The following is a 115,343-nucleotide window of genomic DNA, read 5'->3' on the forward strand; positions in this document are numbered from 1 at the left end:
GCTGACCAACACGTTCACCAAGGACCTGCAGATCACGGCACTGCGCGGCGCCCGCAACTACCGCGGCGACAAGCTGATCCGGGTCGCGTCCCCGCACCGGATCCTCGACCCGAAAGCCGGTCCGCTGATCGCCGTCCGGCTCAACATCCTGACCCGCAAGTCGCTGGGCGGTCTGCAGACCGATCTGGAGTCGCGGGTCCTGCGGACCGACGGCACCCCGCTCCCCGGTGTCTACGCCGCCGGTGAGGTCGCCGGGTTCGGCGGCGGCGGAATCCACGGCTACCGATCGCTCGAAGGCACGTTCGTCGGCGGCTGCCTGTTCACCGGCCGTACGGCGGGACGCGCGGCCGCGAAGGCGGTGTCCTGAAGGACCACTGCGGGAGGAGTTGTTGTGTGCTCCGATCCGATGTCCGAGCGGAAGGGCGGCTCCTAGCGTGACCGCATGCGCCGTCTCCTCAGCTTGCTCACCGCCACTGTTCTGCTCGCAGGTGTGACCGTGCCGGCCGAAGCTCACCGGACCGTTCGCGTTCCGGGTGCCGAGTACCAGCAGGTCGCGCACCTGGACGACCTGACCACGGCCGGAACAGTCGCGTCAGGCCACACCAATCCCGCCGACTACGCCGGCCTCACGCATGCGGGTCTGCCGCAGCAATCCGGCGTACCGGGGGTGCAGATCGACGGGTACTTTCCGGACAACTCGCACACCAACACGAACCACGGGTGGAACCACGACTCGCAGTTCGTGATCCGGCTGCCGCGGACGTGGAACGGCGGACTCGTCGTCTCCGGATCACCCGGGGTGCGAGCGCAGTACGCAAACGACAAGGCGATCTCGGACTACGTGCTCTCGCTGGGCTACGCGTACGCCGCGACCGACAAGGGCAACACCGGCGCCGCGTTCTACACCGACGGCCTGCGCCCCGGCGACGCGATCGTCGAGTGGAACGTGCGTACGACGCAACTCGCGCGAGCTGCCCGCGCCACGGTGTCGCAGTACTACGGCCACGCGGCGCGTGAGGTGATCGCCGCGGGCATCTCGAACGGCGGCTACCTGGTCCGTTGGCAGCTCGAGCACCACCCGGAGCTCTTCACCCGCGGTGTGGACCTGGAAGGCACGCTGTGGACCGTCAAGGGGCCGAACCTCTTCACCTACTTGCCTCAGGCAATCAAAGGCTACGAGCAGCACGACCCGGCCGCGATCGTCGCGGCGGGCTTCGATCCGCGGTCGGACTTCCTCTGGGACTACCACTACACGGTCTACTGGAAGCTGACCCAGCGCATCTACGCCGCCGAACTGGACCCGACGTACACCGGCACCGAAGCCGGCTACAACTACGCCCAACGCCCGGAAGCGCACCGGTCGATCAAGCGCATCGCGCTCACCGGCAAGATCAAGAAGCCGCTCATCACGATCCACGGCACGTACGACAGCCTGCTCCCAATCGCCCAGGACTCCGACGTGTACGCAGAGATGGCTCGTGGCACCGGCCTGCACACGTACCAGCGGGTCGAGGCAGGCAACCACGTCGACGGCCTTGTCGACGCCTACCCCAACCAGCTGGTCCCGCTTGTCCCCCTGCTCCAGCGGGCGATCAGAACACCATCGTGAGCAGGTCGGCGAACAGCTCCTGCTCGTCGATTTCCAGCCCGCGGTTGGTGAACCACGTGGCCATGTTGTGGCAGTCGCGGAGCAGGAAGTCCATGCCCTTGGGGTTGCCGACGATGTCGACCACCTGTGGCAGGTCGATCATCACGATCCGCTCCCCCTGGGCGAGGACGTTGTACGGCGAGAGGTCGCCGTGCGCCAGCCCCGCCCGGGCCAGCTCACGCATCCCGCCGCGGAGTTGCTCGAAGTACTGACCGAGCAGCTCCTTCGGCGGGCGGACCTGGGCGAGCCGTGGCGCGGCACCGCCCTCGCCGTCGTCGATGAACTCCATCAGCAGCTCGGTGCCGTCCACCTGGACGGGGTACGGCACCGGGACGCCGGCCACCCACAACCGGTTCAGGGCTTCCCATTCCGCGTACGCCCAGCCGCCGGCCGCGACACTGCGCCCGTGCGCGGTCTTCTTCGCCATCGCCCGGCTGTCACGGCTGTTGCGGGTACGGCGCCCTTCGACGTACGACGTACTGCGGTGGAAGGACCGGTGCTCCTCGGTGCGGTACCGCTTCGCGGCCAGCAGGGAGGATTTCGCCGGGTTGTCGCCGATGGCTTTGACAGCGCGCTCGACCAAGAAGACGTCGGCCTCTTTGCCGGTTTTGAGGACGCCTAGCTCGGTGTCGATCGCCGCCTGTTCCGTCACAACCCACGAGGGGCGTGCCTGTGTCAAAGGATCTAGGGGGCCGCGAGAACCGCGCTCGACGTCCAGCCAGGTGGACCACCGCTGATCCGGCCCCAGGTCCTCGTCCACCGAGTGGAACTTGAAGACAAAGGCATCGGACGGATCCGGTTCGAGGTCTGAGTAGTTAGAGGTGAATTCGTACTCGGTAGACAACGGGTGTGCTCCTGAACGAAGAAGTGAGACTGACGCGGACATGCCGCAGCACAGTGATGGCCATCCGTCAGCCCTCCTTAGGTCCAGGCAGCATTCGCCGCTGCTCGGTCACCACAGGATGCCCGGCCGTTCCGGGCCCCGCAACGTATTTACCGGAACTGCGATCCCCCGGTCGGCCGCAGCCGCAACTCCTGCACCGGCTTCGCCGACCGGCAGACCAGCTCGGGCAGCACACGCTCCTGCCAGACCCGCGAGTCGGCGAGTTGCCGGCGATGCTCGTCGTACGCCGTGTCATCGGCGAACCGCGCGAACCAGGTGAGCACCACCTCGTCTCGCAACGGCAGCTGCGGGAAGTTGTTCTCGGCAACCAAGCTCTCGAACACCGCGACCGGCTCGGCACCGGTCGCGGCGAGCACCGGCACGACCTGATCGGTGAAGAACTCGACGAATCCGTCGTCCTCGGCAGCGCGGTGGTAGACCGCTCCGCCAATCATCGAACTCGCCGCGTCGCCCGCTCGCGGCGCGTCGAGCGCCGGGTAGCCGGGTCCGAGCCGCACGGGCTTCAGCAGCAGGGCGTTGTCCGAGTCGATCATCGTCACGTTCGCCGCGGCGGCGTGGGCGCGCCACACAGGGCCGTAGTAGAACGCGTTCAGCGCGTCCGCGCGCGCGGGCAGGTCGCGGAACCCGCGGATCCAGACGAACCGATCCGGATCGTCCAGATCGCGGAACTGACCGACGATGTGCATACCGGTCTGTTCCTGCCCCTCGACGAGGTAAGTGTCGAAAACCTCGATCAGGGCGTCGCGGTGTCCGGGGTGCAGGGTGTACTGGCGCAGGTCGACGACGGCGCAACACTCGTTCATGAGTGTGAGCAAACCATTGAAACCTGACAGTTACTGTCAGGCGACAAGCGTTTCAAGCACCCGTAACAGTCGGGTACTTGAAAGCTCCGGCCGAGTTTGATCTGGTGGAACCAGTGGTTCAGCCCCTGCCACCAAGCATGTACGACGACACGACGAGGTATCTCCCGTGACGATCGCAACTGCAGAACGCACCAAGCAGAACATCGCCGACGCCACCCACGAGCTGCTGCTCGAGGCGGACAGCGTCCCGGATCCCCGGCACCAGGCGTGCCTCGACGAGGTCGTCCTCCTGAACGCGCCGGTGGCCAGATCGATCGCCTCCCGGTACCGCAGCAAGGGCGTCGACGCCGACGACCTCGAGCAGGTCGCGTACCTCGGCCTGGTGAAGGCCGCCAACGGGTACCGGCTGGAGGCGTCGACGGCGTTCCTGTCGTACGCCGTACCGACGATCCGCGGTGAACTGAAGCGGTACTTCCGGGACTGCGCCTGGACGATCCGGCCGCCGCGCCGCGTCCAGGAGATGCAGGGCAGCATCGCCGCCGCGGAACCCGAGCTGATCCAGCGGCTCGGTCACGTGCCGACCGACGAGGAGACCGCGGAAGCGCTCGGCACCGATCCGTCCGAGGTCGCCGAGGCCACCTCGGTCCGCGGCTGCTTCAGCACGCTCTCGCTGGACGCGCCCGGTACGTCGGACGGCGGGACGAGCCTGATGGACACCGTCGCCGACGCCGAGGACGGCTACGACCTGGTCGAGAACGTGCACACCCTGACACCCGCGGTCGCGAACCTCGGCGAACGGGACAAACGCATCCTCCAGCTCCGCTTCTGCAACGGCTTCACGCAGGAGGAGATCGGCCACGAACTCGGCGTCAGCCAGATGCAGGTCTCCCGCCTGCTCCGCGGCATCCTCGAAACCCTCCGCACCGAACTGGCCGTGCAACGGGGTCCCAGCGGCAGCTGATTCGGGTACCGTCGCCTTCGTGGACTTCGAGGAGGCGGCGGATGCGGTGTATGCGGCGCCGGCGGCCGACTTCATTGCTACTCGCAACGAGCTGGCCAAGCAGCTGAAGGCGGACGGGGACGCGTTGGGGTCGACCCGGCTGAAGGCGCTGCGCAAGCCGACGGTCGCGGCCTGGATCGCGAACCTGGTCGCCCGCAAGCTGCCCGACGAGCTCGACGACCTGCTCGCGCTCGGTGACGAGTTCCGGGAGGCGACCGCCGATCTCGACGGCGAGCGCCTGCGGGACCTGACGCCGAAGCGGCACCGGCTGCTGGACAAACTGTCCAAGGAGGCCGCGCGGCTGGCCGCCGACGAAGGCCAGAAGGTCAGCGCGGACGTCGGCCAGAAGCTCCGCGAGACGCTGGACGCCGCGCTGGTGGATCCGGCCGCGGGCGACGCCGTCCGTGAGGGCCGGTTGAGCAGCGCGCTGCGGCACGTCGGCTTCGGCGTCGTCGACGAGAACGGTGAACCGTCCAACGTCACCCCGCTCACCGACGAGCGCCGCCAGGCGGCGCGTGACCGGCGCAAGGCTCAGCAGGCGGAACCAGCGGCCCCAGCTGTGTCGAAGAAGGAGGCCGGGGAGTCCGCGGCGGAGCGGAAGAAGCGGGAGGCTGCGGAGCGCGAGCGGCAGGAGCGGGAGGAACGCGAGGCGGCGGCGAAGGCCGAGGCCAAGCAGGCCTTCGAAGAGGCCGTCGCCGCGGCGCAGGAGGCCGAGGCGAAGGTCGAGGAGCTGGACACCGAGCTCGACAACGCCCGCGAAGCCCTCTCCGAGGCGCAGGCCCGGGTCCACCGCGTCGGCTCCGAGCTCGACGAGGCCCGCCGAGCCGCCCGCGACGCCCAGAAGGAGAGCCGCGAGGCCCGGAAGCGCTACAACCGGCTCTGAACTGGGTACCGGTCGGGGCGGCGAAAGGAGCCGGCGATGGCACGGGCGATCTGGAGCGGATACATCAACTTCGGCCTGGTCTCGGTACCGGTCGGGTTGTACAGCGCGACCCACGAGCACGAGATCGACTTCCACCAGTTCCAGAAGGGGACGTCGGACCGGATCCGGTACAAGCGCGTGAACGAGCGCACCGGCCGCGAGGTCCCGTACGAGAAGATCGTGAAGGGTCACGACGTCGGCGGCGGCGAGTACGTGATCGTCGAACCCGAGGAACTCGACGACATCGCGCCGGGCAAGTCGCGGTCGCTGGAGATCGACACGTTCGTCGACCTGGACGAGATCGACCCGATGCACTTCCAGAAGAGCTATTACCTCGGCCCGAAGGATTCCGAGAACGCGTCGTCGTACGCGCTGCTGCGGGACGCGCTGGCGAAGACGAACCGCGCGGGGATTGCGAAGTTCGTGATGCGCGGCAAGGAGTACCTGGCGACGATCCGGGCGGACGGGAAGGTTCTCGTGCTGGAGACCATGTTCTTCGCCGACGAGATCCGCGATCCGGACGAGGAACTCGGCGACCTGCCGCGCAAGGCGGGCGCCGGCAAGCAACTGTCGATGGCGGTCGACCTGATCGAGGCGATGAGCGGCGAGTGGAAGCCGGCGTCGTACCAGGACACCTACACCGAGCGGGTCAAGGAACTGGTCAAGACCAAGCATCAGGGCAAGGAGATCGTCTACTCCGAGGAGGAGCCGCAGGCGACGAACCCGACCGATCTGGTCGCCGCCCTTCGCGCCAGCGTCGAGGAGGCCCGCAAGTCCCGCGGAGCGCGAAAGAAGACCACAGCGAAGAAGAAGACGGCCGCGAAGAAGACCAGCCGAAGCCGGAAGAAGGCTGCCTAGTTGTTGGGGTTGCCCAGGAGGTAGTGGCCGGGGTTGGCGGGAGCGCCGGCGTCCAGCCAGCGGTGGAAGCCGTCGGGGTTGCGCCGTTCGAACTCGTCGAGGCAGATCCGGCGGACCTCGGCGACGGCCTGCCGGTCGCGGAGATCGGCGCCCTGGGTGAGCTGCGTGGCGGTTTCGGACCAGACCCCGCAGAGCTCCTCGATGGAGAGCGGACACTGCAGCGACGCGATCAACTGCTCGTCCTCCACGACCTGCATCTCGGTCAGGCGCACCAGCTTGCGCTGCTTACGCGACGGGCGCAGGTGCGGGACCCGATCGGGTACGGCGAGGTCGATCAGCACGAACAGGGCGGCCAGGACCAGCGCCGTCACCACTCCGAGCGCACCCCACGCGAGCAACCGCACCAGCCCGGGCAGACACAACACCGCGACGGCCGCCGTCCCCGCGACCAGGGCCGCCGAGCCGTACGGCGCATCGTCCGTGACATGCCGGACCACGGCAGCCAGCGGCCAGACCAGCACGAACACCACGACCAGCAGGATCGACGCCGCGAGCGGACCGAGCAGGAGTACGCCGGCGAGCGCACCGGCTGTCCCGACTCCGAGACCAGCCGCGATCCCCACCCGCCGTACCCAGGAAAGCTGCATCACCAAGGCTCACTCACCGTCACCACACCCCACAGAGTCCCCCTCCCAGCTAGAACGAACAACCCCCCAGCGCGGTTCCCCGGACCGGCGGGGTGACCTGTTCAACTCGTGGGCGGAGCTGTGTTCGGCGGGGCGATCCCGGATCATGGATGAAATGAGGACCTTCGCCGAACGCGTCCGCGGCCTCGCCCCGGCCCCGTGGGAGCACGACGCAGAGCTGCTCCGCGGCCTGTACGACGCTCAGCTCGGCAGCCGGCACGCGGACCTCGCGGCCCGCTGGATGCAGTCCCAGGGCACCGGCTTCTACACGATCGGCTCGGCCGGTCACGAGGGCAACGCGGCCGTCGCCGCCGCCCTGGAGCCGACCGACCCGGCCCTGCTGCACTACCGGTCCGGGGCGTTCTACCTGACCCGCGCCGCCCAGTGCGGCTCGAAAGAGGGCCTGCGCGACATCCTGCTCGGTGTCGCCGCGGCGACCACCGAACCGATCGCCGGCGGCCGGCACAAGGTGTTCGGCCGGCACGAGTTGTCGGTGATCCCGCAGACGTCGACGATCGCCTCGCACCTGCCGCGGGCGATGGGCGTCGCGTTCTCGATGAACCGGTCGGCGAAACTCGGCGTACCGTCCCCGTGGCCGTCCGACGCGATCGTGGTGACCAGCTTCGGCGACGCGTCCGCGAACCACTCGACCGCGACCGGCGCGATCAACGCGGCCCTGCACGCGTCGTACCAGGGTCTGCCGATGCCGTTGCTGCTGGTCTGCGAGGACAACGGGATCGGGATCAGCGTGCGCACCCCGGACGGCTGGATCCGGCAGGCGTACGGTTCGCGTCCCGGCCTGCGGTACTTCGACGCGGACGGCACCGATCTCGACGCGGCGCTGTCGATGGCGCGCGAGGCGGCCACCTTCGTACGGCGGAACCGTCGGCCCGCGTTCCTGCGGTTGCGCACGGTCCGCTTGCTCGGTCACGCGGGCTCCGACGTGGAAACGGCGTACCGGTCTCCCGCGGAGCTGGCCGCGGACGAGGAGCTCGATCCGCTGCTCGGTACGGCGCGCTACCTGCTCGGCGCCGGCTACACCGCCGACGAAATCATCGAGCTGTACGACGAGAAGCACGCCGAGGCGCTCCGGATCGCGGCCGAGGTCGCGGGCCTCCCCCAGCTCACCTCACCCGAGGTCGTCGCCGCGCCCCTGCGCTTCCCTTCATCTGACGCGGTCGCCGCTGCGTTGCCGCAACGTACGCCTGCTGCAGAGCCGTTGACGCTCAGCCAGTCGATCAACCGCGCGCTCAGCGACGTACTGGCGTCGTACCCGGAGGCGATGGTCTTCGGCGAGGACGTGGGCCGCAAGGGCGGTGTGTACGGCGTGACGCGCGGGCTGCAGAAGGCGTTCGGGCCGCCCCGCGTCTTCGACACACTGCTCGACGAGCAGTCGATCCTGGGGCTCGCGCTCGGGGCCGGTGTCTCGGGGCTGTTGCCGATTCCCGAGATCCAGTACCTCGCCTACCTGCACAACGCCGAGGACCAGTTGCGTGGCGAGGCGGCGTCGCTGAAGTTCTTCTCGCAGGAGCAGTACGCGAACCCAATGGTGCTGCGGATCGCCGGCTACGGATACCAGAAGGGCTTCGGCGGCCACTTCCACAACGACGACGCGATCGGCGTCCTGCGGGACATCCCGGGGATCGTGATCGCCTCACCGTCGCGTCCGGACGACGCGGCCGCGATGCTGCAGGCGTGTACGGCGGCGGCCCGGTCGTCCGGCACCGTCAGCGTTTTCCTCGAGCCGATCGCGCTCTACCACCGCCGGGACCTGTACCAGGACGGCGACGAGCAGTGGCTGGCGCCGTACCCGTCCGAACCGGTGCCGATCGGGCGCGGCCGGACGTACGGCGACGGGACCGAACTGACCGTCGTCACGTTCGGAAACGGTGTTCCGATGAGCCTGCGGGTTGCGGAACGCGTTTCCGGAATACGTGTTCTGGATCTGCGCTGGCTGGCGCCGTTGCCGGTCGAGGACTTGTTGCGTGAGGCAAACATCACCGGACGCGTGCTGGTCGCGGACGAGACCCGCCGGTCCGGCGGCGTGTCCGAGGGCGTCCTCGCCACGCTGATCGACCATGGGTACACCGGCCGCATGGCCCGGGTGACGAGCTACGACTCGTACGTCCCGCTCGGCGCGGCCGCACACGACGTACTGCTCAGCGAACAGACCATCGAGACAGCGGCCCGCGAACTGCTCAGCTGAACAGTCGCTGCCAGATGGACCTCTTCCGCGGCCGGTGCTCTTCGGTGCGCTGCGGAAGTGGTTCGCGCGCGGGGCGTTCCATCCGCCACTGGGCGATCACCACGTCCTCGTCCACCGGTCCCGTCGGCACGACCGGTCCGGTGGTGTCGCGGATGCTGAGCCGGATCCGCTTGTTGAGGTCGGCCAGGTACTCGCGAACCTCGGTCTCGCGGCGCATCCCGCGCACCTTCTCGTGGACCTGCTGCTTCTCCTTGCGGAGCTGGACGGCCGGCGGCAGCAACGCCTCGGTCTCGAGGTCCTCGCGACGGATGAAGTCCTTCACCCACCAGTCGGGATCGTGCTGGTCCGCCAACTTCAGTGGTTTGCCGGCACCGGGCAGGTCGTCGAACTCGCCCTGGTTCTGCGCGAGCTTGATCTGCGCCTCGACCCACTCCTGGTTACTCATGCCCGGTGGTCTGCGCTTGGTCATGGCCACACCTCGCCTGTCATCATCGACAGCTTCTCCGTACGCACAGAATACCGGCTTGTGAATGCAATCACAAGGCATACTCGAGGTGTGCGGGTGACTGACGAGGAGATCGCGGCGATGACACCGCAGGAGCGGCGGGAGCTCATCCTCCGGCTCGCCCCGCGACCGGCCGGGCTGCCGTCCCGGCGGACGATCGACCGGATCCGCAAGTGGCGGACGGTCCTGATGCTGGTCTGCGCGGCCGCCCTGATCCCGTGGACCGTGTACCTGGCGATCACCCTGCCCAGCCACTACGTCGCGCGGAACTGGGTCGCGACCTGGGTCGGGTTCGACATCCTGCTGCTCACGATGCTCGTGCTGACCGCGCTGGCCGGCTGGAAGCGCAAGCAGTTCGTGTTCCCGACGGCGTTCGCGTCCGGCGTCCTGCTGATCTGCGACGCCTGGTTCGACGTGATGACCAGCCAGCGCGGCGGCGACCTCACCCAGGCACTGCTCAGCGCGTTCCTGGTCGAGTTGCCGCTGGCCGTCGTACTGATCGCGGGCCCGCTCCGCCTCCTCCGGTACGTCGCCATCCGGCACGGCATGATCCACCCCAACTCCCACCTGTGGCGGATGCCGATCCCGATCCCGGACCTGTACCCGGACCAGAAAGTGCCGCCGTCGTCTTAGGGTGGAGACCCACTACGAGGAGGTGGCCGTATGGCCGGTGAGGTGCTGTCCGTTGTCGGTGGCGAGCGCGTGGCGGAAGCGGTACGGCGTACCCCGTCGACCAACCCGGCGCAGTTGAGCGATGTCGTCGGGACGGTCGGCAGTGCCGGGCCGGAGGTGTTCGTGCGGGCTGCCGAGGCGGCCCGGTCCGCGCAGGCCGCCTGGGCCGCGACGCCGGCGCCGCAGCGCGGCCAGGTGATCTCGAACGTGGGCCGGCTGATGACCCTGAACAAGGAGCGGCTCGCCGCTCTCGTCACGCGGGAGATCGGGAAGCCTCTGGGTGAGGCGCTGGGCGAGGTGCAGGAGATCATCGACACCTGCGACTTCTTCCTCGGCGAGGGCCGTCGGCTGTACGGGCAGACGGTGCCGTCGGAGATGCCGGACAAGCAACTGTTCACGTTCCGGCGCCCGGTCGGAACGGTGGCCGTGATCACCGCCGGAAACTTTCCGGTCGCCGTTCCGTCCTGGTACATCGTCCCGGCGCTGCTCTGCGGAAATACCGTGGTGTGGAAACCGGCGGAATATTCCGCAGTGGTTTCCGACGCGTTCTACGAGATCTTCGCGCATTCCGGCGTACCGGCCGGGGTGTTCAACGTGGTGTACGCCGACGGCCCGGACACGTTTTCCGGACTGGAGCAGGCGTTGGCGGCCGGGCTGATCAACAAGGTCGGGTTCACCGGATCGAGCGCGGTCGGCACCCGGATCGGCGAGCTGTGCGGCCGTCACCTGCAGACGCCCTGCCTGGAGCTCGGCGGCAAGAACCCGATGGTGATCACCGAGGACGCGGAGCTGGACCTGGCCGTCGAGGGCGCACTGTTCTCCGGCTTCGGTACGGCGGGACAACGGTGCACCTCCTTGGGGACGGCGATCGTGCACCGGTCCGTGTACGACGAGTTCCTGGACCGCTTCGGGCAGGCGACCGCGGACGCGGCGATGGGCGACCCGACGCAGGACGTGTTGTTCGGGCCGTTGCTGGACGAGAAGTTCGCGGCCGGGTTCGAGAAGTCACTGGGGTGGATCACGGCGCACCACCAGGTGATCGGCCGGACCGGCCGGGTCACCGCGGACAACCCGCGGGCCGGGTTCGTCGGCGATCCGGCGGCCGGGCTGTTCTACCACCCGACGATCGTGGCCGGGGTACGGGCGGACGACGAGCTGTTCCTGAACGAGACGTTCGGGCCGGTCGTCGGCGTCACGCCGTACTCGACGCTCGACGAGGCGATTGCTCTGGGCAACAAGTCCGGGTACGGGCTGTCCAGCTCGATCTACACCACCGATCCGAACAAGGCGTTCCGGTTCGCGCAGGGGATCTCGGCGGGGATGGTGAGTGTCAACAACTCGACGTCCGGCGCGGAGGCGCACCTGCCGTTCGGCGGGAACGGGAAGTCCGGCAACGGCTCCCGGCAGAGCGGGGTGTGGGTCCTCGACCAGTTCACCCGCTGGCAGTCCATGAACTGGGACTACTCGGGCAAACTGCAGAAGGCCCAGATGGACACCGAAACCGTCGAGGCCGATCTCACGTTCCAGCTCCCGTGAGTACTGCGGCGGTCAGGTTTGGGCCTTCGGGTAGGTGACGGCTCGCAGGACCTTCGCCGGTGCGCCGGCCGCGACGGAGTACGGCGGAATGTCCTGCGTGACAACGCTGTTGGCGCCGATCACGCACCTCTCGCCGATCGTCACCCCGCTCGTGACGACCACGTTGGCCCCCAGCCACACATTGTCGCCGATCCGCGTCGGCCCCGTGGAATCGAACCCCTGCCACGGCACCGGCCGATCCGGATCGTCGTACCGATGATTGGCGTCGGTCACGAAGCACCCGTTCGCCAGCATGCAGTGGGACCCGATCTCTACCAGGTCGAGTGCCGCGACCATCACCGCGATGTTCAGGAACGTCCCCTCCCCGATCCGCACCCGTGCCTCGTCGCCAACGGTGATCCACACGTTGGGCTCGAACATCGTGTGGGCGCCGACCTCGAGCCGCCCGTCCCGCAAGGCCTCCAGCACGTTCCCGTGCAACGGCCACCGCGCGAACGCCCCGCGCCGCATCAACTCCCAGTGGATCCGCCCCCGGTTCCACGGCAACGAATTCCGCTGGTACCAGCGCCACTTCTGCGCCCAGACCTTCAGCTGCCCACGAAGCTCCTCCACATTCGCCAGGCTAGCCTGATGTGTCATGCGATCGGATCTGCCTGAGTCGGCCGAGGTGGTGATTGTCGGCGGTGGCGTGATGGGGACGAGTATTGCCTTCCATCTGGCGGAGGCCGGCGTGCGCAATGTGCTGTTGCTCGAGAAGGGCCAGCTCGGCTCGGGGTCGACATGCAAGGCGGCGGGTGGGGTACGAGCAAACTTCTCCGACGAGGTGAACATCGCGCTGGGTGCGCGCAGTCTTGAGGCCTTTGCACGGTTCGGCGTACGGCCTGGGCAGGAGATCGATCTGCATCGGGTCGGGTACCTGTTCTTGCTGGACAGTGCCGAGCAGGTCGAGCATTTCCGCGAGAGCACCGAACTGCAGAACAGGCTGCAGGAAACCGCTGGCCGGCCGACCCGGATGATCCCCGTCGACGAGGCCGTCGCGCTGGCGCCCATCGTCGCGCCGGATGGCCTGGTCGGGGCCTGCTTCTCGCCGACCGCGGGGCATTGCACGCCGGAGTCCGTCGTACTGGGCTATGCGTCGGCCGCCCGCCGTCTCGGGGCGCGCCTGATCACCGGGTGCGAGGTCCTGGGGATCGATGCGGTGGGCAACCAGATCTCGGTGGTGCGGACCAACCGCGGAGAGGTTCGCACCGGGACGGTGATCTGTGCGGCGGGCGCCTGGTCCGCGCAGCTCGGGGAGCTGGTCGGGGTCGACCTTCCGGTCGTCCCGCTGCGGCGGCAGATCGTCGTCACAGAGGCGATCGCCGGCCTCCCGGCCGGGTTGCCGATGACGATCGACTTCGGTACGACGTTCTACTTCCATCGCGAAGGCCCCGGGCTCCTGGTCGGCATGTCCGATCCCGACGAGGAGCCCGGGTTCCACCTGAACCGGACGGAGACGTGGATCCCTCGGCTGACCGAGGCGATGGCACGACGCGCGCCATCGCTGTTGGACGTCGGGCTGACTGGTGGATGGGCAGGTCTGTACGAGGTGACGCCCGACCACAACGCCCTGATCGGCGAGGCGGACACCACATCCCGATTCCTCTACGCGACCGGCTTCTCCGGCCACGGCTTCCTCCAGGGCCCCGCGGTCGGCGAGGTAATCCGCGACCTCTACCTGCACCGGGAGCCGTTCGTAGACGTCAGCCCCCTCAACGCCCGCCGCTTCGACCAGTCCAACTCCCGAGCCGAGCGAAACATCGTCTGATGACCCTCCTCCTGACTCGCTCGGACATCCTGCGGTCACTCCAGCTCCCCGCTGTCCTCGACGTGCTGCGCGCCGGATTCCGCGAGTCCGCCGACATCGAACCGCTTCGGATCCGCACCGACCTCCCCGGTCCCGGTACGGCGACCGCGCTCTTGCCGGGGCTGATCCCCGGCATCCCGGCCTACACCGTCAAGGTCAACGCCAAGTTCCCCGGGGCATCGCCCGCGTTGCGTGGCATCGTCTGCCTCCACGATCTGACCGACGGCTCGCTCCTTGCCGTCCTCGACAGCTCGACCGTTACTGCCTGGCGTACCGGCCTGGCGGCCGCCCTCGCAACCGACGTACTCGCAGGCACAGGGGTCGTCGGAGTGATTGGCGCTGGATCTCAGGCTGCGATGACAGTCACCGGGCTGGCCGCCCTCAGAGCGGTCGACCGGCTCGTGGTGCACGACCTGGATCCCGAACGGGCCGCGGAATTCCTTGTGCAGCAGGACATTCCGGTCACGGTTGCGAGCACCCCGCAGGAGGTGGCCGCGGAGGCGGACGTCATCGTGCTGGCCACCTGGTCCCGGGAGCCGCTACTCACGGCCCGCGATCTGCGGCCCGGTCTCCACCTCACCACCTTGGGTGCCGACGAGCCGGGGAAGATTGAGCTGTCCGCAGATCTACTCACTGCCGCACGGGTGGTTGTCGACGATCGCACGCTCGCCGCAGAGATGGGAGCCTTGGGCAACGTCGGCCTGCCGACCGACGCTGCAACCGCGACGTTCAAAGAGGTGCTGACCGGTGTCGCGCCGGGACGCCGATCAGCGGACGAGGTCACCGTGTACGCGCCCGTCGGACTTCCGTGGCAGGACCTCGCGATCGCCTGGCCGGTGTATCGGTCCGCGGTCGGACGCGGCCGGACGATCGACTTCCTGAGCTGAGCCCGCTCTGCCTGCAGCTCGACAGGTAGAGCACCGGTGAGACACCGTACGCAGGATCACCATCACGCTCAGGTGCACTACCCAGCCGACCGATACCTCCTGTCCAACTGCCGATGCATGCTGCCTGCGCGGGCATCAGTTGGCGACGGCGCCGGCGGTGAGGTTGAGGGCGGTGCCGGTGATGGAGGCGGCCCGGTCCGAGGCGGCGAAGGTGGCGATGGCGCCGACGTCGGCCAGGGTGGCGGCGCGGTTCAGCATTGTTTGGGCGGCGGTCTGCGCGGCGATCTCGCGACGGAAGTCCTCCGGGTAGGTGTCCGGGTTCGACTCCGGGATGCCGTTGGTCTGCAACGTGATCACCCGGATGCCGTGCGGACCGAGCTCACACGCCAGGCTGCGGCGCAACGCCTCGACGGCGCCGAACCCCGCCTGGAACGCGCCGAGGTTCGCCATCGGGTCGCCGTTCCCGCCGAAGGTCAGGATCACGCCGGAGCCCTGCTCGACCATGCGCCGGGCGGCCGCGCGGGACGTGAGGTAGAAGGTGCGGAGCATGTTTCGCACCGGCCCTTCGACGTCGGCGAGGGACATGTCGATCAGCGGCGTACCGAAGTGCTGCACATGGCCGATCAGATTGAACGAGATGTCGATCCGGCCGACCGCGGCGGCGTGGTCGTCGACCGATCGTTCGTCGAGGGCGTCCACGACCGCGATCTCGGTCTTGCCGCCCGCGGCGCGGATCTCGTCCGCGACCTTCTCCAGGCGTTCCGCCGTACGGCCGGCGAGGTGGACGGTCGCGCCTTCGGCCGCGAACGCCTTGGCCACGGCGCCGCCGATCGGGCCCGCCGCGCCGTACACGATCGCCTGTTTGTCGTTGAGCATCATGAGTGGGCCTCCTCGGCCAGTTCGGTGACGAGGTCGTCGAGTTGCTGCATCGAGGCGCGGATACCGCGCTCCATACCGCCGTCGACGTACTGGTCGCGGTCCTCGACCGCGAAGAACACGGTGTTCTGCGTCAGGGTGGTGACCCCGTCGGCCTCGTCGAAGGTGATCAGATTCAGGTAGACGGTTCCCGGCGCGTGGTCGAACTCGTACGTCTGCACGATCCGGTCCGGCGTCGGCTCCCCGTGGTACAGCCCGTGGAACACGTAGCCCTTGCCGTCGCCGTCGTAATGCGTCCACCGCCAGCGGCCGCCGTGCCGCGGGTCGAGCTGGTTCACGACCAGCTCGAGCCCGGCCGGACCCAGCCAGCGCTTCACCAGGTCGGGCTCGGTGTACGCGCGGAACAGCAGGTCCCGCGGCGCCCGGAACTCCCGGACGATGACGACCTGCGGTACCCCCGGCTCCGCGATGACCTTCACGACTCCCCCTGCAGGTCGTCGAGCAGATCGTCGAGACGGTCGAAGCTCTCCGCCCAGTAGGCGCGGTAGTCCATCAACCAGCCGACGGCCGCGCGGAGCGGTTCGGCCTCGAGGTGACTGAGCCGGGCCGTCGCACGTTGCGAACGGCTGATCAGCCCGGCGTTCTCCAGCACCTTCAGGTGTTTGGAGACGGCCGGCTGCGACATGCTGAACGGCGCCGCGAGCTCGGCGACCGTCGCGTCCCCGTGCTTGAGCTGGGTCAGGATCGCCCGGCGGGTCGGGTCGGCGAGCGCCGCGAAGACACCGGTCAACCCATCTTCATAACCAAGTGGTTTCAGAACCATATGGTTAAGAATGGGTGTGGACCGCCCGGTTGTCAACAGGGGTCAGGGCGTTTGCTCCCAGTTGGCCGGATCGCACCAGGCAGGGTCGATGCCGCGGTCGATGCAGTACTGCCGAAGGAGTTCCTCCCGTGTCGACGGGCGACTGGTCGGACGCGACGGCCTCGCGGTCGGCGTACTGGTCGTGCGTGTCGGCGTGGGCGTGGGTGTCGGCGTGGTCCGCTCGGTCTTCTTGGTCGCCGTCGGCTTGGTCGCAGTCGGCTTCCGGGTCGGCCGCGGCGTGGGGCGTTTGCTCGGCACCACAGTCGTCTGCGGCACGAGCGGCGGAGTAGACGTCGTCCGCGGTACGGCGGGACTCGTCGAGCTGACCGCCGGACTCGGCGATTCCTCGACGAAGGTCACGACCGCCGAATCATCCGGTCCGTTGAACTGGCCGATCATCAGCACCGCCCAGAGGTTGACGCCGGCGAACACGATCATCGCTGCCCCCGCGGCGTACGCAGCCCGGCGGGACGGAGCGCCGTACCGCCCGATCGGGCCGAGGACCGGCTCGCCCTTGGCGTCGACCCAGAACCGCCAGCCCTCCGGAGCCGGCGGCCAGGACGGATCCGGGCGCCAGGTCTTCGGCGGGATCCAGTTGCGCCGGGGCGGTGAAGGCCAACTCGGCGGCACCACGAACCGCTTCAAGAGAACTCCTCCACTCCACCGACGCCGATCCCCCGCACCAGGCCAACGACACAGCCCCGGCGCGGGCTACTTGCGACTTCGCCACGATCTGCGTGTCGGCTCGCTTTTTCGATCAACCCCCTCGCCTGATCCCGGTTTAGTCAGGTTAGGCTTACCTACATCTGACGCCTTTCGGAGGATCCAGCCGCCATGGCCCTGCCCCGTATCCGGTCCATCGCGGCCGTCGCGATCGCCGTACTCGCCCTGAGCGCCGGACTCGCCGCGTGCAGCCAGGACGACACCAAGGACTCCGCAGCGAGCACCGGCGACACCGCCGGATTCCCGGTGACGATCGACCACCTGTACGGCTCGACCACGATCAAGTCCAAGCCACAGCGGGTGGTGACACTCGGCGGCGGCGACATGGAGGCGGCCATCGCGCTCGGCGTCGTCCCGGTCGGGGGCGCCGACTGGTTCGGCAACACGCAGCTGCGCGGCTGGGTGAAGTCCGCGCTCGGCGACCGGCCGGCGCCGAAGCTGATCCAGTCCTACCAGCCGAAGTTCGAAGAGATCGCGGCACTGAAGCCGGACCTGATCCTGTACGTCAACACGATCAACGACAAGAAGGAGTTCGACACCCTGAACGCGATCGCGCCGACGATCGCGGCGCCGGCCGGGACCAAGAACGTGTACGGCGTCCCGTGGCAGGACCAGGTCCGCGAGATCGCGAAGGCGACCGGTACGTCGGCCGCGGGCGAGCAGGTCGTGAAGGACACCGAGACCCTGCTGACCGACACCGCGAAGGCCAACCCGGAGTTCGCCGGCAAGGTGATCACCGCGGGCGTGTACTCGGCGGACAGCCTGAACGCGTGGCTCCCGTCCGACCCGCGGATGCGGCTGCTGACCGCGCTCGGGTTCAAGACCAACCCGCAGATCGACGCGATGGAGAACGGCGACTTCTACGTCAAGATCTCCCCCGAGCTCACCCCCAAGCTGGACGCCGACGTGATCTTCATGGCCGCCCTGGACGGTGCCGGCAAACTCGACCCCGCGGTCGTCAACGACAAGATCTGGAACGCCCTACCAGCGGTCAAGTCCGGCCACGTCGCCTACTGGGGCGGCGCCCCAGTCATCAACACCGCCACCCCCAGCGGAGAATTCTCCAGCGCGATGTCCATCGGCGGCCCCCTCGGCATCAAGTACGCCCTACCCAAACTGACCCCAATGCTGAAGGACGCCCTCGCAGGCAAGAACTAAGGCCGCGTGGGGCGACTATCAGATGACGTCGGTCAGTAGGCGCGTGAGGTCCTCGCCGAAGGGGCGGTCGGCGTTGATTGGTGGGACGGCGGCGTCGACTGACCGCATCAGGCGTTGGAGGCCGGGCGGGATGTCGCGGGGTGAGAGGGCGAAGGCTTGCCGTACGGCGAGGAGTTCGCAGGCGGTTGTTTCGCGGGTTAGGCGGATCGCTTCGGCTAGGTTGCCGACTGCTTCCCACGAGAAGGTCTGTACGTCTTCCTGGCCGTTGGACGTCTCCGTCGTACTGATTGCTGTGGGCAACGTCAACCGGCGGAGCAGGTGGGTGGTCGCGACCGCGCGTTTGTGGACGGCTACCAGGCCGGCTTGAGGGCCTGGTTCGTGGGCGAGTTGGGCGGTGAGGCCGGTGACGCTGGGGTCGAGCAGGCGGTGCAGGCGGGCCGCTGAGACCTCGGCGGCATGGGCCAGCGCGGCCGTCAGCTGGTCGCAGTGCGCGGCGAGATCGATCCCATGAAACCCGGCGGTGCCGACGAACTCGCCGTCCAGGTACGCCGGTGAGTCCGTCACGCCGGCGAACGCCCGGTCCACCGCGTCATCCAAGTACCGCACGGTCCGCCGAACATGAGCGTTCACGTGCCCCGCGACCCGAAACGACACCGGCGCCTGCAAACTGCGCGGCTCCAGCTCGGGACCCGCCAGCTCGCGAAGCCGTGCGAGTTCGACGCCCAGTACGTCGTCCCCGCGCGCCGCGCCCGCCCGGTACGGATCCCGGTTGGCGCCGACGACCGCGATCGCTCCGGCCGCGACAGCGCTGAGGTGATCCGCCAAACCGCGCGCTCTGCTCAAGTGGAGCGCGGCTCGGCCGGTCGCGCCGGGAATGCCCGCCAGCAAGGCGATGCCTTCCTTCGGCCCGGGATCCAGGGAGGCGAAGGCGTGGGCGAGCGGGATGATCTCGCCTGCCGATCCGGCCCCTTCGGCGGGGATGTTCGGCAGTGGGCCATTGTTGATGAGGGCAACCAACTGGTGGAGCAGTTCGATCGAGACGGCCGCGTCGCCGGTGAGGAAGGTTCTCAGACGGCCGATCAGGACGGCGCGGGTTTCCTCCGGTGGGAGCCAGGGCGGGCCGCCGACGGCTCGGCCCAGCAGCAGGTTGCGTTGGTGGACGCGCTGCTCGTCTTCGGTCAGGCGGACCTTGCTCAGGTTGCCCATGCCGGTGTTGACGCCGTACACGGGCCGTCCGGCGCGGAGGGTATCGAGGGCAGCGGCGCGGATCGCGGCCAAGCGGTCGAGGAGGGCGGGCGCGAGCTCGATCGGCTCCGAGTTGGCAGGATCGACCTCAGCGGGATCGTTGACGATCATCAGTGGAACCGGAGCATGGTGCCTGCGTCGGCGGCTTCGGCTCGCCGGAGGATCAGGTGGGCGATGGCGACGTCCAGCAGGGACAGGCCGCGGTGCCAGAAGAGGGTGCGTTCGGCCTCGTTCTCACGGCCGGGTTTGCGGCCCGCGACGATCTCGCCGATCTCGGCGTACAGCGTGTCCGGCGACAGCCGCCCGCTGTCCACGTGCCGGCGCAGCGAACCGAACCGCCCGGACTGCGCCTCCCGCCAGTCGTCCACGACCACCTTGTCGATCACGTCCAGCAGATCGAGCTCGACCGCCGACACCGTCCCGTACGGTACGACGAACGCGCCCGGCCGGACCGTCGACGTACGGAGCAGCGGCTCGGGCTCGGTGAGGCGGGTGGCCTCGACGAGTACGTCGGCGCCGTCGAAGGCCTCCTCTGCGGTCGCGCACACCCGGACCGGCGTGGACAGTTCCGCGGAGAGTTCCGCGGCGAACTTCTCCCGCGATTCCGGCCGCCGCGAGGTCACCCGGATCTCGTCCAGGTCGAGCAGGTCGTCGAGCATCGTCACGTTCCACCACGCCGTGCCGCGGGCCCCGGCGTGCGCGAGGATCTTGCTGTCCCGGCGGGCCAGGTGGCGGGCGCCGACGGTCGTCATCGCGCCGGTACGGGCCGCGGTGATCATCGTCGCGTCGAGGACCGCGAGCGGTACTCCGGTGGTGGGGTCGAAGAGGGTCGCCATCGCGAGCTCGCTGGGCAGACCCTTCTGGTAGTTCGGGACGAAGTCGCCGACCACCTTCACGCCGCTGATCCCGTGCTCACCGAGGCCGTCGAGGTGCCCGCGCAGGACGTTGAAGTGGCCGATCCCGCCGTTGTTCGGCATCAGGTGCATGCGCGGCTCGAAGCTCGTCCGGCCCTCGCCGTGCTCGCGGACCGCGTCCTCCACGGCGTCCACGATCTCCAGCCTGGTGAGCCCCAGTTCGTCGATGTCGGGGCCGCTGAGGAAGCGCAGCCAGATCCCGTCCGTCACGTGGCTCCTTCGGTTGCCGTCGGTCGATACTTTAGTTTCCGGCCGTCACGCTACGTTCGGTCCATGGGGTCTACGACTGCGGATCGCACGGTGATCGGCCACTCCGCGACGGACAAGGCGGTGCTGTTCGGCGGGCTGCCGCTGGCCGGGCTGGTGCTCGGGTTCTTCCTGCCGCGGATCGCCGACTGGGCGGCCGGGCGGGAGTGGGTGCCGTTCCAGGGTCCGCTGAAGCTGATCGGGGCGTGGGACAGCTGGTGGGTCGTGGTGATCTGCGTGGCCGTCGGGCTGGCGGGCGGCGTACTGCTGGCCGGGATGGCGCTCGACGACACCTTGAAGGTGACGATCACCAGTCAGTCGGTCGAGTTCCTGAAGAACCAGAAGACCGTGACGGTGCCGCGGGTGAAGGTCGCGGTGGCGTTCCTGGACGGGAAGGAGATCGTCCTCCAGGACGCGGCGTCCCGCGAGCTGGCGCGGGAGAAGCACGACCAGCTGAAGTCCGAGGCTAAGCGGATCCCGATGGCGTTCCGGACGCATGGTTACCCGTGGTCGGATTCTGGTGACCCGCATGAGTCCGAGTTTCGGCGGTGGGTCGAGGGGGATCCGGATGTCTCGCCGGCGGCCAACGCGCTGCTCCGGGCTCGGTCCAAGGCGTTCGATCAGGGTGACAAGGGGAAGGCCGACTTGCGGGAACTCCGCAACGACCTGGCCAACCTCGGTTACAGCGTGAAGGACAAAGACAAGAAGCAGTACTGGCGGACCACGCCCTAGAAAGGAACGAGGGGTGGGGGTGGCGGGCGGTGCCTTAAGCGTCGAGTAGGTGGATGACTGCTTCGGCGTAGGCCTGTTCGGCGTCTTCGGAGGTGTGGGTGCTGTTGGTGAGGGTTACTCGGTAGCCGTCGGGGGTGGATTCGAGGGACTGGAAGTACGAGCCGAGGAGAGCGCGGAGTTGCTCCTCGCGGGGGAGCCACACGACCTCACGTTGCTCGATGCTGTCCAGGGCCCACTCGGTGGTGCCGTTGAAGCCGATCACCTTGCTGCCCTGGTAGTCGTGCACCTCGACGGTCATGTCGCTCACCACGAACACGTCCTCGTCCATGTCCCGGTCCGGTACGACGAAACGATCCCCGGCCGCGGGTGTCCACAGCACCCCGGCCTTGCGCAGTCGTCCGGCCTGCTCCATCGTGATCACCCCTCCATCCTCCCCACGGCACGCAAACCCCGCAGGTCCACGCGAGCCGCGAGCACCCCTTGGTGCGGCTCGCGTGGGGAGGGCGAGGTCAGCGGGCGAGGGCGGTGCGGAGCTCTTCGGCGCGGTGCGCGATGCGGTCGCGGCACTCGGTGGTGAGCGGCAGATCGATCAGTGCGGTCGCCTGCAGGTGGCTGAGGGTGAACTCCTCGCGCAGACGTCGTACGGCGGTCGCACGGTCGGCGGAAGTCCGCAGTACCGCTGCCACCTCGTCACGACGCTCGAACGCGGCCAGTACGCCGTCGTAGATCTCCAGCTGCGTGTGCGCAGAGCGATCCGGCTCCGCCGTCGTCCGCTCGGCCCGGTCCGAAGCGTTGTCGCCGGTCCGGATCACCTGGCGCCACAAGGCGGGTACGGCGAGCCGGGCGCGGGTGTAGCGCCGGGTGAGGGGCTGTGCGTAGGTCATGGTCATCTCGGTTTCCCCCTTGTGATCAATCTGCCTTGGCCACCGCGTGCGGTTCTCGCGGCGGGCACTTCTTGCCGGGCGTTGTGAGCGCCTCGAAGTGCCAGGGTTCGTTGTCGTACCGGCGGCACACGCCGTACCGCCAGCCGTTCTTGTTCAGCCAGGTCATGGCGGCCGCCGGACCGATGTCGACGGCCTTGCCCTGCACGTGGGCGGAGTACTTCGGCGGCAGCACCCAGCGCGTCGCCAGCTTGTAGGACCCGTACTTCTTGATCGCCTCGTTCAGCAGGCGCTGCTGCTTCGCCGCGCTGCGCCGGCCGGACGTGATGCTGATCCGGACGCCGTCGGCCTTCGCGGCCGCGATCGCCTTCGTCAGCCGTGACTTCAGCTTCGGCGACAGCCCGTCGATGCTCTCCTCACGAGAAACCGGCGTCGGCTTCTTCGTGGGCTTCTTGGAGGGCGTCGTTGTGGTCTTCGGCGGCGTGGTCGGCGTCGTCCGGGTCGTCGTACGGCGGGACGGCGTCGGGCTCACCAGCCGCGTGGTGGTGGGCGGGCCGCCGATCGCGGGCGCGCCGACGGTCGAGACCACCGGCTCCTTGTCCGCACCCAGGCCCAGTACCTCGCCGACCTGCGCGTGCCACAGCAGCAGCCCGCCGGCGACAGCACCGACCCCGACCACTCCGATCACGGACAGCAACCGCGTCCGCGTCGCACCACTCCGACGCGGCGGCAGCTCGTGACTCATGGGGTACAGCCTTTCGGATCAGGGCGGTGGGCGCATCGGTCCCAGGGACCGTTCTCACGTCCCATCAGTAGCCCCTGAGTATCAGTTCGGACGCCGAGCCTCCTCCAAAAGTTGGAGAGACCGCCCCTCCGGGCAGATGAAGCTTTGGCAAACAGGGTCTGACTACGCTGGGCGACATGATGAGCGTCTGGCGCCGATTGTCGCAGGGGCAGCAGGATCTGCTGCTCGCGGCGCTCATCGGGCTGGTCTGGTTCGCCGTGCTGAACCTCATCAACGGCACCGGTCTGCGCCCGCACAACCCGGCCGTCTCGGTCGTCACGGGCGTCTTCCTGGTCGCCACGGTCGCCCTCGTGCGGCGGATTCCGCGCACGATGCTCCTGGCCGTCTCGGTGCTGTACCCGTTCCTGTACGCCGCGGCGGGCACCGGGCTCGCGGCGCAACTCGGCCTCACGATGTTCGGTCAGCCCGAGATCAGCGACGCGGCACTGCAGTCGGAGATCCACCTGGTCCCGCTGCTCGTCGTCGGGTACCTGGCGGCGTCGGCCGGCGTACGGCGCTTCACGTGTCTGTTCTTCACGATGGGCAGCCTGGCCGGGTTGATGATCGGGCTGCCGGCCGTGGTCGCGATCGTCCTCAGCCACGTCAACCGCGACATCCTGCGCGGCGACCGGTACCAGAGCCTCCCGCGGGACGTGCCGAGCCTGTACTCGTACATCGACGTGTCACTGTTCGTGTTCGCGGAGGCACTGATCTGCGGCATGGTGCTGCTCGGCGCGGACGCCCGCCGGCGCCGGAAGTCGGTCGCCCTGCTCGAACAGCGGAACGCCGAACTGGTCCGGCTGCGCGCGGTGGAGGCCGAGCGGGCCGCGGTCGCGGAGCGGACCCGGATCGCCCGCGACCTGCACGACGTGATCTCGCATCACGTGAGCGCGGTGGTGATCCGGGCGCAGGCGGCGGACCGGGTGGCCGACGAGCGGCCCGAGGTACTGCGGGAGGCGATCCGCTGGATCATTGCCAGCGGCAAGGAGGCGCTGACCGCGATGCGGGAGACCGTCCGGGTGCTGAACACCGCGTCGCCGCAGGTCGCCGGCGACACCGGGTCCGGCGGCGGCACCGCGCCGGTGCCGGACCTGGCCGATGTGGCGCGGATGGGTGAGCGGCTGAAGGCGGTCGGGATCGACGTCACGATGGAGTTGCCGCCACGGCAACGACAGCTCACCTCGGCGACCGATCTGACCGCGGTCCGGATCATCCAGGAGGCGCTGACGAACGTGATGGTGCACGCCAAGGCGAGCGCGGCGCGGGTGACCTGGCAGAGTGGACCGCAGGGCGAGCTGCTGACCATCGACGACAACGGCAACGGCGGGCCGCCGCCGGTGAACGTGCTGGAAACCGCGCGCCGCAAGGAGAGCGGCCGCGGCAACGGACTGATCGGGATGCGGGAACGGGCCACAGCGGTCGGCGGGACGCTCGCCGTCGCGGCCGGCCCCCTGGGTGGATGGAGAGTGCAGGCGTGGTTACCCCCGCAGAACTGACCGGAGCGGCCGGCGCAGCCGGAGCGGACAGCGGCCAGATCCGGATCCTGGTGGCCGACGACCAGGGCGTGATCCGGATGGGCCTGGCGATGATCCTCGACCACGAGCCGGATCTGACCACGGTCGCGCAGGCCGAGAACGGCGAGGAGGCGCTCCGGCTGATCGAGCAGCACGACCCGGACGTCGTCCTGATGGACATCCGGATGCCGGTGATGGACGGGCTGGTCGCCACCGAGCGGATCACGACCGCGAACCGGGAGGCCGGCCGCGCGCGTCCCGCCGTACTGGTGCTGACCACGTTCGACGACGAGGCCTACGTACTGGCCGCGGTTCGCGCCGGGGCGTCCGGGTTCCTGTTGAAGGACACCGATCCGGATCTCCTGGTCTCCGCCGTACGGGCGGTGCATCGGGGCGACTCGCTCGTCGATCCGGCCTCGACCCGCGTGCTGCTCGAGCGCTGTATGGAACTCGAGCGTCAGGTCGACGGCGGTACGGCGATCAGCGCGCCGGCGCAACCGGATGCGCGCTGGGCCGGGCTGCTGTCCCACCTCAGCGAACGCGAGCGCGAGATCCTGGTCTGGATGGCCCGCGGACTGTCCAACCGGGACCTGGCGACCAAGTTGTTCGTCAGCGAGACGACGGTCAAGACCCACGTGAGCTCGGTGCTGTCGAAGCTCGGCCTGTCCAGCCGGGTCCAGGCCGTCGTGGTCGCCTACGAGGCCGGGGTCGTGCGGCCGGGCGAAGCTGATGTGCGCTGGGAATCCTAGGTAAACAACAAGACCCCGACGGCCACCACGGCCAGCAGAATCACCACGGTCACAGCTTGGCTCAGCACCGACGCCTTCTGGCGCCGGGGTAGGAAATCCCCAGTCATGCTTCAAGAGTTGCTCGCGGCAACGGCGTACCCATCGGCCGTCAGGATGGTTCTGGTCTACTACCTGAGGATGAGGCCGCGCGGTGCAGCCGGTCGGCGAGTGCGGTGAGGGCGGCCGACAGCTCCGGCGCGTCGATGACCTCGAAGTCGACGTCCAGCAGACCGAGGTAGAGGCTGAGCATGTGCGGCGTGTCCGAGCCGACCTTGATCTGGCACCGGTCCGGACCGAGCTCCTCGACGTCGACGGGCAGCGGGAGTTTGGCGCGGACGACGGCGGCGGGCGCGTACAGCAGCACGCGGGCGTGGTACCGCCAGGTCGCGGTGCCGACGCCGCGCTGCAGCCTGGCGGTGACCTCGGCCTCGGGCAGCTCCCGGGGAGTGAACCGCGGGCCGCCGGGGATCTTCGGCGTGATCCGATCGACCCGGAACGTCCGCCAGTCGTCGCGCTCCGGATCCCAGGCGATCAGGTACCACCGGCGTCCCATCACGACCAGCCGGTGCGGCTCGACCTCCCGGCGGCTGGCCCGCCCTTCGTGGTTCGCGTAGTCGAAGCGGAGCCGGTGCTCGGAGCGGATCGCAGCCGCGATCGCGACCATCACGTCCGCGTCGACCGACGGCCCGGTGCCCGGTACGGCGAGAGTCGCCGACTGCAGCGCGCTGACCCGATGCCGCAGGCGCGGCGGCAGCACCTGCTCGAGTTTGGCGAGCGCTCGCATCGAGGTCTCGCCGATCCCCTCCACCCCTCCGATGGCGGCGGTACGCAGGCCGATCGCCACCGCGACCGCCTCCTCGTCGTCCAGCAGCAGCGGCGGCAACGCGGCACCGGCCCCGAGCCGGTAGCCGCCGGCGAGTCCTGGCGCGGCTTCCACCGGATACCCGAGCTGCCGCAGCCGGTCGACGTCGGTGCGGATCGTGCGGGTGGTCACTCCGAGCCGCTCGGCCAGCTCAGGACCGGCCCACAGCGCGCGAGCCTGCAGCAGGGACAGCAACCGGAGCAGACGAGCCGACGTGTTCAGCATTTCTCCAGCATGGCGGACATTGCGGAAGAAAGTCTTCCGCAATGGCTCCTACGGTCGAGGTATGACCAACACACAGGAGATCCGTCCGTTCCAGATCGCCATCGACGAGGCCGACCTGGCCGATCTGAAGTTCCGGCTCGAGCACACGCGCCGGCCGCGTCCGGTCCCGGGCGACGCCGAGGACTGGAGCCGTGGCATCCCCGGCGGCTACCTGCACGACCTCGCCGAGTACTGGCGTACGTCGTACGACTGGCGCAAGGCGGAGCAGGAGCTGAACCGCTTTCCGCAGTACACGACCGAGATCGACGGGCAGGTCATCCACTTCTTCCACGTCCGGTCCCCCGAGCCGGACGCGACTCCGCTGCTGATCACCCACGGCTATCCCGGATCGGCGGTCGAGTTCCTCCACCTGCTCGGGCCGCTCTCGGATCCGGTCGCGCACGGTGGCCAGGCCGCCGACGCCTTCCACGTCGTCGTACCGTCTCTGCCGGGGTTCGGGTTCTCGACGCCGTTGTCCGGCGGCGGCTGGGAGCTGGGGCGGACGACCGCGGCGTTCGCTGAGCTGATGACGCGGCTCGGGTACGAGCGGTTCGCGGCGCAGGGCGGCGACATCGGCGCCGGCATCACCGGGCACCTGGGCGCCACGGTGCCGGACCGGGTGATCGGCACGCATATCAACAGCGACCGGGGCACGCTCGCGCTGGCCGGGGAGTTCGTACCGCTGCCGGACGGCCTCGACGAGCAGGATCTCGCGGTCGTCCAGGAGGCCAAGGCGGCCTGGCAGGCGGGACGTGGCTATCTGGATCTGCAGAACCACACCCCGGACACGATCGCGGCAGCCCTGACCGACTCCCCGGTGGCGCAGCTCGCGTGGATCGCGGAGAAGTTCCAGCTGTGGACGGATCCGGCCAAGTCGCCCGAGGAGTCGGTGGATCGCGACCAGCTCCTGACACTGGTCAGCATCTACTGGTTCTGCCGCGCTGGCGCGAGCGCCGCCCGGTTCCTGTACGAGGCCGCGCACTCCGATCTCGGATGGGGCGCCAAGTCGTCCGTGCCGGCCGGATGGGCCGTCTTCAACAGCAGCCCGGTCGTTCGCCGCGTCGCCGATCCGGAGCGGCAGATCGAGCACTGGTCGGACTTCACCGAGGGCGGGCACTTCCCCGCGATGGAGTGCGGCGACCTGCTGGTCGAGGACGTGCGCGCCTTCTTCCGTACGCTGGCCCGATGAACGCATCGACCCGCGTGCTGAGCCGGCGGGAACTGAACCGTGCCACCCTCCGGCGTCAGCAGCTGCTGCGTCGGGAGGCCGGATCGGTCACCGAGTTGATCGAACGGCTGGTGGGCCTGCAGGCGCAGGCCCCGCTGGCGCCGTACGTCGCGCTGTGGTCGAGGCTCGAGGGCTTCGACCCGGACGAACTGTCCACGCTGATGACGTCGCGCCAGGTCGTTCGTGCCGGGCTGCTGCGATCCACGATCCATCTCGTCACCGCCGACGACTGCCTGATGATGCTGCCGCTCGTCCATCCGGTCGCGGACCGGGGTTTCCGCGGAGCGTTCGGTAAGCAGCTGGCCGGGGCCGATCTCGACGCCATCATTGCCTTTGGCACCGATTTGCTGAGCAGCGAGCCGTACAGCCGGAGCCGGCTGCGCGACGTGCTCGGCGAGCGCTGGCCGGACTGGGACGCGAACGCGATGGCGTACGCCGTCAGCTACCTGGCCGGCACCGTGCAGGTGACACCTCGCGGTGTGTGGGGCGAGACCGGTCCGGCCGCGCTGCAGACGATCGAGAGCTGGCTCGGCCGGGCACCCGACGCGGATCCGTCGATCGATGCGCTGGTGCTGCGGTACCTGGCGGCGTTCGGTCCGGCGAGTGTGGCCGACGTACAGATGTGGTCCGGGTTGACGCGGTTGCGTGAGGTCGTGGATCGGCTCCGGCCGGGGTTGCGCGTGTTCGCGGACGAGGACGGGCGGGAGCTGTACGACGTACCGGACGGGCCGCTGCCGGACGCGGACACGCCCGCGCCGGTGCGGTTCCTTCCGGAGTTCGACAATCTGCTGCTGTCGCACGCGGATCGGCGGCGGATCAACCCGGCCGGACGGCAGGTACCGCTGCCGCCCGGTAACGGCGCTGCGATGGGCACCGTCCTGATCGACGGCGACTACCGGGCCGACTGGCGTCACCACCGCGGCGCCGACCCGAGCCTGCGGGTCACCGCCCACGAGCCGCTCACCGCCGCCGAAACCGAAGCCGTCGAGGCCGAGGCCGTGGATCTGCTCGGTCTGATCGGCAGCCCGGACACGCCGGTGGTCGTGACCTAGACAGGGCCTTGGTCGCCGAAGTACTCGCGGCGGACCTTCTTCGGGACGCACAGCGCCCAGGCATCGAGGATCAGCTCGCGGAGTTCGTCGTAGTCGACGGCGGCCAGGTTGAGTTCGATCCACTGGAAGCGTTCGTCGGACGGACGCGGCGGGAGGAACTTGTCCGGCTCCGCGGCGAGGGCGGCGGCGCGTTCCTCGCGCGGGAAGCCGAGGCCGATGGTCTGCTCGTCGGCCGCGACCGCCAGGTAGACGATCTGGCCGACGCGGAACTTGATCCGGTCCCGGACCAGAACTTCGTAGCTGCGCGGGAGGTCCGCGGTGATTTCGCGGATATCGGTGAGATCGACCACCTTCCCACGATAGAACCTCATCACTGACAGCCTCTGTCAGTGTTTCCGTCGGTACCTTGGTCGGATGGTCGTGAGCGCAGTCGAAGGAGCCGAGGTGGTGTTCCGCCTCGGCGACGCTGCGCACACGTTTTCCGGAGTCCGGTTGTGGCAGGAGCTCGGGCTCCCGGGGGAGCTGCTCGAGTTCAAGCCGGTCGACTACGGCTGGGAGCTGCGGCTGCCGCGGCCCTCGGTGCACCGGATGGAGTACCTGTTCGACATCGCCGACCTCGGCATGCGGACCGATCCGACCAACCCGCGGGTGGTCGGCGGCGCATTCGGCGACCACTCGTGGCTGCCGCTGCCCGGGTACGTCGAGCCGGCCTGGATCGCCGTACCGCCTATTCCGTCCACGCTGACGCCGCTCACGGTCGACGCGCCCGTCGGGCCGGTCGACATCCAGGTGTGGGCTCCGGACGGGATCGCGCCCGGGTTCGAGTTGCCGTTGCTGCTGTCCCACGACGGTCCCGAGTTCGCGTCGTACGCCGGTTTGACGCAGTACGCCGGCGCGATGATCGGCTCCGGTGCGCTGCCGCCGTTCCGCCTGGCGCTGATCCGGCCGACGTCCCGGAACCTCTGGTACGCCGCGAACCCGCAGTACGCCCTGTCCCTGACGCAACACGTCGTACCGGCCGTGCGGGCGCAGTACCAGAGCCGGCGGCCCGTGCTGATGGGAGCGAGTCTGGGAGCGCTCGCCGCGCTGCACGCGGAATGGAACTTTCCGAACACGTTTTCCGGGCTGTTCCTGCAGTCCGGGTCGTTCTTCACGCCGGAAACCGATCCGCAGGAGTCGAAGTTCGAGTTCTACGCCCAGGTGACCGGGTTCGTCGCGCAGGTGCTCGCGGCAACCACAGCACCCAGTACGCCGCCGGTCGGGATCACCGCCGGGACGACCGAGGAGAACGTGCACAACAACCGGGTGATGGCCGCGCGGCTGGCCGAACTCGGGCTGGACGTCGTCCTCGACGAAACTCCGGACATGCACAACTTCACAGCCTGGCGGGATGTGCTGGATCCTGATCTGACGGAGCTACTGCGACGGACCTGGGGTGGGGCTGATGGAACGGGAGCAGGTCGAGTTGGAGGCGCCGGGGCTTGACCGCCGCGGAACGCTGATCCGGTACGGCCATTTCGGCCGCCCGGTGCTGGTCTTCCCGAGCGAGCAGGGACGCGCCTGGGACTACGAGAACAACGGCATGGTCGACGCGGTCGCGGACCTGATCGAGGACGGCCGGGTGAAGCTGTACTGCGTCGACTCCTACGACCACGTGAGCTGGTCCGACCGCAGTATCCAGCTCGAGGACCGGGCCCGCCGGCACGAGCTGTACGAGTCCTGGATCGTGAACCAGGTGGTGCCGACGATCGGGGCGGACTCACCGGGGGTCGGCGACATCATCACGACCGGCTGCAGCCTCGGTGCGTTCCACGCGCTGAACTTCGCGTTCAAGCGGGCCGACCTGTTCCCGGTCGCGATCTGCCAGTCGGGCAACTACGACGCGGCCAGTTGGCACGCGTGGGGCGAGCGTGGCGACGCGACGTACTTCAACAACCCGGCCGACTACCTGCCTGGGCTGTCCGGCGATCACCTGGAGTGGTTGCGCGGGAGGCTGTTCATCCTGCTCACGGTCGGTCAGGGTGACTGGGAGACCCACCCGACCGGCTCGCTGCCGTCCGCCCGCGCGACCGCCGCCGTGCTGAAGGAGAAAGGCATCCCGCATGAGCTGGATCTGTGGGGGTACGACGTAGCACACGACTGGCCCTGGTGGCGGCAGCAGATCGCCCATCATCTGCCCCGGTTCTGTTGAGGCCGCATCGAATTGAGGAGCGCCACGTGAGTGATAGATCGCGTCACCTGATCGGGTTGTTGCTCGGGGCCGAGGAGGACTGGCCGCAGGCGTTCGAGGCCTTGCTGCAGCGGGTCGGGCCGGTGACGATCGACGGGCACGAGCACGAGTTCGGGTCCCGGCGGCTCACCATCGAGCCGTTCGACCTCAACGATCCGGTCCGCGTCGGGCTGGTGATCGACCGGCTCGCGTACTGGTACTACCACCCGCGCGAATGGCTGAAGAAGGCCGCGCTGATGAACGGCACGTACCTGCTGAACTCCCCGTTCACGTTCCAGTCGATGGAGAAGCACTCGGCGTACTGCGCGATGCTCCGGCTCGGCCTGAAGATCCCGCGGACCGTGCTGGTGCCGTACAAGAACCCGGTCGACAACGTGCGCTGGGCATACACGTCGGCGACGTACAACCGGCCGTTCGACCTGGACGCGATCGCCGACGACCTCGGGTACCCGCTCTACATGAAGCCGTTCGACGGCGGCGGCTGGCGGGGCGTGTCCCGGATCAACAACCCCGACGACCTGCACCGCGCGTACGACGAGTCCGGCGAGATGCTGATGCACCTGCAGGCGACGATCGAGTACGACAAGTTCGCGCGGGCGCTGTCGATCGGCGCCGAGACGATGGTGATGGACTTCCGGCCGGACGAGCCGATGCACAACCGGTACGCCGTCTCGCACGACTTCCTCAGCCCGGCCGCCGGCCACGAGGCGGTCGCGATCAGCCGGATCGTGAACGCGTTCTTCGGCTGGGAGTTCAACTCCTGCGAGATGCTGGTCAAGGGCGACTCGGTGCACCCGATCGACTACGCCAACGCCTGCCCGGACGTCGCGGTCACGTCGCTGCACTACTACTTCCCGTGGGCGCTGAGCGCGCTCGTGAAGTGGTCGGTCTTCTGTCTCGCCACCGGCCGGCGCTCGTCGGTCGATCTGCACACGGACCGGTACTTCGAGATCGCCGACGACCCGTCGCTGGACTACGACGCCAAGCTGAACGCGTACCTCGCCCTCGCGGACGAGCACTTCGAAACCACGAAGTACCGCGAGTGGTGCGACGCCCACCTGGGCGACTTCGACCTCCGCGTCCGGGACTGGGTCGCCGGCCCCGACTTCGCCCGCATCCTCCAGGAGACCGTCGCCGCAACGTACCCACGGCACGAACAGGACAAGTTCATGGCCCACTTCAAGGGCCTCACCGACCTCTGGGTGGCCGATCAGGCAGGCTAGGGGCGTGCGTGACTCCGAAGTACCGGCATGGTGGCGGCGGCTTGGGCTCGATGGGCTGGTGGATGTGCATGTGCACTTCCTGCCGGATCGGGTGCTGAAAGCGGTCTGGGCGTACTTCGACCAGGCGTCCGAGCATTACGGGACCGAGTGGCCGATCACCTACCGGACGTCGGTGGAGGAACGGCTGAAGACGCTGGATTCGTTGGGGGTCCGGGCGTTTCCGGCGTTGGTCTACCCGCACAAGCCGGGGATGGCCGCCGGGTTGAACTCCTGGGCCCGCGACTTCGCTGCTGCGACGCCCGGCTGCGTGTCCAGCGGCACCTTCTTCCCGGAGCCTGACGCGGCCGACTACGTCCGATCGGCGTTGGAGCTCGGGACGCGGATCTTCAAGGTCCACCTCCAGGTCGGCGACTACGACCCCCGCACCGGCGAACTCGACGAGGTGTGGGGCCTGCTGGCCGAGGCCGCCGTACCGGTCGTCATCCACTGCGGCTCCGGCCCGATCCCCGGCCGCCACACCGGCCCTGGCCCGATCGGCGAGGTCCTCCGCCGCCACCCAGCTTTGACGGCGGTGATCGCACATCTGGGAATGCCGGAGTACGCCGAGCATCTCGCGCTCACGTCGTACCCGAACGTCCACCTGGACACGACGATGGCGCTCACGCCCTTCACCGAGAAGCTCATGCCCTTCCCCCGCGACCTGGTCCCCCGCCTGGCCGACGTCCAGGACCGGATCGTGCTCGGGTCGGACTTCCCCAACATCCCGTACGAGTACGCCGTTCAGCTCTCGTCCTTGGAAACCCTGGACCTGGGCGACGCCTGGCTGCGCGCGGTCTGCTGGGAGAACGGCGCTCGCCTACTCGGTTTGTGACTTGTTGCCTTTGACAAGATCCACAGGATGGTTCGGCTGTGGATAACAGAATCCGTTGAAAATAAGGGGTTCTGTGACGCCGACCTGGCCCGTACCGCGACACGGTCCAGTACATAGAGTTCCGCTACCGCCTCGACCACTCACGCGCCTACCGCGACGTCAAACTGGCCCGCGCGCTACCGAAGTACGCCGCCGTCACGGCCGCCCTGCCCGTTGATGCGGCAGAAGGGGAGGAGCCGCCGGAGGTGCTGTTGCGGCCGGCGCAGGCCGAAGCGATCGTGACCGCCCTGGAGAAGGTTCCGACGACGGTGCCGGTTGCTGATATCGAGTTCGCCGAAGAAGAACTGGTCCGTCTCGCCCGCCACTTGGCCCCCGCCGATCTGCGCAAGGCCGCCGAACAGTCCCGCGACATCCTGGACACCGACGGCCCCGAACCCGAAGAGGACAAGGCTGCTGCCCGTGAGACCTTGACCTTGAAGACGGCCGATCGGGGGGTGAAGTTCACCGGGTATCTGGCCAACGAGAACGCCGAGTTGTTCCGGACGTTCATCTTTACCGGCGCCCGCCCGCACAAGACCGTCGACGGTGAGCGTGACCCGCGCTCCCGGGAGAAGCGCCAAGCCGACGCTCTCACCACCACGCTGACCCTGGCCGCCACCGCCCTGGACGCAGGCGCCCCGTCGCCCACCATCCCCCGCCCCGCCCCGCCAGCCGACCCCACCCCAGCCAACCCCCCGCATGCTGATTCCCCGCAGGCTGATTCCACGGAGGACACGACGAAAGCAGCCACCGCCGATGCGATCGGGCACACCGTCTATAGCAACGGACTGTCCGCAGCCACCATCCGCCGCCTGGCCTGCGACGCCAACGTCATCCCAGTCGTCCTCGGCTCCAACTCCGAACCCCTCGACGTCGGACGCAGCCAACGCCTCGTCACCCGCGCCATCCGCCGCGCCCTGAACACCCGCGACCGCGGCTGCGTCATCTGCAACGCGCCACCGGTCATCTGCGACGCGCATCACCTCATCTCCTGGATCGACGGCGGCGAAACCAGCGTCGACAACCTCGTGCTCTTGTGCCGCCGCGACCACACCGACCTGCACCACGGCCACTGGACCATCACCATCACCAACGGCCAAGTCCACGTCACCAGACCCACCTGGGCCGACCCACCATCCAGCCGACCACACAAACCACCAGACAACGCACCCCTGGCACACGAGCCACCCGGTGAACGCCCCACGCCATCGGAGCCATCGGGCGGACCCACGCCCATCGGCATCCCGACACCCCGGTCCTCAATCCCAGCAGTCGATCCGTGGGGTGAATCCGACACGCCCGCGGCCGGTGCGTCCGCCGTACCGGCAGCCGGCGCATCGAGCGTCAGGCCGAGCCGCTGGCAGGCCGACGAGTCGACGCGCGCGGAAGCGGCCCGGTTCGCGGTCTGGGGCGAGGGCAACACAAACGGCTCCGACATCAACTCCGGCTCCGGCCCGCCATCCTTCGCCACGGTCCAGCCGCCGCGTCCAGCCTCCCGTCCGCCCGCGCTGCTCGCCGGCGGCCCGATAGCCCGTCCACATGTTCAAGTCATCGTTCTGGCTATCGGGCGGGGCTGATGTTGCCGACCAGGTACAACCCGCCGGTGCCCAAGCAGTCGCGGCCCGTCCACGTGTCCTTGAAGCTGTCAGCACCACCGCCGCCGATGTCGAGGAGGACACCGGACCTCGCGACCACCGTGTTCGGACCGGCGAGGATCTCGAACGACTGTGCATTCCCCCGGACTGTGTACCCACGGGGCCACACGAGGGTGACCCCGGACTGTCCCGCCCGAACGCACCCGCTCGCGTCGACGGTCAAGGTGGCTCGGAGAGCCGCCTCCATCCCGCTCGGGCTGTCTCTGTCGGACCGGACGATCCGAGGTACAAGGCCGGCCGTCGACGGTCCATTTGCTGTCGGCGGCTTGCCGCCGTCCGGGCGGACGACCCACGTTGCCCCCGCAACCACCACCGCGGCGGCCAATGCGGCGCCTGCTACCGCGAAGCGTCTGCTGCGGATCCGGCGGCGCTGGATCCGCTCGACGACCGTGTCCTCGCCGAGGTCAACGAGGTCACTGCCCTCCGAGGCCGCGGCCCGGAGCATTTCGCGTAGATCGTTGGTAGTCATGGCGTGCTCTCCTCGGTGATGCCGAGCTGCACGGCGAGCTTCGCCCTCGCGTCGGCCAGGTGTCGCTTCACAGTGCCCTCGGCGCAACCGAGCTCGTCGGCGATGTCGGCGACCGTCAGGTCTTCGTAGTAGCGCAGAACAACACACGCCCGCTGCCTCGGCGAGAGGGTCGCCAGCCCTCTCCGGACCTCGTCCGCCAGCGCGAGCCGGTCGTCGTCGTGGTGAGGTACGTCGACCAGTAGATGGCGGGTCGCGTTCCACCGCTTGAGTCGCCGACGACTGTCGACGTACTGATTCAGCATCGTGCGCCGGACGTACGCCTCGAGCTGGTCGATGTCGTCGCCGATCCACCGACGGCTGAACACCCGCGTGAGCGCTTCCTGGACCAGATCGCCGGCGGTCGTCGAGTCACCGGTCAGGAGATAGGCGTAGCTGCGTAGCGCGCCACCGCGCGTGGCCAGCAACGTCCGGAACGCACGCTCCCAGTCAGCCACCTCACCACCCTCCGTCCTCTCACCTACCTGGACGAACAACCGGGCGGCGGCGTTGGGGGGTCAGGCAGAACAATTTCGAGAAGTGTCCGTCGGGACTTGCAGGGACTTCAATCTCATCTGTCGCCATTTGACGATGCAGTGGTTCTGGCCGGCCGGGTTCGGGACAGGACGTAGGCGGTCGGGGTCGCGCCGTTGTATTTGAGGAGACGCTGTCGCACGACCTTCAGGCCACCCTGCCGCTCGATCGCAGTGTGCAGCAGGCGCTTGTCCTCGGTGAGGAGTACGGCGCGACCGTCGGCGGTGAGGACGCGGTCTAGCTCGTCGAGTGCGGATGGATAGAGGGTGCGGTTGCCGCGGTGGCTGCCTACCTGTTTGCCGAACGGGAGATTCGCCACGACCCGGTCGACGCTGCCGGTCGCGAACGGGAGGGATTCCGCTGCGGCCTGGGAAAGCGGTCCGGACAGGTTGCGAGCGGCCAGGTCGAGCGCCTTCGGGTCGCGGTCCGTCCCGACCACGAGCGCGCTCGGCTCGCGACGGCGTACGGCCCGCAGGATTGTGCCGGTTCCGCAGACGGATCGAGGACCCGATGGCCCGGCCGGATCTTCGCCAGCCGCACGAGCACCTCGGCAACGATCAGATTCGTTGACCACGGCAACCGTTCCACCCACCCGAACCGCCGCATCCAGGCCATCGACCCGATCTCCACGATCGAACCGTCCGTTGGTTCGCGGACGGCGATCGTCGAATACAGGGCGCAGCTGATGAGTTCGTCGAGCGGACCGTCGACCGTGCAGGCCACGGTGGCGACGGACAACTGATGGATCGAGTGGATCGAGGGCATCGCTCGGAGCTCCTCGATGAGGAGGTCGGCGGCGCCGTTTATGGTGCGCAGAACGAGGTGGTTGGTGACGCGGGGCAACGAAGCTCCTGAAGGCTCGCGATCGACAGAACAGTCGAAGCGCGGCGCAGGCACGCCACATCGAGCCGACCCCGTCCAGGGCCCGCCACGACGTACCTACACCTTCAGAAACGCTGCATCGGGCAACAGCCTAGGTCGCACCACGGTGCGAGTTCATCCGCTTTTAGGATGCCGTGGTGGAGATTGAGGAGCGGTCGGCGGAGGATCTCGAGCTGGGTGAGCTGCTGGCGGCCGCGTTCGGCGAGCTGGTCGCGAAGTACGGGGCCGAGGGGCGCTCGCAGGTGAAGGACGGTGCGCGGTACTTCGTGGTGCTCGACGATGCACGTCACGCTGTCGGGTGCGGCGCCGTACAGGCCTTCGAGCCGAACAGCGATCATCCCGGCGACGGTGAGGTGAAGCGGATGTACGTCGCCCCGGCCGCACGGGGACGGGGTTACGCGCGCGCCTTGCTGGCCGGTCTGGAAGCGGCTGCTCGCACCGCCGGCCACCCGACGCTTCGCTTGTCCACAGGCGAGCTGCAACCCGAGGCGATCGCCCTCTACGAATCGAGCGGATACACCCGCACGGCACCCTGGGGAAAGTACGTCGATCAGCCCGGAACACACTGCTACGCAAAGGAAATCCGGTAGAATTCAGAGGTGACGGGACCTCGTATCTTCACGGTTGACCAGTTGCTCGATGTGCTCGATCAGGTGGTGAGTGGGAGTGGACGGGGAGACCGCTCCAGCGCCTCCGCCGCGGAGTACTGGACCGGCTTGCTGACCACGCCCGGGCACCCGCTGGCCACCCAACTCCCGGACGAACCGCTGGTCGACTGGCACGAGCGGGGCCTGCTCGGGGAGCTCCACAACGCGCGAGTTCTCGACGTCGGCTGTGGTGCCGGCCGCAACACCAGGTGGTTCGCCGAACAGGGCGCGACCGTCGACGGGATCGATCTCGCCACGGACCTCCTCGACACACTCCGGCCGACCATGCCCGCCGCGGTCACGTTGACCGCGGTCGACGTACTGCGTGATCCGCTGCCCGCTGGTGAGTACGACGTGGTGTACGACTCGGGGTGCTTTCACCACATCGCCCCGCACCGCCGCATCACCTACCTCCAGCGGGTCCTCCCCCTCGTGCGCCCCGGCGGCCGGTTCGGCATCGTCGCCTTCGCCGCCGAGCGCATGGACATGCCCAGCGACCTCGACGTGGTCACCACCGGCGACACGTACGGCGGCATGACCTTCTCCGTCGACGACCTCCGCACGATCTTCGGCACCCTCACCCCGGTCGAGCTACGCGCCGTGAACCCGTCCCGCGAGAACACCTTCGCCCCCGACTTCCTCAACGCCGCCCTCTTCACCACCCCGGAGCACCGATGACCGGAGACCGAACCCTGCGTCTGGACGTCGCCTACTGCGCCCTTGCCGCCCTCCTCCTGCTCACCTTCGCGCGCCTACTCGCCCCGCTGACGGGCCTGCCTGCCACGGCGCTCGCGGCCGCCGGCCTCGGCGTACTGGCTTGGACCGCGCTCCTCGCCTACCTGACCGCCGTGGCCCCGCGCCGACTCGCGCTACGCATAGTCCTCGCGGTGAACGTTGTAGCCACTCTTGCCATCGCCATTACCGCGGCGACCAGCCACGACACGCTCCTCACATTCCTCCTCGCAGCCGTCGCCGCCGAGGTCGCCGCCTTCGCCGTCACCCAGGCCCTCGCCCTCCGCACCCTGCAGCCGACCGCGCGCTGAGCCTGGTTCAGGTCGTGGAACTGGCCGTTGCCCGGTCCATTCCAACGTTGTAAAGTGCAGCTGTCCCGCCACCGATCAAGCATCACGGGAGAGTTCATGTCGCAGCCTCGTGCGGAGTACCCGCGTCCGCAGTTCGTCCGGCCCGAGTGGGTGAACCTGAACGGCGAGTGGCAGTTCGAGATCGACCGGTCGGACTCCGGACTGGAGCGCGGCCTGCGGGATCGCGAGCTGACCCAGCGGATCGTCGTACCGTTCGCGCCGGAGACCGAGTTGTCCGGGATCGAGGACGTCGACTTCATGGAGGCGGTCTGGTACCGCACCACCGTCACGATCCCCGCGGAGTGGGACGGCAAGGACGCCGTACTGCACTTCCAGGCCGTCGACCACGACACCACCGTCTGGGTCAACGGTGAGGAGGTGGTCCGGCACCGCGGCGGGTTCACCCCGTTCAGCGCCAACCTGCACCACGTCGCCGAGCCCGGCCAGGAGGCGACCATCGTCGTTCGCGCCCGCGACACGCACCGCGGCCCGCAGGCACGCGGCAAGCAGAGCCAGCTGTACTTCAACCACAGCTGCCTCTACACCCGTACCACCGGCATCTGGCAGACCGTCTGGCTCGAAGCGGTCCCCACGGTGCACCTGAAGCGGCCCCGGATCACCCCGGACGTCGCGGGCTCCAGCTTCCACCTCGAGGTCCCGGTCTCGGCGAACAAACCGGGCTGGAAGGTGCGCGCACTGCTGCGGGACGCCGAGGGCGAGATCACCAACGCCGAAGTACGCGCCGACCTCGACCTGGCCCCGCGTCTGACCTTGCAGGTTCCGGCCGACCGCGTCCGCCTCTGGGACACCACGGATCCGCACCTGTACGACGTACGCCTCGAGCTGATCGATGCCGACGGCAACGTGGTCGACGGGGCCGACTCGTACGCCGGTCTGCGGTCGGTGAGCATCAACGGCAAGGCGATCCTGATCAACGGCAAGCACGTGTTCCAGCGGCTCGTGCTGGACCAGGGGTACTGGCCGGAGAGCCTGATGACCGCGCCGTCCGAGGAGGCGCTGGTCCGCGACATCGAGCTCAGCCTGGCGGCCGGGTTCAACGGCGCGCGCCTGCACCAGAAGGTGTTCGAGGAGCGGTTCCTGTACCACGCGGACCGGCTCGGGTACCTGGTCTGGGGCGAGTTCGGCGACTGGGGTTCGGGCGTCGGCAACACCGACAAGGAGAACCAGCAGCCGACCGCGTCGTACGTCGGCCAGTGGCTCGAGGCGGTCGAACGCGACTACAGCCACCCGAGCATCGTCGGCTGGTGCCCGCTGAACGAGACGCACCAGCTCCTGCACGACCGGATCACCCAGCTCGACGACGTGACCCGCGCGATGTTCCTGGCCACCAAGGCCGCCGACACCAGCCGTCCGGTGCTGGACGCCTCCGGCTACAGCCACCGCGTGCCGGAAACCGATGTCTGGGACTCGCACAACTACGAGCAGGACCCGGCCGAGTTCGCGCAGCAGATGGCGGATCTCGTGAATGACAAGCCGTACGGCAACACCGGCGGCCCCGAGGGCAAGCCGATCTCACTGGCGTACGACGGCCAGCCGTACTTCTGCAGCGAGTTCGGCGGTATTTGGTGGAACGCCGAGAAGGCGGCCGCCGGAAATACCGGAAACTCGGCGGATTCCTGGGGCTACGGCCAGCGGGTCGCGAACGAGGAGGACTTCTACACCCGCTTCGCCGGCCTGGTCGACGCACTCCTCGACAACGAGTTGATGTTCGGCTACTGCTACACGCAGCTGACCGACGTCTTCCAGGAAGAGAACGGCATCTACAACTTCGACCGCACCAACAAGCTCGACGTACCGCGCATCAAGGCAGTCCAGGACCGCCAGGCTGCTTACGAGAAGGACTGAATTCCGAGGCTGCCGACAGCGACCAGGACCCAGAGGATCGCTCCGAGGAGGAGCGGCCTGGGTCCTGCGTCGCGCAGCTCGCGCGGGCGCAGGGAGAGGCCGATCGCGGCGAGCGCGGCGGTGATGAGGGTGCTGCCAATGATGGTCAGGGTCGGCAGCCAGGACTCCGGTACGGCGCCCGCCGAGCGGAGGCCCGCTGCGGCGATGAAGCCGATCAGGAACAGCGGAACGAGCTTGCGCCACGGCAGCGGCTTGCGGATCGACGCGGTTGCCCCATCGTAGGAGCCCTCGGCGGTGGCGTCGAGGGCGCGGGCGACGCGGTTCTCGCGGCGGATCTTCAGCGCGACCAGCGTCAGCACGATCGGGATCAAGGTGAGCGACCGCGTCAGCTTCACGACAATCGCCTGGTCGCCGGCCGCCTGGCTGTACGCGTACCCGGCCGCGACGACGGACGAGGTGTCGTTGATCGCCGTACCGGCCCACAACCCGAAGGCCTCCGGGCTCAGGCCGAGCAGGTGGCCGAGCGGCGGGAACGTCAGGACGGCGACGATGTTGAAGGTGAAGATCGTCGCGAGCGCGTAGGCGACGGACGAGCGCTTGGCGCCGATCGCGGCGGTCGCGGCCGCGATCGCGGAGCCGCCGCAGATCGCGGTGCCGACCCCAATCAGGATCTGGGTATCGCCGCGGACGCCGAGGATCCGGCCGAACAACCACGCGCCGCCGAGAGCGAGCGCCAGCGTGCCGAGCATGACGGGTAGCGACGAGACGCCCACGCGCGCGACCTGTTGCAGCGACAACCCGGTGCCTAGTACGACGATCGACAACTGGAGCAACGTCTTCGAGGCGAAGTCGTACCCGGGCCGCCAGACGTCCGAGCGCAGCGCCGGGACCACACTGCCCGCGATCACGCCGAGCAGGATCCCGAAGACCGGTCCGCCGACGAGCGGTACGAGTCGCCCGAGCGGGACGGCCGCGGCGGTCACCAGCAGCACGATCCACAACCCGCGCAACCGGCGTACGGCAGACCCGAGGCGACGGATGGTGGGAGCGGCGGAGTGAGGGTGAGGTGCCCTAACCTCGAGCTGCACCACTAGCCGGTTCCCTTCCGTCAGAAATGTACGTACATTCACGGTAAGAGATGACCGGACATTTGGCAACCCGGGAAGGATCCATGCGGAAGCTTGAGCGAGGGAGCGGCGAGCCGCTGTGGAAGCAGCTGCAGGAGGATCTCGTACGCCGGTTGCGCTCCGGCGAGTTCGATGACGCGTTCCCGGGTGAGCTCGCGCTGGTCGAGGAGTACGAGGTCAGCCGGCACACCGTCCGCCAGGCGCTCGGACAGCTCCGTACCGATGGTCTGATCGTCGCGGAGCGCGGCCGGCAGCCCCGAGTCGCGACCGCGCCGGAGATCCGCCAGCCGATGGGCGCGCTGTACAGCCTGTTCTCCTCCGTCGAGGAATCGGGCCTGCCGCAGCACAGCGTCGTAAGGGCGCTCGACCTCCGCGCAGACGGTGTGGTCGCCGCCCGCCTCAACCTCGAAGGCTCCATCCCACTGCTCTACCTCGAGCGCCTCCGGTACGCCGGCGACGAGCCGCTCGCCCTCGATCGCGTCTGGCTACCCGCCAGCCTCGCGGAGCCGCTGCTCGACGCGGACTTCACCCACACCAGCCTGTACAACGAACTGGCCGAACGCACCGGCATCAACCTCGACCACGGGCGCGAAGACATCCGCGCAATGAACCCGAGCCCAGCCGAACGCGCGCTCCTGCACTGCCCCGCCGACGCCGCGGTCTTCTCCATCATCCGCCAGGGCACCGCCCAGAACCGTCCGGTCGAGTGGCGCCACACAATCGTCCGCGGCGACCGCTTCGCCCTCTCCGCCGAGTACTCCGCCCACACCGGCTACCGCCTCACCCCAGCCACCACCGCCCTCGCCCAAGCCTGGTGATCAGAGCCGCTCGCGGAACGGATCATCTGCGGGCAGCCAGCAGCTCTCCAGGTCGAACTCGACCGCGACGTCCTTGGTCAACGCCTCGACCGTGGCGAGTACGGCGGGCCGCTCCTCGTCGCGACGTACCACCAAAGCCCAGGTCCACACCGGGATCGGATCGACGATCGGGCGGCGGGCGAAGCCCCGTGGGAGCGGGGTCGCGTCCCGTTTCGGTGAGCTGACGACCGGGCGGCCCAGTCGGCGTACATGGTCGTAGAAGGCGGGGCCGGTGATGCCGTGGTCGTCGATGCGGACAACCGAGGCTCCGGTCGCGCGGGCGAACTCGATGGCGTAGATGTTCCACGAGGCCCACGCTTCGGTGTCCGCGTCGACCAGCACGACCGTGTCCCGCGCCCGCACGGGCGAGTCGTCACCGATCGAGAACGCGAACAACCGATCCGCGCCCAGCAACGAGCCGGCCAGGTCCTGCTCGGCCAGATCGGTCGCACGTACCCAGCAGATCGCCAGGTCGATGCTCCCGTCCGCGACCCGCCCGGCCTGCGTGTGCGACGGCATCACCCACGCATCCACCAGCAGTTGCGCGACCCCGGACACCCGTTCCGCCAGATCCGCCGGCCGCCAGCTGACATAGCCCAACCGCACCGGTTCACTCGCCGCGAATCCCCGAGCGGTACGCCGCAACGCGTCCGCCTCCTCGAGCAACGCCCGCGTCTGCGGCAGCAACGTCTCGCCGTACGCGGTCAACCGCACGGTCCGGCGATCGCGCTCGAACAGCCGTACGCCGAGATCGCGCTCGAGCGACTTGATCTGTTGCGACAACGACGGGCCGGCGATGTGCAACCGGGCCGCCGCCCGGCCGAAGTTCAGCTCCTCGGCGACCGCCACGAAGTACCGCAACTGGCGCAGCTCCACGGTCTGCAGCGTAGTAGGCCGAGCCTCCCAGCTGGGAGCAAAGCGGTCGTGGAAAAGCACGGATGGTTCGACAACGATCGAAGTAAACCAACCCGATCGAGAGAGAGAATCATGAACCACCGCAAAGTCGCCGTGATCACCGGAGCGTCCCAGGGCATCGGCGCCGGGCTCGTCACGGCGTACCGCAAGCTCGGCTACGCCGTCGTCGCGAACTCGCGCACGATCGCGCGCTCCGACGACCCCGAGGTGCTGGCCGTACCCGGCGACCTCGCCGAGCCCGGCGTCGGCACCCGGGTGATCGATCAGGGCCTCGACACCTTCGGGCGGATCGACACCCTGGTCAACAACGCGGGCGTGTTCGTCGCGAAGCCCTTCACCGAGTACACCGACGAGGACTACGACCGGATCGTCGGCCTCAACCTGCGTGGCTTCTTCGACACCACCCGGCGGGCGATCGCCGCGATGCTGGAGACCGGCGACGGCGGACACGTCGTCAACATCACGACGACCTTCGCCGATCACGCCTTCAGTTCGGTGCCGTCGGCGCTCGCCTCGCTCACCAAGGGCGGACTGAACTCCGTGACCAAGGCGCTCGCCACCGAGTACGCGGCCCGCAACATCCGCGTCAACGCGGTCGCACCAGGTGTCATCCGGACGCCGATGCACCCGGAGGAGACGCACGAGTTCCTGGCGGCACTGCACCCGGTCGGCCGCCTCGGCGAAATCGAGGAGATCGTCGACGCCGTCACCTACCTGGAGACCGCACACTTCGTCACCGGCGAAACCCTCCACGTCGACGGCGGCCAGCAGGCCGGCCACTGACATGACGGAAGGGCGCACAGCGGGCATGGGGCAGTGGGAGTTGGTCGGGCGTGGGGCGGCTGCGTTGGCCGGCGGGATGGGGATCGGGCGGTTTGCGTACACGCCGATCCTGCCGATGATGCACGCTCAAGCCGGTCTGTCCCCGCGGCTCGGCGCGACACTCGCAACGGCCAACTACACCGGCTACCTCGCCGGTGCGCTGGCCGCCGTGGCCGCGCCGCGCCTCCTCCACTCCCGCTGGGCGCTCCGACTGTCACTCGTGATCCTGACCGCGACACTCGCGTTGATGCCCCTGAGCCAGAGCGGTCCGCTCTGGCTGGGACTGCGCCTCATCGCGGGAGTCGCGAGCGCACTGGTGTTCGTCATCGCGGTCAGCGCCGTACTCCCCCGCCTGCACAGCCACCACATCGGCTGGACCTTCGGCGGTGTCGGCGCCGGCATCGCGCTTTCGGGCACGGTCTTGCTCGGCGGTACCTGGCGTACGGCATGGTGGATCACAGCCGTCCTGATGATCGCCTGCACCATCCCGGCGTGGCATCTCACCGGATCGCCGCCATCACCCACTACCGAACACACAACCAGGTCACGGTCCTTCACCGCACTCCTCATCAGCTACACCTTGGAAGGCGTCGGCTACATCATCGCCGGCACGTTCCTCGTTGCCGCGATCAACGAAACCGCCTCCGGACCGGTCGGCAACAGCGCCTGGATCGTCGTCGGCGTCGCCGCCGTACCATCGACCGCAGTCTGGGCTCACCTGAGCCGCCGCTGGTCACGCCCGATCCTCCTGCTGGTGGCGCTGCTGCTCCAGGCAATCGGCATCGCAGTGCCCACCGTCGTCCCGGGCATCGCAGCTGCCCTGATCTCCGCTGCACTCTTCGGCGCCACGTTCCTCGGCATCGCCAACCTCGCGATCGCGATCGGCAGCGAACTTCGCGTACCGCACGCGGTCGCCGTCCTCACCACCGGCTACAGCCTCGGCCAGATCGTCGGGCCACTGGCCGTCGGACCCCTACTACACAACGGATATCACCAGGCGCTCCTGGTCAGCGCCGGCGTCGTCGCCCTCGCGGCGGCCGCCGCACATCCTCTGAGGAGACTCGCATGAACAACGTCCTCACCACTGTCCTCGATCAGTGGAAGTCGGGCATCGACGACCACGACCCCGAACGCGTCGCCGCGCTCTTCACCAAGGACGCCATCTTCCAGGGCCTGCACCCGTACGGCGTCGGTCGGGACACTGTCGTCGAGTACTACGACTCGCAGCCCGTCGGCCTGTCGCCGCAGTACCGCATCCTGGAGACCCGCGAGCTGAGTGACGACCTGCTCCTCGGGTATCTGACGGTCGATTTCACGTTCACCGACCGGGCCACGCTGACCGTCAACCTCAGCGTGCTGCTCCGGCGTACCGAAGATGGCTGGCTGATTACGCACTATCAGGTGTCGCGGTTGTAGATACTGGCTGGATGAGTGTCAAAGAGCTGCGGTTGGTGGTGACGGTGGACGACTACGACGCCGCGGTGGCGTTCTACCGGGACGCGCTCGGGCTGCCCGAGCGCGAGTCCTACACGACAGGGGATGCGCAGGTGATGATCCTCGAGGCCGGCCGGGCGACGCTCGAACTCGCGAACCGCGCGCAGGCCGAGTACATCGACGAGGTCGAGGTCGGGCGACGCGTGGCCGGCAAGTTCCGGGTCGCGCTCGAGGTCGACGACTCGGCGGACACAACGGCACGGCTGGCCGACGCCGGCGCCACAGTCGTCGCCGAGCCGACCCGTACGCCGTGGGACTCGCTCAACGCCCGCCTCGAAACCCCGGGCGGTATCCAGCTGACCTTGTTCACAGAACTTGACCTCAAGTGAACTGGAAGTGTTGAGGTAGCGGGCATGTGGAACACCTCGCACCTGGACCTCGACGCCTACCTCCGCCGGATCGGCCACGAACGCGTCGCGCCCTCGGCCGACGCGTTGCGCAGCCTGCATCGGGCGCACGTGCTGGCGATCCCGTTCGAGAACATCGACGTGATCCTCGGCACTCATCCCGGCATCGGCCTCGACGCGATCCAGGCCAAGCTGGTCGGCCGGCAACGCGGCGGGTACTGCTACGAGCACGCGCTGCTGTTCGGCGCCGCACTCGAGCAGCTCGGGTTCGACGTCGTATGGCGGGTCGCCCGGGTGCAGCCGCATAAGGCCGGGCCGCGGACACATGCACTGCTGAAGGTCGGCGTCGACGGGCAGGAGTTCCTGGCCGACGTGGGATTCGGCGCCGGCCAGCTATACCCCACCCCGCTGAAGGACGGCGCCGTCGTAGACCAAGCCGGCTGGGACCACCGCCTCACCCTCGACGGCGACGTCTGGACCCTCTCGAAGCAGACCGCTGATGGATGGATCCCGCAGCACGCGTCGAACGACGAACCGGTCCGCCCGATCGACTACGAGGTCTACCACCACTACGTCTCAACCCACCCGAACTCCCCCTTCACCGGCCGCCCCGTAGTAATGCGAGTCGCCGAAGGCGTCGTACGCCGTCTTGTCGGCGACACCCTGACCGTCGACCACGCGGACGGTCGCACTACCGAACGTGCGGTTCCTCCGGCGGACCTTCCCGAGGTACTGGCATCGCTGGACGTCATCCTCAGCGAGGAAGAGATCGACCGCCTACGACTGGTGTAACAAGTACCCCCGCGTGCTACGCAGGCGCTTGCTTCGTCGCTGCGCTCCTCAGCGCGCCTGCTTCGCGCGCTCCCGCCCGCCCCCCGCTTAGCGCGGTGCGTCCGTTTCCGGCTGGCGCCGGTGCTGCGAGCTGGCGCTCGCGGGTGACGGCTGAGCCGGCGCTCCTCTACAGACGACTGTTGCTACGGGGACCGAGACGCGAGGCGGACCGCGCTCCGCACGACTGTCATTGGCCGCCGACATGCTGCGGCCAGAAGCGGCAGATCTGCAACCGGACGGGCGGCAGATTTGCAGCGTGGCTAGCGGCAGATTTGCAGGCAAGTCGGCGGCAGATTTGCAGTCTGACTGGCGGCAGATTTGCAGTCTGACGCATACTCGGGGGGTGAGCGATGATCTGGAACCCCACGCGGAGCCCGAGTCGCCGTTGGGGCGCGTCCTGCCACGGCATGCGCATGCGCTGATCGACGAGGCCATGGCCGATACCCGGGTTGTTCTGGTGAACGGTGCGCGGCAGAGCGGGAAGAGCACGCTCGTGCGGCTGGCCGGGGCCGCGGTGGACGCGGAGTGGTACACCCTCGACGACACCGACATTCGTGAGGCGGCCCGCGAGGACCCCAGGGAGTTCGTGGCTGGGTCGAAGCCGAAGATCATCGACGAGATCCAGCGGCTCCCGGAGCTCCTCCTGTCAATCAAGGCCCGGGTCGACGAGCGGCCGGCGCCTGGGCAGTTCCTACTGACAGGGTCGGCGCGGGTACTGGGGCTGCGGACGTTGCCGGATGCGCTTCCGGGGCGGATGGAGACGATCGAGTTGTGGCCGTTCGCGCAAGGTGAGATCGACGGCAGACCGGATCGGTTCATCGACGCGATCTTCACCCATGGCCCGGATCTGCGGCACACGTCGGACCTCGAACGCGCCGACTACGCCGATCGTGTGGTGCGGGGTGGTTTCCCGGAGGCGGTCGCGCGGGATCAGCCGCGCCGGCGGCAACGATTCTTCGACTCCTATGTCAGCAATCTCATCACCCGTGACGTCAGCCAGGTCGGCGAGATCGAGAAGGTCGGCGAGATGGAGAAGCTCGTCCGGTTGATCGCCGCACGTTCCGGCGGACAGTTGGTGATCCACGAACTGGCAGGCAAGGCAGGGTTGGCGAATAACACTGTCGCGCGGTACGTGAGCCTGCTGCAGGAGATCTTCTTGATCAAGATGATCCCTGCCTGGTCCCGCAACCTCAGCACCAGGGTGACCGGTACTCCGAAGGTCGCCGTGGCCGACTCGGGGATCGCGGCGAACCTGGTGGGAGCCGATGCGGCTCAGTTCAAGCGGCCGGGGAGCCCGTTCGGGCCGTTGCTCGAAGGCTTCGTGTTGATGGAACTCGCCAGGCAGCAGAGCTGGAACGACACCCGCGTCGATCTGTACCACTACCGCACCCGCGACCAGGTCGAGGTCGACGCCGTCCTGGAAAACAGGCGCGGGCAAGTGGTGGGTATCGAGGTCAAAGCATCATCGACCCCGCGCTTCGAGGACTTCCGTGGCCTCCGGCATCTCCAAGACCGACTGGGCGACGACTTCATCGCCGGCATCGTTCTGCACACTGGCCAGCACACTCTCCCGTTCGGCCCCAAACTGCGCGCCATGCCGATCAGTGCACTTTGGGAACTGGAGCCGTGAACCAGGACCAGGGGCGATCTGCCACGCGGGCTCGCCGACAGGCCCAGTCCTGCTGATTGATCGCTTGGGGGCAGCGCGGATCTCGCCCAGCCCACGTCGATGTCTTGTGTTGGAGACGTTGGCTTGGCCAGCGCGTCACTGCAGGCGTGGGGTGGGCGGTCAGCCCCACGTGTCGAGGGCGTGCCTATTTCCCTTTGTTTCTGGGGGTTTCGGTGCGGAAGGACTCGCCCAGTTCGGGGCCCAGGGCGTAGTAGTGGCGGAAGTTGTAGATGAGGGGGGACCAGGCGGCTGGGGCGATGTGCGAGGTGCCTGGTACGACGATTTCCTGGGCGGCGTGTACTCGCACCACGCGCGCCTGCGCGATCAGGAAGTTGCCTTTGGCATCTAGTTCCGCGTGGTCGACTGTTGCCTCGAACTGGAGGGGGCATTCGGCGACTCGGGGTGGAGCGATGAGCTCGGAGGGGACGGGAGTCAGGCCGGCTGCGGCGAACTTGGCGCGTTCGTGGTGGAAGCGGGGTTGTTTGTGTGCCGGGACCGGATTGGCTGCGGTCAACGGGGCAAGGAGTTCTACGGACTTCCACTGGTCGGGGGACGGGTAGTTGATGACCACCTCCGGGCGGGCGCGCAGGTTCATCGCGGTCTGCCCGGAGACGCCTACTCCCAGGACCACGACGTCGCCGAGCGCCCAGGCGGATGACATCGGGGCCAGGTTCACGGTCCCGTCCTCGTTCAGGGTCGTGAGGAGGGCGACCGGTGTGCCGACGTAGAGAATGGAGGGTTCGATCGTCAGGTGGGTCACGTGAATCGAGCCTAGGTACGGAACTGTTCGGCGGCGGCCGAACGTTCACACAAGCAGGCGGTTCGCAAGCAGGCTGGGTCCGCGAGCGCGGCGGTTCGCAAGCGTGGGGCATCGCGGAGTCGGCTCGCGGGGTTGACCACCCGCGCCACCCACCACGGTTACTCACCCACAGCACGTTCCCTAGCAGTCACCCGCGAGCGCCAGCTCGCAACCCGCCGGCGGTAGCCGGCAACACCCGGCGTCAGCCGGAAACAGATGCACCGCGCTAAGCGGGGGCGGGTGGGAGCGCGCGGAGCGGCCGCGGTGAGGAGCGCAGCGACGAAGCAAGCGGCCGCGCAGCACGCGGGGGTTGGCCCACAACCACCACTCACCACAGTCACTCACCCGAGCACGCTGGCTTAGTTGTCACCCGCGAGCGTCAGCTCGCAACACCCCGGCGTCAGCCGGAAACGGATGCACCGCGCTAAGCGGGGGGGTGGGTGGGAGCGCGCGGAGCGGACGCGTTGAGGAGCGGAGCGACGAAGCAAGCGGCCGCGTAGCACGCGGGGGGACTGTTCGGTGGGGGGCTAAGTGTTGGGGCGGCATGATGGGGTTATGACGGCCGAAGGTGAGGAGTTGGCGGGGTGGGCTCGGATGTTGGCCGATGGGACCAGGGCGACAGTTTGTTTGGCGTTGCTCGATGGGCGGGCCTGGACGGCCAGTGAGCTCGCCAGGTTGGCGAAGGTTTCCCGGCCGACGATCAGCGAACATCTGAACCAACTGGTCAACGGCGGCCTGTTGACCGAGGTGCGCCAAGGCCGGCACCGGTATGTGAAGCTAGCCGGACCGGACACCGCCGAGCTGCTGGAAGGGCTCGCCGCGCTGGCGCCGCGGCGTACCGAAGTGGTGAACAGCCTCGCAGCCCACAGCAGGCGCGACGCGTTCGCGCGGGCCCGCACGTGCTACGACCACCTGGCGGGCAAGCTAGGGGTCGCGCTAGCCGACGCGATGACTGAGCGCGGTCTGATCGACTGGTCCGACGGGATCGCGTTGACGCCGGACGGCCAAGCCTGGTTGGAGGATCTCGGCATCGAGCTCGAGGTACGCCGGGGACGCCCGGCCGTCAGGTCCTGTCTGGACGTGACGGAACGCCGGCCGCATCTAGCCGGCGCGGTCGGGGCGGCGTTGTGCAGGCACGCATTGCGGAACGACTGGGTGACGCATATCCCGGGCGGTCGCGCGTTGAAGGTGACGGGTTCGGTTCAAGCGTTCGGTCTACCTGTGAGAGTTGTCAAAGAATTGCAGCCGGGCCCGCGTGAAACAGAGAAGTAACACGCGTCCGGGAGGCGCGTAGCTCCGAAACCCCCTAGCCTTCGGCCATGACTGAGTTCGAGCCCGGCACCGATCTGGTGTCCCGACTCCCTCTGCCCAGCCATGTTGTCGTCCTCGCGGACGGCAAGTGGCGTCGCGGCTGGCTGATCGGCCGCGACCATGAGGAATCGGGATGGACCGCTCTGGTGCAGTACGAGGGCGACGACGGCAACGAGCGGACGGAACGCCTGCCGGCGGACCGGATCGCTCTCCCGGAGTCGAACGGCCCGACAGAACAAGCGTCCTAGGGAGGGAACGCGAAGCAGTGCGAAGGCCCCCGGGGTGATGAGTCACCGGGGGCCTTCGTGCGTAACGCTGCTTGGGCGCCTCAGAAGCATCGAGAACCCCGTCCCAGACCCTTCGGGCGGACGGCCTGGGACGGGATCCTCAGTGGCGTTACACAGGGTGTATCGCCGGTAACGCCCCGAGTGTTACAGAATCGGCAGAACTTTCTTGCGGCCGCATCACGACAGCCACGACGTACGGCGGCCCCGGTGCACGTCCCTGAACACCGGGGCCTGGACCAACGGTCTCTCGAGCGACCGCCGCTCTTCATCTTCAGGTGCCCGAACACACTGCGGACATGCGTGTTCAGAAACGCACAGCCAGCAATACCCGGCCGGACTCCGAGCTGCGGATGTCCAGGGCCTTGATCTCGTTGCGCTGCAGCTTCGTGGTCGCCGCGGGCTTCACCGTCGTCCCGGGCGAGGAGGTCCAGCTGGCGATCAGCTCGACCTTTCCGGTCGTGTCCGTGACGTACAACTCGTAGCCGCGGGCCCGTTCGCTCGGCGTCGCGAGTTCGTCGTACCGGCAGCTGATCTCGATCGTCGTACCCCACGGCTCCGGCACCAGCCGGGCGTCCGCGGACAGCTTGCTGGACACCGTCTGGGCGAGTACGACGTAATCGCCCTTCGGCTCGTTGCGGGTCAGCGGGACGACGACCACCGCACCGATGACAGCGGCCGCGACGGCGATCCCGGTCGTCAGCGCGCCGAACCGGATCCGTTGCCTGCGCCGGTCGCGCTGAACGTTCCGGACCAGACCGGGCAGCAGGTTCGGCGGTTCGGCCGTGATGGTGGCCAGCGCCCGGTCGGCCGGCAAGGCGGCCAGCACCCCTGGGATGCCGGCCAGGGACGCGACCCCAGTCGAGCACTCCTCACACGTGTGCAGATGTTCCTCGTACGCGCGCCGGTCCTTCGCCGACAACGCGCCCAGCAGGTACGCCGCGTCCCACTCCCGGTACGGGTCGCTCACTGGCTCGTCACCCCCTTCTCCTGCAGCGCGAGCTTCAACGCTCGCAGCCCGTAGTGCAGCCGCGACTTCACGGTGCCCGACGGGATGTCCAACTCCTCGGCGATGTCGGTGACCGTACGGCGTCCGTAGTACGCACGAACGATCACCTGCCGATGTTCCTCCGACAACTGAGCCAGCGACTCGGCGACCAGCCACGCATCGAGTACGGCGTTCGCGTGGTCGGCGCTCGGGTTCTCCGGGAGGTCGTCGCTGGCGACCTCCCGGCTGACCCGGGCGCTGCGCCGGTCGTCGATGACGAGATTGCGCGCCACCGTGAACAGCCACGCCCGGGCCCCCGCCTCGTCCTCGGCCAGGATGTTCGGCCGCCGCCAGGCCCGGAGCAGGGTCTCCTGGACGACGTCCTCCGCCAGCCGGTCGTCGCCGGTCAGCCGGACGACGAACCGCCACAGCGCAGGAGCGTGCACATCGTGCAGCTCGCGCAGCAGCGTCGCCCGGTCGTCGGCCATCGGCGCTCCTGAACTGTGGGACTGCGGGTCTGCCATCGGGTTACTTGGTCGCTACGGCTGCCTGCGCCGGTGTTTTCGCCGCCCGCTGGACCGACCAGGCACCGTTGCCCAGGAAGGCGATCAGCAGGAAGGCAAAGCAGAACAGGGCTGCCTTCTCGCCACCATTCTGCACCGGCAGCAAAGCATCCACCTGATGCACGGTGAAATACGCGTAGGCCATCGATCCCGAGCACAGCAGCGCGGCGTACCGGGTGCCGAACCCGATCATCACCAGCGCACCGCCGATCGTCTGGATCAGCGCCGCCCACCAGGACGGCCAGACGAACGCGTCGATCTGCTTGGTTCCGAGAACGCCGAACAGCGCGGCCGCACCGTGGGTGGCGAACAGGAACCCCACGACGATCCGGAAGACGGCGATCACTTCTCTCTGAAAACGCTCGAGCACCTGCACAGGGCCTCACTCCTTGGGGCGGGGTTGGTGTCTGTGCCTGGTTCGAACGATTGAGTGCTCTACTTGGTTCAACACTCCGTGATTCGAAGATCACACTCCGAATCGGTTGTCTTTCGGCCGCCGAGTTGCTACCCGTCAGCGTGCGCCGTGCAGTTCTTGCAGGATTCGGACGAAGGTCTTGCGGTCGGTCGGAGCGAGCGTCGTCAGGACCTGCTCCTCCTGCGCCTGGATCTCCTTGCGGACAGTACGGCGTACGCGGCGGCCCTGGGGTGTGATCGAGAGCAGGCGGGCGCGGCGGTCGGCGGGGTCCGGGGTGCGCTCGATCAGGCCGGCCTGCTGGAGTTCGTCGAGGGTGCCGATGATGCGGGACTTGTCGGCGCCGATCGCCTCGGCGAGGGCGGCCTGGGTCCGGACCGGGGTGTCGTCGAGCGCGGTGAGCACCGAGTAGCCCCACATCGAGACGTCGTGCGCGGCGAGCACGGGCAGTTCGAGCGCGATCAGTTCCCGCACCAGCGGATACAGCATCGCGGCGAGATCGGGACGCTCGGTTGCCATGCCCGGAAAGGTAGCACTGGCGCAATCATATGCTGGCGCTTACGATAAGCTCATGCCTACTATCAACTACATCCCTCTCGACGCCGAGGCCGTGCAGGCCAGCATTGGGCTGGTGAGCACCGCGACCACTGCCGACCTGGCCAAGCCGACTCCGTGCCGCGCCTGGACCCTGTACGGCCTGCTCGCCCACATGGCCACCCAGCACTACGGCTTCGCGGCCGCGTCCCGGGGCGAGTCCGACCCGGCGATCTGGAAGGTCCGCGATCTCGGCGACGACCCGGTGAAGGCGTACGTCGAGTCCGCCGAGCACGTCTTGCACGCGTTCGCGCAGCCCGGCGTCGCGGAGCGGACGTTCCCGCTCGCCGAGTTCGGGCCGGACGCCGTGTTTCCCGGCGCCCAGGCGATCAGCTTCCACTTCATCGACTACGTGGTGCACAGCTGGGACGTCGCGAAGTCGCTCGGTACGACGGTGACGTTCGCACCCGCCACGCTCGAGGCGGCGCAGGAAGTGGCCCAGGTCGTGCCCACCGGCGAGGTCCGCCGCACCCCGGGTACGCCGTTCGCACCCGACGTACCGTGGTCCGGCGAGGACACCCTCGACCGCATCGTCGCCCACCTCGGCCGCAACCCCACCTGGCCGAACTGAACTAGGCGGCTCCCGACGGGTTCGGGGGTGGGATGCTACCGGCGGTGTGCAGGTTGCCTTCGGCAACTGCCGGGGCCAGCGGTGGCGTGGAGGGCTTGCCGCGGAGGGCGTCGTACTCGCGGCGGAACATCGTCAGGTACGCCGTCCCGCTCGTGTAGCCGGTGTCCTTCGACGCGACCTGGAAGCCGTCGCGCCGATCGAGGCGGCGGTCCTCGTAGCGCAAGTGATAGCCGACGTCGACCTTGACCGTGACGACCGGACCGCGCTCGTTCATCGTCGTCTCGTTGCGGTTGCCGGTGCTGTCGGAGCTCCTCTCCCCGACCTGCTCACCGCTGGACAGCCCGCCCTGGATCCCGGTGGGGTTCGATCCGCCCACCGACCGGGACGCCGGCAGCAGCCGGTTGCTCTTCGTCGTCAGCTGCGTGATCCGTTGCTGCCGGTCGATCTGCCCGAGTTGCGCGTCGCCCTCCGCCACCAACTGCAGGTTGGACAACACGGCGCGGACCTGCACCGCGACCAGGCGCGATCTTCGGCCCGGCACCGGCAACTGCACCATCGTGTGGCCTTCCGGCGAGGCGATCCGCTCGAACGCGGCCAGTCGCGTGGCAGCGGACAGCATGTTCTCCAGGGCGGTCCGGTGGAGGCGAGCACCTTTCTCCGTCAGCAGGTCCGGCTTCCCGAGCCGGCTGTACACGGTCTTGAACAGCTTCCGCGCGATCGTCCCCTCGACAACCGTCCCGCGCGGAAGCACGACCTTGCCCGGTTCGGCGGCCTGGGGCATCGGCGCGTTGACCGCCGAGGCGGGGACGAGCAGCGTCATCTCACCGGTCAGGTTGCGAGGCTCGGCCCCGTCGACCTGCACAGTCATCCGGTAGCCGCGGGAGACCCGTTTGGTCGGGTTCCACAGGGCCCGCGACATCCGGGTGTTCTGCTCGGTGCTCGACGCGGTCGTCGACGTACCGAGATCCGTCCCGACTCCCGTCGTACCCGACCCGACTTTGCCGAGCGCGCCGCCGACCTGGCCGTTGTAACTGGTGCTTTGCGTGACGCTGCGGCTCTCTTCGCGGTAGTCGTAGGCCTGGATGATGTTGAACGCGTTTTCCTGGCCGCCCGCGTCGGGCACTCCGTCGATCCTGATCGGACCGTCGTACTCCACCTTGATCCGCACAGTCACCCGCCGGCCGTCGCCGGTCGGGTACTCGGTGACGAAACCGCTCTGGCTGAGCAGGTCGTCGATGTGCCCGTGCCACCGCAGCCCGGCCAGATCGCCACGCAGACCGGCCGCGAGGACCGGGTCGTCGAGTGCCTCCGGTGCACTGCTCTCGGCAGCGGCGAGCACCTCGCGGTACAGATCGGTTTCGTGGCCGTCCGGGTCCTGGAGCGAGGTCTCGTCGATCAGCCCGGCGCCCATGGTCGTCTTGTAGAACTCCGGTAGCTGCACCTCCGTCCCGAGCTCGATCAGCTCCTCCGCCGTGGGCATCACGGCATCGAGCAGGCCCGCCTGTCCGGTCCGGTGCAGCCGAATCCGCTCCAGCCACCAGTTCATGCGCAAGACCGTGACCGTCTCACGCAGTGTCGCCGCCAGCCGTTCGCGCTGTACGGGATCCGATTGGCGGCGGGCGATCGCAAGGACCGTCCGCGACGGGAGGTGCAGTTCGCCGTTGAGCAAACGATTGACGGCCTCGTCGACCTTGGCCGCCGGGAGGTCGAGTTTGCCCAGTCCGTACAGCCGCAGGGCCTCGCGTTCCGGCAGGGTCAACATCACCGCGCCGCTGCGGACCACCGCTGCGCGCGGCTCGGCGCCGATCGCGCGCAGCTCCGCGACCACTCCGAGATCGGCCCAGAACTGGTAGTGCTCGCCGTCGCGGATCGCGAGCCGTTCCACGCCGCCGATCTGCGTCTCGGTGCTGCTCGCCGACCGGTCCTTCGAGCGGCTCCCACTGAGCGAGCCGCCGTACGACGAGCCGTCCGTCGCGACCGCGCCGTCGCCGCCACCGAGGCCGGTCGTGCCGCTGGTCGAGGTTCCGGTGGTGAGCGTCGAGCTGCCCAGGGTCAGGTTGATCTCGCCGTTCACCGGATGCCCGGAGCCGACGTACCTGAGGTTCAGCAGCGTCGTGTCGACCGTCAGACGGGCACGACCGGTGGTCACGCCCCGCTGGTTCAACGTTTGCTCGACGTTCGACGGCGTGGGGGTGACGAGCAGGCTGGTGCGGTACGGCGCGGTGAGGAGCTCGGGCCGCGCCGCCAGGTTGCGCGGGTTCAGGAACGCGCTCAGGTGGTGCAGCGCGGAGCTGTCGCCGCGGGCGAGTTCCGGCAACTCATTGGTCAGCTGCCCCACCAGATCGCCGACGTCGACCGCCTGGAAAGTTGCCGTACGCAACAGGACCGGGTCGACCTTGCCTTTGATTGCGAGCGTCGGTTCGGTGTCGTCCCGCCGGCAGAACTCGCTGTCGATCGAGAGCCGGGCGGTGCCGTCGACGGTGACGATCGGCTTGGCTTCGTGGCCCACCTCGGTGATGACGATCGAGTGCGGTACCTCGAAGACCGCGACCGGCGCGGTGCTCTCGGTCAGCGAGACGCGGTTCACCGTACTTCCGGTCGCCCAGCTGATGAACCGGCCGAGCGAGGAGCGTCCGTAGCTCGGCGCGATCTCCGGCGTCGAGCCTTCCGCGCCGGATCCAGGCTTGTCACTGAAGCCGAACTTGGCCTGCCAGGGAAGGCTTCTGGACCATCCGCCGGACCGGCCGGTGGTGTTCGAGCCGATGTCGAGGTTGACCACGGTCTCGCCGGTGGAGAGCCCGAGGAGCCTGGCCTCGCCGGTGTACGACCGGAGCCGGATCCGGTAGGTGTGCTGCTCCGGCGGCAGCCCGGTGCGGTGCCGGTCGAGACGGAGCACGATGCCTTCCTGAGCGGCCGGATCGTAGCCGGTCTCCAGACGGTGCCGGGTCAGTTGCTGGCCGATCCGTTCGAGATTCGCGAGCTGGCTGGCGGCCAGGGCGGGGTCCTTCCCGCCGAGCTCGCCGTACGGGATCAGGCCCTTCGCGGACAGGTGCTCGAGGAACTCCTGCAGGGCCTCGTCGGCACCGCTGAGCTCCTGCACGAGGGCAGGTCCCGCACCACGGATCGGCCGCGGGCCCTCCTGATGCTGGGACGATCCGTCGCGGAAGTCCCTTTGCATCCATATAGGTAGCAGGATGGTCTCGTCGGTTGGCTGCGGATCACCACGCAGCAGTCGCCGTCCGTCCACGCCGTACCTGGGTTGTCCGTCCTGGTCGCGGACGATCGCCTCCGACGGGACCGGGAGGCCGTAGCGGTACGCGTCGTTCTCGGGCATCCGCAGTACGGCGTCACCGGCGGCCGTCAGCGTGAACTCGCCGGCCTGGTCGACGCGGTGGATGGTGAGGCGGTGCTCCAGGCGCATCTTGACGCCGATCGTGGGCTGCATGCGCTGCACGCTCGGATGGATCGCCGTGTCGCCGGTGTTCACCGAGCTGTCATGGCCCGCGTTCACGCCGGCCCTTCCACTCGGTCCGAGGTCCCAGGACGACGTACCCAGGTCCTGCGTCGCCGTGCCGCCGTACCCCGCCGAGACCGCGACCGAGTCCCCGGCCGAGAACGTCTCGCCGCCCGACGTCCCCGAGAAGCCGACCCGCAGTCGCTCGACCTTGTGGTCCTTCGAGCTGTCGCCGAGCAACGTCGCCTTCTCCCACACCGCGACGGTCTCCAGTCGGGCGTACGCGACCGCGCGACCGCGGCTGGTGATGACCCGGGTGAGACCGCCCGGACGGGTCGTCTCGGCGAGCCGGCCCGGCGCGTCCTCGGTGATCAGGCCGCGCAGCTGGTCGTGACCGATCCGGTCGAGTCCACCGAGTCGTTGCCTTAGGCCAGCAATGGCACGGTCGGCCAGCTGGTTCAGTCCTTCGACCCGAGTAGCGACGTGTTCCGGCAGGTCGGTACGGCGTTCGTCCGACGGGATTCTGAGCGTTTCCGTGGCCGCACCGACCGTGTACGCGTGGCTGATTCCGAGTTCGAGGGTCGCGGTGTCCTTCTTGGTACCGCCGGCGACGACGTGCCGCGCGGACCACGAGCCGGCCGCAGAGGTCCGCATCCGCCAGGACCAGCTGGGGTGCGACGAGCGGAAGCGGTGGATCTCGCCCTGGATGACCTCGACCGCTCCCGGCAGTCCGTACTCGGTCGCACCTCCCGTGACGCTGAGGGCGACGTTCTTCGAGTACTCGATGCTCGGCGAGATCAGCGCCGCGATCTTCAGTGGGTTCGTGTCCGGCAGGGCCGACAGGAGAGGAGCGAACCTGAAGCCGCTGCTGGCGCTCACCGCTTGGGTGATGGTCGTGGCGACGTTGTAGCCGCCTTGTACGAGCTGGCCGAGCTGCGCCTCTTCGATCAGCACGGGGCTGTCCAGGACCTCCTGAAGCTCGCTCGGATTGAGGGTGAGCTCGAACTGCGTCAGCTCCGTGACATCCGCCCTTGGATCGTTGCCTACGGTCAGCACGAGTCCGTCAGGCGACAGCAGGCGTCGGGTCTCTGCCCGCAAGGTGCGGTGCAGCAGCTCGGGAGTGATGCGGAACGTCTTGTTTTGCTGGGCTAGAGCCTCGTTCAACTCGATCGTCAGCGCGGTCAGGTGTGGCAACTGGCCGGAGACGGTAGCTGTTTGCAGGACGTCCTTCGGCGGTAGGCTCTCAGCTCGCCGTTGCTCGTACAGGGCGTCTTGTTTCTTGGCTGCTTGGAGCATCGCGGGAGTCGGGGTGTCGAGGTATTCCTGCCAGGCTTGGCGAGCTAGGTCGCCCTGTCGCGCGGCCGCCCTACAGGCCGCCGCGATCGCCGCGTGGCGGGCTTTGGTGGGATCATCCTTCGCGTTCGCAGCGCTTTCGGTGCGGACTTTGGCTCGATTGGTCAGTTCGGCTTGCTGTTGCTGGAGAGCGTTGGGCCGCGACTTCGCGTACGTCGGCCAGTCGAGCGGTGGGCGTTCGGGCTGGAGCAGGCTGGCCGGGACGGCTCGCGCATGGTCGGCCGTGAGACTGCGGTGGAAGTCGACCCGGGCCGCTAGCGCGCGAGACGGCGTACGGCGATGTTCCTCGGCGAAGACGATGTCAGCGGCGATGTCCAGCAGGCCGCGGCCGGTGGTGGCGTGGGACTGGATCTGCGCCAGCGTGAACGGGCCGTAGCGGCCGTTGGTGGCCTGGTGGATCTTCGCGGCGATCAGGGCCGCGTTCTCCGCGTCGACGCTCGGCTCGTGGTGGCGGCCGGGCGCCCAGGTCAGATCGGTGAGGTTGCGGGCGTGGATCGGGTCGTTATGCAGCACCGATGCACTGACCGGGCGACCTTCGGGACCGTCGGGTGTCGTGTGCGGGTCGAGGCCGGCCCGTTGCATAGCGTCGGCGTACTGCGTGAACGTCGCCGAGATCCGGACGAGTACGTCGGTGAGTTGGTGGAGTTCGGTCGGGACCCCGGCGTCGTAGCGCTGCAGGAGGCGTTGACGTTCGGTGTCGAGGTCGGCGAGGCGCATCTTCAGTTCGGCCGGCGTGGCGCGGTTCTGGTCGAGCTCGGCGGCGATGCGCTGCTCGGTGACGTCGGCCCTGACGCGCATTCGGTGGCGGAGGTACCTGGCGTACAGACTGACGGGCTGGACGGCGCCGACCGCACCCGCGATCCCGAGGTACGACGAACCGAGATGGATGCCATGTGCCGTCCGGGAGGCGACGCCGATGCCGGCTTTGGTGATCGCGCCACGCCAGACCCGCGTCTTGATCGGGCGACGGGCTTCGCGGTAACGGGTGACGAAGGTGCGGATCGGCCAAGCGAGCACCGCGCCGGTGAGGACGGCCGCGGCGAGGCCGATCTGTCCCTTGCCCGCGAGGACCACCGCCGACACGGCACCGGAGGGAACGGTCTGCAGGAATCGGAATGAGAGGTCGGCAGGCACAGTCGGCAGTGTGCGTACTCCGTTGTCGATGCGCTGCGCCAGGCCGGGCTTCAGACTCGTGACCGCAGCCGCGAGGTCCTGCGGGAGCGCGGCCCGGAGGTTGTCATGGGCAACCACTCCGAGCGCGTCGGCCAGCTCGGCGAACTGCCGCGCCGCCGTACTGCGCTGGAACCAGGAGTGCCCGTTGTCGCGTTGATCGAGCAGGCTGCGCAGCGTGACGAACGCATCCGCCACCGACTGCCGATCGGCCGCGGCGATCTGTTCCGCGAAGGCGTCCGCGGTCATCCGTCCGAACGCCGCCGCGAGATCAGGCCCGTGCCAGTTGACGAACTGCCGGAACAGCGGCAGCTCCCGGAGGACCGCCTGCTGACTCTCGGACAACCCTACTTCCGCGATCGGCTGATCGGCGAAGTGCTGGAAGAGCCTGTGCACAAAGCGATCCACGGCCGGATCGGGCGCATGCGTGGTCCTGAGGCTCTGACCAGCGGGCCTGCGTTCCAGGCTGGGGAGTCGCGTCGGGCGGGACGATGGCGGCTCGGTGAGCTGGTCCTCCCGCCGATCGATCTCTTCGGCCAGCCAGGCGCGGATCGTGTTCCGCGGCAGGACGGTCCGGACCCGTTGCCGGAGCCCGCGCGGCAGCGGCGGAACACCGAATCGCCGCCCTTCGATCTTGTTCAGCTGCCGCAGAACATGCCCCAGCTCCCTGCGCGACCGGTACGGCGACTCGCCGCGCTCCAGCCGGTCGACCAGATACCCGACCTCGGCGCGCCGGCCGGCTCGAACCTGATCGACCTCCGACTCACCCCGGTACGCCGACAACACCCCGGCCACCGCATGCGCGACCGCCCGTCCCACCACCTCGTCACCGGCCCGCGGCGACAGCTGGATCCGGGCCCCGTCTGTCGTGCGTTCCCATCGGACCGGTCCGCCGCTGAAGATGCCGGACACATCGAGTTTCACAGTAAGCCGCTGCCCACCCGCCAGCGTGACAGTGATCTGCTCCTCCCCGATCGCCACATCCCGCGCTTCCCCACGAGCAGCCGCAACAGCCGCGGCAACCTGCAGCGCCGCGGCCCGAGCCGCAGCATGAATTGCCGCCCGATCCGGCATCCGCCGCCCGTCCCCGCGGAACTCACTGCGATCGATCCTGCCGGGCTCACCTGCCCGATCAGCACCATCAGCCGGACGCCGCCGCGCGTTGCCCACCGCCCAAACCCGCCGATCGCGCGCCGTGCCGTCACCGGTCGTGCGCTTCACATTGTCGATCGCCGCCCGGAGCAGTTGGTCGCTGAGCAGCTCGACCGGCAGCGCCTCGCGTTCGCTGGATCCGATGACGTGGACGTTTCCGCGCTCGTCGACCGCCAGGTGCAGATCGGCGGGACGGTGGCCCAGCGCACGCAACCGGCGTACGTAGTCGTGCAATTGCAGGACCGTGTCGAGGGTGACTGCGTCCGTGTGGACGGCGGAGTCGACATCCTCGACCGCGACCCCGACGTACCGGCTGCCGTCGACCTCGGTGGTGACCAGTCCGACGGGGATCGGGCCGTAGCCGGTACGGGCAGCGGCGTACGCCTGCTCGAGCTCGGCGACGGCGCGGTCGCGCGCCCCCGGGGTGTCGGGGTGGAGCTTTGCGGACGGATGATCCGGGATTGCCGTCGCCCAGTCGTACGACGGTTGTTGCAGGTCTTCTCGTGCCGCCGGAGCGTTGCGGACGTGCCCGGTCGGTGTGAAGGTGCGGTTCGGGACACCGTCGGCGGCCCAGGCGATCCAGGCGTCGATGATCTCGAGCGGGTCTGTCCTGCCGCGGGTGAAGATGTCCAGGTTCACGCCAGCGGGAGCGGCCGGCAGTTCGGTGGGCAGGGGGCGGATGCGGCCGACGTCGTACGCCCAGAAGCGGCCATCGGCATCGATTCCGAACTGCAGGTCGGTGATGACCAGGTTGTTCGCGAGGAAGAACGCGCGGATCGCCAGCAGACTGTCGAGGCTGGCCTGTGTCGGCCGGAGAACCTGAGGGCCGCTGAAGTCCGGGACGGTCGCCCAGATATCGCGGCTGATGGTCGGGAATCGGCCGGCCACGAACGCGTCGCGCTCGAACACGGTGGTGTAGCGCAGCGGTGCGATGACCTGATCCGCGCCGGGCTTGGTGAGCAGGTCGCGCGTCCGGCCGAGCTGCTTGAAGAACGACACCTCGATCGTCGGGTGCGCGATCAGGACGACCTGGTCGTAGAACGCGAACGCGGCCTTCGATCCGCCGATGCCGAGCAGGCGGCCGAGATGCGGCTCGAGGTCCTCGATCACCACACCGTCCGGGTTCTCCGGCGTCCGCAGGACGAGCGTGTCGTCGGGGCCGAACGCGACCGTTCCCTCGCGCTGGAGGCTCGCGTCCGCCTTCGGGTGCAGGACCTGCCAGCCGTCCGCCGTCCGAACGGTGATGTCGAGGCCCATGATGTTGGCCAGCTTCTGGGCGAGGTGCGGTGACGCTGCGGCGGGAAGGTCGAGCGCTATCGACACGTGCCGGTACAGGTCGGTCATCACCGCGAGGTGGTGCGGCGTGAGCCGGGCGCCTTCGATCTCGAAGTGGCTGTCGTCGACGGCGGTGACGAGGAAACGCTTGACCTTGCCGTCAGGGTGGGCCGGCACGACGGCTGCGAGGGCCTGCTCGTCGGGCGTTCCGTTCAGCAGATCGTCGTACGACGTCTCGACGAGACCGGCACTGAACGGCGCGAGCCCGCCGCCGTCGTACCGATTCTGGCTGGCTGGCCGGATCCGCGAGATGTTCGGTCCGGCCCGGCCGGTCCTGGACCGCGCGCCGGCGTCGTGCACCGGCCGGCTCGTTCGGATGGCTTGGAGGAGGGTGCGGAGGATCTTGTACAGCGGGGCGAGCTCGTGGCTGTGGCGGGCTAGCTGGAGGGTTTCGTTGCTGATGGCGCCGATTCGGTGGAGGGCGGCGCCGAAGACCGTGGAGAGCACGCTGTTCCAGGCCTGGGTGAGACGGGACGGTATGCCGCCTTCCGCCAGCCGGGCGAGGAACTCCTCGTCGCGGACATCAGCCGGCAGGTCGGCGTACAACTCGTCGATCTCCGCGGAGAGTTCGGCGTCGAGACGGCGGAGTTGATGAACGGCGGCGAGGATCTGGGCGCGTTCCTCGGGACTGAACAGGGTCCAGCCGTAGTGGCCGACGATCTCGTGCCAGACCGACGCGCTGACGTCGGCCGGGCTGCTGTGGTCGGCGGCGGAGAGGTAGATGACACCCCTCCCGTCCTCCATCCGGAAGAACCCGGGTCGTGGGCCGGTGCTCGCCGGAATCCCGTGCTCGCGCGCCAGCGTTGCTCCATCCGCTTCGACGACGACGTCGAGCTCGATCCCATCGGGCAGCCGCATCTGGCGTCGTACGGCGTCCACGGCCTCGCGGACGGCTCCGGCATTCATGCCGTCGGTGGGCGCAGCGAGCAGTCGCGCGCGGTCGGCGTCCTGGTGCGCGTTGTCGATGGCGGCTTTGATCAGCTGGTCTCGGATGTCCATGCTCTCCATGCCGAGCCCGTGGTCGGCGCGGGCGAGGCGCTGGTAGTCCGGGTCGTCGAGCAGGGGCAGGACATCGGCGAGGTCGATCACGCGGAGGTTGCCCGTCATGGGGTCGATCAGCGGCTGCAGTTCACCGTGCGAGTGGTGTCCGCCGTCGAGCAGCCGGCGCAGGTACTGGTGCAGTTGCAGAACGGTGTCGAAGGTGACCGCGCGGCGCGCGCGGCCCACCTCGGCGATCGCGGTCGGCTCCGAGGGCTGCGGATCGTGCACCATCGCGCCCTGTACTCGTCCCATGGCCAGACCGACGTACTGCTTGCCGGCGATCGTTGCCGTGACCAGCCCGTACGGCGTCGGTCCGTAGCCGGTGCCCGCTGCGGCGACTACTCCTGCGAACTCGTCGGCGATGTCCTTCCGCTGCTGCGCGTCGGCCTTGTCCGGGAAGAGCTTGACGATCCACTCGGCGCCGTCGCGCGCGATCGAGTAGACGCCGGCGTGCGCGTCGAGGTTGACGATCTGTCCACGCCGCCCGCTGGTGCTCAGCCGCTCGCCCGGCTGGACCTCGCCCAGGTCGGCCGCGTCGATCCACGTGTGTGAGCTCCAGTGCTCCACGTTGACGATCTCCGGTGATCCGGTGATCCGGGCGTCGAGCTCGACTGCGCGGCCGAAGAGGTCGTTGTAGCGGTGCCAGCCACCGACTTCGGCGAGCAGGTCGGCGGGTTCGAGCGCGCGCAGGCCGGGGCTTTCCAGGAGAGGCCGCAGCCCTTCGATCAGCGCGGGGTCGTTGCCGGTCACCTGCTTGATCGCGTCGACGACCCGGAGCTGGTCGGTGGCAGACAGGCCTTGGTACGACGGGGTGGTCCGCAGCATGTCCGGCACAAGGGCATCGGGCTGCTCGCGCCCGCGCCGGCTGCGGGACGTGTCGTCCGCGCCAGGCGTCGCACCGGACGAGTCGTCCCGGTCAGGCGTCGTACCGGATGAGTTGTCCGGGGCAGGCGGCCTTTCGGGTACGACGGTGTGTTGGACGCGGATGTCTGCGAGGTTGGTGTGTTGGGTGGTGAGTTGGCTGGCTTTGACTGCGGCGGAGTAGTTGCCGACGGCTAACGACTGTTCTGCCTTCTGCAGTGCTTCGTGTGCGGCCTTAAGGGTTGCTGGGCTGCCCTCGCCACGGGCGTGGGCGACGGCTGCTTCGGTGTAGTTCCGGAGTGCCTCGTTGTGGGCGGTGGTCGACGGTGCGTCGTGGTACGCGACGGCGGCTTCGAGGGCACTGCTGTGGCGGCGGAAGAGTTCGTCCTGGTGCGACGCGTACAAAGACGCCTCACCGGGCGCGCCCTGCCGGCCTGCGCGGTTCAGGGCCTGGACCGTGCCGCGCGGCGACTCGACGTCGTGGAACCCGACCCGCACCGCCAGCCCGCCACCAACCGCTTCCCGGCCGTCGCCCTTGACCGTGAACACGTGGTCGGTGGCGCCCGGCCGATGCCCGAGGTCGAACGCGTCCCGGTGGATCTCGATGTCGATACCGCGGCCGAGGACCTTGTTCCCGATCGTGATCGTGCCCGGCTTGCCGGCCTGCTTCCAGATCGCGTCCATCCGCGTGTCGAACGTGTGCTCGGCGATGAACTTCGCCATCGTCTCGGCGTTCACCTGCTGGATCTCGATGCCTCCGGCAAGCTCGTGTTCGGCGAGCCGCTGCTCCACCAGCCGGGTGACCAGCGCCACCTCGTCGTTGTGCTCGACCACGATCGCCTGCGGACGGCCGGCGGACGGGTCGCCGTCCTTCGACAGGTCCGCGATCGCCTGGTCGACGATCGCCCGGTACTTCTCCTCCGCGGTCGCGAAGTGCTGCGGCGGCCGGAACTCCAGCTTGCGCGTGTTGAACGACTCGATCTCGACGACCCGGCCGATCTTGTCCGCGCCGTACAGGTCGCGGATCGCCTGCCCGGCGTCCTTCGCCGTCCCCGACATCCCACTCAGATGGTCGTAGGTCTCGAGCAGATCCTTGGTCCGGACCGCGTTGGTGTGCTTCGCGTCGGCCCGCAGGTCCAGGCCGTGCCGCGCCTCGAGCGCCTGGGCGACACCCGTCCAGCGCTGCTCGAGCAGCGTCTGGCGATCGACCAGCGGCTCACCGGAGTGCTTGCTGACGATCAGGATCGTCTCGTTGCCCTCGATCACGGCCCGGATGTAGTCCCGGCCGGGCTTCAGGACCCAGCGGGCCTGTGCCGCGTGCTCCAGCCGCGTGACATGGGTCGCGAACCGGCGCGACGTGGGCTCGACACCGATCAGATCCGCCAGCCGCTGCCGGCCGGCTTCGGTGAGCTTGGGTGCTGCCCCGTCGACCGTCAGCCCGAAATCGGATTTGTCGAACTTGCCGCTGTCCAGCGCCCACTTCGCGAGCATCACCTCGGCCTGTGTCTTGGCCGACGCCTCACCGGCCGCGCCGGAGCTGTGCGTGTAGACCTGCGTGGCGAGTTCGACCGCGACCGCGTCGACCTCGTCGACGACAACGTGTTTGCCGGGGACGCGATGACCGCGGCCCATGCTCCACCCGAACGCGGCGACGTCACCGACGTACACGGTGGGGCGGCGCGGTTTCCCGTACCGGACGGCGGGATCGACCTGTACGACGTCGTACCCGAGCGGCTCGAGGACCTTGCGGAACTTCTCATGCGCCTGTGCGGCGAGGCTCCGGTTCGACGTCATGAAGTGCACCGGGTGCTCGGCCGCGGTCATGCCGAGTGCGAGGACGGCGACCGCGGTCTTACCTTCGCCGGTCATCATCTGCACGAGCAGGTCGGAGCGCAGCGCGAGGTCGGCGTGGATCTGGGTCCAGTTCATCGCGAAGCCCCAGCCGTCCGGGGTGCGGTGGACGAGCTCGTGAATCGCGAGCATGCGCGCTTCCTCGGGGGTCAGGCGCACCTCCGAGACCAGGTTTAGTTTGCCCTCGGCGAGCTGCCGGATCTCGGCCGGGCTGAGCCGCGACAGCGTGTAGTCCAGCTTCGCCGCGAGGTACGAGACCTGTCGCGCATCCGCGGCCAGCTTGGCGTCCTGTACGTGCGCGTCCGCGTCCTTGGCCGCAAGGAGGTCGTGCTGCGCGGTGTCGTCCTTCGCCCTCGCATGATCCCGCTGCTCGCGGAGCTCGTGTGCCCGTGGGTCGGTGTCGCCGTGTTTCTTGACGTGCTTGTCGAGTGCCTTCTCGGCGTCCTTCAGCTCCTTGCCGGACTGGTCGGCGGCACGCTCTGCGTGCTCGGTCGACGGTGCGTTCTTCCGGTTCTCCACGGCTGCTTGATGCTCGTCGCGCGCCTTGACCGCTTCAGCGTCCCGGCGGTGCACCTCGTCCTGGTGCTCCCGCCGCCCGGTCCAGTCCCGTACTTCGGGAGTCGCCTCCTGTCGTGGATGCTCACCTGCATGGGGCTGAGCAGACGCCGGCTGATCAGCATGCGGCGCTCCTTCACCGGCAGGTGTCTCGGCCCGCCGGTTGGCTACCTGCGGAACGTTCTCCTTCTTCTCAACCGCCCCCGACTTACCTATCTCTGCGGGCTTGTCCGGTACGACGGACTTCTCCGGGCCGGACGGGGGTTTGTCGGATGGAGCTGCTTTCTCCGGTACGACGGTCTTCTCCGGTGCGGTTGTTCTGGTGTGGTGTTCCACCGCCGTCGTCTTGGTAGTCGTCGTTTCCGTTCGAGAACCAGAACGAGCAGAGGCTTCCGCCGTACCAACCCCACTGGCTGGCTGCGTGGTGTGAACGCCGCCCACCGCGCCCGCGTCCGCGCGCGACTCAACCCCCGCACTGTGCGCGTTGCCGCCGGTCGTCTGCACTACCCCGGCACCGGCATCCGCGACCGGGGCGTCGGCTGTCCCGTGGGCCGTCTGGGCACCGGGTTCGGCGGCGAGTTGCGGCGGGTCGGGCGGTGGGCGGTCGGCGCTGACCATCGGATGGTCCCTGACCGGCTCGACCCGGATCGGGTCGGCGTGCGGTGCCGCGGCGGCCGGCCCGTGCGAGCCGCCGCCCGGGACCGCCGCGCCCATCACCGCGGACTTCCAGACGGACTCGAAGGTCACCGGGTGCCGGGTGACGACCCAGTCGGCAGCCGGCATCGCCACCGCCATCGTCGTGGCACCGGCGATCCGACGGCCAAGGAACCGCGGCACGCGGCCGTTCAGCGCGCTCACCTTCCCGGTCACCACCCCGCCCAGCTTGCCCATCCCGACACCGGTCGCGATCGCGATCGGGGTCGCCACCGCGGCGATCGCGGCGTACTGCTTGGTCTCGTCCCAGTTCCAGCCGTCCGCGTGGTGCCCGTCGGGTGTGGTGCGGCCCGACTGCCCGGTGAGTACGCCGTACCCCTGGGCGATCGTGTTGGGTGCCAGGCCGTAGACGCCGGCGCCGACACCGGCGATCGCCGCCCCGCGGAAGAACTTGACCGGCGTCATCGCCAGCGCCTTCCCGGCCCGTGCCGCGAGCGCCGAGAGCGCCTGCTTCATGACGCCCCGCGCCCGGTTGTGGATGAAGTCCTTCAGCGCTTGGCGGAACGCGGCGCGCATCCCCAAGGACAGCGCCTTGCCAGCCGGGATCGCGAACATCAGGACGCCGACCGCGATCTGGGCGATGATCATCACCTTGGCGCGGACGATCGTGTCGGCCTGGTCCCGCAGGTACTGCGCGAGCTCCTCGGCCGCACCGGCGATCGTCTCGACGCCGCCGAAGTCCTTGTCGGTCCCGTACGCCAGGATCTGCGCGGACAACGCGCGCCCGGCCTCGCCGTTCCAGGCGGCGGCGACGGCAGTCGACCCTTCGCGGCACCCGGTCGCGACGGTGGTACGGAGTTCTTTGGCGATCGCGTCGTACTGCCGGGCGTACTCGCGCAGGGCGTCCTCGTCACCGCCCGGCCAGTCGTCGGGGTCGACACCGACGATCGCGCCGAGGAACTCGACGACCGGATGCCAGAAACCCACGTCAGCGACCCGGCGTCGATGCGTCCGGCGCCGGCAGCGGCTTGCCGTTGGCCTGCAGGCCCAGGTCGGCTGCCCGGATCACTTCCGCGTTGTGTCCGTCGACACCCTGGACCAGGTTGGCCGCGGCGGCGACGCCGTCGGAGATGTTCGTCAGGCTTTCCCGGAGCGCCGCGCCGGCGTCGTTCAGGCCGGCGACGCGGGCGCTGAATCCCTCGAAGATCGCGCGGCCGGTCTCGTCACCGCCGCAGGCCGCATCGATCCCCTCGCGGGTGATCGCGCTCAGCGCCTGGGTGAGCGCCGTACCGCCGTCCGTCCCGGTCTGCAGGAGCTTCTCGGCCGCTCGGTACACGGCCGGGAGGTCTACCTCGGTCATGACAGGCGCTCCTTCAGGTCGTCGTACCGGGCGGCGATCTTGCCTGCCATCGCCGTACTGGCCTCGGTCAGCGTGGCGAGGATCGCGGTGGCCAGTCCCTGCGGGTCCTGGGTCCGGAAGACGTCCGGGTCGAACTCGAGTTCCCGGAGGTCGCCGTGGGCGCCGATCGTGACCTTGATCAGCCGATCGGGAGAGACCACCGTCGCGGTGAGCGCGTCGAGCTCGGTCTGGACGGCGTTGATCGCGGACAACGAACGTTCGAGCTCGTTGTGCAGGCCGAGCGCGGCCAGTTCCTGACCGAGTCTGAGCTCCGACGGTTCCATGGGACCAGGGTCCGTTCCGGACGGCGGTCATGGTCAGCCCTTGGCCACAAGGGGTCAGAACCCGTGGCCCGATCGGGACGAGACCTACTGTCCGGAACGTGATGACTGCCAGAGGATGCCGCTGGACCGCGGCCGCCGCCGGTGCGCTGCTCGCGGGTCTGCCGGCGATCGCGTCGGCGCCGCCCGCGTCCGCCGTACCGCCGGCCGGACTGTGTCAGAACGCCGAGCCCGGCGGGGCCGCGGTGAACAAGTTGCCGTGGGCACAGACCTGGCTCGCGCCGGAACGGGTACCGCCGCGGATCACCGGCCGCGGGGTCACCGTCGCGGTGATCGACTCCGGAGTGGACGCCGATCATCCGCAGTTGCGGGAGCGCGGCGCCGTACTGCCCGGACGGGACCTGCTGACGCCGGGTGACACCCGCGCGAACTTCGACTGCGTCTCACACGGTACGGCGGTGGCGAGCATCATCGCCGCGCGCCCGGTGCGCGGGATCGGGTTCCGCGGGATCGCGCCCGGCGCCCGGATCCTGCCGATCCGCGTCAGCGAACGCGACGCGAGCGAGCAGCAGGGCGAGGCGGTCGACGCCACGGTGTTCGCCGGCGCGATCCGGTACGCCGTCGACGCGGGCGCCTCGGTCATCAACATCTCACTGTCGATGTACGCCGACCAGAAGCCCGTCCGGGACGCGGTCCGCTACGCGCAACGGCACGACGCGCTGATCGTCGCGGCGGCCGGCAACGCGCACGCCCAGCAGGGCGCGGACCCGATCACGTACCCAGCGGCGTACCCGGGTGTCCTCGGCGTCGGCGCGATGACGATCGACAGCAGTCGGCTGCAGAGTTCGCAGGTCGGTTCGTACGTCGACATTTCCGCACCCGGCGGTGGCGTCCTCGCAGCGACCCGCGTCAGCGGCCATCGGTACTACGACGGCACCAGCTTCGCGGCGGCCTTCGTCAGCGGTACGGCGGCACTAGTCCGCTCGGCCGATCCACAACTACCGGCTTCCGCCGTCGCGAACCGCTTGATCGCCACCGCCACACCCGCGGCCGGCCCGGCGGATCAGTACGGCGCCGGGGTGGTGAACCCGTACCGCGCCGTGCAGGACAGCCTCGGTACGGCGAAACCCGCCGTACTGCCGCGGGTCCGTCCCGTGCAGGTCGATCCGGTTGCGGAACGACGTACCGCGGTCAGGAACGCCGCGATCCAGGACGGCCGCCGGATCGCTGTGTTAGCAGGGGTTTGCGCCGCATTGGTGATCGCCGTCGCGATCGTCGTACCGCTCGGACGACGGCGTCGCTGGCGCGCATGACAAAGCCCGGCCCTTCTTCGGTGGGCCGGGCTTTGCGTCGGGTCAGCAGTTGGCGACGGCGTCCGCGGCCTGGGCATCGGCGCGCTTCATGCCGATCCACGAGTCGTCCATCGCGTCTCCCCGACGCCGCAGCACCAGGTTGATCTCCTCGTTGGCCTGGGCCCAGAGGCGCTGCACCTCCTGGAGCTGCGGTGAGCCCTGCTGGCTGACCCACGCGGCCAGCAGCTGCTGCATCGCGGTCTGGAACTGGTTCTGCAGGTCGGTCACCTGCTGGTTCGCGGTGACCATGTCGACGGCGCCCTGCGCCATCCGGTCGAACGGGTAGTTGAGCATCATGACGAGGTCCTCTCCTACAGAACGGTGGTGTCGATGGTGGTCCCGGAGGCGCCAAGGCCGCTGAACGCCGACTGGCTGCTGGCGTCCTGCGCCTCGTAGGCGACCTTCGACGTGGTGATGCCGTCGGACATCCGGTGCAGCTTCGTGCACAACTTGTTCACCGCGTCGAGGTGGTTGTTGTGGCCCTGCCAGAACGTGTTCTTGATCTCGCCGTCCATCGGGGTCAGGCTGCTCATCGCACCGTCGAGCGTGGTCATCACCGCCTTCAGGGCGTCGCCGATCCGCGCGGCTTCGGTGGCCGTCCGCACCATTCGATCGAGTTCGGTCTCCACACCGGCCATGGTGTTTCCTCCTCTGCTGGGTTGCCGGTGCGTGATCACCGGTCGGTGTCACGCTAGGTCGGTACGCGCCGGTCTCCCGGCGCGTACCGGTTGCGGCCATCGGATGGCCGGTTCTGCGGTCAGAGTCGCCACAGGTCTTCGTCGAGCACCTCTCGCTCGGCAGGGCGTGCAGCGGTCCGTTTGCGTTTCCTCAGTGGGGGTACGCCGGCTGTGGTCCGCGACTCGCCGTTCGAACGGCCCTGGAGGTCGGACTGCACGCCGTGCCGCCGCAGCCGTTCGGTCTCGCTCTGCTCCGCGGGTACGTTGAAACCCGGGCGGCGTCCGGTTCCGGCTCCGGGTTTGATGTCCCGCGCGCCGTTGCCTCCGGCCCCCATTCCGCCGGACTGCGGCGGGTACATGGGCGGCGTACTCTGCTGGCCGCTCGTCGCGGCCGCGGACGATGTCTTCCCGGACAGCGTCGGCTCGGCACCGGCGGTACCGGCCACCGTCGCGGACTTCTGCACCGGCGTCGTGCGTTCCGACGTACCCGGCACATGTCCACTGTTGCCCAGGGCACCTATACCGCCACCGCCGATCGGCAGGTGGCCGCCGCCGCTGGTCGCCGGCGGGGGCGAGGCGCTCGCGTGGAAGGTCGGGGCGGTCGTGGTCCCGGAGCCGCCTGCGAGGACCGGCTGATCGATCATCAGTCCGTCTGTCGAGGACTTGGTGGGGTCGGTGGTGGTCGTCGCGGTGGTACCCGGGTCGACCAGGTCCTTGGCGTGCTGGGCGAGGGTGATCCACTTGTCCAGGTTCTCCGGGACCTTGCCGACCAGATCGATCCCCTTGCCGACAACATCGATCAGCTTCCCGGCTTCCTCGACCGGATCCTTCGCCTCCGGCGCCTTCTCCTCAGGCTTCTTCTCGTCCGAAGCCTTCTCGTCCCCCTTGGTCTCCGCACCACCAACCTTCGCCTGCTCCGCCCCGGTACCCCCACCCTGATCCTGTACCTGCGGCTGCGGCCCGCCCGCATCAGGCTTCGCCACCACCGGGCCGGTCCAGTCATGTTTGCTGAACTCCGCCTGCAGACCGTCGAACGCGATGCCCAGCATGCCGGACAGGATGTTCATCTCGATCGAGGCGGTCAACGCGGCGGTGTCCATCTCCTTCATGCCGGCCCGGATCACCGGATCCTCGCTGGAGTTCGCCTTCTGCTTCCCGGCGTTCCAGGCATCCAGCAACTGCCGCATCACCCCGCGGGCGCCGTCGAGCACTTCCGCGACCCGGTTCAGGCGTTGGGCCACAGCTGCCGCCTGCCCGTTCCAGCTCTCCAGGAAGTTCACGCCGTCGGTGACCTCGTTCCTGAACGCCGACCAGCCTTCGGAGCCGGTGCTCTGCTGCCAGATGGTGACCTTGTTCAGCGCCGCGCCGAGCTCCCCGGACGCCGTGTGCAGCGCCGTACCCGCGTCGGTCCACCGCTGGGCGTGGGCCCGCCACGGGCCGGACTGCTGGCCGTCCAGATCGTTGTACATCAACTGAACATCGGTGCAGCCCGTGTACGGACCGTTCGTTCCCGGCAAGAAGAAGTTCATCGCTGCCCCGGCACTTCCGGTGCGACGTCCGCGTTCCGGTTGCCGCGGAGTTGCTGGTGCTCGGGGTCCCAGGCGTTCTTGAACTCGGTGGCATTGACGTGGTCCTGGCCCTCGAAGTGCTGGGCGATATCGCGGGAGAGTTGCTCGAACGCCTGCAGGCCGCGTCGGGCCCGGTCCAGGTAGAAGTCGGCGGCGTTCGCCACCTTGCCGTACTTGTCCACGGCCACCTCACTACCGCGGATACCGCCGCGCAGGTCGCCGCCGCTGTCGTCGGCGAAGCCGGGCACGTTGATGTCGCCGGCGGCTCCCCCGAACTGGTACAGCTCGGGGGAGGAAAAGGCCAGGTCGTCGCTCATTGTTCTCCGTCCGGGTCGTCGGGGCACTCGACCAGTTGGACGAGTTGGGTGTCGCCGCGGCGGCCGACCAGTCGGCCGCGTCCTGGCGGCAGGGATTCGGGTTTGGTGGTGCCGAGCAGCGGGCCCTCCGACTTGTCTCCGCTCATCAGCAGACCGGGGGTGCCGAGGTCGCGCAGCCGGGCGATCAGCGGTTCGTAGATCGCGCGGCCGGCGCCGCCGCTGCGGCGGGTGATGACGAGGTGCAGGCCAATGTCGCGGCCGTGGGCGAGGTAGTCGGTCAGCCCGGCCAGTGGGTTGGTCTGACCAACGACCAGGTCGTAATCGTCGACCAGGATGTGGATCTGCGGCCCGGTCCATTCGCCGGACTGGCGGCGTTCGAGGACCGGCAGCAGGTCGGCGACCATCGCCTCGACGCCGCGCGGCTCGGAGAACGTGCCCATCACATGCTCACCGGCGACGGTGAGCGAGCGGCGGTAGTCGACCAGGATGATCCGCGCCTCGGTCGGCGCGCACCGCTCGGTGATCGAGCGGGCCAGCCGGCGCAGGAAGCCGGTCTTCCCGGATTCGGTGTCGCCGAAGAGCAGGAAGTGCGGGTCGGACTCGAAGTCGATGGACACCGGGCCGAGATCGCGTTCCGCCAGCCCGATCGGCAGGCCCGCCGCGGGAGTCCGCGCCAGTACGGCGGTGAACTCGTCCTCCTGCAGTTGTACCGGGAGCAGCCGCACCCGCGGGGCGCCGGACACCGGCCAGGCGGCGGCGAGCTGCGGACCGAGGTCGGCGGTCGGCGTGGCCACGACGAAGTGCTGCGCCTTGTCGGCGAGGCCGCGGCCCGGCTTGTCGGCCGGCACGCTCATCGCGGCCCGGCGGTCCACCACCGAGTCGGACGGGTCGCCGAGGCGCAGCTCGATCCGGGTGCCGAACAGGTCGCGGATCGTGCCGCGCAGGTCGAACCAGCGCGAACAGCTCGCGATCACGTGGACGCCGTACGCGAGGCCGCGACCGGCGATCTCGCCGAGGGTCGCCTCGAGGTCCTCGAAATCGGAGCGCAGGACCGGCCACCCGTCGACCACCAGGAACACGTCACCCCACGGATCGTCGGCGAACTCACCGGCCGCGCGCCGTTCCCGGTACGACGCCATGCTCTCCACACCGTGCTCGGCGAAGTAGCGCTCCCGAACCGTCAGCAACTGCTGTACTTCCGCGATCGTCCGGCGTACGGCGCCGACGTCGAGGCGGGGCGCCACGCCGCCGACATGGGGGAACTCGCGGAGCGCGGCGAGGGAACCGCCACCGAAGTCGAGGCAGTAGAACTGCACCTCACGCGGCGTGTGAGTCAGGGCCAGCGCGGAGACGAGCGCGCGGATCGCCGTACTCTTCCCGCTGCGCGGTCCGCCGACCACGACCGCATGGCCGGCGCCAGCCGAGAGGTCCACGACGAGCGGGTCGCGCCGCTGCTCCAGTGGCTTGTCGACCAGCCCGATCGGTACGCGCAGCGTTCCGCGCGGCCCTGCAGCAGCTAGCCCGTAGTCGGGGTCGACCGTGAGCGCCGGCAGCAGGTCAGTGAGTGGTGGCGGGTCGTCCAGCGGCGGCAGCCAGATCTGGCGGGCCGGCAGGCCCTTGTTCTCCAGGCGATCGACGAGGATGTCGAGCAGCTTCTCCCCGACACCGTCCTCCTCCGGCTCCTCATCGACCTCTGTCACCGGCTTCGACACGTAGGCACTGGTGTACTCCGCAACCTCGTCCGCGACGTCGCCACCGGTCTGGTTCACACTGGCTGCTGCGCGATGCACACCGGACACATAGGCCGAGCGGAACCGAACCAGCGTCTCCGTGCCGATCTGCAGGAACCCGTGCCCGGGCGCGCGCGGCAGCTCGTACGCGTCGGGGATACCGAGCACGACACGGCTGTCCATCGCGGAGAACGTCCGCAGACCGATCCGATACGACAGGTGCGCGTCCAGACCGCGCAGCCGGCCCTCCTCCAGTTTCTGGCTGGCCAGCAGCAGATGTACGCCGAGTGCTCGGCCCAGTCGGCCGATCTGGTTGAACATCTCGATGAAGTCGGGCTTCGCCGACAGGAGCTCGGAGAACTCGTCGCAGATCACCAGCAGCGTCGGTACTTCGGGCAGGTCGGCGCCTGCCGCTCTGGCGAGCTCGTACTCGCGGACGGACTCGTAATTCCCGGCCCGCCGCAGCAGCTCCTGCCGACGGATGAGTTCACCGCCGATGGCGTCCGCCATTCGATCGACGAGTGCCAGCTCGTCGCTGAGGTTCGTGATCACCGCACTGGTGTGCGGCAGCCGGTCCAGCTTGGTGAACGTGGCGCCGCCCTTGAAGTCGACCAGGGCGAAGTTCAGGCTCTCGGACGAATGCGTCGCGGCCAGTGCGAGTACCAGGCTCCGGAGCAGCTCGCTCTTGCCGGAGCCGGTCGCACCGATCAGCAGACCGTGTGGGCCCATACCGTCCTGGGCGGACTCCTTCAGGTCGAGCTCTACCGGCGTCCCGTCCGCAGTGACACCAAAGCGGACGCGCAGCCGGTCCCGGTTCGGTCTGGGACCCCAGTGCCTTGCGGGGTCGAAGGTGTACGGATCCCCCAGGCCGAGCAGGTCGGTCAGGCCGAACACCGACGCGAAGCTCTCCTCGCCGTCACCGCCTGCAGACAGGCGCAGTGGTGCGACCAAGCGGGCCAAGGCGTCCGCGTCGGGGATCGTGAAGCTGTCCGCGATGCCGACCTCGGACTCGCCGTCCATGGTCACGCTGGTGAGAGCACCGTCGCTGGCCACGTCCAGCAGCACAGTGGAGCGGTCGAGCAGTCGCGGCGGCTGTGTGGTCAGGTCGATGACGCTGACGCCTTCCACACCGTTGCCGGTCATCAGGTGGTCCGAACCGATCACGTCGCCACCGTCGATCAGTACGACGATGTGCGGGTCGTCCACGCGGCTGGTGGCCGCCGGATCGAACCGCGGCCGCTGCGCCAGCAGGTCACCCAGTACCGACTCGAGGTCCGGAACACTCTTGCTGATCAGGCGGATCGGGCCGAGCGCGTCGGACTTCTCCGGGTGATGTGCGTGCGGCAGCCACTTCAGCCATTCCCAGTCCGCTCTGGTCTCCGGCCCGATGACAGCTGTGATCAGTAGGTCGTCAGGCGAGTGGAACGTCGCCAGCTGCGCTACGAGAGCACGTGCCAGGCTACGAGCGCGGTCCGGGTCGCCATCGACGTACACCCTTGAAAAGCCACGCAGTGCCATAGCCACAGGCAGTCCAGGAACAGACGAGTACGTCGTGATGAAGCGGCGCAGTGCACCGGCGGAGAGCGGCTCCAGCTCCTCCAGCGGCACCGTGTCGGGTGGAGCGACCGTTGTGGCCAATGGTTGCGCTCCGGTGCCGACACGGACGATCGCGAAGTCGGTGTCGTTACGGCGACGCTCCCAGAGGCGGTAGCTCTCCACCAACGTCCACAGCTGCGTCGGATCCGGATGCAGATACGACAGCGCCTTTCGTTGCTGTACGACGGCACGCCTGGCCCGGATGCGCTGCTGGGACAGGTGTCTGAGGTACCCGCGCCGTGCCCGGGCCATCTCCCGCCGTGGTGCGCCTTGGCCGGCGAACGCCATTCCCGCCATGCCCAGCGCCGACAGGCCGAACAGTCCGCCGACGATGTAGCTCATCCGGCCACCGCCGCCGAGTGTCGAGTACATCAACGCCATCGCGGCGCCGCCCGCGAGCATCGGCACCATCATCACGTACTGCGACAGCTGCTTGCTCGCAGGTTGCGGCAGTGCCGGCGGCGGTTCCAGCGTGACGTCGCCGGTCGGCAACGCGGGACCCTCGCGCCGCGGCGGTCTGCTGACGATGACTGTCGACATGTTCCAGGACGCTAGGTGGCGCGGGTGCACGACAGGGGACGGCGGCCACTTGCTGACTGTCCACAAGCTGCAAGGGCGGGGCCTTGCGGTGCTGTGCGTGCCACGGTGACTGACGTGAGCATTCGTGGACTGGTCAAGGTCACCATCGACGCACCCGAACGCCGCATCGACCTGGCGCTGCCGGAACGGTCGACGGTGGCCGAAGTGCTGCCCGGCATCCTGCGGCACGCGGGTGACGACCTCGCCGATTTCGGCGCGCTGCAAGGCGGTTGGGTCCTCCGCCGCCCCGACGGCGAAGCCCTGGAGACACATCTGGACCTGGCCGGACAGGACGTCCGGGACGGCGAGATCCTGCATCTCGCACCGGCGCACCAGCACTGGCCGGAGCTCGAGTACGACGACCTGGTGGACGCGATCGCCACCGACGCACGGTCCAGCGGCCGGGCATGGACACCGGGTGCGAGTCGCTGGTGCGGACTCATCGCGGGGACGGTCGCAGTACTGACCGCCCTTGTCCTGCAGCCCAGCGCGTACTTCGCGCTTGCTGTCGCCGGCGGGCTGATGGCGATCGGCGTCGTACTGTCACGTGCTGTCGGCGACGCGGCAGGTGCTGCGATGGTCGGCGCGGTGTCGCTGGTGTTCGCGCTGGCCGGCGGGGTGCTGCTGATCGACTTGCCGGAGTTCGGCGCACCACAGCTGACCGCGGGTGGTGCGGCGCTGCTCCTGTTCGGGTTACTCGGGTACGTCGGGATCGCTCGCCATACCGCGGTGTTCGTCACGGCAGTGACCGGAGGCGTGCTCGCACTCGTAGCGGGGTGGCTGGGCGGTGCGCTGGACGGTACGCGATCAGCTGCTGTTGTCGGCGCCGTTGCGGTCGCCTTGATACCAGTGGCCGCACCACTGGCCATGCGGATCGGGCGGCTGCCCAAGCCCGTTCTGCCTAGCAGTACTGCGGACCTGTTGGCCGACCCGCCACAGCCGCCTCGTCGACTGCTGCACGCTGCAGTACTACGGTCTGCCGCTCTCTACACGGGCATCCTCGCAGGACTCGCAGCTGGACTTGCCAGTTGCCTGTACGTACTAGCGCGATCCTCGTCGACGCCTGGACGCGTGCTGGTCGTGCTGATCGTCGGCATCTGTTTGCTGCGATCGCGGCTGTTGCCGGTCGTCGCGCATCGGCTGAGTTTGATCGGCGCTGGTCTTGCCGGACTCGGATGCCTGCTCGTGCAGTCGCCGTACGCGTTGCTGGTGTTCGCTGCGGTGGCTGTGTTCCTCGGGCTCTGGTACGCGCGGCACAAGCCTGGTGCGTACCTGGCCCGGTACGCCGAGCTGGCCGAGGTCGTCCTGGTGTTGCTGGTCGTGCCGATCGTGTTGTGGGTCCTTGGGCTGTACGCGTACGTACGTGGACTGGGTGGATGACCGATGGCCTCGAAGCGGGATCAGCTGCAGTCACACCAGTTCGTCAAGCAGCGGATGACCCATGCGCTCCTGTTGCGGGAGACCGATCCGGAGTACCCGCCGTTCCGCCGCGGCGTTGTCGCGATGCTGGTCGGTATCGGGCTCGCTGTCCTGGTGCTGGCCGGGTGCGGTGTGTACGGGGCGCTGTCGCCGGGTGGGAAGACGTCGTGGAAGTCCGGCGACCGCGTCATCGTGGAGAAGGAGACCGGCACGCGGTACGTGTACCGCGACGGAGTGCTCTACCCGGCTGCGAACTACGTGTCGGCGCTGCTGCTCGCGAACAAGTACAGCGCACCGCTGATGGTGTCGGCGAAGTCGCTGCTCGGTGTACCGCGCGGCCAACGCGTGGGGATCCCGGATGCACCGGACTCCTTGCCTGCCAAGGGACGACTGCTCGGCAGCGGGTGGTCGATGTGCGCGAAGCCGATGGTGGATTCGTCGGGCAGTCCCGCCGTGCAGTCGGTTCTCCTCGTGGGAACCGAGCAGTCCGGTACGGCAACGGACTCCTTGCTCGCGGTTGGGCCTGACGGGCACCGGTACCTGATCTGGCGCGGCTACCGGCACCTGATCCAGCAGCCAGCGACAGTGACCGCAGCACTCGCTCTGAACGAGGAGGCGTGGCTGCGGGTGCCCTCTGTCTGGCTGGACCTCATTCCGTCGGGTCCACCACTCGGTCCGATCTCCGTGCCCGGTGCGGGCACACCGTCCACGCTGCTCCGCCCAGGTCGAGTCGGCACGTTGTACGTCGTACAGACGTCGACCGGACAGGGGCAGTACTACCTGCTGCAACGGGACCGGTTGGTGGCGATCAGTTCGCTGCAGTACGACGTACAGCGCACGGCTCCTGCTACTCGTAAGGCGTACCCGGGTGCTGTGCCGGAGGCGGTTCGGCTGGACCCGGCTGTGGTGGCTCAGGTGTCCGGCGGTGTGGGTACGACGACCGCTGACTCCGCACTGCCGCCGACCAGGCCGTCCTTTGCGCGACCGGAGTCGTCCGAGGTGTCGGTGTGCGCTGTGTTCTCCAACGGCGAGTTCCGGCCTCGGTTCACGCTTGCTGCTGAGCTGCCGTCGGCCGGCGACGCCGGTGTGACCGCGGGACGTGGCCAGGGCGGACTGGCGTTGGCTGACGTGGTCGTCGTCCCGCCGGGCCACGGGGCCGTCGTCGAGTCGATGGCCGCGCCCGCACAGCCGGCTGGGTCCGGGGCGTTGTCGTTCGTGAGCGATCTCGGGCGGCGGTACCAGCTGGCGAGTCGCGACGTACTGGGTGTCCTCGGCTACGACCAGGCACCTGTGGTGCGCCTGCCGGCCGAACTGGTCAGTCGGCTCCCCGCGGGACATGCGCTCGACCCCTCCGCCGCGACCTACCCGGTCGGACCCTAACCGATCTCTCAACCTCAGGAGGAAGTATGGACATCGGCACACTGACCGTGGTGCCTGACGAGCTGCGGCAGTTCGCCACGCTCGCACCGCTGGCGACTGTCACTCCGGTCTCCGGCACGGTCCAGGCGACGCCGCCGCTGGCCGGTCCGATGCCGGAGAGCGCGACCGTCGAGGCGCACGTCCGGTTCTGCGTGGAGAACACCGGCACGGTCACGTTGCAGGCGACCGACGGCATCGCGTCGCTGATCGAGGCGGCGCTGTCGATCGCGACCAGCTTCGAGTCCACCGACCAGGTCAACGCGGCCGCGCATCGCACCCTCGCCGACGAGCTGCAGGTCTGACGGCCATGGGCGCGTACTTCGGGATGGAACTGAACGCGATGGCGGCCATGCTCTACGGGCAGCGCGCCGAACCTTGGCACACGGGCGCCGACATGTGGGGCTCGGCCTGCCAGCAACTGCTCGCCACCCACGGCGACCTCGGTGCCGCGAACGCCACGATCGCCACGTGGCCGCTCAGCATCGGCTCGGTGTCGCAGCTGGCGTTCAACGGACAGGTGATCGGTAGTCTCGCATCGCTCGGCGAGTGGGCGGCGTACACCGGTGCGATGTCCGCGGCGCTCCGGCTGGGCGGTACGGCGCTGAACGCGGCGCAGGCCGCGATGCCGGCGCTGCAGAGCGGGTACGACACGGCGGTGTCGCTGAGCGCGGTGCCCATCATCGGGCCGTTCGCCGCGCAGGTCGCGGTCGGTCTGCAGCAGGTCGGCGCCGGGATGATGGAAGCGGTCGGTGTGGTCATGCAGGCCCCCACAGCAGTACCTCCGCCGACTCAAGGGTGGCAGGGGCCTGGAGGCACCGGAGCGCCGACGCCGGCGTCACCCGCTCCCTCCATACCGGTGACCGACGTACTGGATGCGACGGACAAGCTGTTCAGTGCGATGAGCAAGGGCGCCACCTTGGTGCAGACGGTCGCCGGGCTGGCTCAGTCGGGGACCGGGCTCGGGAACGGCGCGACGGCCAAGTTGCCAACCACCAACGATCTGCTCGGGACGCTCGTCCACCCGGACCTGCCGACGCTCGCCGGTGGGACGGTAACCCCGCCGACCACGCTCCCGGCGACGGTCGGAGTGTCTGCGACCACCTCGGCCGGGATGCCGGGCGGGATACCGGCAGCCGTACTGGCCGGGTCGCTCGGCGCGTTGACCAACTCGGTGCGCCCAGCGACGCCTGGTGCTGTGGGGTCATCAACGGGTGCGCGGATCGCCGCGGGAACCGAACCAGGGCTGGCCGGTAGTACGGCACGTGCCGCGGCAGCAGCGGCTAAGGCGATGCCGACGATCGCACCGCCGATGTCCGGCGCAGGCGGTGGCGGCGGCGGGTCGAACGAGCCCCGCTCCGGCAACCGGAAGCGCGACGCTCTGCAGCGTACCGGTGTGCAGTCCGACCTCCAGGGCCGTACCGCCACGGAGTCACCGGAGCAGTTCACCCTGCCGCCGGTACGTCGCCGTACCGCGGCCGGACCGGTCCTGGACAACGAGCTCTTCCGATGACCACCACAGCCACCTCAGCTCAGCAGGCGACCGCTGCGGTCACGGCGTCTGTCAGTACGGCTGTCACGAGTACGGTCGCACCGCCGCGGGCTGTGCCGGTGCGGCCTGCTCCTGTCCAGCCTGCTGTTCGCACTCACGCGCCAGTTGTGATGCCTGCTCCGGCTGCTCCTGTCAGCGTTGCTGCACCGCCGCCGGTCGAGGCGCGGCGAGTGCCTCGGGTGCGGATGGGACAGGTGGTGTGCTGGCAGCTGGTAGGTGGCTTGGTCACCGCCTCTGTTGGCCGGGGGTTGGTGGCGGCAGTGAGTGCCGGGTTGGTCGGGCTGGTCGCTGTAGCACTGACCGCGAGCTGGCGGCGCGGGCTGTGGTCGTACCAGTGGCTCCACTTGGCAGTGGCGTACGTGATCCGCGGTACCCGCTTCGTCGCGATGGGCGGGGCACGCGGCGAGCTCGAGGACGGTGCGGGCGCCATCGTCCGGTCCGACGGCATCACGGTGCTGCTGGAGACCGACGTACCGCCGGAGGTGACCCCGGCCGAGCTGCTGGAGGAGCACACCGGACTACGGCTGAAGCTCGTCCGCCGGCCCGGCCGGGCGTGGATCGCCCTGACCGCGCTCCGGTCCGCCGACCGGCCGCAGGACACCGAGCTGGAGCTGCTGCTCACCAACACGGTCCGCCGGCTGACCCGGCGGCTCCGCCGGCGCACGTTCCGGGCGGTACCGCTCGGGCCGGAGGAGCTGACCGAGGTACTCGCAGCGCTGACCCCTGACCAGCTCACCGAGGAGTGGGACGCCCTGGCCGTCGGACCCCGGCGCTTCCGGATGTACGCCGTACCCGCGCATCTCGCTCTCCAGCAGGCCGGTGCGGTGGCTGTCAGCACCTCCAGCGACCTGGACCATGCGCTGGTCCTCGCTCCCGCCGACGCTCCCGTGGCGTCGGCCGCCGTACCTCAGACCGGCCGGCACCGCTCTGCTTTCACTGCCGCCCTGCCCTGATACAGCGGCCTGACCAGGCGATACATCGCTCGCTGGACAGCCGCTGTATCGGGTGTATCGGGCGGTGTATCAGGCGTGGACAGCGGCGAGATTCGCGCTGGACGGGGGCCCGCGATGGTTCTGGTGTTCACCGAGTCGCACCGACTCGACCGAATCGAGCGAGGTGTCCCGTGTACCACTCCGAGCCCATCGAAGGCGCTTCGTACGTCCGTACGGCCCGCTACCCGCGCGCTGTGAAATCCGCCCCGCCGGTCCGCACCACCGGACGGCGGCTGGCCCATCTGGGCGTCGACGCGACCGCCGAGCAGACCTACCTGGTCGTCCTCGAACGGCCGTCCTGGACGCCGGCCGAACTCGGCGAGCGGCTCGGGCTGGACGAGGCCGCGACCCACGAGGTGATCCAGCACCTGACCGCCCTCGGCCTGCTGGCCAGGGGTACGTCGGGTGACGTGGTCCGCCCGCTCAACCCGCGCCTCAGCCTCACCGCGCTGCTCGCCGAACGCGAGGCCGACCTGGCCCGCGTCACCCGCGACCTGGAACGCAGCCGGGTCGCCGCGGCCGAGATCGCCGGCGAGTTCGCCCGCCGCCACCCGGTACCGCTCGGCGACGGCAACAGCGCCCTGGACTGGGCCGGCAGCCCCGCCGCGGCACAGCGCACCATCGAGGGTCTGCTCAAATCAGCGGCCGGCGAGGTGCTGGTGAGTACGCCGGCCACCGCAGCGCTCGCCGACCCGATCGCGGGCCTCCGCGAGCTCGGCACCGGCGTACTGGCTCCTCCCGTCCGCTACCGCATCCTGGTCCCGGACGCCGCCCGGACCGACCCGATGCTGGCCCGTCGGCTGCAGCAACTGACCCGCAACGGCGCACAGGTCCGTACGGCGACCGCCGTACCGCTCTGCGCGATGATCGTCGACTCGGCGACCGTGGCCCTGCCCGCTGACCGGACAGGTCGCGGCGCCGTCAGCATCCTCCGGCTGGCGTCCGCTGTCGGCGCGGTGACCGAGTTGTACGAGCGGATCTGGCACTCGGCCACACCGCTGCGTCAGCCGACCGGACTGGGCGACGCGTCCGGGCTGACCGTCCGCGAACGTGAAGTGCTCTCCCTGCTCGGCGACGGCGGCACTGACGCGTCCGCGGCCGCGCAGCTGGGTGTATCGGTCCGGACCGTCCGCCGCATGGTGTCCGAGATGATGGCCCGCCTCGGTGCCCAGAGCAGGTTCCAGGCCGGGCTGAAGGCGGCCGAGCGTGGCTGGGCGGGGACGCGATGACCCGCACCCTGCTGGTGGCACCGGATCGTCCTGGGGCCTACCCGACCATCGGAGCCGCCGTACTCGACGCACCCGACAACGCGGTCATCTCGATCGCTCCGGGCGTCTACCGAGAGGTCATCGACCTCGCGGACCGGTCGGTGACCCTGACCGCCGACACAGGCGACGTCGTCATCGACGCAACCTCGGCCCAAGCGCCGGTACTACGGACAGCGGGCGGACGGCTCGTACTCCGCGACCTGACCATCCGGGCCGGCGACGCTCCCGCAGTCGAGCTCCACGGCGGTGCGCTACGTGCAGAACGTTGCGCGCTCTCAGGCCGCTTCGGACCGGTTGTACTCGTCACTGGGCCGGCCGAGGTGTCGGTGTCGCACTGCAAGGTCGACGGCGGCGAGCACGGTCTGGTGCTCGAGGACTGCACTGCGCAGGTCGAGCACACCAAGGTGTCCGGTGTGTCCGCTGACGGCGTCATCATCCGCCTGGGCGCGACCGTCGTACTGCGCGACTGCCAGTTCACCGACTGCGGACGCCGGGGCATCTACGCGTACCAGTACGGCCGACCGACCATCGAGAGCTGTGAGGTGTCAGGTACGTCGGAAGCGGGCGTGCTGATTGCGTACGACTCCAGCGCGATGCTGAGCCACACACTGATCCGCGACACCGCCGGGCCGGCTGTGGTGTTCGGACGCCGCTGCCACGGCGAGGTCGTGTCGTGCCGCTGGGAGAACACAGCCGAACCAGCACTCGACCTCGCCGAGCCAGAGCTCGTTTCGGTGACAGCCGCAGTACAGGTGGAGCCACGCGCGACCACCAACGAGCCAGCTGCCGCGGACGTGGAGTCGCTGCTGGCCGAGCTGGACGCCATGGTCGGGCTCGCAGGGGTGAAGGACGAGGTCCGCAGTCTCATCGACGAGATCCAGGTCAACGAGTGGCGAAGGAAGGCAGGGCTACCGGTCGGCAGTCTGAGCCACCACCTGGTGTTCGCCGGCGGTCCCGGGACCGGTAAGACCACGGTCGCCCGCATCTACGGCAAGCTGCTCGCGGCACTCGGCGTACTGCCGAAGGGACAGTTCAGCGAGGTCGCACGACGCGATCTGGTCGGCCAGTACCAGGGTCACACCGCGGAGAAGACCTCAGTGGTGTTCCAGGACGCGACAGGTGGCGTGCTGTTCATCGACGAGGCGTATGCGCTGTCCAGGGCCGGCGCCGAGAGCGACAGCTTCGGCCAGGAGGCGATCGACGCCCTGGTCAAGCTGATGGAGGACCACCGCGACGAGGCAGCGGTGATCGTCGCGGGGTACAGCCACGAGATGCAGCAGTTCCTGGACGCCAACCCCGGTCTCGCGTCGCGGTTCACGAAGACCATCGACTTCGAGAACTACTCCCCCGACGAGCTCACCCTCATCGTGCAGCGGATGGTCGCCGCGAACGAGTACGACCTGGACGCCAGGGCCGCACCGATCCTGCAGCAGCACTTCGCCGCGGTCTCACAGGCGGCGAACTTCGGCAACGCGCGTGACGCGCGCCGCCTGTTCGACCGGGCCCGGAAGGCACAGTCGCAGCGGCTGCGCCGGCTGGACGGCATGCCCGCCATCAGCGACCTGCGGACACTGCAGCTCGCTGACGTGGCCGCAGCGGTGTCATGAGACCGGTTCGAGGACAGCAACGAAATCGGACAACAGCTCGGCCACCCCGTCGAGTACTCCGGCGAGCTGGGTACCTGGTGTGCCCGGCTCGCCGATTGTCGCCAGTACTTCGCAGTGCGCCCACAGCGACGGCGCAACCCAGCCCCACTGCCACAGCTCGTACGTGGTGCTGTTGACGGTGGCCAGCGGCTCCAGCCCCGGTACGCCGATCGCGAACCGCTCCAGGTCGTCGGGACTATTACCCAAGCCCGCGAACATCGGCAGCAGCCGGTACTGGTGAGCGAACTCGTCGTCGACCAGCACCAACACACCGCGACTCACAAGGGCATTGACGTGCTGCTCCGCGTCCTCGATATCGGCTGCGGTGCACTCGGCCACCAGTTCGGGCACCGTCGTCCAGTGGTGCGCCAGCGACCACACGTCGTACTCGGATTCGCTCAGGCGCTCCGCCGTACGGCCGACGCGGATGACGTGGTGCTCCGACTCGAGTCCGGCGCCTTGGCCGACCGGAAAGACAGTGGTCATCAGAACTCCTGTACGGCGAGGTCGAGGCACGCTGCGGTCGGAGCGAGCAGTGAGTGCAGTGCGGTCAGTACGGCGGGCAGCTCGGCGTCATGTTCCTTGCACGCGATCAGCAGATTGGGAGACAGGTGTCCCGACAGCCAGAGGTCGTAGAGCGTTCGGGTCATCCCGGCGAGTGCCAGCTCGAGAGTGCCCGACCTGAACATCGTGGGGGTCTCCGCCGTGTTCCCGAGGCCCAGGTGCAGTGGAAGGAGCCTGTGTCGTGTGGCGAAGTCGGCCGGGTTGTCCAGGTCGACCTCGGCCAGCAGGCTCCTTGTCAGCAGGCGGTCGATCAGTACGGCGCCGTTCGTGATCTCGCTATCGGCCAGGAGGTCGACGATGCGACTGCGCTCCCACGGGCCGGAGTCATCAGTCAGGCTGTGCGCCAGCGCCCAGACCGCGAACTCTTCGACGGTCAGCTCAACGATCTCGCTGCCGAGCCGCACCTGGTGCACCTGACTCTCCGCAGTGTCGGTGAAGTGCGTTCCGAGACACTGGCCGATCGGGAACATCAACAGAGTCATGTTCCTGACGCTGACACGCTCCGGGCGCGCTGCGGGGCGGCTTGCAGCATGTGGCCAGTGTGTGGCCGCAGGCGCCGGGGTGGCGGCGAACGACCTGTTCAGACGGGAAGATAGACTCGTGACCGACAAGGCGGGACCTGACTCCGTTCCGGAGCTTCCGGGGTGTTCCAACGTGGTCCTGGCCCGGTCTGGGATCCCGAGGGTGTACCGGTGCCTTCGGCAAGGGACTGCGGCCAGTGCGCTGGTTTACCCGGTCCGCGTCGATGCGAGTACCGCGGCGGCGTTCAGCAAGCAGGCGAAGGCATTGCAGGGCGTCGCCCATCCGCATGTCGCGTCGGTGCTGGAGTCTGGTGTCGCTGATGGCTTTCCGTACCTGATCAGCGTTGGTGACGCTGGGACTCTGGCGGAACAGATACGGAGTCAGCTGCGCTCGCCTGCTGACCTGGCTGTGCTCGGGCGTCAGCTTGCGCAAGGTTTGGCTGCGTTGCACGGGGCTGGGCTGGTTCACGGTGGTCTCACGCCTGGTGCGGTGGTTTTGCTGGCTGACGGGCAGCCGCGGCTGTCTGCGCTCACGCTCGGTTTGGGGCAGCACACTGGGCATGCGGCGTTGAACTCGCCGAGTCAGTTGTACGTGGCGCCGGAGACGTTGCGGGACGGGACGCTGACTGCGGCGTCCGATTTGTATGCGTTGGGCGCTGTGCTGCACGCTGCGATCAGCGGGAAGCCGCCGTTGGCCGCGCGGATGGGTGAGACGGCCGGCGAACACATCCTGCGCGTGCTGAACGAGCCGCCGGCCCGTCTCGAGGTACTACCGGACGCGTTCGCGGACGTCATCGCGCGACTGCTGGAGAAGGACCCCGCCAAGCGGCCCGTGTCCGCAGAGGTCGTCGCCGCCGCCCTCGCAGCGTTGGCAACCCCGACAACCCCACCGATCCCTCCCATCCGCCCCGTAACCGCCACCCCCAAACAGTCACCCGCCGCCACCCCACCCCTCCCACGCCCAGCAGTAATGTCCCGAACCACCCTCCGCACCTGGCCCACCCCCACACCAACTCCCCAACCCCCCGCCGCACCACCCACCACACCACCACCGACCGCCGCTCCCCCGCGCCCCGCCCCGCCCACACCGCCCCCTCCCGCCCAACCACCCTCCGCCCAGCCACCCGCTGGCCAGCCCCCCGCCAGCCCGCCGTCGTCTGGTGCATCTGGTGGCAAGCGGAGGAATTGGTTGCTTGTGGCAGCGACTGTTGTTGTGGCAGCCGCCGTCATCGCGACCTTCGCTCTGGTCAACCGCAAAGGCCAAACCGACACACCCCCACTCAGCGCCCCAACCCCCACCACACCCTCCACCCCAGCGCTAGCAGTCAAACTGAACCCACCAGCAGACCACAACACCTACGTAGACCTCACCTGGTCAGGCCCGTCCGACGTCAACTACGCGGTGGTCATCGCCCAGGTAGGCCAACCCGCAGTCGTCCGACTCGTCTACAAGCACACCAAATACCGCGCCGCTGTCGTCCCCGGCATCCAGTACTGCTTCGCCGTCCAAGCCACCGACGGCATCAACAAGATGGAGACCGACCCGCGCCCGGTCCGCGACGCCCAGTGCGAGCGCTGATCACCCGATCAGGCTGCGCACGCTGAACGTCGTACGGATCCGCTCCGACAACCGCCCCTCGGCCAACCCACGCTGAGCCTTGCGTACGGCGGACCACGCGAACTCCCGGTCCGGATCCGAGTCCTGCCCCGACCACAACGCCCGGTCCAGGCACGCGGCCAGCAACGTCATCGCCTGCGACACCGCCCCGTCCGAGTCCCGCGCCAGGTCCCGCGCCGTGGCCGCCGGCGTCACCCGCATGCCGTGGTCCCGCAGCAGATCACGCGCCTCAGCCCACGCCCCGAGCGTCCCGTGCCGCATGCGCCGCCGACGACGTACCGCCTTGGCCAGCGGCACACCAATGACCCACAACAGCCCGAGCCCCAGGAGAGCGGCGACGACCAGGACCACCGTGAACCAGTCAGGTCCGTGATGCGGCTTCTGCGGTTCCTCCGGGAACGGCAGCGTCGGCTCGGACTGGTGCTCGCGCTCGATCTCCTTCTTGGACGGCAGTTGCTTGCGCACCTTCTCCGCCGCACCGGCCAGCCCACCACCCGCCTTGGACGTAGCGGTTCCGGTCGGGTCGAGAGGCACCCAGCCCACACCTGTCACCGCAACCTCGGGCCACGCGAGTACGTCGCGGTTGCGGATCACGTAGGTCCCGTCCGGGCTCGGTGTGTCCGGCTGTTTGAACCCGACGACGAGCCGCGCCGGCAACCCGAGCAGCCGTGCCATCACAACGTACGCCGCGGCGAACTGCTCCGACGTACCGCGCTTGCTGCGCAGCAGGAAGTGGTTGAGCTGCGCGTACCCGTGGCCTGTCGGGAGGTTCTCGCCGGTGGCCAGCTTGTAGTTCGTCCGCAGGTAGTTCTCGAGAACCAGAGCCAGCTGGAACGACGGCCGCACGTCACCGGCGATGTTGCGTGCCAACTCGTCGATGCCCACCGGCACCTCACCGAGGTCCGCGGTGCTACCAGGATCCGCGTCGACGCCGGACGAAGCGAGCTGATCCGAGTCGACGGCCGGCTCGGCCCAGGTGACCCGGTACTGCGACGGCTGCTTCTGCTCGGCCAGCAACGCACCGGACGCCGGGTCGACCAGCAGCGGCTGGTCATCCACCACCGACAGCGTCCGCGTCTGGCTGGGCAGCCACGGCAGCGACCAGTCCGCCAGCGCGACATCCGCCGACTGCCGCCGTACCGGCACCGTCACGCGGGAGTCGAGTGGCAGTTCACGTCCGAGGCGCTGGAACTTCGGTGCGGCCGTCCAGGTGACTCCGTCGAAGTTGTCCAGGGCAATCACAGGCCAGCGGTCGACTGGACCGTCAGCCCGTGCGGTGAACACCACGGTGTCCGGCGAGTGCAGCCGCGCCGCGATCTCCGTCAGCGGGTTGCTGAGCACAGTGGGCGAGTCAGGCGGGCTCGGCTTCGCCAGGTGGACCGCAGTGGACGTCGGCAGCGCCAGTCCGAGTGTGCTGGCACCAACCGCCATAGCAGCGAGTGCTGCGACCAGACGGACCCACGCGGCGCGCTCACCCGGCCACTGCAGTAGCACCAACGCGAAACAGCCAGCGAGCGCCAGTCCGACGAGTACTGCGTCCAGCCCGGTCACTGTGACGTACGCCTGGGACAGACAAGCCACCACCACGGCAGGCAGCAACGCCACCAGCCGGGACCGCTGCAGCACGCGCGCACCCACCAGGCAGGCGAGCAGAACGAGCACCGGCACGAACGCGACCAGGTCCGGAGACGGAGTGGCCGGCCAAGTCGACTCGAGCGTACGGCGCCAACCCGACGTCACCGCTTCCCACAGAGACGCCGGCCGACGCGCGGCGCCCGGTATGACAGCCAGCAGCGCGACGACTCCACCGACCAGCGTCAGCGGCACCCGCCAGCGAGCGACCTGTGGGCGGCGCAGGATCACTTCCTCAACCAGGTAGGCAACTACAGCGACCGCCAGCATCGGCCAAAGCACAGCCGACGTACCGAACACCGGTGAGAACAACAGCCCCGCCACTACACCAGCAGCAAGCACTCCAAGGATCGGTAGCCGTATTGTCATGCCGGTACTGCGTTCCAGGCGTCGACTGCCTTCTGAGCCGCGTCAGCGTGGATGACGTGGACCCCGGCACCGGTGTGCAGCGCCGGCTCGTCATGGGTCAGGTCGATGCACACCACCGGGCGGTAGCTCGACCTGAGGTTCGGTACGTCGGCCAGCCCCGCGGTGTCCCCGGTCAGCACGACCAGTGCACCACCGTCACGGGCAACTGGCAACGACTCGAGCAGATTGCTGTTGGTCGTCGCCTGCTCGACCCTGGCGAGCTCGTCGAGCAGATCGCTGACGGACTGTACGTCGTGGTCGGTGCCGCACGGTGTGGTGAGCCGCAACCGCTGACCGGACTGTGCTGCAACAGCCAGGATCGACGCCGCGACAGAAACCGCAGTATCGAACTGGTCCGCCGTCAGCGCACTCGTACGCGTGTCCAGCAACACCTGCAGACGCGGCTGATCCGGGTCGACGTACTCGCGGACCATCAGCCGACCTGCTCGCGCGGACGCCTTCCAGTGCACGTGGCGGACCTCGTCACCGGGCACGTACTCGCGCAGCCGGCGCAGGTCGATCGAGCCACGCAGCGGACCAGCAGAGACCGGCCCTTCGAAGTGGTGCCGTTGCCGGATGCCAGTCGCCGTACGAGCGGCGTACCGCTTCGGGTGGACGAGAAGCGTTGCTGTGCTACCGATCGATACCTGACACGACACAAGGCCGAACGGGTCGGAGCGACGCAGCAGCAACGGCCCGACGGGCAGTGTCCCGCGGCGAGCGGTCGGCAGCTCGTAGTGGTACGTCGCGACGCCGTTCGGCGCCAGTGCCGTGACCGCAACCTCGGACTGGTGCGCACCAGCGGTGTCCGCGGCAACGAAGGCCGGCTGTCGCCGCGTGGACTCGTTGCGCACCATCAGCCGCGCCAACGCAGGCTGACCGCACTCGACGCGGTCCGGGTACAGCACACGCTCCACTGTCACCTTCGGACGACGTACGACGGTCAGCACGCTGACGAGCACCGCAGCAAGACCAGCCCCGGCCAGCACTTGCAGCATCGGGTAGCCGAGCAGCTGACCCGCTACGAGCAAGGCGATCGAGCCGACCAACACTCCCCAGGCTCGTGGCGTGAGCCTGGTCCTCATGACACGATGCCAAGAGCCCGCTTGAGATCGCGCCGTACCGGGTTGCCAGGCGCCGGAGTGTCTTCGAGTACGTCGTCCACAACGCTCTCCGCCGTACGACGAGCCAGCGCGGCGTCCGCGGTCAGCACCAGGCGGTGTGCCAGTACCGGATGCGCGATGCTCTTCACATCGTCCGGCGTCACGAACGACCGCCCGTCGGTCGCCGCGATCGCACGGGCCGCGCGGATCAGGGCGATGCTGCCCCGCGGGCTGGCGCCGTACCGGACCGCACTGTGCAGCCGGGTCGCCGCGGCGAGACGTACGGCGTACTTCATCACCGCCTCGTCGACGTACACCGACCGGACCGCGGCGATGACCCCGCGCAGCGTGTCCGGGTCGATCACCGGCTCCAGGTCGTCCGGTGTCGGTCCCGCGCCGTCCAGCGCGACCACCTCGACCTCTGCGTCCAGGTCCGGGTACCCGATCTCGATCCGCAGCAGGAAGCGGTCCAGCTGCGCCTCCGGCAGCTGGTACGTACCTTCCATCTCGATCGGGTTCTGCGTGGCGAGCACCATGAACGGGTCCGGCACCCGGCGGGTGTCGGCGTCGACAGTGACCTGTCGCTCGGCCATCACCTCGAGCAGTGCGGACTGCGTCTTCGGCGTACCACGGTTGACCTCGTCGGCGAGTACGACGTTCGCGAAGACGCCACCGGGGTGGAACACGAACTTGCCCTGACCCTGGTCGTACACAACGACACCGGTGATGTCGCCGGGCAGCAGGTCCGGGGTGAACTGGATACGGCTCCAGCGGCCGCCGATGCTGCGCGCCAGGCTCCGAGCCAGGCTGGTCTTGCCCAGCCCGGGCAGGTCCTCGATCAGCAGGTGCCCGCCGGCGAACAGCGTCGCGATCGCCAGCCGCACCACCTGCGGCTTACCGCGGATCACTCGCTGGACGTTCGCGGAAATCAACTCGTACGCCTGCTGCGGCTCCATCCCGTGCCCCGCCTCCCGCATCACCACTACGCATCCTTCCGTCGACGCGAGGTACGTCGTACTCGTGCGGCCGGCACACCAGCCGGGGGCAGGGCCGGAGCCGCGGATGCCGGAGCAGCCGTGGTGGATCCGGCTGCACCGGTAGCGGTCGGACTGCTGCTGTTGTTGCGCTCCCGCGTGATCGCCTTGACCGTGAAGGTCAGCTGCAGAGCGGTCAGACCGGTGTAGCGAGTGCTGGTCGTTGTCACGGTCCGGTCCTGCTGACCAGTGGCAGAGACGACGTAGTGCACCAGTTGACCGCCGTTGAGGTTCGGCGCGGTCCAGGTGAGAGACACCGAGCCCCTGCCCGGAGTGGCGGTCACCTTCGGCGCTGCGGCCGGAGAGTACGGATAGACGGTGCGCGTCGCCGCGGAGCGCGGTGAGGTGCCCGCACTGTTCGTAGCCGTCACCCGGTAGCTCACGCCCTTGCCCAGCGCCGGCTTCAGCGAGATCGAGGTCTGGTACACCTGTGCCTTCGTCTTCGACCCGTCCGAGCCGAGCACCGTGTACCCGGACATGGTGTAGTCGGAGGAGCTCGGCGAGGTCCAGGACACGGTGACCGAGCCGTCGGCCTTGGTAGCTGCGCTGACCTTGGTCGGTGCACTCGGCGGCTCAGCGGTCCCGCTGATCGACGTCACCTTCGTGTCCACGGCCGGTCCGGTGCCGACGCGGTTGGTCGCGGACACCGTGAAGATGTAGCCGCCGCCGTTCAGCAACTGGCCGAAGCTGTGGCTGCGGGTGCCACCGGCAACGGTCACCGACCCGTTCGCGGGCAGACCGACCACGAAGGTCCCTGGAGCGGTCCGGAAGCTCACTTTGTAGCCGGTGATCGCAGCGCCGTTCGCTCGCGCCGCAGCCCAGCTGACAGTCGCCTTGCCGTCCCCTGCCTTGGCCGAGACCGATCCGGGTGCTCCAGGCGCGGCCGGCGGCGGTGAGGTCGGCTTCGACGTCGGCTTGCTGGTCGGCTTTGACGTCGGCTTGCTCGTCGGCGGCGGTGTGGTCGGCCTGGTCGTCTCGGTCTTCCCGGGCTTGCGCTCCGTCGCCCTGGGCTCGACCTTCTCGGTACTGCGCGGCTTCTCCGGGCCGACGGTCACGTGGATCGGGGGCAGGATCGGCTTGTGGGACGGCGGCGTCGACGGCGGGGTAGAGGTCGGCGTACTGCTGGGAGTCGGGGTACTCGGGCTCGGGGTCGGCTTCTGGGTGGCCGACGGAGACACCGGCTTGTTGCCGCCGTCGACGTCCACCTCGCTCACGGTCCCGTCACCGTCGACCACCGTCACGACCTCACCGGTCTCGTCGTCGATGTAGATCCGGCCGTCCTGCCCGGCGGTCACCCGCGGACCGCCCTTGTGGTCGCCCTTCTTCTTGCTGAGCTCATGCGTGTGCAGCGGCTTGCCGTCGGGAGCGAACGTCCGCACGACCCGCTTGTCGGTGTCCAGTACGGCGACAGCGGCGCCGGTCGCAGCGACGGCGTCGTACCGCCCCGGCGGCAGGTTGATGCTCTCGGCGCGCTTGGCGCCGGCAGCGTCGACGAGCAGCAGCCGCTGGCCGGCGAGGATCGGGATGCGTCCGTTGACGTCCGACTGGGCTACGACGGAGGTGGTCGGCAGCGAGCCGGTGACGTCCATCGGCACTGCCCGGCCGGCCGTTTCACCGGTCAGCGGGGTCAGGGTCCGCTTGGACAGGTTCGCGAACGCGGGCTTGCCGCCCACGCTCAGCAGCGCACCGGCGTCACCGGCCTGGGACGGCAGCTGACAGGCCAGCGTCGTCGAGCCCGGCGCCAGCTGACAGAACTGCTCGGCGTTGCGCACCCACAGCGCACCGTCGGCGGTCGCGATTGCACTGGACACCACACTGCCCACGGTGACCGTCTGCTGCTGGTCACCGAGCCGAACGATCTGACCGTGCTGGCGGTAGACCAGGTACGGCCCGCCCTGCGCCTCGATACCGATCGGTTCCTCCGGGATCCCGATCCGGACCGTGCTCTTCACGGTCAGGTCGGACTTGCCGAACACGATCACGCCGTCGGCCCGGACGACGTACCCGTTGGTGCTGCCCTGGACGACCTGGCTGCCGGCCTCGGTCTGGACGCCACGGACCTCGGCGTCGACGCTCTTGCCGCCGCCGTCGACCCGGAAGACCGCGCCGACGGTCGCGTTGTACACCCAGTGGCCGGCCTGCTGGAAGGCGACCGCCGGGGCACCGCGACCCAGCGCGGACAGGCCGACGAACGTCCCGAGGATCAAGGCCGCGACCGTCCACCACGCAACTGGCCGACGGATCGCACGAGCAAGGCGGGTCATGGGTTAGAAGGTGCCTCTCATTTGTCCAGCTGCGGTACAGCGGCGATACATCCGGCCACGAGTCGTCCGGAAGAGGACGTCAGTGCGTCACTAGCTCATGAGGCGACGGGTGACCGTGCCGGGTCCTCTGGTTCGCCCAGCTCGGCGAGAGCCGCACGGGCCTCGCCCGCGGTCTGCGAATCCGGCAGCAGCCGCAGCGCGCGGCGCAGGTACTCCGCAGCCTGCTGACGCGCGCCCGCGCTCGCCTCAGCCAACGCCAGGTTGACCAGCACCGTGCCCTCAGCGTCCCCGTCGCCGTGCACCGAGGCGATCGCCAGCGCGGCAGTGAACTCACCACGTGCGTCGTGGACCCGACCGGACCGCGTATGCGCGATCCCAAGGACGTTGCGGGTGATGAGCTCGCCGTACCAGTCCTTGGCGGCACTGGTCGCAGCAGCGACCTCAGCAACCAGCGGGGCCCAGCCCGGCACGTCACCGCCGCTCTCGATGAACTGGTGTACCGCAGTGGTCAGCAGCCACGCGTTGGACACCTCGTCCGCCGCCAGCAGTTGGCTGATGGCAGTGGTGAACTCGACGTGCCGCGTGGTGAACCAGTGGTGGGCCGCGGCCGCATGCTGTCCGTTCAGCGCGGCGGCAGCGTCCAGCACGGTCCGCACGTACGCATCAGGTCCGGGCCCCTCAGGCTTGGCCGCCTGAGGCTGCTCCTCCGGTACGTCGGCCAGCAGTTGCTGCTGCAGCGCACGGAGCTCCGGCCCCGGCTCGGTACCCAGCTCGTCCACGAGCGCACTGCGGGCCTTCTGGTACGTCGCGAGCGCGTCAGCACGCCGCCCCGCGTCCCGGTACGCGACAAGCAGCCGCACCCAGTTCGTCTCCCGCAGCGGGTCCTCGGCGGTCAGGCTCTTGCACAGCGCGATCGCATCGGCGAATCGCGACGTACCGATCAACGCGTCCGCCAGCCGCTCCCGGACCGACCAGTGCAGCTCGGCCAGCCGCACCACCTCCGGCTGGTGCCCGTCCGTGACGAGCCCCTCGTACGGCGCACCTCTCCAGAGCGACTGTGCCGACTCCAGGTGCTTCAGCGCCCGCGCCGCGTCGCGTGCGGCCAGGGCCTCATCACCTGCCGCCAGCAGCGCCTGCAACCGGTCGGAGTCCAGCTCACCGGCATCCACCCGGATCCGGTACGCCTTGGAGCGGCTCTCGATCCGCTGGCCGTCCGCACCGAGCGGTGGGAGAGCCCTGCGGAGCTGCCAGATGTACGTGCCGATGTTGCGCTCTGCCGACACCGGAGGGGTCTTGCCGGCCCAGACCGTATCGATGATCTCGCCGACGGCGACCCAGGTGTTCGCCTTCACCAGCAGCAGCGCGAGCAGCGCGCGGGGTTTGTCGGCACGGATATAGCTGACCGCATCGGTGCCATCGATCTCCACCGGCCCCAGGACCCGGAACAACACCGCCGCACCACCTCCACCTGCGCTGAACTCACACCGAACCACTCCGACGCAACGACCTCCCGGGCGGTTCCGTACCCACCGCCCACGTTTCGCTACAGAAGGTAGTTACCCGTCAGCATGCCGCGCCACCCCCCATCAAAGCGGAATCCCGGGTCAGCCGTCCCGGCCCTGCCAGGTGGTGATGCAGGCTTCGTTGCCCTCCTGGTCGGCCAGCACCCAGAAAGCGGGGGCGCGCGTCGCGGACACAAGTCGGCCGCCGGCCGCCAGTGCTGCCTCCAGGCGCCGCGGCGCCTCGTCGTGCGGAACGGAGATGTCGAAGTGGATGCGGTTGCGCTGCGGGCGCGCTTGGTCCATCTGCTGGAACCAGACGGCCGGCCCCTGTCCGACCGGGTCGATGAGCGGGTCCTCCGGCCCCTCGGCACCCGCCTCGCCGGTGTAGCCCAGCACCGCCCTCCAGAACCCCCGGATCCCGCCGATGTCCAGGGCGTCGATCGCGATCTCCAGAGTCTGGACGGATCGCGGCGCCCCCGTTCCGATTTCGGGCTCCGTCGACAGCCCGGACTTGTCCGCGGCGGCGGAGATGCGAAGCGCGAGTTCGACGTCCAGGGTGGTGACCGCCGCGTGCTCCAACGACTGGAGGGTGAAGACGACCCGCTCGGGGCGCGCATCGACCCGGAGGTGCCGGTCTGCGTCGCCGCCGCACACCGCGACAGCATCCGCAGCCAAGCCGATCGCCCGCGCCAACGAGCCGACCGGGACCGACGTCAGCAAGGCACCCAGCACGAACCGCCACCCAGCACCCTCGACCGCCTCCGAAGCATCCTGCCGACTCAGCACTTGTTCCATGACGGCATCCTTTCAGCCCTTGAAGTGCTTCCGGCGGTGACTGGCGTACGCGTATCGTCAGACGGGTGGCATCAAAACCGTTGCCGCAGCGCGCTGTTCGCGCTGTCGGTGAAAGCTCACTCGCTGAGCGCCTGGCCCGTGCTCAGGAGCTGACTTATGCGCCCTTGATCGACTGGGTACGGCGCAGTCCGATGCACACCGACGTACTCGGTCATTCGATCCACCCGTCGCTCACCGACGTGACCACCGGGTGCTGGCTCGGCACGACCCTTCTCGACCTCGCCGGTGGGTCCGAATCGCGGCGCGGCGCGGCCCTGCTCGCCGGGTTGGGAGTACTGGCGTCTGTGCCGACCGCCATCGCGGGCGCCGCCGACTGGTCGGATCTGTCAGGTTACGAACGCCGGATCGGCGCGGTCCACGGACTCGGCGCCGACACGGCGATCATCCTCTTCGCCGGCTCACTCGTCGCCCGACTGCGCGGCAAGCACCGCAAAGGAGCCAAGCTCGCCCTCGCGGGAAACCTGGTGATAGCAGGCGCAGGCTTCCTCGGCGGACACCTGGCCCTGAACCGCGGAACCGCGCGCCGAGACTCCTTTGCTGAGAGCAACTAAGAGCGCCAACTGGACAGCTGTACGTCGCTCACGTGGCCGAACCCTTCGCCGGTGGCCCTGAGCACCTGTTCGCGGGGTAGCACGTCGCAGCGGTCGGCCCACTCCTGCCACTGCGCCGACATGTCCCGCACCCGATCCGGATGCTCCGCGCTCAGGTCCGTCAGCTCGGTGCGGTCCGATGCCAGGTCGTACAGTTCCCAGTCCCCCGGGTACTTGCGGACCAGCTTCCACGGTCCGATCCGGATGGCGGCGTTCCCCTCGTGTTCGAAGTACAGCGGATGCTCCGGTGTCGGCGTACCGCGCCATGAATCCAGCATGCTCCGCCCCTCCAGCGGCAGCACGTCGCGGGGATAGTCGGCCCCGGTGATCTCCAGGACGGTCGCCAGTACGTCGGGAAGCTGATGCGGATCGTGATCGGTACCGCGGTGCAGCCCGCCACCGGGCCAGTGCACGATCATCGGAGTCGCGATACCGCCCTCGTGCACCCAGTGCTTGTACTCGCGGAACGGGGTGTTGGACAGGTTCGCCCACGGCTTGCCGTACGACGCGAACGTCTCGGGACCACCAGGTGTGACAGTGGTGTCGTTGCCGCGCCGTACCCGACGCCCGTCCCGCGTGCGGGTCGGTGTGTGGAGAGGGCGATGCGACAGCTCATCCACCCAGCCGGTCGGGAGCTCCTCAGCACAGCCGCCGTTGTCGGACAGGAACATGATCACGGTGTCGTCCAGCTGACCGGTCCGGGTCAGTGCCTCCACCAGGGTGCCGACCGCGGCATCCATCAGCTCGACCTGTGCGGCGTACACCTCCATCCGCTGCTCCTGCCAGTCGGTGTCAGCGGTCTCAGCCCAGGGCACTACGTCGGCGTCTCGCTCGCTAAGCGGCCAGCTGCCGTCGATCAGCCCGGACTCGATCTGTCGCTGGTAGCGCCGCTCCCGCAGCACATCCCAGCCCTCGCGGTACCGCCCGCGAGTGCGCGCGATCGCCTCCGGCGGTGCGTGCAACGGCCAGTGCGGCGCGTTGAACGGGAGGTAGAGGAAGAAGGGGTCGCTGCTGGCCTCGGAGTGCTCGGTGACGAACTCAGCAGCGCGCCGTCCGAGCTCGTCTGTCAGATAGAAGTCCTCGGGCAACTCTCCGGCCGGCTCGGTGTCGCACGTCAGCGTCGCCGGATCGTAGTAGCTGGCCGCGCCGTTGATGATCCCCCAGAACGAGTCGAACCCGCGCTGCGTCGGCCAGTGGCCGTCCGGCGCGTGCAGGCTCCCGGTGAGGTGCCACTTGCCGCGGATGGCCGTCGTGTACCCGGCCGCGCCCAGCACCTCCGCCATCGTGGCGCACCGGTTGTTGATCGTGCCCGGATAGCCCAGCGGGCCGTCGTTCTCGACCAGTACGCCGATGCCGGTCTGATGCGGATGGAGCCCGGTCAGCAACGACGCGCGCGCAGGAGAGCAGCGCGCGGTGTTGTAGAACTGCGACATCCGGACACCGGCGGCAGCCAACGCGTCCAGATGAGGGGTGTCGATCTCACCGCCGTAGCAGCCAAGGTCTGAGTAGCCCATGTCGTCGACCATGATCAGGACGATGTTGGGGCGGGTACGCGGCACAGGTCCTCCGTGTCGGTTCAACTGGCAACGGTCGGCTGCAGCTCGGTGAGCTCGACCCAGCGGCGGTGCTGCCGCGCGCGCTCGGCGGCGAAGACCAGTAGATGACCGTTGATCGAGTCGGCGAGCTGTGTGCTCGACACACTCGCCGGCTCGCCACGGACGACCCGGACGAAGTCCGCCACGAGCCTGTGATCACCACCGCCATGCATGTCGTCGGTCACGGACGTGGTGACGATCTCCTCGTCGTACGACGCGGCTCGGTCGGTGCGGATCCGACGTACCCGAAGTGTGCCGTCCTCCAGCGCCCCAGTGATCTCACCGGTCGTCCCGACGACGTGCAGCGTGCGGCTGGACGCGGGCGTGTTGGTCGCCAGCGCGAACGACCCGATGACACCGTCGGCGAACTCCACGCTCACGGTCTGCCGATCGAGTACGTCGTTGTCGGCGTGCCACACGCACCGGCCGTAGCGGTTGTCGGTGCGCAACGACTCGAGCTTCTGGTCCAGGTCGAGTTCAGGGCTCAGGTGTTCGGCCTGCTCCCAGATGTACTCCGGCCACTTGTTCAGCTCGACGTACAACCGCTGCGCCGAGTACGAGCACGTCGCCTCGATCGAACAGTCCGACAGGCACCGCGTCCCCGCCCCCTGCGGCGCCCGCTCAGGAACGAACATGCCACGCGATCCCGAGCTGGCGACCCGGGCCGGGGCCGCGGCGTTGCACAGCCAGGTCATCAGATCCAGGTCGTGGCAGCACTTCGCCAGCAGCATCGAAGAACCCGACTGCTCGGAGTTCCCCCAGCGACCACGCACGAACGCCATCGACATGTGGTCGTAGCTGACGTGCTCGGCCATCTCGATACTCAGCGGCTCACCGATCTCGCCGGCGACGATCCGGCGCTTGGCCTCGCTGTAGAACGGCGCGTACCGCAGCACATGACAGATCATCAGGATCCGTCCCGACGTCCGCTGTGCCTCCGCCAGGGCCATCAGCTCCGGCGCACTCTGCGCGATCGGCTTCTCGAGAAGTACGTCGTACCCGCCGGCCAGCAGGTGGATCGCCGTGGGCACATGATCCTGGTCCATCGTGGCGTCGATCGCCACGTCGGCGACCACGCCCGCGTCCGGGAGGTCGCTCAGCGACGAGTACCGGGCCGCCGGCGGGATCCCGAACTCCGTACCCCACCGCTCGCGCCGTGTCGGATCAGGCTCGACGATCGCGGTGATCGCCAACTCGTCGGGCGCGACCTGCGCGTAGCGCGAGTAGAGCACGCCACGGTGCCCGGCGCCGACGAGCACGGCCCTTACTGTCTGCATCTGTCGTGGTCCTTCTGCTCAAGCGATTCGGTGAACCTCGACGTACCCGGCTCGACCGACCACCAACCACTTCTCAGAGACGTCGGCGAGCGCGACACCTTGCAGGTTCGGCGAGCACGGCGCGCCGGTACGGTCCACCGCCAGCGTCCCGATCAGGTTGTCGTTCTTGTTGCTTTCCTGGGTACCGCCGTACAGGCCCCAGATGTACGGCCCCGCACCGTACGCCGGCCTGAACTCCAGCCCCTTGGGCCGCTGCTTTCCCTTCGTCGGCTCGCCCTTCGGCAGGGCCTGGGTGACGAACCCGTTCGGGCCCTTCGCCCACCAGGCCACCCCGTTGTCCCAGACGAGCAACGGCGGGTCGCTCGCCACCACCATCGGCACGGTGCCGGTATCGAACTCGAGTGGCTTGCCATCGGACAACCGGATCACGTCGACGTCCGTATGATCCGCGTGTTGCAGCACGGTGTGGTCCGCGGCCGTTGCCCTGTGCTCCCATGGTCCGACCGACCGGTGCGTGCCGGTCCAGCGAGCCTTTCCGGTCCGCGCATCCCGGACCTCCAGGTGCCAGAACACTGACATCCGCGTCGCGACGACGACCGAGTTCCCATCACCTGAGACCCCGACGACGTCCACGTCACGCCACAGCTCGGTACCGGTCTTGGCGTCGAGCGCGATCGTGGTCGGCGTCTGTCCATTGGCCGGCCAACCTGGTCCGAACGGCGTGCTGACGGTCACAAGTACGACGGACTCAGCCACCGCCGTGACCATCGTGCGCTCCTTGGCCGGAATCGTCACGGCCCGAAACCCCCAGACCGGCTCCCCCGTCCGCACGTCGACACCGACGACCCCGCTGGTCGTCGCAGTCGCAACTGAAATCGGTAGCACATCCCCTGCGACCTCGACCGTCGGCCGCTGCACCAACGTCGGCGAGTTCCCCAAGAACCCCGGCCCGACAACACAAACCCGAACGTCGCCCGTCCCAGGCGCCGTCATCGGTTTCTTACCGTCGATGACCCACTTCACCGCACCATCCGCCGCGTTGAAGCAACTGACCCGCCCGCTCTCCGTCCCCGTGCCATCAACCACCACGACGGTGTCCCCCACCAACCGGACCCGCCCCTTCATAGCCGCCGCATACGTCACCACCCGCTCCTGCCAAACCTTCTCCAGCTTGAGCTTCGGCGCGGCCTTGTCAGCGGTCTCGGTACACGCCACAAGCAACGGCGCAGAGACGACAGCGAGGAGAACCGCGCGACGACGTACAAGCACCGCCCGACCGTAACAACACACCGGCGCAAACAACTCACGTCCACCAGTTCCCGCGGCGTCAGTTGGGTAGCCAGGTCCAGGGGAGGTTTGGCCGGCAGTCCTTGGGAGCAGGGAGCGGTCTCTGCGAGCCGATCCAGGCGTACTTGAGGCCCGTCGTGTCGGCGCGACAGGCAACCTCATCGGCCTTGCGGTCTGCCTCGGTCACTGGGCTGGCGTAGACGGCAGCTCCCGTGGCGTCGTACCCGCGAACGACGTACGGGCGAGGGCTGCTGCCGGTCGGCGTCTTGCTGGCCGGCACGGTCCGGACCGGGGCGTAGTAGAAACCGTTGCGGAGCACGGCCTCAACCGGCTCGCCGCCGGCCGGCGTCACGGTGATACGGGCGATCGACTTCACGTAGGCGCCGCTGCCCGTCCCGCCTGGCTGAACCTCGTTGAACAACCCCAGCCGCGGTTCAGCCGCGGTGGCCGAGACCACGGCTCCGGCCTGGTCGAACCCGCAGTTCACCCACAGACCGTCGCCACGGACGACGACCCACGTCCGGACGGACGTGTCGCCGGGCGGGTTCACGAACCGGAAGCCGTCGAGGACCGCATGACCCGTGGACGTCGCAAGGCTGTACCTGAGCAGGCACCGCTGACCGAGCTGCGACTTCTCCGCAGCGCCCAACGGCTCGACCGCCGGCGCCGACGCGACCTGCTGACGGTCTGGAGTACCGTCCCGCAGCGCGAAGCCGAGAGCCGCGACCAGGACGATCGCCGCGACCGCGGCCAGCGGAACGAGCAGTCGGCGGCGTAGCGGCGTACCGGACTCGCTCTCGAGGATCGCGATCAGTTCGTCGCGCTGACGGTCTCGGGTCGACGGGCGCAGGTCACCGTCGGGCAGCAGAATGTTCATGCCTGGGCCTCCAGATCGAATGCGCGCAGATGCTTCCGAGCGCGGGACAGCCGCGACTTGACCGTGCCGATCGGTACGTCGAGCGCTACCGCCGCCGCAGCCTGATCGAGCCCGGCCCAGATACACAGCTCGACGATCTCGCGCTCCTGCCTGGGCAGCCGTCCCAGCGCCGCCCGAACCTCGCGGATCCGGCGGTCGTCATCGATCCGCCGCGCCACGTCGTCCGCAGGGTCCTCGACCTCGCTGTGGATCAGATGCGCCGCAGCCAGCGCACGGCGATAGCGAACCTTGCTCCGCCACTCGTTACGCGCGGTGTAATCAGCCGTCCGAAGCAGCCAGGGCAACGCAGAGTCCCGATCAAGCACAATGTCCCCCCGCCGCCGCCACGCCTGCAGAAACACCGCGGACGTCAGATCCTCCGCATCACTCCAAGACCCGGTCCGCCGACGCAGAAAGTTGTAGATCGCCCGGGCATGCCGGTCATACAGCTGCCCAAACGCCCCGGAGTCCCCCTCCGCAGCTCGATCCCACAGATCCCGGTCCGAGACAGCAGGCAATGCCCGTATGCCGCTCACTCCACACTCCCGTCACGATCGTCCTGGCAATCGTTAGGTGTCGGAGCGAGCGGATGGGTTCCCGATCAGCCGATGGCCTCCCACAAGCCGACCCGCAGCCGCCTCAGCCAAATGACCGAGTAACCGCCGACAAGAACTCAACCAAAATCACGCCACCAGTCCTGACCTGGGGATTCACACTCCCCCCAGAACGCGAACCCACAACCCGCGGAACCTCGCAAGAATACGCTCATCATTTGTCATCAATTGCCAAATCTACCCGTGACTTGCGGATTTATGCGACCAGGCCGCGCATCGGTGACTATGCTTAGCCATAGTCTCCCGTTGATTCTGCTGAGTAAAGGCGGACAGCTGACGACTGAAGAGCACCACCCGGTTGGCCTGCAGACAGATCATCGGCCAACGTCTGCCGTTCAAAGCGGTCAGTAAAACGGCCAGTCATCTGCGCACTTACTTGTCGCTGACGGGTGCTCGCGGGTCGGCCACCGACGGGCAGGGTGACGCGCAACTTTCGTGCTCGGCAGCGGATTGATCAGCGGAAGGCCCGTTGCTGGCTAGAGGATCGGGCTGTCGCCAGGCTCATCGCCCGGCTCGTCTTCGGGGTCTTCTGGCTCAGATTCGAATGCCTGCGATGTCTCAGTACCACCTTCGACGGCGCGGGCGTCGATGTCGTGTGCCACCGCCTTACCCATCGCCTCGTCGATCAGGGCGCACAGTGCCGCCCGGCGGGCGACGAAGAAGTCTACGAACCGATCCTCACGCAGAGCCGACACGTCGACCTGGTGCGCGGCGATGATCGCGCCGAGCTCGGATGTCGGTATACCTACCTGGCTCTCGAGACTCTTGAGGTAGATCGATGGCGCGTGCCCGCTGAGCTTGATGTTCGTCTTCTTCGCCAAAGGCGTCTTGTTGACAATGCTCTCGCGAAGCTCGTCGTCGATGTCGTTCTTGAGGCACCACGCCTTCGGGAAGATGTGGTGGATGTCGACCTGCATGTCGAGGAAGTGTGCTTTGTCGAATGGCTGGTTCATCAGCCAATCCACGGTGCCCTGCGCCATCAATAGGGCATACACGCCCTTGTACGCCGCAGAGTTGCGGGTCCGCATAGAGTGCAGCCGCGACTCAACGAAGCTGGCATCATCAATGGTCTTAGGGCGTGGCGCCGTCTCGTCGTGCGACTGCGCCCAGGCGGGCACCTGCTCAATATCACGGGCGAACCGGCTTTCGATCGCAGCGCCGTACAGCTCGCCGAGCACACCGCACCAGTACCACTGCCGAAGAGCCTTATGGACGCCATGTATGTCGGCTTCGTCGCCGAGGACGACTTTGATCGTTGCCAACGGCACGATCTGCTTCGGATACGGCACGTCGGCTGCGGTGTGGATGTGCTGCGAGTCAAGGAACCCTGCCACCCACTTCAGTGCATCGCGAACCTTCGGCGCCCAGGTCAGATAGTCGGTCAGCTCAAGCCGGAGGATGTCCTCCTTCTTGGCGGTCGTCGCCGTCGGCCCGTGGTAAGACGCTAGCAGTCCAACGGCCTGCAGGAAGTCGGTGTTCTCCAGGCCTCCAAGCACCGGGTAGGTGGACAACACCTGCTGGGTATCGCGCCAGTCGTCGTTGAGTCTGAAGTCTGCGCCGTGTTTGTCGTAGTAGGCCTTGTCGCCCGCGAAGGTGGCAGTGAGCAACTCGAAGACATTCAGCGGAAGCCCACCGGTATTTACCTTTTCGAAGACGGTCGCTACCGCGGACTTGCTGGTCGACGTGTCCAGCTCGATCGCCGGGATGTTGTACGTCGACGCCGGGCCGACCACATTCGCATGGAACTCCGCACCGGTTCCGTCCTGCAGAGCGAACAGCCAGTTGACCGTCTCCGCGCCGGCGAACAGCAGCCGCAGCGGGAAGTACCCGTGCTCGCGCTCCTTATCCTCATCAGACAGATCAAGCTCGATGTCCTTGCCGAAGTTGCTCCGGACGACGCCGTCGCCCGGCACGGAGACGATCGCGTCATCGAGCCTGTCATCACCGGCAAGGGCTGTCTTGATGTGTACGTAGTACCGACGACTCAGCTTCTTGCCTCGGCTGTCCTCGGTGTGGACCACGCCGGTGCCCGTGAGCGCCTGCGTCAGCGACGTCAGCCGCTGCTGGCCATCGAGCAGCAACCAGTCGGGATCCGTCTCGTCAGCAAGAATGACACCCTCGACTGGCCGCGGCTTAAACCTGATCTGATCGTTCCCAGACTTCAGCAACATCACGACGCCAAGGGGGTGACCACGCAGTATCGTCACGAGTAGCTGACGAATACGCTCGTCCTCCCACTTGTACCCACGCTGGAAGTCCGGCAGCTGAATCTTCCCACCCATGGTCCACTTCAGGAAGTCACTCAACTCGTACAATGGCGTCTGAAACCCCATCTGGCACAACCCCCATGACATAAAGCAGTGGCTGCTCGTCAATCTAGCCAGTATTCGCTAGCTCCGTTGACCGCGCGAACGCAAACCACCGCGCACCTCTGGTACTCGATGCCCCTATATCGCTGGTGTGCACGCAGCGTTACAGCATCCCAGGCCAACCGGCCGGCGAGACGCTGCCAGCAGGTCAGGGCCCCGCGTGGTCCGGCGGACATCGCCGGACCACGATCCCGTCCGTATCCGGGGCGTGGGTCGAGGGGTTTGAGGTACGTTCGCGGCATGGCGAAATATCCCAGGGTTCGCGAGCAGCATATTGCGGTTTTCGGAGAGAGTGGTTCCGGGAAGACGGTGCTTGTTTCCTCGTTCTTCGGCCCGACGCAGGAGGGCTCGTATTCGAACGACCTCTGGGATCTCGTCGCGGACGACACCGGTCAGGGGAACCGGCTCTACCAGAACTATCTCGGGATGAGGGACCGCGCGAGGGCGCCGATGCCTACGCGGTTCGAGGCCACGACCTACTACTTCTCGGTGAAGCTCAAGGGCGGGGACAACGCCGCCGCGAAGAAGCGGCCGTTCGATGCCCTGCGACTCGCATGGCACGACTATCCGGGGGAATGGTTCGAGGAGTCGCCGAGCAGCGAGGAAGAGGCCAATCGTCGTGTCGACACCTTCCGGTCGCTGCTGCGTTCCGACGTCGCGATCTTGCTGGTGGATGGTCAGAAGTTGCTGGACTACGCGGGCGAGGAGGAGCGGTACCTCAAGTCGCTCCTGACGAACTTCCGCCAAGGCGTGCTGCGACTCAAGGACGACTTGCTGGACGACGAGGGCCGCCTGGTCGAGTTCCCGCGCATTTGGATCATGGCACTGTCCAAGGCGGATCTCTTTCCGGACTGGGATGTCCACGCCTTCCGCGATCTCGTGATCGAGAAGGCCGCCAGTCACCTCGACGACCTGCGCTCGACGCTCAAGGACCTCGTGGACACGCCTGACGCGCTGTCGGTGGGCGAGGACTTCATGCTGCTCTCCTCGGCCAAGTTCGAGCTCTCCGCGGCTGGTCCGGAGCCGTTGGGGATTGATGTGACTCAACGAGTCGGGCTCGACCTCATTCTGCCGGTGGCCTCGATGCTTCCCCTGGAGCGTCGAGTGCAGTGGAGCGAGCGGATGGAGATCCCGAGGCAGGTGCTGGACACTCTGGCGGACGGCGCCGAGACAGTGGCCGCCGTCCTGACGGGTGGGAAGTCCCTTGGTGTCGACAAGTTGGTTGCGCTGCTGCCGAAGGTCGGCCCGCTCGCGGGCCTGGCCGCGCTCCCTGTCCTGACGGCAGCCGCCAAGATGGCCGGGTCGCAGCTCAGGGAGATCAATGCCCAGGCCCGGGACCATCACGACTTCCTGACCGCGACGCTCACGCAGTTCAAGTTGGATCTGGACCAAGGCGTCAAGGACAAGCTGCTCATCAGGAGCCTCAAGTGAGCAGTAACGACCTACCCGAGAGCCTCATCTGGGCCACTCGAGGGCGTTCCTGGGGGTTCCGGTTCCTCCTCAACGGAGGGGCGTCCGACCCACTTTCGGACTACGAACGTAGCTTCGCGGGTCTCGAGGACGAGCCGACGACGTGGCGCCGTACTGCCGGGAAGGTCGCTCTGCGCTTTCCCGACCCGTTGGGGCGGAAGGATTCGGCCGGTCGCGTCATCCCGCACGAGTTCGTCGTGTCCGGAGAAGTGGCTGATGAGATCGCGTCGGTCGAAGACGGCCTGCATCAGATCTGGCCGCTCGTTGCAGGAGCGTATGCCCGAGTCTGGGATGCCAAGGGCGCACCGTCGGTGGCAGACCTCGGCTTCACCACCTAAGACGATTCGCCCCTCGACTACCCCCCTTGTGCGCTGAAGGCGATAGCGGCCATGAGCCGACCGACTCTAGCATGCCCTGCTCAATCAGCGGCCATCGTAGGGGCAGGGCGGGGGGCACCAATGACACTTCGGGGTCAGAGGCGACGCAGAGTTGTTCGCCTCGCTCCGGCTAGCCTTCGCTCCACCTGGCGGGCTCGGTCGGTTCGGCCGCACCGTACCAGTACGGCGTTTCATGGTGGAGGTTGGCTAACAGAGCCGTCTACCGATCTACACCTGGCCGAGTCGCAACCCTCCACCGCCGCATCGGCAAGCTGGGCAGCCCGGCGAGCCGCACTCAAAGCCACTGCTGCAGGTCAATGGGGGTGTTCGGGCGGAAACACTCAGTATGGCCATTCTTGAACCGTGGACATGCAGGTCGGTAGGCGTCGTCACGGAACTGCCTGATGATCTGCTGCTCTGCCTCGTAGCAGTCGGCGAATGGTGCTTGGAGGACCTGAGCGACGGCGCCACCCAGAGCGCGATGTTGATCGAGGCGCCCCGCGCCGAGTCGGCCGATACCGACCTTACGAAATTGCTCACCGTCGAGGTCGAAGTCGATCAGGTATAGCTGTCCTTCAACGTCTGGTGCATATCCGCAGGGTCGGCATCCTCCGGCCTTGAGCAACGCGTTGGGCTTGGGGGTACGCCGGTGACCGCATCGGCGACAGGTAGCAGCCGTCGGGGTGTGAGCATTGATGTAGGGCCCGATGAATTCCAGACCCCTGGAGTCGTATAGCGCGACGACGCTCTCTAGCGGAGCTCGGAAGGTCTCTCCAAGCCGATGCTTGGCGCACACATCGCAACCGCCTTGACCGGAGCGGAGATTCGCGAGTGTTGGCGCACACCTACTTCCACACTGAATGCACTTCGACGGAACAGGAATACTGGATCCCTGATAGGGCCCGATGATTTCGAGGCCTTTGGAAACGAACACTGCTTGGACGATCTCGTCCGGAACTCTGGGCCGTGATGGGACCAGGGGATCGCATTTTCGGCAGCTCCGGTGTCCGTTGCGGAATCGCTTCCAGGTGCGGTCCGCTCGGTGTCCGTTGGCCAAGCAGATGAGTTCGAGAGTCGTGGAGTTGTTGATGTAGATACCAATCAGCTGAAACCCTGCCGCTAGGAGTTCCGCGCGAATAAGTCCCGGGTCGGTACGAAGTCTTCGACTGCGTCGGTCGTACGAGCAGGGAGTGCAACCACCGCCTCTATGCACGGTGGAGAGCCAGATCTCAGCCTCGTGGCCGCACGTCATACAGCGCGCGTACACGGGTGTGGTCTTGTTGACGTAGTCGCCGAGCATCTCGAGGCCGGCTGCGAGAAGCTCGCTCCGGACCTGATCACCTGGCGTGCGCTTCTTCTCGTTTGCCTTGGAAACTCCGCAGGGTCGGCATCCACCACCGCCGCGTCGTAGGACGCTTAGCCGGGTGCGACCGGTAGTGTTGCAGACGAGGCAGAGCACCCCAACCGGCGTATTGGCATCCACATACTCGCCAGTGACCTGCAGCTTCGCATCAAGGAATTCCTGCGCAGCGACCCCGGCCGGAACTGACTTTGATCGTGCTCGTTTCTTTATCCCGCACGGAACGCAGCCTCCGCGACCCGCCTGTTGGAGGTCGGAGATCCGCGGATGGCAGCTCGCGTGGCAGATCTGGCACTCAGCCGCAATCGGCTCGGCCGCCTTCACATACTGCCCGATCCGGTTGAGCCGCTTTGCCATGAAGAGTGCATCGATATGGACGAGGCACAGTACCGCCTTCGGCTTTACCGGCTCGTTTGTGCACCCCGGCTCCTTGCAAGTCCTGAGATCGGTCGTCGCCATGGGTATCATCTGCCATCCATTGCCGTCGGGCTGGGCCACTGAGTGGGAGGCTCTCTCGATACGCCTTGGGAGCATATTGGATCGTCCTGGGTTTGATGCCCCCTCGATTATGTGCAACAACCGGCTGCACGTCACGTGTTGGTGCACAGTAGTCCGCCTCGGCGGATCCTAAAGATCAGCGCAGTCGCGGGTCGCTCTCCGCACGAAGAAACTTGTCGGTCGAATTCGGCATCCCGATCGTGCGTTCCAGCGCGACGTTCTTGCTCGCCTCCCGTCCTAGTGCAGTCAGGCCCGGGGATCACTGGCGAGGTGACCTGCGCGGGGCTTGTTCGCAGGAACCTCGTTCAGTCTTGAACCTCAATTACCACAGCCCGCTGGAGGCCCCGTGGAGTTTCGAAGTGGACCATGTCTCCGGCCTTAGCGCCTTCGATGGCCTGGGCGAGATCAGTGAGCGGACTAACTGGTGATGTGTCCGCCGGAACACCGTCTGCATGCGGCATGATGGTGACAAATAGGCGGTCGATGTCATCCTCGCCGGGGTACTGCAAGCAGATGACGCAGCCCGGCGTGACCCATGAGCCACCGCTGTGCGATGGCACCACCGTCAAGCGTCCGGAGTCCAGGTCAAGCTCGATCGCCGCGGCCATCGTGACGATATGCCGCCGGACGTCCTGGCCACCCGACCTGGTGACAAGACAGCCGAAGCCGAGGACCACTTCGTAGGTTTCGGCGAGCGCTCGCGAGTCCTGGTACATCGAATAAAGCCGGTGGTAAGCCTCGCCGACGGCCGCTCGCGGCTGGTCATCCACCGCCCACGCCTGCCAAATCGGGACCCAGCCGCTCAACGCATCCGGCACCTCGGGACAGTCCTCCAACAGCAGCTCCTCGGTCACTGTTTCGAGATCGCCCTCAGACGTGACGACCTGAACCGCCCGGGCCGTAGCCCGGCTCAACGAGGGAGCCGTCCTAGAAGAGTCTCGTAGCGATTGCTCCGTGATCCACGGCCTCAGAATGTCAGGCGGAGACGGAGGCGGAACTCGCTCGACACGGTCGACCGTCAGCCACACGCCCGGATCGGCAGTCTCCTGCCCGAACCGTAAGCCTTCGGCCAGCGGCAGATGGCCGAACCACAACACCGAATGGTAGGCCTCAACAGAACGCACAACCCTGGTCCGCAGCCGCTGCAGCTGACCGAGGAATTCAAAAGATCCGCGCAGCTCGATCATTCAAGGACCCGTCCGGCACGGACGAGCCCACCCCCTCTGACTCCACTGTCTCCCCCAGCTTCGTCCGCTCCAAGTGTCCCCCGCCAAACCGTACTCGGCCTCATCGACTAGAAGCGGTTACGTTCCAGATCAGCCGACGCGAATCTCAGTCCCCAACCGAAACCCCACCGGCGCTGCGCACCCAACTTGATGATCGCTGTAGCGACCGCGCCGTTACACCGCCATCAGCCAGCCGGAGCCTCGTTGTCGACGGCGCTCAAAAGCTGGTCGGTTTCGGCGGTTGAAAGTGAGCGGTTCGCGTTGCGCTGTCCCGGCGTCATCTGCTCGATGGCCGTTGGCGCAACTACTTCGGCTTTCGTCGGCTCAGCGGCGATCGCTGCTCGGATCGCAGCCTTCTGCGCCAACTGTGATCCAACCCCGAGAACCCGTCGATGATCTCAGCTGTCATGACTCCCCTCATGAAAGCGAGTCCCCATTGTGCCCGTGATGGTGACACAGGGTAGTCCCCGAGTCCAGATACTGCCTGACACAGGCACAGATCGTTACCAACGGCCCACAAGCCGCGGCGCCGGCCGGAATCAGCTCGACGCCACTGAGTCGGGGCACAGTCTGACGGCCAGCCGGAAACGATCCCGCCACGGAGCCGCACAACCTAAGCGCTGTGCTATCTTATCTTCGAGTGTTGTATATATCTACAACAGTTGGGTGCTACATGATGCGCGTGCTTGGACATCAGATTCTCGCCAACGGGCTCCGGACCGATCACCCGATCCCTGGACTGCCGTTCGTCGACGACTCACACATCCCGGTGGAAGACCCGGATGCCATCGAGGCGGTCGGCCGCAACCGCGGCGTCGGTCAGTGGGGGCGCACCGACCCGTGTCTGCGGCGCACCACGACCGAGACCTTCCCGTACGGCGACAAGGCCTTCACCACCGATCCGCACCGGCACGAGTTGGCGTGGCTCGTTCGTAGCCACCCCGACTTCGGCCGCAGCGTTGTCCTAATCGCCGATGCGGACGCGTCGGGGCTGTACGCGAACCTTGAAGACGATGCGCTGCTGTGGCGAGCCGGCGGCTACTGGTGGAACGGCACGGGCTGGTGGCGTCCGCTGCAGCTGTTCGACTTGTCGCTCGAGTCTTATGTCCGGCGCTCTGTGCCCGGGGCAGCGACTGTCTCGGCAGCGGCAACGCTGGAACGCCAGCATGCTGGGCAGGTCGCGGACGTCTTGACGGTGGACGATGTCAATGTCGACGGCGAACCTCTCGATCGCTACGACTGGCTCCGGTATCTGGCCGCCTGGGCAGAGCAGCGGCCGTCAGACGGTCTCCCGCTGGATGAGTGCGTCGTCGATGTCACCGCGCCCGAGTTGGCCGGAAACCAGCTCCTCAGTCTGAACCAGGCTGCGTCAGTGGCTGGCATCGCGGCGGGGACGCTGCGTGGCTACATCTCTCGTGGTGAGAGCAACGTACCCGACCCACAACTTGTCACAGGTGGCCGGCCGCAGTGGTCCCTGCCAGTCATGAACGAGTGGGTTGAGACCCGCGCTTATACAACCGACGAATCGGTCAAGGCGGTCAGTCTCGACTTCGGTGAGGGGCCTCATGTCGGCTTCGTCGACCTCCGGGAGAAGATCTTCTACTGGATCCTGGCGCGTCTCAGCCGCAGCCCGGAGCTCAAGCCTCGCTTCGCGCTTCGCTGGCGCGATCAGCAGTCCTTCAAGGAAGTCGCGATGGACCTCAGCGGCACCATCGCGGCCGGCCTGGAAGATATCGTCCCCCTCCAGCAACTCGCACGGACGGTCCTCGAGGCGATGCTCGGCGACGTGCTGCGCAGCTGGCACACCACCACGACCTACGAGACCGTCGAGGACCGGATGCGCAACCAGCCGCGCATGTATCACATCAGCGACGACACGGGCACGATGCTGGACTGGCTGATCCGCCACGATCCACGACGTGGCCGGTGGGTGGCCTACACCTTCGTCGGAGACGTGCTGCGCGAGAACGACCGCTACGAAACGACTCGCGACCACCTGATCCACACGCTCAAGGTCGCCTTGAGCCATGGCAAGCTCACCGACGAGCAAGTCGAAGGCTTCCTCAAGACCGCGATCATGCCGAACGACGACTGATCCTCGCACCTGGTTCGGTGTCTCTTCCCATGCTGCCGATCGGCGAAGAGACGCCGAACGCCAAATGGGTACGCGGGGCAAGCCCCAGGGTCATTGATCCTCGTTGCTGAAGTGGGTCTTGGCCCAAAAGGCGATCCCGCACATGGTGCGCAACGGAAGCTCTCACCACGCACCGCCGATCGTGTGGACCAGCCCTCACTACCTCCGGCCCAGATTGCCTACTTGGCTCGCCAACAAGGGCGCAAACACGAGCAGGAGGCCCGGTTCGATGTGCAACGCCGGCAGCAGATCGCCGACACGACAAGATCGACCAGCTGACGGGATCAGCGGGGCGAATGCCCGCAGCGAAGCGGCCACCGCTGAGCTCGGATCTCCGCGGTGCTAGACGAGCCGGCCGGGATGCAACTGGTCGGCGGCCGAGCCGACTCGAGCGCGAGATTCGTGCCGCCAAAGTTGTGTGAGGTGGGCCAATGCCATGCCTCTGACAGGGAGGACGTCCCGACACGGACCGTGACGAACCCGGTAGCAACCAGATACCGTTGCCTTGGGCGCCGCGAGGCACGCGGCGTGGGGAGTGAGTGATGTGGACGCATTCGGTGTGCTCAGGGACGTGCTCGAAGATTACAAGTCATTTGTTCAGGGCTTCCTCAATATTCGAGACCCTCAAGTTCTCCGAAAAGTAGAGGAGGAAGTCGAGAACGGGCTCATGTGGCCTGAACCGTGGCTCGCGCTCAATCCTGCTTTCCAAGCCGGCGGCACAGTCAACGACCTCGTCGAGCGCCAGTTGCTGCACCCGGTTTGCCGTGAGATTTTCCGTGCTCGCACAGCAGACGACCCCTTCGGGCGCGATATCTCCTTCCACAGGCACCAAACCGACGCCATCGAGATGGCTGCCCGTCGTGAGTCCTACGTCCTGACGACCGGCACCGGATCCGGCAAGTCCATGTCCTACATCGTTCCCATCGTCGACCGGGTTTTGCGCGACGGTTCCGGGAGAGGTGTGCGTGCGATTGTCGTTTATCCGATGAATGCTTTGGCCAACAGTCAGCGGGGCGAGTTGGAGAAGTTTCTCGGAACCGAGAAGCCAAAGGTCAGTTTCGCGCGGTACACCGGGCAGGAGGACCGTGCCGAGCGCGATGCGATCCTGGCCAACCCTCCCGACATCCTGCTGACCAACTACGTGATGTTGGAGCTCATGCTCACCCGCCCGAAGGAGCGCGGGAGCCTGATCAGAAGCGCGGAGAACCTTTCCTTCCTGGTGCTCGATGAGCTCCATACCTACCGCGGTCGGCAAGGGGCCGACGTCGCGATGCTGATCCGGCGACTTCGGGCCGCCATCGGTTCGCCACAGCTGCAGTGCGTCGGAACCAGCGCCACATTGGCGGGGCCGGGCAACCGGTCTCAGCAGCGCGCGGAGGTCGCGGCATTGGCGAGTCGCTTGTTCGGCACGCCGATCCCTGTGGACAACATCGTTGGCGAATCCCTTCGGCGAGCGACCGTCGGTGAAACGGACGCGGACCGGCTCCGGGCGAGGATTGCCACCGTTGACCTGTCGGCGCACCCGACCCTTCGGCAAGACGCAGTCGCTGATACGGACCTGCACCGACTTCGGGCACGGGTCGCCACCGCGGCCCCATCGGCACACGCCGTTCTTCAATCCGATGACCTAGCCGTGTGGATCGAGCACACCTTCGGGCTCCGCGACGACGACGAGGGGCGTCTTATCCGGCAGCCCCCGCGACGTCTCAAGGATGCAGCAGAGCAGCTCGCCACGGTCACAAGAGCACCAGTCGACATGTGCGAGCAGGCGTTGCGTGACACCCTGTTGGCGGGCTCCCGCGCCCGCGACGGTGAGGGCCGCGCACTGTTCGCGTTCAAGCTGCACCAATTCATCGGCAAGGGTGACACTGCCTACGTCACCCTTAGCCGGCCCGGAGAGCGCTATCTGACGACGCACTACCAGCGCAGCGCCCCAGAGGGCCCCGCCGGTCAGCCGCTGTTCCCCCTCGCGTTTTGTCGTGAGTGTGGTCAGGATTACCTCGTCGTCAACCGGGAACGGGGCGGCGACCGGTTCACGCCTCGCGTCCTCACCGGAGGCTCGGGCGAGTCGGCCGACTCCGCCGGACTGCTCCTGATCACCGACACTGATTGGCCCGACCCGGCCTCGGACGCCCTGCTCAACGTTGTCCCGGACGATTGGATCATCGAGACCAGCGGTTCGCGTGCGTTCGACAAGGCTCGCCGGACCCGACTGCCTCAAGGAGTTCGGGTCGACTCATTCGGCACCGTGACTGATGAGGGTGTCACTGCTGCGTTCTTCGAGAGGTTGCACTTCTGCCCGACCTGCAAGACCACCTACGAAAGCACTGCGCAGTCGGAATTCTCGCGAGTCGCCAGCCTCGGGACTGAAGGCCGCGCCAGCGCGATCACGGTGCTGTCGCAGGCGGTCGTACGCACCCTGCGCGAGGCGGGCGACCTGGACGCGGACGCACGTAAGTTCCTGGCCTTCTCCGACAACCGTCAAGACGCCAGCCTGCAGGCAGGCCATTTCAACGACTTCGTCCTCGTCGGTCTGGTCCGTTCGGCGGTCTATCAGGCAGTCCTCAGCCAGCATGAGCGCCGCCCCGACGAGCCGCTCACCGACGACGACCTCGGCCGCCGAGTCGTCGAGTGCCTGCAGGTGACGCTCGCGGACTACGCTCGCAACCCGGACGTGGAGTACGCACCGAAGGACAAGACCGTCCGGGCGCTTCGGGAATCGGTTGCCTACCGGGTGTGGGCTGACCTTCGCCGCGGCTGGCGGATCACCATGCCCAACCTCGAGCAGACCGGTCAGCTGCTCTTGTCCTATGCAGGAATCGAACAACTCGCCGCCGACGAGCCGAAGTGGGCATCACTTGGTCAGCCGCTGGCCGGGGCCGAACCTGCAACCCGAAGGCTCCTCATGCAGACCCTGCTCGATGAGATGCGGCGCAACATCTGCATCGAGTCGCTGTACCTCACCGAGGACCGGTACGAGGACATCAAGCGGGCCAGCCAGGAATGGCTCCGCGCACCGTGGGCTCTCACCGACGAGCAGGGCGTCTACGCCGCCACCTGCTATCCCGGCCCCCGACCGCGAGCGACGCAGGGAGTCGGCCGAAACCTGTATATCTCCGGTCTGGGCCACTACGGGCGCTGGTTGCGGCGGCCGGAAAGGTTTCCCCTGTACGACCACCCGCTCAAGGTTC

At 68.2% G+C, this 115,343-nt stretch carries 100 protein-coding genes and 1 pseudogene (2 of these 101 running past the window's edge); 51 read left to right on the forward strand and 50 right to left on the reverse strand.

Annotated elements, in window-relative coordinates:
- Window positions 1-367, forward strand: the 3' end of a protein-coding gene (locus E0H92_RS41980; RefSeq protein ID WP_131500218.1) for an FAD-binding dehydrogenase. Its footprint begins 1,289 nt before the window's first position; only the last 367 of its 1,656 coding nucleotides appear in the window; its start codon lies beyond the left edge, outside the window; it ends in the stop codon at window positions 365-367.
- A gap of 75 nt (window positions 368-442) precedes the next feature.
- Window positions 443-1,609: an alpha/beta hydrolase family protein gene (locus E0H92_RS41985; protein ID WP_131500219.1), complete on the forward strand. Its 1,167-nt coding sequence runs from the start codon at window positions 443-445 to the stop codon at window positions 1,607-1,609.
- On the opposite strand, the gene E0H92_RS41990 is transcribed toward E0H92_RS41985, so the two are convergent.
- Window positions 1,593-2,300, reverse strand: a complete 708-nt coding sequence (locus tag E0H92_RS41990) for a serine protein kinase RIO (protein ID WP_238173825.1) — start codon at window positions 2,298-2,300, stop codon at window positions 1,593-1,595. The genes E0H92_RS41985 and E0H92_RS41990 overlap by 17 nt on opposite strands.
- A 341-nt stretch (window positions 2,301-2,641) precedes the next feature.
- Window positions 2,642-3,355 (reverse strand): NIPSNAP family protein, encoded by a 714-nt coding sequence (locus tag E0H92_RS41995; RefSeq protein WP_131500221.1) that lies wholly within the window; start codon window positions 3,353-3,355, stop codon window positions 2,642-2,644.
- Between the two features lie 166 nt (window positions 3,356-3,521).
- On the opposite strand from E0H92_RS41995, the gene E0H92_RS42000 reads away from it, so the two are divergent.
- Genes E0H92_RS42000 through ku form a run of 3 tightly spaced genes read left to right on the forward strand, consistent with a single transcriptional unit; the run spans window position 3,522 to window position 6,135 of the window.
- A complete protein-coding gene (locus E0H92_RS42000) occupies window positions 3,522-4,316 on the forward strand; it encodes a sigma-70 family RNA polymerase sigma factor (RefSeq protein WP_131500222.1) in 795 nt (264 codons plus the stop codon).
- A 19-nt stretch (window positions 4,317-4,335) separates the two neighbouring features.
- Window positions 4,336-5,238 (forward strand): hypothetical protein, encoded by a 903-nt coding sequence (locus tag E0H92_RS42005; protein WP_131500223.1) that lies wholly within the window; start codon window positions 4,336-4,338, stop codon window positions 5,236-5,238.
- A gap of 36 nt (window positions 5,239-5,274) precedes the next feature.
- On the forward strand, window positions 5,275-6,135 hold the full coding sequence (gene ku / locus E0H92_RS42010) for a non-homologous end joining protein Ku (RefSeq protein ID WP_131500224.1): 861 nt from the start codon (window positions 5,275-5,277) through the stop codon (window positions 6,133-6,135).
- On the opposite strand, the gene E0H92_RS42015 is transcribed toward ku, so the two are convergent.
- On the reverse strand, window positions 6,132-6,782 hold the full coding sequence (locus E0H92_RS42015) for a hypothetical protein (protein WP_131500225.1): 651 nt from the start codon (window positions 6,780-6,782) through the stop codon (window positions 6,132-6,134). The two genes, ku and E0H92_RS42015, sit on opposite strands and share 4 nt — an antisense overlap.
- A 154-nt stretch (window positions 6,783-6,936) precedes the next feature.
- On the opposite strand from E0H92_RS42015, the gene E0H92_RS42020 reads away from it, so the two are divergent.
- A complete protein-coding gene (locus E0H92_RS42020; RefSeq protein WP_238152560.1) occupies window positions 6,937-9,027 on the forward strand; it encodes a thiamine pyrophosphate-dependent enzyme in 2,091 nt (696 codons plus the stop codon).
- Here the strand turns inward: E0H92_RS42020 and E0H92_RS42025 are convergent.
- Complete coding sequence (locus tag E0H92_RS42025; protein ID WP_131460695.1) at window positions 9,020-9,496, reverse strand: DnaJ family domain-containing protein; 477 nt, start codon at window positions 9,494-9,496, stop codon at window positions 9,020-9,022. The two genes, E0H92_RS42020 and E0H92_RS42025, sit on opposite strands and share 8 nt — an antisense overlap.
- A gap of 93 nt (window positions 9,497-9,589) precedes the next feature.
- Here E0H92_RS42025 and E0H92_RS42030 point away from each other — a divergent pair, with 93 nt between their 5' ends.
- Complete coding sequence (locus E0H92_RS42030) at window positions 9,590-10,165, forward strand: hypothetical protein (protein ID WP_202874106.1); 576 nt, start codon at window positions 9,590-9,592, stop codon at window positions 10,163-10,165.
- Window positions 10,166-10,195: 30 nt separating this feature from the next.
- Entirely contained in the window at window positions 10,196-11,740 is a 1,545-nt protein-coding gene (locus tag E0H92_RS42035; RefSeq protein ID WP_131500226.1) for an aldehyde dehydrogenase family protein, read from the forward strand.
- A 12-nt stretch (window positions 11,741-11,752) separates the two neighbouring features.
- Here E0H92_RS42035 and E0H92_RS42040 read toward each other — a convergent pair whose 3' ends face one another.
- Window positions 11,753-12,352, reverse strand: coding sequence for an acyltransferase (locus tag E0H92_RS42040; protein ID WP_131500227.1), 600 nt, complete (start codon window positions 12,350-12,352; stop codon window positions 11,753-11,755).
- Between the two features lie 25 nt (window positions 12,353-12,377).
- Between E0H92_RS42040 and E0H92_RS42045 the strand changes: the two genes are divergently transcribed.
- A complete protein-coding gene (locus E0H92_RS42045) occupies window positions 12,378-13,547 on the forward strand; it encodes an NAD(P)/FAD-dependent oxidoreductase (protein ID WP_131500228.1) in 1,170 nt (389 codons plus the stop codon).
- On the forward strand, window positions 13,547-14,473 hold the full coding sequence (locus E0H92_RS42050) for an ornithine cyclodeaminase family protein (protein ID WP_131500229.1): 927 nt from the start codon (window positions 13,547-13,549) through the stop codon (window positions 14,471-14,473). The genes E0H92_RS42045 and E0H92_RS42050 overlap by 1 nt, the downstream gene beginning before the upstream one ends.
- A 135-nt stretch (window positions 14,474-14,608) precedes the next feature.
- Here E0H92_RS42050 and E0H92_RS42055 read toward each other — a convergent pair whose 3' ends face one another.
- The 4 genes from E0H92_RS42055 to E0H92_RS42070 form a co-directional block, all read right to left on the reverse strand.
- Window positions 14,609-15,352 carry an SDR family NAD(P)-dependent oxidoreductase gene (locus E0H92_RS42055; RefSeq protein ID WP_131500230.1) on the reverse strand — a complete coding sequence of 248 codons (744 nt, stop codon included), beginning with the start codon at window positions 15,350-15,352 and terminating at the stop codon, window positions 14,609-14,611.
- Complete coding sequence (locus E0H92_RS42060) at window positions 15,349-15,828, reverse strand: SRPBCC domain-containing protein (RefSeq protein WP_165550271.1); 480 nt, start codon at window positions 15,826-15,828, stop codon at window positions 15,349-15,351. Before E0H92_RS42060 ends, E0H92_RS42055 begins: the two co-directional genes overlap by 4 nt.
- Window positions 15,825-16,139 (reverse strand): ArsR/SmtB family transcription factor, encoded by a 315-nt coding sequence (locus E0H92_RS42065; RefSeq protein WP_238173826.1) that lies wholly within the window; start codon window positions 16,137-16,139, stop codon window positions 15,825-15,827. The genes E0H92_RS42060 and E0H92_RS42065 overlap by 4 nt, the downstream gene beginning before the upstream one ends.
- Window positions 16,140-16,214: 75 nt before the next feature.
- On the reverse strand, window positions 16,215-16,856 hold the full coding sequence (locus tag E0H92_RS42070) for a hypothetical protein (protein WP_131500233.1): 642 nt from the start codon (window positions 16,854-16,856) through the stop codon (window positions 16,215-16,217).
- 189 nt (window positions 16,857-17,045) lie between these two features.
- On the opposite strand from E0H92_RS42070, the gene E0H92_RS42075 reads away from it, so the two are divergent.
- Window positions 17,046-18,092 carry an iron-siderophore ABC transporter substrate-binding protein gene (locus tag E0H92_RS42075; RefSeq protein WP_131500234.1) on the forward strand — a complete coding sequence of 349 codons (1,047 nt, stop codon included), beginning with the start codon at window positions 17,046-17,048 and terminating at the stop codon, window positions 18,090-18,092.
- 18 nt (window positions 18,093-18,110) lie between these two features.
- On the opposite strand, the gene E0H92_RS42080 is transcribed toward E0H92_RS42075, so the two are convergent.
- Both E0H92_RS42080 and E0H92_RS42085 read right to left on the reverse strand, forming a co-directional pair.
- Complete coding sequence (locus tag E0H92_RS42080) at window positions 18,111-19,448, reverse strand: aromatic amino acid lyase (RefSeq protein WP_131500235.1); 1,338 nt, start codon at window positions 19,446-19,448, stop codon at window positions 18,111-18,113.
- Entirely contained in the window at window positions 19,448-20,461 is a 1,014-nt protein-coding gene (locus tag E0H92_RS42085; protein WP_131500236.1) for an ornithine cyclodeaminase family protein, read from the reverse strand. Before E0H92_RS42085 ends, E0H92_RS42080 begins: the two co-directional genes overlap by 1 nt.
- A 63-nt stretch (window positions 20,462-20,524) precedes the next feature.
- On the opposite strand from E0H92_RS42085, the gene E0H92_RS42090 reads away from it, so the two are divergent.
- Window positions 20,525-21,229 carry a YqeB family protein gene (locus E0H92_RS42090; RefSeq protein ID WP_131460706.1) on the forward strand — a complete coding sequence of 235 codons (705 nt, stop codon included), beginning with the start codon at window positions 20,525-20,527 and terminating at the stop codon, window positions 21,227-21,229.
- A 34-nt stretch (window positions 21,230-21,263) separates the two neighbouring features.
- Here E0H92_RS42090 and E0H92_RS42095 read toward each other — a convergent pair whose 3' ends face one another.
- The 3 genes from E0H92_RS42095 to E0H92_RS42105 form a co-directional block, all read right to left on the reverse strand.
- Entirely contained in the window at window positions 21,264-21,641 is a 378-nt protein-coding gene (locus E0H92_RS42095; RefSeq protein WP_238152587.1) for a pilus assembly protein CpaE, read from the reverse strand.
- A 97-nt stretch (window positions 21,642-21,738) separates the two neighbouring features.
- Window positions 21,739-22,119 (reverse strand): hypothetical protein, encoded by a 381-nt coding sequence (locus E0H92_RS42100; protein WP_131500237.1) that lies wholly within the window; start codon window positions 22,117-22,119, stop codon window positions 21,739-21,741.
- 19 nt (window positions 22,120-22,138) lie between these two features.
- Window positions 22,139-22,855: a M15 family metallopeptidase gene (locus E0H92_RS42105; RefSeq protein ID WP_131500238.1), complete on the reverse strand. Its 717-nt coding sequence runs from the start codon at window positions 22,853-22,855 to the stop codon at window positions 22,139-22,141.
- A 176-nt stretch (window positions 22,856-23,031) separates the two neighbouring features.
- Here E0H92_RS42105 and E0H92_RS42110 point away from each other — a divergent pair, with 176 nt between their 5' ends.
- Both E0H92_RS42110 and E0H92_RS42115 read left to right on the forward strand, forming a co-directional pair.
- Window positions 23,032-24,390: a sensor histidine kinase gene (locus tag E0H92_RS42110; protein WP_238152561.1), complete on the forward strand. Its 1,359-nt coding sequence runs from the start codon at window positions 23,032-23,034 to the stop codon at window positions 24,388-24,390.
- The gene (locus E0H92_RS42115; protein ID WP_275670136.1) at window positions 24,369-25,157 is read left to right on the forward strand and encodes a response regulator; all 789 of its coding nucleotides are present in this window, start codon (window positions 24,369-24,371) and stop codon (window positions 25,155-25,157) included. The genes E0H92_RS42110 and E0H92_RS42115 overlap by 22 nt, the downstream gene beginning before the upstream one ends.
- 148 nt (window positions 25,158-25,305) lie before the next feature.
- On the opposite strand, the gene E0H92_RS42120 is transcribed toward E0H92_RS42115, so the two are convergent.
- Window positions 25,306-26,283: a helix-turn-helix transcriptional regulator gene (locus E0H92_RS42120; RefSeq protein WP_131460711.1), complete on the reverse strand. Its 978-nt coding sequence runs from the start codon at window positions 26,281-26,283 to the stop codon at window positions 25,306-25,308.
- A gap of 61 nt (window positions 26,284-26,344) precedes the next feature.
- Between E0H92_RS42120 and E0H92_RS42125 the strand changes: the two genes are divergently transcribed.
- Both E0H92_RS42125 and E0H92_RS42130 read left to right on the forward strand, forming a co-directional pair.
- A complete protein-coding gene (locus tag E0H92_RS42125) occupies window positions 26,345-27,511 on the forward strand; it encodes an epoxide hydrolase family protein (protein ID WP_131500240.1) in 1,167 nt (388 codons plus the stop codon).
- Window positions 27,508-28,602, forward strand: a complete 1,095-nt coding sequence (locus E0H92_RS42130; protein ID WP_131500241.1) for a winged helix DNA-binding domain-containing protein — start codon at window positions 27,508-27,510, stop codon at window positions 28,600-28,602. Before E0H92_RS42125 ends, E0H92_RS42130 begins: the two co-directional genes overlap by 4 nt.
- Here the strand turns inward: E0H92_RS42130 and E0H92_RS42135 are convergent.
- Entirely contained in the window at window positions 28,599-28,973 is a 375-nt protein-coding gene (locus E0H92_RS42135) for an MmcQ/YjbR family DNA-binding protein (RefSeq protein WP_131460714.1), read from the reverse strand. The genes E0H92_RS42130 and E0H92_RS42135 overlap by 4 nt on opposite strands.
- Before the next feature lie 43 nt (window positions 28,974-29,016).
- On the opposite strand from E0H92_RS42135, the gene E0H92_RS42140 reads away from it, so the two are divergent.
- The 5 genes from E0H92_RS42140 to E0H92_RS42160 all read left to right on the forward strand — a co-directional run bounded on the left by E0H92_RS42140 (window position 29,017) and on the right by E0H92_RS42160 (window position 34,542).
- Entirely contained in the window at window positions 29,017-30,087 is a 1,071-nt protein-coding gene (locus E0H92_RS42140; protein ID WP_131500242.1) for an alpha/beta hydrolase, read from the forward strand.
- Window positions 30,047-30,793, forward strand: a complete 747-nt coding sequence (locus tag E0H92_RS42145; RefSeq protein ID WP_131500243.1) for an esterase family protein — start codon at window positions 30,047-30,049, stop codon at window positions 30,791-30,793. Before E0H92_RS42140 ends, E0H92_RS42145 begins: the two co-directional genes overlap by 41 nt.
- A gap of 26 nt (window positions 30,794-30,819) precedes the next feature.
- Complete coding sequence (locus E0H92_RS42150) at window positions 30,820-32,055, forward strand: ATP-grasp domain-containing protein (protein ID WP_131500244.1); 1,236 nt, start codon at window positions 30,820-30,822, stop codon at window positions 32,053-32,055.
- 4 nt (window positions 32,056-32,059) lie between these two features.
- Window positions 32,060-32,926, forward strand: a complete 867-nt coding sequence (locus tag E0H92_RS42155; RefSeq protein WP_202874107.1) for an amidohydrolase family protein — start codon at window positions 32,060-32,062, stop codon at window positions 32,924-32,926.
- A gap of 113 nt (window positions 32,927-33,039) precedes the next feature.
- Window positions 33,040-34,542, forward strand: coding sequence for an HNH endonuclease signature motif containing protein (locus E0H92_RS42160; protein WP_275670137.1), 1,503 nt, complete (start codon window positions 33,040-33,042; stop codon window positions 34,540-34,542).
- Here the strand turns inward: E0H92_RS42160 and E0H92_RS42165 are convergent.
- The 3 genes from E0H92_RS42165 to E0H92_RS45630 all read right to left on the reverse strand — a co-directional run bounded on the left by E0H92_RS42165 (window position 34,526) and on the right by E0H92_RS45630 (window position 36,563).
- Window positions 34,526-35,089, reverse strand: a complete 564-nt coding sequence (locus E0H92_RS42165; RefSeq protein WP_131500247.1) for a hypothetical protein — start codon at window positions 35,087-35,089, stop codon at window positions 34,526-34,528. The two genes, E0H92_RS42160 and E0H92_RS42165, sit on opposite strands and share 17 nt — an antisense overlap.
- Window positions 35,086-35,583, reverse strand: coding sequence for an RNA polymerase sigma factor (locus tag E0H92_RS42170; protein ID WP_131460721.1), 498 nt, complete (start codon window positions 35,581-35,583; stop codon window positions 35,086-35,088). Before E0H92_RS42170 ends, E0H92_RS42165 begins: the two co-directional genes overlap by 4 nt.
- 113 nt (window positions 35,584-35,696) lie before the next feature.
- A complete protein-coding gene (locus E0H92_RS45630; RefSeq protein ID WP_131500248.1) occupies window positions 35,697-36,563 on the reverse strand; it encodes a methyltransferase domain-containing protein in 867 nt (288 codons plus the stop codon).
- 115 nt (window positions 36,564-36,678) lie between these two features.
- Here E0H92_RS45630 and E0H92_RS42180 point away from each other — a divergent pair, with 115 nt between their 5' ends.
- The 4 genes from E0H92_RS42180 (at window position 36,679) to E0H92_RS42195 (ending at window position 40,136) form a co-directional block, all read left to right on the forward strand.
- Complete coding sequence (locus tag E0H92_RS42180; RefSeq protein WP_238152563.1) at window positions 36,679-37,131, forward strand: GNAT family N-acetyltransferase; 453 nt, start codon at window positions 36,679-36,681, stop codon at window positions 37,129-37,131.
- 9 nt (window positions 37,132-37,140) lie between these two features.
- A complete protein-coding gene (locus E0H92_RS42185; RefSeq protein WP_131460723.1) occupies window positions 37,141-37,866 on the forward strand; it encodes a class I SAM-dependent methyltransferase in 726 nt (241 codons plus the stop codon).
- Entirely contained in the window at window positions 37,863-38,231 is a 369-nt protein-coding gene (locus E0H92_RS42190) for a hypothetical protein (protein WP_131500249.1), read from the forward strand. Before E0H92_RS42185 ends, E0H92_RS42190 begins: the two co-directional genes overlap by 4 nt.
- 96 nt (window positions 38,232-38,327) lie before the next feature.
- Complete coding sequence (locus tag E0H92_RS42195) at window positions 38,328-40,136, forward strand: glycoside hydrolase family 2 protein (protein ID WP_131460725.1); 1,809 nt, start codon at window positions 38,328-38,330, stop codon at window positions 40,134-40,136.
- Here E0H92_RS42195 and E0H92_RS42200 read toward each other — a convergent pair.
- Window positions 40,121-41,128: a YeiH family protein gene (locus tag E0H92_RS42200; RefSeq protein ID WP_238173827.1), complete on the reverse strand. Its 1,008-nt coding sequence runs from the start codon at window positions 41,126-41,128 to the stop codon at window positions 40,121-40,123. The genes E0H92_RS42195 and E0H92_RS42200 overlap by 16 nt on opposite strands.
- Window positions 41,129-41,307: 179 nt before the next feature.
- On the opposite strand from E0H92_RS42200, the gene E0H92_RS42205 reads away from it, so the two are divergent.
- Entirely contained in the window at window positions 41,308-42,081 is a 774-nt protein-coding gene (locus E0H92_RS42205) for a GntR family transcriptional regulator (RefSeq protein ID WP_131460727.1), read from the forward strand.
- Here E0H92_RS42205 and E0H92_RS45635 read toward each other — a convergent pair whose 3' ends face one another.
- Window positions 42,082-42,996: a LysR family transcriptional regulator gene (locus E0H92_RS45635; protein WP_131460728.1), complete on the reverse strand. Its 915-nt coding sequence runs from the start codon at window positions 42,994-42,996 to the stop codon at window positions 42,082-42,084. It abuts the gene before it with no gap.
- Between the two features lie 111 nt (window positions 42,997-43,107).
- On the opposite strand from E0H92_RS45635, the gene E0H92_RS42215 reads away from it, so the two are divergent.
- The 6 genes from E0H92_RS42215 (at window position 43,108) to E0H92_RS42240 (ending at window position 48,159) form a co-directional block, all read left to right on the forward strand.
- Window positions 43,108-43,818 (forward strand): SDR family NAD(P)-dependent oxidoreductase, encoded by a 711-nt coding sequence (locus E0H92_RS42215; protein ID WP_131500251.1) that lies wholly within the window; start codon window positions 43,108-43,110, stop codon window positions 43,816-43,818.
- A 1-nt stretch (window position 43,819) separates the two neighbouring features.
- The gene (locus E0H92_RS42220; RefSeq protein ID WP_202874108.1) at window positions 43,820-44,926 is read left to right on the forward strand and encodes a YbfB/YjiJ family MFS transporter; all 1,107 of its coding nucleotides are present in this window, start codon (window positions 43,820-43,822) and stop codon (window positions 44,924-44,926) included.
- Window positions 44,923-45,273: an SgcJ/EcaC family oxidoreductase gene (locus tag E0H92_RS42225; protein WP_131460730.1), complete on the forward strand. Its 351-nt coding sequence runs from the start codon at window positions 44,923-44,925 to the stop codon at window positions 45,271-45,273. The genes E0H92_RS42220 and E0H92_RS42225 overlap by 4 nt, the downstream gene beginning before the upstream one ends.
- 11 nt (window positions 45,274-45,284) lie before the next feature.
- Window positions 45,285-45,680: a VOC family protein gene (locus E0H92_RS42230; protein WP_131500252.1), complete on the forward strand. Its 396-nt coding sequence runs from the start codon at window positions 45,285-45,287 to the stop codon at window positions 45,678-45,680.
- Window positions 45,681-45,704: 24 nt separating this feature from the next.
- Window positions 45,705-46,490, forward strand: coding sequence for an arylamine N-acetyltransferase family protein (locus tag E0H92_RS42235; RefSeq protein ID WP_131460732.1), 786 nt, complete (start codon window positions 45,705-45,707; stop codon window positions 46,488-46,490).
- A gap of 229 nt (window positions 46,491-46,719) precedes the next feature.
- Window positions 46,720-48,159 carry an ATP-binding protein gene (locus tag E0H92_RS42240; RefSeq protein ID WP_238152565.1) on the forward strand — a complete coding sequence of 480 codons (1,440 nt, stop codon included), beginning with the start codon at window positions 46,720-46,722 and terminating at the stop codon, window positions 48,157-48,159.
- Between the two features lie 184 nt (window positions 48,160-48,343).
- Here E0H92_RS42240 and E0H92_RS42245 read toward each other — a convergent pair whose 3' ends face one another.
- A complete protein-coding gene (locus E0H92_RS42245; protein WP_131500253.1) occupies window positions 48,344-48,958 on the reverse strand; it encodes a flavin reductase family protein in 615 nt (204 codons plus the stop codon).
- A gap of 633 nt (window positions 48,959-49,591) precedes the next feature.
- Between E0H92_RS42245 and E0H92_RS42250 the strand changes: the two genes are divergently transcribed.
- Together E0H92_RS42250 and E0H92_RS42255 are read left to right on the forward strand one after the other, a co-directional pair.
- A complete protein-coding gene (locus E0H92_RS42250; RefSeq protein WP_275670138.1) occupies window positions 49,592-50,269 on the forward strand; it encodes an ArsR/SmtB family transcription factor in 678 nt (225 codons plus the stop codon).
- Between the two features lie 47 nt (window positions 50,270-50,316).
- On the forward strand, window positions 50,317-50,556 hold the full coding sequence (locus E0H92_RS42255) for a hypothetical protein (RefSeq protein ID WP_130388759.1): 240 nt from the start codon (window positions 50,317-50,319) through the stop codon (window positions 50,554-50,556).
- Between the two features lie 343 nt (window positions 50,557-50,899).
- Here the strand turns inward: E0H92_RS42255 and E0H92_RS42260 are convergent, their stop codons facing one another.
- The 4 genes from E0H92_RS42260 to E0H92_RS42275 form a co-directional block, all read right to left on the reverse strand.
- Entirely contained in the window at window positions 50,900-51,562 is a 663-nt protein-coding gene (locus E0H92_RS42260) for an anti-sigma factor family protein (RefSeq protein WP_131500255.1), read from the reverse strand.
- Complete coding sequence (locus E0H92_RS42265; protein ID WP_130388757.1) at window positions 51,559-52,068, reverse strand: sigma-70 family RNA polymerase sigma factor; 510 nt, start codon at window positions 52,066-52,068, stop codon at window positions 51,559-51,561. The genes E0H92_RS42260 and E0H92_RS42265 overlap by 4 nt, the downstream gene beginning before the upstream one ends.
- Window positions 52,069-52,108: 40 nt before the next feature.
- Window positions 52,109-52,519 carry a DoxX family protein gene (locus tag E0H92_RS42270; protein WP_131460736.1) on the reverse strand — a complete coding sequence of 137 codons (411 nt, stop codon included), beginning with the start codon at window positions 52,517-52,519 and terminating at the stop codon, window positions 52,109-52,111.
- Window positions 52,520-52,654: 135 nt separating this feature from the next.
- The gene (locus E0H92_RS42275) at window positions 52,655-53,074 is read right to left on the reverse strand and encodes a MarR family winged helix-turn-helix transcriptional regulator (RefSeq protein WP_131460737.1); all 420 of its coding nucleotides are present in this window, start codon (window positions 53,072-53,074) and stop codon (window positions 52,655-52,657) included.
- A gap of 52 nt (window positions 53,075-53,126) precedes the next feature.
- Between E0H92_RS42275 and E0H92_RS42280 the strand changes: the two genes are divergently transcribed.
- Window positions 53,127-53,720, forward strand: coding sequence for a TIGR03086 family metal-binding protein (locus E0H92_RS42280; protein ID WP_131500256.1), 594 nt, complete (start codon window positions 53,127-53,129; stop codon window positions 53,718-53,720).
- A gap of 1 nt (window position 53,721) precedes the next feature.
- Here the strand turns inward: E0H92_RS42280 and E0H92_RS42285 are convergent, their stop codons facing one another.
- Genes E0H92_RS42285 through E0H92_RS42295 form a run of 3 tightly spaced genes read right to left on the reverse strand, consistent with a single transcriptional unit; the run spans window position 53,722 to window position 68,829 of the window.
- Window positions 53,722-68,133 (reverse strand): WXG100-like domain-containing protein, encoded by a 14,412-nt coding sequence (locus tag E0H92_RS42285; protein ID WP_131500257.1) that lies wholly within the window; start codon window positions 68,131-68,133, stop codon window positions 53,722-53,724.
- A gap of 1 nt (window position 68,134) precedes the next feature.
- On the reverse strand, window positions 68,135-68,506 hold the full coding sequence (locus E0H92_RS42290) for a hypothetical protein (RefSeq protein WP_131460740.1): 372 nt from the start codon (window positions 68,504-68,506) through the stop codon (window positions 68,135-68,137).
- On the reverse strand, window positions 68,503-68,829 hold the full coding sequence (locus E0H92_RS42295) for a YbaB/EbfC family nucleoid-associated protein (protein ID WP_131500258.1): 327 nt from the start codon (window positions 68,827-68,829) through the stop codon (window positions 68,503-68,505). Before E0H92_RS42295 ends, E0H92_RS42290 begins: the two co-directional genes overlap by 4 nt.
- Before the next feature lie 101 nt (window positions 68,830-68,930).
- Here E0H92_RS42295 and mycP point away from each other — a divergent pair, with 101 nt between their 5' ends.
- Entirely contained in the window at window positions 68,931-70,139 is a 1,209-nt protein-coding gene (gene mycP / locus E0H92_RS42300; protein WP_131460987.1) for a type VII secretion-associated serine protease mycosin, read from the forward strand.
- A gap of 42 nt (window positions 70,140-70,181) precedes the next feature.
- Here the strand turns inward: mycP and E0H92_RS42305 are convergent, their stop codons facing one another.
- From E0H92_RS42305 to eccCa, 5 genes are all read right to left on the reverse strand, one after another.
- Window positions 70,182-70,475, reverse strand: coding sequence for a hypothetical protein (locus E0H92_RS42305; protein ID WP_131296104.1), 294 nt, complete (start codon window positions 70,473-70,475; stop codon window positions 70,182-70,184).
- Window positions 70,476-70,489: 14 nt separating this feature from the next.
- Complete coding sequence (locus E0H92_RS42310) at window positions 70,490-70,816, reverse strand: WXG100 family type VII secretion target (RefSeq protein ID WP_131460742.1); 327 nt, start codon at window positions 70,814-70,816, stop codon at window positions 70,490-70,492.
- Window positions 70,817-70,935: 119 nt separating this feature from the next.
- On the reverse strand, window positions 70,936-72,324 hold the full coding sequence (locus E0H92_RS42315; RefSeq protein ID WP_131500259.1) for a hypothetical protein: 1,389 nt from the start codon (window positions 72,322-72,324) through the stop codon (window positions 70,936-70,938).
- A 56-nt stretch (window positions 72,325-72,380) separates the two neighbouring features.
- Window positions 72,381-72,740 (reverse strand): hypothetical protein, encoded by a 360-nt coding sequence (locus E0H92_RS42320; protein ID WP_131500260.1) that lies wholly within the window; start codon window positions 72,738-72,740, stop codon window positions 72,381-72,383.
- On the reverse strand, window positions 72,737-76,606 hold the full coding sequence (gene eccCa, locus E0H92_RS42325) for a type VII secretion protein EccCa (protein ID WP_131500261.1): 3,870 nt from the start codon (window positions 76,604-76,606) through the stop codon (window positions 72,737-72,739). Before eccCa ends, E0H92_RS42320 begins: the two co-directional genes overlap by 4 nt.
- Window positions 76,607-76,720: 114 nt before the next feature.
- Between eccCa and eccD the strand changes: the two genes are divergently transcribed.
- The 7 genes from eccD to E0H92_RS42360 all read left to right on the forward strand — a co-directional run bounded on the left by eccD (window position 76,721) and on the right by E0H92_RS42360 (window position 84,899).
- Window positions 76,721-78,025 carry a type VII secretion integral membrane protein EccD gene (gene eccD / locus E0H92_RS42330; protein WP_131460746.1) on the forward strand — a complete coding sequence of 435 codons (1,305 nt, stop codon included), beginning with the start codon at window positions 76,721-76,723 and terminating at the stop codon, window positions 78,023-78,025.
- A 3-nt stretch (window positions 78,026-78,028) separates the two neighbouring features.
- Entirely contained in the window at window positions 78,029-79,444 is a 1,416-nt protein-coding gene (gene eccB, locus E0H92_RS42335) for a type VII secretion protein EccB (RefSeq protein WP_131500262.1), read from the forward strand.
- Window positions 79,445-79,470: 26 nt separating this feature from the next.
- On the forward strand, window positions 79,471-79,785 hold the full coding sequence (locus E0H92_RS42340; RefSeq protein ID WP_131460748.1) for a hypothetical protein: 315 nt from the start codon (window positions 79,471-79,473) through the stop codon (window positions 79,783-79,785).
- 5 nt (window positions 79,786-79,790) lie between these two features.
- Window positions 79,791-80,993 (forward strand): hypothetical protein, encoded by a 1,203-nt coding sequence (locus E0H92_RS42345; RefSeq protein WP_131460749.1) that lies wholly within the window; start codon window positions 79,791-79,793, stop codon window positions 80,991-80,993.
- A 299-nt stretch (window positions 80,994-81,292) separates the two neighbouring features.
- Window positions 81,293-81,985: a type VII secretion protein EccE gene (locus E0H92_RS42350; RefSeq protein ID WP_165550273.1), complete on the forward strand. Its 693-nt coding sequence runs from the start codon at window positions 81,293-81,295 to the stop codon at window positions 81,983-81,985.
- Window positions 81,986-82,155: 170 nt separating this feature from the next.
- Entirely contained in the window at window positions 82,156-83,253 is a 1,098-nt protein-coding gene (locus tag E0H92_RS42355; RefSeq protein ID WP_131460751.1) for a helix-turn-helix transcriptional regulator, read from the forward strand.
- A complete protein-coding gene (locus E0H92_RS42360; protein ID WP_131500263.1) occupies window positions 83,250-84,899 on the forward strand; it encodes an AAA family ATPase in 1,650 nt (549 codons plus the stop codon). The genes E0H92_RS42355 and E0H92_RS42360 overlap by 4 nt, the downstream gene beginning before the upstream one ends.
- Here E0H92_RS42360 and E0H92_RS42365 read toward each other — a convergent pair.
- Window positions 84,894-85,424: a hypothetical protein gene (locus tag E0H92_RS42365; RefSeq protein ID WP_131500264.1), complete on the reverse strand. Its 531-nt coding sequence runs from the start codon at window positions 85,422-85,424 to the stop codon at window positions 84,894-84,896. The two genes, E0H92_RS42360 and E0H92_RS42365, sit on opposite strands and share 6 nt — an antisense overlap.
- Window positions 85,424-85,984 (reverse strand): hypothetical protein, encoded by a 561-nt coding sequence (locus E0H92_RS42370; protein WP_131500265.1) that lies wholly within the window; start codon window positions 85,982-85,984, stop codon window positions 85,424-85,426. Before E0H92_RS42370 ends, E0H92_RS42365 begins: the two co-directional genes overlap by 1 nt.
- Here E0H92_RS42370 and E0H92_RS45855 point away from each other — a divergent pair.
- Both E0H92_RS45855 and E0H92_RS45415 read left to right on the forward strand, forming a co-directional pair.
- Window positions 85,983-86,861: pseudogene (locus E0H92_RS45855) on the forward strand (protein kinase domain-containing protein); the annotation flags it as partial. The gene E0H92_RS42370 and the pseudogene E0H92_RS45855 sit on opposite strands and share 2 nt — an antisense overlap.
- Before the next feature lie 357 nt (window positions 86,862-87,218).
- Window positions 87,219-87,602, forward strand: coding sequence for a hypothetical protein (locus E0H92_RS45415; protein WP_238173829.1), 384 nt, complete (start codon window positions 87,219-87,221; stop codon window positions 87,600-87,602).
- Here E0H92_RS45415 and E0H92_RS42380 read toward each other — a convergent pair whose 3' ends face one another.
- From E0H92_RS42380 to E0H92_RS42405, 6 genes are all read right to left on the reverse strand, one after another.
- Window positions 87,603-89,642, reverse strand: a complete 2,040-nt coding sequence (locus E0H92_RS42380; RefSeq protein ID WP_131500267.1) for a transglutaminase TgpA family protein — start codon at window positions 89,640-89,642, stop codon at window positions 87,603-87,605. It lies immediately after the preceding gene.
- Window positions 89,639-90,766 (reverse strand): DUF58 domain-containing protein, encoded by a 1,128-nt coding sequence (locus E0H92_RS42385; RefSeq protein ID WP_131500268.1) that lies wholly within the window; start codon window positions 90,764-90,766, stop codon window positions 89,639-89,641. Before E0H92_RS42385 ends, E0H92_RS42380 begins: the two co-directional genes overlap by 4 nt.
- Entirely contained in the window at window positions 90,763-91,761 is a 999-nt protein-coding gene (locus E0H92_RS42390; RefSeq protein WP_238173837.1) for an AAA family ATPase, read from the reverse strand. Before E0H92_RS42390 ends, E0H92_RS42385 begins: the two co-directional genes overlap by 4 nt.
- A 5-nt stretch (window positions 91,762-91,766) precedes the next feature.
- Window positions 91,767-94,082, reverse strand: coding sequence for a fibronectin type III domain-containing protein (locus E0H92_RS42395; RefSeq protein ID WP_131500269.1), 2,316 nt, complete (start codon window positions 94,080-94,082; stop codon window positions 91,767-91,769).
- 95 nt (window positions 94,083-94,177) lie between these two features.
- Entirely contained in the window at window positions 94,178-95,533 is a 1,356-nt protein-coding gene (locus tag E0H92_RS42400) for an AfsR/SARP family transcriptional regulator (RefSeq protein ID WP_165550275.1), read from the reverse strand.
- A 153-nt stretch (window positions 95,534-95,686) separates the two neighbouring features.
- A complete protein-coding gene (locus tag E0H92_RS42405) occupies window positions 95,687-96,379 on the reverse strand; it encodes a VOC family protein (RefSeq protein ID WP_131500271.1) in 693 nt (230 codons plus the stop codon).
- A gap of 65 nt (window positions 96,380-96,444) precedes the next feature.
- On the opposite strand from E0H92_RS42405, the gene E0H92_RS42410 reads away from it, so the two are divergent.
- Window positions 96,445-96,990 (forward strand): DUF2231 domain-containing protein, encoded by a 546-nt coding sequence (locus E0H92_RS42410; RefSeq protein ID WP_131500272.1) that lies wholly within the window; start codon window positions 96,445-96,447, stop codon window positions 96,988-96,990.
- Here E0H92_RS42410 and E0H92_RS42415 read toward each other — a convergent pair.
- The 6 genes from E0H92_RS42415 to E0H92_RS42435 form a co-directional block, all read right to left on the reverse strand.
- Window positions 96,987-98,588: an arylsulfatase gene (locus tag E0H92_RS42415; protein WP_131460762.1), complete on the reverse strand. Its 1,602-nt coding sequence runs from the start codon at window positions 98,586-98,588 to the stop codon at window positions 96,987-96,989. The two genes, E0H92_RS42410 and E0H92_RS42415, sit on opposite strands and share 4 nt — an antisense overlap.
- A gap of 17 nt (window positions 98,589-98,605) precedes the next feature.
- On the reverse strand, window positions 98,606-99,901 hold the full coding sequence (locus tag E0H92_RS42420) for a Gfo/Idh/MocA family oxidoreductase (protein ID WP_131500273.1): 1,296 nt from the start codon (window positions 99,899-99,901) through the stop codon (window positions 98,606-98,608).
- Window positions 99,902-99,919: 18 nt separating this feature from the next.
- A complete protein-coding gene (locus E0H92_RS42425) occupies window positions 99,920-101,170 on the reverse strand; it encodes an outer membrane protein assembly factor BamB family protein (RefSeq protein ID WP_165550276.1) in 1,251 nt (416 codons plus the stop codon).
- Between the two features lie 58 nt (window positions 101,171-101,228).
- Window positions 101,229-102,065 carry a hypothetical protein gene (locus tag E0H92_RS44560; RefSeq protein WP_165550277.1) on the reverse strand — a complete coding sequence of 279 codons (837 nt, stop codon included), beginning with the start codon at window positions 102,063-102,065 and terminating at the stop codon, window positions 101,229-101,231.
- Entirely contained in the window at window positions 102,062-102,640 is a 579-nt protein-coding gene (locus E0H92_RS42430; protein ID WP_238173830.1) for an RNA polymerase sigma factor, read from the reverse strand. The genes E0H92_RS44560 and E0H92_RS42430 overlap by 4 nt, the downstream gene beginning before the upstream one ends.
- A gap of 554 nt (window positions 102,641-103,194) precedes the next feature.
- Window positions 103,195-105,051 carry a DUF262 domain-containing protein gene (locus E0H92_RS42435; protein ID WP_131500275.1) on the reverse strand — a complete coding sequence of 619 codons (1,857 nt, stop codon included), beginning with the start codon at window positions 105,049-105,051 and terminating at the stop codon, window positions 103,195-103,197.
- A 276-nt stretch (window positions 105,052-105,327) separates the two neighbouring features.
- Here E0H92_RS42435 and E0H92_RS42440 point away from each other — a divergent pair, with 276 nt between their 5' ends.
- The 3 genes from E0H92_RS42440 to E0H92_RS42450 all read left to right on the forward strand — a co-directional run bounded on the left by E0H92_RS42440 (window position 105,328) and on the right by E0H92_RS42450 (window position 107,502).
- Complete coding sequence (locus E0H92_RS42440; RefSeq protein WP_131500303.1) at window positions 105,328-106,518, forward strand: TRAFAC clade GTPase domain-containing protein; 1,191 nt, start codon at window positions 105,328-105,330, stop codon at window positions 106,516-106,518.
- On the forward strand, window positions 106,515-106,895 hold the full coding sequence (locus E0H92_RS42445; RefSeq protein WP_131500276.1) for a hypothetical protein: 381 nt from the start codon (window positions 106,515-106,517) through the stop codon (window positions 106,893-106,895). The genes E0H92_RS42440 and E0H92_RS42445 overlap by 4 nt, the downstream gene beginning before the upstream one ends.
- A 385-nt stretch (window positions 106,896-107,280) precedes the next feature.
- Complete coding sequence (locus tag E0H92_RS42450; protein ID WP_131500277.1) at window positions 107,281-107,502, forward strand: hypothetical protein; 222 nt, start codon at window positions 107,281-107,283, stop codon at window positions 107,500-107,502.
- A gap of 1,595 nt (window positions 107,503-109,097) precedes the next feature.
- On the opposite strand, the gene E0H92_RS42455 is transcribed toward E0H92_RS42450, so the two are convergent.
- Both E0H92_RS42455 and E0H92_RS42460 read right to left on the reverse strand, forming a co-directional pair.
- The gene (locus tag E0H92_RS42455) at window positions 109,098-109,979 is read right to left on the reverse strand and encodes a GreA/GreB family elongation factor (RefSeq protein WP_131500278.1); all 882 of its coding nucleotides are present in this window, start codon (window positions 109,977-109,979) and stop codon (window positions 109,098-109,100) included.
- Window positions 109,980-110,203: 224 nt separating this feature from the next.
- Window positions 110,204-110,383: a hypothetical protein gene (locus E0H92_RS42460; protein WP_131500279.1), complete on the reverse strand. Its 180-nt coding sequence runs from the start codon at window positions 110,381-110,383 to the stop codon at window positions 110,204-110,206.
- 404 nt (window positions 110,384-110,787) lie between these two features.
- Between E0H92_RS42460 and E0H92_RS42465 the strand changes: the two genes are divergently transcribed.
- On the forward strand, window positions 110,788-112,113 hold the full coding sequence (locus E0H92_RS42465; protein WP_131500280.1) for a hypothetical protein: 1,326 nt from the start codon (window positions 110,788-110,790) through the stop codon (window positions 112,111-112,113).
- Window positions 112,114-112,687: 574 nt separating this feature from the next.
- Window positions 112,688-115,343 carry the 5' portion of a DEAD/DEAH box helicase gene (locus tag E0H92_RS42470; RefSeq protein ID WP_202874110.1) on the forward strand. The gene runs 2,621 nt beyond the window's last position, so the window shows 2,656 of its 5,277 coding nt (coding positions 1-2,656); the start codon lies at window positions 112,688-112,690; the stop codon falls past the right edge of the window.

This window comes from Kribbella speibonae (genome assembly GCF_004331375.1).
Taxonomy (GTDB): domain Bacteria; phylum Actinomycetota; class Actinomycetes; order Propionibacteriales; family Kribbellaceae; genus Kribbella; species Kribbella sindirgiensis.

Excerpts from the sequence above, each read along its gene's own strand:
- E0H92_RS42250 (WP_275670138.1), top strand. The coding sequence starts at position 49,592 with ATGTTGGCCGATGGGACCAGGGCGACAGTTTGTTTGGCGTTGCTCGAT.
- eccB (WP_131500262.1), top strand. The coding sequence starts at position 78,029 with ATGGCCTCGAAGCGGGATCAGCTGCAGTCACACCAGTTCGTCAAGCAG.
- E0H92_RS42225 (WP_131460730.1), top strand. The coding sequence starts at position 44,923 with ATGAACAACGTCCTCACCACTGTCCTCGATCAGTGGAAGTCGGGCATC.
- E0H92_RS42295 (WP_131500258.1), bottom strand. The coding sequence starts at position 68,829 with ATGGAACCGTCGGAGCTCAGACTCGGTCAGGAACTGGCCGCGCTCGGC.
- E0H92_RS42035 (WP_131500226.1), top strand. The coding sequence starts at position 10,196 with ATGGCCGGTGAGGTGCTGTCCGTTGTCGGTGGCGAGCGCGTGGCGGAA.
- E0H92_RS42095 (WP_238152587.1), bottom strand. The coding sequence starts at position 21,641 with ATGGAGCAGGCCGGACGACTGCGCAAGGCCGGGGTGCTGTGGACACCC.
- E0H92_RS42320 (WP_131500260.1), bottom strand. The coding sequence starts at position 72,740 with ATGAGCGACGACCTGGCCTTTTCCTCCCCCGAGCTGTACCAGTTCGGG.
- E0H92_RS42055 (WP_131500230.1), bottom strand. The coding sequence starts at position 15,352 with ATGATGCTCAACGACAAACAGGCGATCGTGTACGGCGCGGCGGGCCCG.
- E0H92_RS42395 (WP_131500269.1), bottom strand. The coding sequence starts at position 94,082 with ATGACCCGCCTTGCTCGTGCGATCCGTCGGCCAGTTGCGTGGTGGACG.
- E0H92_RS42315 (WP_131500259.1), bottom strand. The coding sequence starts at position 72,324 with ATGTACAACGATCTGGACGGCCAGCAGTCCGGCCCGTGGCGGGCCCAC.
- E0H92_RS42220 (WP_202874108.1), top strand. The coding sequence starts at position 43,820 with ATGACGGAAGGGCGCACAGCGGGCATGGGGCAGTGGGAGTTGGTCGGG.
- E0H92_RS42140 (WP_131500242.1), top strand. The coding sequence starts at position 29,017 with ATGGTCGTGAGCGCAGTCGAAGGAGCCGAGGTGGTGTTCCGCCTCGGC.
- eccCa (WP_131500261.1), bottom strand. The coding sequence starts at position 76,606 with ATGTCGACAGTCATCGTCAGCAGACCGCCGCGGCGCGAGGGTCCCGCG.
- E0H92_RS42090 (WP_131460706.1), top strand. The coding sequence starts at position 20,525 with ATGGGGTCTACGACTGCGGATCGCACGGTGATCGGCCACTCCGCGACG.
- E0H92_RS42100 (WP_131500237.1), bottom strand. The coding sequence starts at position 22,119 with ATGACCATGACCTACGCACAGCCCCTCACCCGGCGCTACACCCGCGCC.
- E0H92_RS42135 (WP_131460714.1), bottom strand. The coding sequence starts at position 28,973 with ATGAGGTTCTATCGTGGGAAGGTGGTCGATCTCACCGATATCCGCGAA.
- ku (WP_131500224.1), top strand. The coding sequence starts at position 5,275 with ATGGCACGGGCGATCTGGAGCGGATACATCAACTTCGGCCTGGTCTCG.
- E0H92_RS42190 (WP_131500249.1), top strand. The coding sequence starts at position 37,863 with ATGACCGGAGACCGAACCCTGCGTCTGGACGTCGCCTACTGCGCCCTT.
- E0H92_RS42435 (WP_131500275.1), bottom strand. The coding sequence starts at position 105,051 with ATGGGGTTTCAGACGCCATTGTACGAGTTGAGTGACTTCCTGAAGTGG.
- E0H92_RS42145 (WP_131500243.1), top strand. The coding sequence starts at position 30,047 with ATGGAACGGGAGCAGGTCGAGTTGGAGGCGCCGGGGCTTGACCGCCGC.
- E0H92_RS42305 (WP_131296104.1), bottom strand. The coding sequence starts at position 70,475 with ATGATGCTCAACTACCCGTTCGACCGGATGGCGCAGGGCGCCGTCGAC.
- E0H92_RS42365 (WP_131500264.1), bottom strand. The coding sequence starts at position 85,424 with ATGACCACTGTCTTTCCGGTCGGCCAAGGCGCCGGACTCGAGTCGGAG.
- E0H92_RS42045 (WP_131500228.1), top strand. The coding sequence starts at position 12,378 with ATGCGATCGGATCTGCCTGAGTCGGCCGAGGTGGTGATTGTCGGCGGT.
- E0H92_RS42280 (WP_131500256.1), top strand. The coding sequence starts at position 53,127 with ATGCCTACTATCAACTACATCCCTCTCGACGCCGAGGCCGTGCAGGCC.
- E0H92_RS42110 (WP_238152561.1), top strand. The coding sequence starts at position 23,032 with ATGATGAGCGTCTGGCGCCGATTGTCGCAGGGGCAGCAGGATCTGCTG.
- E0H92_RS42265 (WP_130388757.1), bottom strand. The coding sequence starts at position 52,068 with ATGGCCGACGACCGGGCGACGCTGCTGCGCGAGCTGCACGATGTGCAC.
- E0H92_RS42195 (WP_131460725.1), top strand. The coding sequence starts at position 38,328 with ATGTCGCAGCCTCGTGCGGAGTACCCGCGTCCGCAGTTCGTCCGGCCC.
- E0H92_RS42290 (WP_131460740.1), bottom strand. The coding sequence starts at position 68,506 with ATGACCGAGGTAGACCTCCCGGCCGTGTACCGAGCGGCCGAGAAGCTC.
- E0H92_RS42130 (WP_131500241.1), top strand. The coding sequence starts at position 27,508 with ATGAACGCATCGACCCGCGTGCTGAGCCGGCGGGAACTGAACCGTGCC.
- E0H92_RS42125 (WP_131500240.1), top strand. The coding sequence starts at position 26,345 with ATGACCAACACACAGGAGATCCGTCCGTTCCAGATCGCCATCGACGAG.
- E0H92_RS41985 (WP_131500219.1), top strand. The coding sequence starts at position 443 with ATGCGCCGTCTCCTCAGCTTGCTCACCGCCACTGTTCTGCTCGCAGGT.
- E0H92_RS42440 (WP_131500303.1), top strand. The coding sequence starts at position 105,328 with ATGGCGAAATATCCCAGGGTTCGCGAGCAGCATATTGCGGTTTTCGGA.
- E0H92_RS42025 (WP_131460695.1), bottom strand. The coding sequence starts at position 9,496 with ATGACCAAGCGCAGACCACCGGGCATGAGTAACCAGGAGTGGGTCGAG.
- E0H92_RS42015 (WP_131500225.1), bottom strand. The coding sequence starts at position 6,782 with ATGCAGCTTTCCTGGGTACGGCGGGTGGGGATCGCGGCTGGTCTCGGA.
- E0H92_RS42075 (WP_131500234.1), top strand. The coding sequence starts at position 17,046 with ATGGCCCTGCCCCGTATCCGGTCCATCGCGGCCGTCGCGATCGCCGTA.
- E0H92_RS42215 (WP_131500251.1), top strand. The coding sequence starts at position 43,108 with ATGAACCACCGCAAAGTCGCCGTGATCACCGGAGCGTCCCAGGGCATC.
- E0H92_RS42450 (WP_131500277.1), top strand. The coding sequence starts at position 107,281 with ATGGCCATTCTTGAACCGTGGACATGCAGGTCGGTAGGCGTCGTCACG.
- E0H92_RS42455 (WP_131500278.1), bottom strand. The coding sequence starts at position 109,979 with ATGATCGAGCTGCGCGGATCTTTTGAATTCCTCGGTCAGCTGCAGCGG.
- E0H92_RS42105 (WP_131500238.1), bottom strand. The coding sequence starts at position 22,855 with ATGAGTCACGAGCTGCCGCCGCGTCGGAGTGGTGCGACGCGGACGCGG.
- E0H92_RS42385 (WP_131500268.1), bottom strand. The coding sequence starts at position 90,766 with ATGAGGACCAGGCTCACGCCACGAGCCTGGGGAGTGTTGGTCGGCTCG.
- E0H92_RS42380 (WP_131500267.1), bottom strand. The coding sequence starts at position 89,642 with ATGACAATACGGCTACCGATCCTTGGAGTGCTTGCTGCTGGTGTAGTG.
- E0H92_RS42390 (WP_238173837.1), bottom strand. The coding sequence starts at position 91,761 with ATGCGGGAGGCGGGGCACGGGATGGAGCCGCAGCAGGCGTACGAGTTG.
- E0H92_RS41995 (WP_131500221.1), bottom strand. The coding sequence starts at position 3,355 with ATGAACGAGTGTTGCGCCGTCGTCGACCTGCGCCAGTACACCCTGCAC.
- E0H92_RS42080 (WP_131500235.1), bottom strand. The coding sequence starts at position 19,448 with ATGATCGTCAACGATCCCGCTGAGGTCGATCCTGCCAACTCGGAGCCG.
- E0H92_RS42255 (WP_130388759.1), top strand. The coding sequence starts at position 50,317 with ATGACTGAGTTCGAGCCCGGCACCGATCTGGTGTCCCGACTCCCTCTG.
- E0H92_RS42165 (WP_131500247.1), bottom strand. The coding sequence starts at position 35,089 with ATGACTACCAACGATCTACGCGAAATGCTCCGGGCCGCGGCCTCGGAG.
- E0H92_RS42120 (WP_131460711.1), bottom strand. The coding sequence starts at position 26,283 with ATGCTGAACACGTCGGCTCGTCTGCTCCGGTTGCTGTCCCTGCTGCAG.
- E0H92_RS42230 (WP_131500252.1), top strand. The coding sequence starts at position 45,285 with ATGAGTGTCAAAGAGCTGCGGTTGGTGGTGACGGTGGACGACTACGAC.
- E0H92_RS42340 (WP_131460748.1), top strand. The coding sequence starts at position 79,471 with ATGGACATCGGCACACTGACCGTGGTGCCTGACGAGCTGCGGCAGTTC.
- E0H92_RS42405 (WP_131500271.1), bottom strand. The coding sequence starts at position 96,379 with ATGGAACAAGTGCTGAGTCGGCAGGATGCTTCGGAGGCGGTCGAGGGT.
- E0H92_RS42360 (WP_131500263.1), top strand. The coding sequence starts at position 83,250 with ATGACCCGCACCCTGCTGGTGGCACCGGATCGTCCTGGGGCCTACCCG.
- E0H92_RS45630 (WP_131500248.1), bottom strand. The coding sequence starts at position 36,563 with ATGTGGCGTGCCTGCGCCGCGCTTCGACTGTTCTGTCGATCGCGAGCC.
- E0H92_RS42275 (WP_131460737.1), bottom strand. The coding sequence starts at position 53,074 with ATGGCAACCGAGCGTCCCGATCTCGCCGCGATGCTGTATCCGCTGGTG.
- E0H92_RS42050 (WP_131500229.1), top strand. The coding sequence starts at position 13,547 with ATGACCCTCCTCCTGACTCGCTCGGACATCCTGCGGTCACTCCAGCTC.
- mycP (WP_131460987.1), top strand. The coding sequence starts at position 68,931 with ATGACTGCCAGAGGATGCCGCTGGACCGCGGCCGCCGCCGGTGCGCTG.
- E0H92_RS42345 (WP_131460749.1), top strand. The coding sequence starts at position 79,791 with ATGGGCGCGTACTTCGGGATGGAACTGAACGCGATGGCGGCCATGCTC.
- E0H92_RS42310 (WP_131460742.1), bottom strand. The coding sequence starts at position 70,816 with ATGGCCGGTGTGGAGACCGAACTCGATCGAATGGTGCGGACGGCCACC.
- E0H92_RS44560 (WP_165550277.1), bottom strand. The coding sequence starts at position 102,065 with ATGAACATTCTGCTGCCCGACGGTGACCTGCGCCCGTCGACCCGAGAC.
- E0H92_RS42020 (WP_238152560.1), top strand. The coding sequence starts at position 6,937 with ATGAGGACCTTCGCCGAACGCGTCCGCGGCCTCGCCCCGGCCCCGTGG.
- E0H92_RS42205 (WP_131460727.1), top strand. The coding sequence starts at position 41,308 with ATGCGGAAGCTTGAGCGAGGGAGCGGCGAGCCGCTGTGGAAGCAGCTG.
- E0H92_RS42235 (WP_131460732.1), top strand. The coding sequence starts at position 45,705 with ATGTGGAACACCTCGCACCTGGACCTCGACGCCTACCTCCGCCGGATC.
- E0H92_RS42420 (WP_131500273.1), bottom strand. The coding sequence starts at position 99,901 with ATGCAGACAGTAAGGGCCGTGCTCGTCGGCGCCGGGCACCGTGGCGTG.
- E0H92_RS42370 (WP_131500265.1), bottom strand. The coding sequence starts at position 85,984 with ATGACTCTGTTGATGTTCCCGATCGGCCAGTGTCTCGGAACGCACTTC.